Below are 114,830 nucleotides of genomic sequence, written 5' to 3' on the forward strand. Positions count from 1 at the left end.
ACCGACCAGATGTCTGAGGGGGAAACGACGGAAGTACGCGACGCCCTCGCCGCCGCCTATGACGTTCCGGTCACCGAAGTGGCCACCTCCTTCATCGGAGCGACCTGGGGGCAGGACATCACCGGCCAGGCGCTGCGCGCCCTGATCGTGTTCCTCGTGCTCGCCGGTATCATCATGGCGATCTACTTCCGCACCTGGAAGATGTCGGTCGCGGCCATGGTCGCGCTGCTCCATGACCTCGTGATCACGGCCGGGTTCTACGGCATCACCGGATTCGAGATCACGCCGGCCGCGGTGATCGGGTTCCTGACCATTCTGGGCTACTCGCTCTACGACACCGTCGTGGTCTTCGACAAGATTCGGGAGAACACCAACTTCGATGGATCCGGCTCAAGCCGCACCTTCGCGGAGTCGGTCAACCTCGCCGTGAACCAGACGCTGGTGCGCTCGATCAACACCTCCGTCGTCGCCGCCCTGCCCGTGGCATCCATTCTGTTCATCGGTGCCTTTGTGCTCGGTGCTGGCACCCTGCGCGACATTTCGTTGGCTTTGCTCATCGGCATCCTGGTCGGTACCTACTCGACGATCTTCATCGCTTCGCCGCTGTATGTTCAGCTGCGCGCCGGCGAGGCCGTCATTCGCAAGCACGACAAGCAGGCTTTGGCGGCACGCGCCAAGGCTTCGACGCCGGCTGCGGAGTCCGTTACCGCCTAGCATTCACTCCCTGATCAAAACGGCCAGCCCCGATGGGCTGGCCGTTTCGCTGCGGGTGGGCAGGGCGGATCGCTTGCAGCGTACGGGAGAGGCGTCGCGAACCGGCATAATTGAGGGAACGCAAGCACAGCCCGCGCGGTTTCAACCGCTGTGAGTTAAGAGGTGAGACTATGACGGACACGACGACGCCATCTCCGGCCTCGCTGCGCCGTTTGGTTCCGCGCATCTTCTCTCGGGCCCAGCCCGCTGGTGCCGTCGACCGCCTGATCAAGACGGTGCGGCTGAACCACCCCAAGGTCGACCTGTCGATCATTGAGCGTGCCTACACGGCCGCCGAGCGTGCCCACGACGGGCAGATGCGGCGCAGCGGAGAGCCGTACATCACCCATCCCGTTGCCGTCGCCCAAATTCTGGCCGACCTCGGCATCGGCACCAAGACCATAGCCGCTGCGCTGCTGCATGACACCGTCGAAGACACCGACTACACGCTCGACGCACTGCGGGCCGACTTTGGCGACGAAATTGCGATGCTGGTCGACGGCGTCACCAAGCTCGACAAGGTGAAGTACGGCGACTCGACGCAGGCCGAGACCGTGCGCAAGATGATCGTCGCCATGTCCAAGGACATCCGCGTACTCATCATCAAACTCGCCGACCGGCTGCACAACGCGCGCACCTGGGGCTTCGTACCCAACGAATCCGCCGTGCGCAAGGCTACTGAAACCCTTGAGATCTATGCACCGCTGGCCCACCGCCTGGGTATTCAGACCATCAAGTGGGAACTCGAAGACCTCTCTTTCGCCGTGCTGTACCCCAAGCTCTACGCCGAGATCGAAAGCCTGGTCAAACAGCGCACCCCGCAGCGCGAAGAGTTCGTGCAGCAGATCATCGACACCATCAGTGACGACCTCAAGTCCGCTCGAATTCGCGGAAAGGTTGCCGGGCGCCCCAAGCAGTACTACTCGATCTACCAGAAGATGGTCGTGCGCGGCCGCGAATTCGACGAAATCTACGACCTCGTCGGCATCCGCGTTCTCGTGAATTCGGTAAGGGACTGCTACGCCGTGCTGGGATCCATTCATGCCCGCTGGACCCCACTGCCCGGGCGGTTCAAGGACTACATCGCCACCCCCAAGTTCAACCTTTACCAGTCGCTGCACACTACGGTGCTCGGCCCGAGCGGTCGCGCGGTCGAGATCCAGATTCGTACCACCGAAATGCACCAGCGCGCCGAATTCGGTGTCGCCGCGCACTGGAAGTACAAGGAGCAGGTCAACGGCAAGAGCGCCGGCGGCCCGGGCCCGCAGAGCGACACCGATATGGCCTGGCTGGCGCATATCTCCGACTGGCAGGCCGAAACCGCCGATCCCGGCGAGTTCCTCGACTCCCTGCGCTACGAGATCGGTGCCAAAGAGGTTTATGTCTTCACGCCGAAGGGCCGCGTCATCGGGCTGCCCTCGGGCGCGACCCCGGTTGACTTCGCCTATGCGGTGCACACCGAGGTCGGCCACCGCACCATGGGCGCCAAGGTCAATGGCCGCCTGGTTCCGCTGGAGAACGAACTTATCACTGGAGACGTTGTCGAGGTATTCACCTCGAAGAACCCCGACTCCGGGCCCAGCAAGGACTGGCTCAATTTCGTCAAGAGCCCCCGAGCGCGCAACAAGATTCGGCAGTGGTTCACCAAGGAGCGCCGCGACGAAGCCATCGAGCAGGGCCGCGACGCCATCGCCAGGGCCATGCGCAAGCAGAACCTTCCGCTGCAGAAGCTGATGAACCAGGACTCCTTCGCGGAGGTCGCGGCTCAACTCAAATATGACGACGTGTCGGCCTTGTATGCGGCGGTCGGTGAAGGCCACGTCTCGACCCAGTCCGTGCTCGAAAAGGTTGTGTCCTCGGTGCAGAGCATCGACGACAACGACAGCAACGACTTTCCGGTTGCTGCCCGCGGCCGGCCGCAGACCACCCGGAACACTGATTCTGGTGTGCTCGTGCGCGGTGCCCCGGACATTCTGGTCAAGCTTGCCCGCTGTTGCACGCCGGTTCCCGGCGACAAGATCGTCGGGTTCGTCACCCGTGGTGCTGGTGTCTCGGTGCACCAGGCGGCGTGCCACAACGTGCAGTCCCTGCTCAAGGAACCCGAGCGCATGATCGAGGTCGACTGGGCGCCAACGTCGAAGAGTCTGTTCCTGGTGCACATCCAGATCGAGGCACTCGACCGATCCGGATTGCTCTCCGATGTCACCCGGGTGCTGTCTGAGCATCACGTGAACATTCTCTCGGCCACGGTCAACACGTCGAGTGACCGCCTCGCGCTCAGCCGGTTTGTGTTCGAGATGGGTGACACCACCCACCTGGATCGCGTCCTCAATGCCGTGCGCCGCATCGATGCTGTCTACGACGTCTACCGGGTCAACGACGGCTAGACGCCCACTGCTTTCTCGGGTGCTGCGCTCGACTGGTACAGGGAGCGCAACGAGTCGTTGACCGCCGTGAACCTGGCCACGGCGACGACGCTGTAGGCTGGTCTGCCGCGCTGGCAGAGGCGCACGGCCGCGGAGATGTCAGGATACCCGCCGTAGTGCAGCAGGCGAGCCAAAAGCGCGATGATCTCAGGCCCCGAGGTCGCTGGCGGATAGCGCGCCAGGTCGACGGCGGTACGCAGGGGAGTGGTCACCCGTACATTCGCGATGGTGCGCACGTCATCGGGAGAGCGCACGATTTCGCGCAGCTGAACACGTGGTGACCAGACGGCCGTCGTGCGCGCACCAATGAGTACACAGAATTGGTGGCGACGGGGCTCAGGTGCGACGCCGTAGATCCACGCGGCGGTGAGGCGCTCGGCGATGGCGCGGGGTGGGACCAGCCGGCTGGCGGAGACGGCCCGTGTGGAGCATCCGTCTATTTCATCGATCACACACCAGGAGTCGGCGAGTTGAAAAACCTGCCCGTCGAGCCGGGCGCTGCACAGCTCGGCCAGGGGCAGGTCGTTGACCGTGCGCGTTCGTTCCCCGGGATTCATCATGCCGCCATGCTGTCCCTTAACCAGATCCAGGCCCCCGAAGGAGCCTGGATCTGTGGAGAAAATGACCACCGGTGCGGGGTGGGGATAGTTTCTGCCGGGTGTTGCAGTCGTGCCTACTGGCCCATCGCCTTGAGCCAGGCCTTGCGGGTCTCGAGCGCTTCGTTGGCGTCCTTGATGGCGCGGGCGTTCTGGCTCTTCTGAGCGGTGGCCAGTTCATCTTCAAGTTTGGCGATCGCGTCATTCAACTGGCCGGCGAAACCCTCGGTGCGGGCCTTGGTCTCTGGATTATTGCGCTTCCAGTGGTCGTCATCGAGCTTGCGCACGACGGCTTCGACCTTGCGCAGGCGATCCTCGATCGGCTTGACCTGGTCGCGCGGAACCTTGCCGATGACGTCCCACTTGCGCTGGATGACCGTGAGCGTGTCGCGAGCGGCGTTGCGGTCAGTGGTCGTCAGCAGGGTCTCGGCCTCGGTCAGGAGTTCCAGCTTGACTACCAGGTTCGCGGAGAACTCCTCGTTGTCCTGAGCTTCCACCTCGCTCTTGACAGAGTAGAGCACGTCGCCGGCGGCCTTGAACTTCGCCCACATGGCGTCGTCCTGCTTTTTGCCGCTGCGGCCGGCCTGCTTCCACTCGTCGAGCAGCTTGCGGTAGGCGGACACCCCGTCGGCACCCTGCGGCGCGAGCGCCTCAGCCTGCTCGATTAGGTGCTGCTTCTTGGTGCGAACGTCCTTGTGCGCGCTGTCGAGCTCGGCGAAGAACGCCTTGCGGTTCTGCTCAATCGTCGTGCGGGCCGCCCGAAAGCGCTTCCACAGGTCGTTAGCCTCGCCCTTGGGAATGCGCGGGGCATCGTGCTGGTGCGCCTGCCACTTCGCAAAGAGGGCGTCGAGGGCGGCGCTGGTCTGCTTCCACTGCGTCTTGGCCGGATCTTCGGCGGCGAGGCGCTCGGCCTCGGTCACGATCTCGGCCCGTTCGGCGACAGCGGCAGCGGATGCTGCTTTGGTCTCGATGCTCTGCTGCTCGGTGAGTTCGGTGACGGCTCCGCCGAGCGCGCCGAGGCGTTCGGCCAGCGCGGCCAGGTTACCGACGGCGTTGGCGTTGGCAACGGCGACGGTGAGATTGGCCACCGATTTGGCCACGTCTGCGGCCGGAGCGCCACCCTTCGCACGTTGCTCGAGCAGGGTGACCTGCCCGTTGAGTTCAACGTACTTGCGTTCGAAGTAGGCCAGGGCCTCTTCCGGAGTGGCATCCGGGTATTGGCCGACGGCGCGTTCGCCATCCGCCTCGCGCACGTAAACCGTGCCGGTTTCGTCTACGCGACCCCATGGTTGCTGATCTGTCGTAGTCAAGAGCCTCACCTTTGCTGAGTTGTTGTGTGAGCGCCGCGGGAAGAAAAAATGCGGAGCCAGGAAATACCCTGATAAGCCTATTGCAATAGCGCAGGGGGATCGATCGATCCTACTGAACTGTTATGCCGGTAATCGTGGTCGGTACGACGGGCGAGGCGCCGCCTGCCGTGATTCCGGCATCCGTGATCTCGGTTTTGATCTGGTCGAGGCCACTCGTGACGCGCCCGAGCACCGTGTAGCCGCCCGCGCTGTCGGCGGGGATGGTGCTGTCTTCGTAGACGATGAAGAACTGGCTGCCGTTGGAGAAGCCGTCGTTGCCGGAACGTGCCATGGCGAGGGTTCCAGCTGGGTACACGTCGTCGGTCGGTGCATTCTCCACCGGTCCGTAGCTGTAATCGGGGCCGCCGGTGCCATCGCCCACCGGGTCGCCGCACTGCAGCACGAAAATGCCCTCCACCGTCAGACGGTGGCAGGTAAGGCCGTCGTAAAACCCGGTCTGAACGAGGTTGATGGTCGACGAAACCGCCTGCGGGGCCAGAGCGCCGTCGAGCTCGATTCCGACCGGAATGTCGTTGAGGGTCATGGTGCCGGTCCAGGTGCGACCTTCGGCCAGCGTGCTGGCGGGCACCACACCCGAATTGGCACCGGCGGCAGCCGTCGGCGTCGTGGTCGGGGTGTCGGTTGCCGCAGTGGTCGCTTCCGGAGTACCTGGTCCGCCGTTGAAGTAGAAGACCTGCGCCACCACGATCAATGTGAGTACGACGAGCAGCCCCCCGCCGGCGATCAGGTTGTCCCGCACGCGCCGCTTCGACTGGTGCTCGTGCACCGCCCGTCGGGCCTGGTAGGAACGAACACGTCCGCGCTCTTCACGTGCCGCACGCTCGAGCTTGTAATTCGAAGCCACTTGGAACCCCTCCAGGGCCGTCGGGGTTGGCGACGACCGGACAAACGCAGTCGGGCGCCAACGCTCCCGACCTCGTAGAACTCTACGCACAAACTACGCTGGAGGAATGTCGGATGTTCAACCGGGTTTGCGGAGTGGCCAGGCCCCCCTCGCCGTACGAATGCGCCCGAAAACCCTGGACGAGGTGGCCGGCCAGCGTCATCTGCTCACCCCGGGGTCGCCCCTGGTCAGTCTGGCCAGCGAAAAGACGGGGGAGCGCGGCAGCGTGTCGGTCATCCTCTGGGGACCGCCCGGCACCGGCAAGACCACGCTCGCGCAGGCGATCGCGCACAGTTCCGGACGTCGTTTCGTTGAACTCTCTGCTGTGACGGCCGGCGTGCGCGACGTGCGCCAGGTGATGGAAGACGCCCGAACCAACCGCGACCTCTACGGTCTCGCGACGGTGCTGTTTCTCGATGAGATCCACCGCTTCTCCAAGGCCCAGCAAGACACCCTCCTGCCAGGGGTCGAGAACGGCGTCGTCATCCTGGTCGCCGCGACGACCGAAAATCCGTCGTTCTCGATCATTTCCCCTTTGCTGTCTCGTTCACTATTACTCACCCTCGAAGTTCTTAGCGACGACGACCTCGGGATCGTCGTTGATCGTGCGGTCACCGATTCGCGCGGCCTCGCTAACCGGTTCGAACTCGAGGCCGAGGCTCGCGGCGCGATCATTCGCCTGGCCTCGGGGGATGCGCGGCGTGCGCTGACGGCGCTGGAGGCGGCATCCGTTTCGGCGGAATCGACGCTCGAACCCGGCGCGACCGGCAAGCCTGTCATCACGACCGACATCGTCTCGCTCGCCGTTGATCGTGCGCTGCTGCGCTACGACCGCAACGGTGACGAGCACTACGACGTAATCAGCGCGTTCATCAAATCGGTGCGCGGCAGTGACGTCGACGCCGCGCTGCACTACCTGGCGCGCATGATCGAGGCCGGCGAAGACCCGCGCTACATCTGCCGCCGCATCATCGTCCTCGCCTCCGAAGACATCGGCATGGCCGACCCGCAATCGCTCCTGATCGCCGTCGCCGCCGCCGATGCCGTCGCGCTGATCGGCATGCCCGAGGGGCGAATCCCGCTCGCCCAGGCCGTTGTGCACCTCGCGACGGCCCCCAAATCGAACGCCGCCTACATGGCGCTCGATGCTGCCATAGCGGATGTCCGCGCCGGCAAGATGGGCCGCGTGCCCAAGGGCATGCGCGACGCGCACTACCCTGGCGCCAAACGCCTCGGCCACGGCAAGGGCTACGTCTACCCGCACGATGACCCGCTCGGAGTGGTCACCCAGCAATACCCCCCAACGGAGCTGAAATCCACCCGCTATTACGAGCCGACCGAGCACGGCCACGAGCGCGATATCTCCGCCCGCCTCCTAAAAATCCGCCGTATAGTCCGCAACGAATAGGATGCGCATCGAGTTTTCACGAGACCGCTCGCGACCGCCGACGGCGGTCTCGGCAGGCTCGACCAGCGGAAGTATCAGGGAGCGAAGTCCTGGGCGCGCTTGACCTTTTCGGCCCTGAACTTTCGGCGGCGGCGAATTTTCCGCGGGGTCCTTCGGTCCTGAACTTGCGGCGGCGGCGGATTTTCCGCGGGGTTGCGAGTTTCGCGGGTAAGTAGGGCGCTCCGCACGCTTTTCGCGGAGTGTCCTGCGCACCCGCGATGTTTGAGCGAGGAGCGGGTGACCCGCCGACGCTGCCCGCATCGGGAACTCGCGCTGGTCTGCAGAGCCTGAGCAGGGCATCCGCTGTGCTAATCTTGATCCTGCCTACAACTGGTTTCGGCATGCGGCTGCGTCCGTTTCCAGTTTGGAGGGGTTTCGTTCTGTAGCCGAACGTCCCATGGCACCCAATCCTCTGATCTCCCATGACGACTGTGTTGATTAGACGCTGTGCTGAAAAGACGCACTCGCCCTGGTATCCCTGTTATTGAGTCCGATTGAAAGGAAACCGTGTCTACCAAGTCACGTACCCGCAGTAAAACTCGCCTCTCGCGCGCGCTGGGCATTGCCCTCACGCCGAAGGCAGCCCGCTTCCTCGAGAAGCGCCCTTATGCACCCGGTGAGCACGGCCGCACCAAGCGCAAGACCGACTCGGACTACGCCGTTCGTCTGCGCGAAAAGCAGCGCTTACGCGCCCAGTACGGCATTCGCGAAGCCCAGCTCAAGATCGCCTTCGAGCAGGCTCGTCGTCGTCAGGGACTGACCGGTGAGAACCTCGTCGAGATCCTCGAGACCCGTCTCGACGCCCTCCTCGTGCGTTCGGCCATCGCCCGCACCACCGCCCAGGCTCGCCAGATGATCGTGCACCGTCACATCCTCGTTGACGGAGAGCTCGTTGACCGGCCCTCCTTCCGTGTGAAGCCGGGCCAGCTCATGCACGTCAAGGCTCGCAGCGAGGGCATGGAGCCCTTCCAGGTTGCAGCAGCTGGCGGACACGTCGACCTGCTGCCCAAGCTCCCGCCGTACCTCGAGGTTGAGCTCGACAAGCTTCAGGCCCGCCTCGTGCGCGCACCGAAGCGCATCGAGATCCCCGTGACCTGTGAAGTTCAGCTCGTCGTGGAGTACTACGCAGCTCGCTAACAAGTGCAGTTGGATAGTTAGTTAATCGGTCTTTGACCGGTACGCTGAAGGGCGGATCATCTCTGGGTGATCCGCCCTTTTTTGTATTCCCGGGCCTCCCAGGGGCCCATTGATCTGAGTGGAGTCACCGTGTCGGGTGGAGATATTGCAGGGCTGATCGCCGCCGGCGTATTCGCGATTCTGGTGGCGGTCATCGCCGTTCCACTGGTCAAGCTGGGCCGGGTGTTCGATGAAACCACCGCGGCAATCCACGAGCTCAGCGAGGGAATCACCCCGATACTTGCAGAGACGACCGAAACCATCCGATCCACGAATCAGCAGCTGGCGAGGGTCGACACGATCACCAGCAACGCAGCGGATGTCACCGGTAACGTCTCAGCGCTCGTCGCGCTGTTCGCCGCCACCGTCGGCGGTCCGCTGATCAAGCTCGCCGGATTCTCGGCCGGCGTGCGAGCTGCCTTTCGTGGCGGGCGGGCGGGGTCCGGGCGAAATCGGGGTTGACCGGCTACTCTGGAGACGGCGTTGATATTCTCGCGCCCGACTTATCGATAGCTGCGGCTAGCGGTGCCAGGCTCCATTCAATTCGGTTCTATTGACTGAAAGCACAGGCCGCGCAGATTCAGGGAGAAGTGCCATGAAGAACGTCATCTGGTTGGTCATCGGTGTGGCCGCTGGCTTCGTCGTTGCCCACGAGGTCAACAAGACTCAGCAGGGTAAGCAGTTCTTCACCGAACTCGACACCAAGGCGCGCGAGTTCGGCGAGGCCATCTCCGAGGGGTACCGGCAGCGTGAGGCCGAGTTGCACGCAGCGCTCGGTGAGGTTGCGGATGCCGTTGGCGACGCGCCGGCACCAAGCGCGTCCTGAGCATCCGCTTAAAAAGGGCACCACGCTCCACATCACTCATGCACGACAAAAGCTACGGACACCATGCAGACTGCTGACATTCGCGGGCGCTGGCTCGATTTCTTCGCCGATCGTGGACACACCGTTGTGCCGTCCGCTTCCCTGGTGAGCGACGACCCCACCCTTCTCTTCACCGTGGCCGGCATGGTGCCGTTCGTGCCTTACCTGACCGGGCTGGTTCCGGCTCCGTATCCGCGCGCCACCAGCGTGCAGAAATGCATTCGCACCAACGACATCGAAGAAGTGGGCAAGACCCCGCGCCACGGCACGTTCTTTCAGATGAACGGAAACTTCAGCTTCGGCGACTACTTCAAGGAAGAGGCCATCGGCTTCGCCTGGGAACTGCTGACTACCCCGGAAGACCAGGGTGGATACGGCTTTCGCGAAAGCGACCTCTGGGTCACCATCTACCTCGACGACGATGAGGCGCACCGCTACTGGCGCGCGCTCGGCGTGCCGGACAACCGCATCCAGCGCCTCGGCATGGATTCCAACTACTGGTCCACGGGTCAGCCCGGCCCGGCCGGCCCCTGCTCGGAGATCTTCTTCGACCGCGGCCCCGCCTACGGCGCCGATGGTGGCCCGGCCACCGACGACGACCGTTATGTCGAAATCTGGAACCTCGTCTTCATGCAGTATCTGCGCGGCGAGGGCAACGGTAAGGGCGACTTTCAGATTCTGGGCGACCTGCCGAAGAAGAATATCGACACCGGCATGGGCCTCGAGCGCGTCGCCTTTTTGAAGCAGGGCGTCGAGAACATGTACGAGATCGACCAGGTGCGCCCGGTATTGGACCGGGCCGCCGCGCTCTCCGGACGACGTTACGGCGCCGACCACGCCGACGACGTGCGCATGCGCATCGTCGCCGACCACGTGCGTTCCTCGCTCATGCTGATGAGCGACGGCGTCATGCCGTCGAACGAGGGTCGCGGCTATATCCTCCGCCGCCTGCTGCGGCGCAGCGTACGCGCCATGCGCCTGCTCGGCGTCGACACCGTGAGTATGCCCGAACTGCTGCCGGCCTCCCGCGACGCCATGAGCGCCGCCTACCCGGAGGTGAAGAGCGACTTCGGGCGCATCAGCCAGGCCGCGTTCGCCGAGGAAGAGACGTTTCTGCGCACCCTCGCGAGCGGTAGCGCGGTGCTCGACCTCGCCGTGGCCAAGACCAAGAAGGCCGATAAGACCGAACTGGCCGGACCGACCGCTTTTCTGCTGCACGACACCTACGGTTTTCCGATCGAGATCACCCTCGAAATCGCCGAAGAAGCCGGCCTCAGCGTCAACCGTGACGCCTTCGACGTGCTCATGACCAAGCAGCGCACCATGGCCAAGGCTGACGCGAAGTCCAAGAAGACCACCCTGGCCGACCTCGGGGTCTACAGCGCGTTCCGCGCCCTTGGTGAGACCGTGTTCACCGGTTACGAGGACCTGCAGAACGAGTCCAGCGTGCTCGGTCTCATCGTCGATGGTGAGTCGGTGACGAGCGCCGTTGCCGGAGAAACAGCCGAGGTCATCCTCGCCGAGACGGCGCTCTGGGCCGAAGCGGGCGGGCAGGTAGCGGATGCCGGCCTTATTGTTGGCCCCGGCTACGAGCTCAAGGTGCTTGACGTACAAAAACCGGTTAAGGGTCTGATCAGCCACAAAGTGCTCGTGCAGTCCGGCGAGGTCGGCGTGGGCGACAGCGCCACGAGCGTGGTCGACGAAAACTGGCGCCGCGGCGCCCGCCAGGCGCACTCCGGCACGCACGTGCTGCACGCTGCCCTGCGCCAGGTGCTCGGCCCGAACGCGCACCAGTCCGGTTCGTACAACAAGGCCGGCTTCTTTCGCCTCGACTTCTCCTGGAACCAGGCGCTCTCGCCGGCGACTCGCACCGAGATCGAAGAAATCTCCAACAACGCCATTCGCGACAACCTGCCGGTGACCACCCGGGAACTGCCCATTGCCGAGGCGAAAGCGCTCGGTGCCATGGCGCTGTTCGGCGAGAAGTACGGTGACGTCGTGCGCGTCGTCGACATCGGTGGACCCTGGTCGCGCGAACTGTGCGCCGGTACCCACGTGGGCAGCAGCGCTGAAATCGGCATGATCAACCTGATCAGCGAGGCGTCGGTCGGTTCGACCAACCGTCGCGTCGAATCCCTCGTCGGCCTCGAAGCGTTCCGTGACCTCGCCGCCGAGCGCATGCTGGTGTCGCAGCTGACCTCGAGCCTGAAAACTCCTCGCGAGCAGCTTCCCGAACGCATCAGCGACCTGGTAGCGAGCCTCAAGAGCGCCGAGAAGAAGATCGCGGCCTTCGAAGCCCGTGCCCTGACCGACCGGGTACCCGCCCTGCTGGCCACGGCCCGCCGGGTCGGTGCAGTGACGATCGTGGCCGAAGACCTCGGCGTGCTCGGATCCCCGGACGACGCACGGATGCTGGCCCTCGCGACCCGCGAACGCCTCGGCACCGACGCAGTCGTCGTGGCGCTCTCGGCCATTGCCGCGGACAAGCCCGTCGTGATCGTCGCCACCAACCAGGCAGCTCGAGATGCCGGCCATAAGGCCGGTGCCCTTGCCAAGACCGTCGCCGGAATCCTCGGTGGTGGTGGCGGCGGCAAGGACGATCTGGCTCAGGGCGGCGGCCCCAACGGCGACGCCATCCCGGCCGCTCTCCAGGCGGTTGTCGCGGCGGTCAGTCGCTAACGATGAGGTCCGACCGCGCTCGCTCACGCTCTGGCTCCGCCGACCCTGGTCGTTCGGCGGCGCTGTCCGGCGGGGTCGCGCCGGGTGCGGTCGCCGGCACGATGCGTTCAGGCGTGCGCCTCGGCGTGGATGTGGGCAAGGTGCGCATCGGCCTGGCCCGCAGCGACAACCACGGCATGCTAGCGACCCCGGTGGAAACCGTCGCCCGCGACCAGGTCGGAGTGACCGATCTGGCCCGCATTCTCGCGGTGGCCCTCGAGCTTGACGCCGTCGAGGTCATCGTCGGCCTGCCGTTGGCGTTGTCAGGTAATGAGACCGCCTCCACGGACGACGCGGTCGGTTTCGCCGCGCGCCTGGCCGCAACTCTCGCCGTGCCGGTGCGGCTCGTCGACGAACGTCTCTCGACGGTGTCGGCGCAATCCGCTCTGCGGGCATCCGGTCGTGCCGCGAAAACGCAGCGGCCAGTAATCGACCAGGTGGCCGCGACTATTATTTTGCAACACGCGCTCGATAGTGAGCGTTCCTCCGGGCGACCGCCAGGGTCGCCCGTCGAACCGACCGAGAGGCCGTAATCGTGCCCAGTACCCCGGAAGAGCCCCTGCCGAGCCGACGCCAGTTACGCGCGCAACAGGCCGCTGCGGAGCAGGCCGCCGCGGAACCGGGCGCGACGGAGCGAACTGGCGCCGAGCAATCCGGAGCCGAGCCGGCGGCAGCGTCCGGGGGAACGGCATCCGTTCAATCGCCGTTGCTGCCGCGACAAGTGGCCGAGTCGGCAGAACCGGGCGATGATGCCGCCGCGTTCCTGAAGGCGAGCGACGTCGGTGGCTCCGGTCGGGGACGCACGAACCGTCGCTCACTGCTCGCGGACGAACCGCCGCGGGAGAAGAGGAGCTACAAGGGAGCCTGGGGCTGTCTGATCGTCTTTGTCGTTCTCGCCGCTCTCGTGGCCGGAGTCGCGCTGTTTCTGCAGGGACCCATCTCCCAGATCATTGCTGCCACGCAGGGGCCGGCCGACTTCACCGCGGAGGAAGCGGCGACCGGCGAAGACGTGATCGTCATGATTCACGATGGCAACGGTGGCTCGGAGATCGCCGCGACACTCGTCGAAGAGGGCGTGGTCAAGAGCTTTGATGCGTTCTACTCCATCCTGTTGCAGACGGCCCCGGAGCCGGTGTTTCAGCCCGGTGCGTACCAGCTCAAGACGAAGATGGTCGCGAGCACTGCGCTGGACGCCCTGCTCGATGCGGACACTCGACTGAACCAGACCATTATCGTGCCTGAGGGGACCGCGGCCGTCGACGTGCTGGCGGCGATCTCCGAGGGAACCGACATTCCCTTGGCGGACCTGCAGGCGGCGGCCGCCAATGTGGTCCAGTTCGGCCTGCCCGCCGAAGCGATCACCCTTGAGGGTTTTCTCTTTCCCGCGACGTACACCTTCGCTCCGGGGGCCACCGCCGAGGTCGCGCTGCAGACCATGGTCAACCGGCAGTATGAGGCCCTCGATGCGGCCGGTGTGGCCGTCGCAGACCGCTGGTCGACGATCGTGTTTGCCTCGCTGATCCAGCGTGAAGCCGGCCTGCGTGATGACTATTACAAGGTGTCGCGGGTATTTCAGAACCGGCTCGACCCGGCCCAATGGGACAGCGGCCTGCTGCAGTCGGACGCGACCGTCGCCTATGGCACGGGCAAAACTCACCTGGTCACCACGACCGACGCCGAACGTGCCGATGCCGGCAACCCCTACAACACCTATGCGCACCCCGGCATGGTCGTCGGCCCGATCTCGAATCCCGGTGACCTCGCGATCGATGCGGCCCTGCACCCGGTCGACGGATCATGGCTGTTCTTTGTGACGATCAACCTCGACTCCGGTGAGACGGCTTTCTCCACCACGGTCAAGGAACACGATGCTGCCGTTATCGTTTGGCAGAACTGGATGAGGGAGCACCCCGAATATGGTTGATCTGACGCTAAATCGGGCCCCATCGAACAGGCTCGCGGTGCTCGGCTCGCCGATCAAGCATTCCCGTTCGCCGCTGCTGCACCGCGCCGCCTACCGGCATTTGGGACTCGACTGGTCCTACGATGCGGTTGAGGTGAAGGCCGGTTCGCTCGCCATGTTTCTGAGCTCCATCGGGCCGGACTGGCGTGGTCTTTCGCTCACCATGCCGCTCAAACACGAGGTGCTTCCGTTCATCGACGACTGCGACCGGGTGGCACAGCTGACCGGATCGGTCAATACCGTGCTGCTGCGCCAGGTGGCCGGGCGCGGCACCCTCACCGGCTATAACACGGATGTCGCTGGTCTGGTGCGCGCGTTGGCCGAGGGCGGCGTTACCCGGGCGAAGCACGTGACCCTGCTCGGAGCCGGCGCGACGGCGGCATCCGCTCTGATGGCCGCCGCGGAGCTCGGTGCTGAGTTCGTCAGCGTGCTCGTGCGCGACCTGCCGAAGGCGCAGCCGCTCGTTGAACTCGGTCGGTCGCTCGGAGTCGTCGTCGACCTCAGTGATTTCAGCGGGTCCGGCGGCAACGGAAGCGACCTCGTGATCAGCACTCTGCCCGGCGGGACGGTGCTGCCGACCGCGCTGCCGCTCGAACTGCGCGAGCGTGCGACGCTGTTCGACGTTGCCTACTCACCGTGGCCAAGCGGGGTGGCACGCGAGTGGGAATCGGCCGGCGGAACTGTGTTGAACGGCCTCGGCATGTTGCTGCACCAGGCGCTCATCCAGGTGCGGGTGTTCGTGACCGCTGACCCCTTCGAACCACTCCCCGGCGAGCCGGCCGTGCTCGCCGCCATGCGTAGTGCCCTGACCCGCGACGCAGCCCCCGGTGACGCTGGCTCGCACGATGCTGTGGAAAGATAGGAACCATGCTTCGTTGGCTCACCGCCGGAGAATCCCACGGCCCCGAACTCATCGCTATTGTCGAGGGTTTGCCCGCAGGAATCCCGGTCTCCCTTGATTCGATCCGCCTCGATCTCGCGCGCCGCAAACTCGGCTACGGCCGGGGCGCGCGCATGAAATTCGAAGAGGACGAGCTCACCCTCTCCGGCGGCGTTCGGCATGGCCTCACCCTCGGCGGCCCGGTCGCACTGCGCATTGGCAACTCCGAATGGCCCAAATGGGTCGATGTGATGAGCGCCGCCCCGGTCGACCCGGCCACCCTGACGCGTGGCCGCGGGGCGCCATTGACCAGGCCCCGCCCGGGTCACGCCGACCTCGCCGGCATGCAGAAGTACGGTTTTGACGAGGCGCGCCCCGTGCTGGAGCGCGCGAGTGCCCGCGAGACCGCCGCCCGCGTCGCGCTCGGCGCCGTCGCCCGCTCATTCCTGAACGAACTCGGAATCCACCTGGTCAGCCACACCATCGCCATCGGGCCGGTCCGCGTGCCCGACGGCGCGCCGCTTCCTGAGCCTGAGGACGTCGACACGCTCGATGCTGATCTGCTGCGCTGTTTCGACGCCGCGACATCCGCTCTGATGGTGGCTGAAGTGGATGCTGCCCATCACGACGGCGACACCCTCGGCGGCGTCGTCGAGGTGCTCGCCTACAATCTTCCCCCCGGGCTTGGCTCTTTCGTGCACTGGGATCGTCGGTTGGATTCCCAGCTGGCCGCCGCGCTCATGGGGATCCAGGCGATCAAGGGGGTCGAGGTCGGCGACGGCTTCGAGACCACGCGCCGCCGCGGCTCCGAGGCACACGACGAACTCGTACAAGCGGATGGAGCCATTCAGCGAGTCAGTGACAAGGCCGGCGGAACCGAGGGCGGCATGAGTACCGGAACCGTGCTGCGCGTGCGGGCCGGCATGAAGCCGATCGCGACCATTCCGCGGGCGCTGCGCACCGTCGATGTCGCCACGAGCGAGCCGGCCCCGGCGCACCACCAACGCTCCGACGTCTGTGCGGTTCCGGCGGCCGGCGTTGTGGCCGAGGCCATGGTGGCGCTCGTGCTCGCGAACTCGGTGCTGGAGAAGTTCGGCGGCGACTCGATCGGGGAGACCCGGCGCAACTTGGAGTCGTACCTCGCCAACATTCCGGCGAACCTGCGCACGGGCGCGTCGAGCGACGCGTCGCTCTAGACCTGCGATGCTGACTCTGCGGAACGCCTTGTTGCCGATCGTGTTCATCGGTCCGATGGCCGCCGGCAAGACCAGGATCGGTCGTCGAGTGGCGCGCGACCTGAATTTGCCGTTCATCGACACCGACAAGCGCATCGTCGAAAGTTACGGTCCGATTGCGGAGATCTTCGCGCGTGAGGGCGAAGAGTACTTTCGCATCGTCGAACGCGAAGCGGTGGACTGGGCCCTCGGCGAGCCGGCCGTCATCTCCCTCGGTGGGGGAGCAGTGCTGCACGCCGAGACGCAGGCCGACCTCGAATTCGCGACCGTGGTTTACCTCAGCGTGACCACCGCGGCCGTCGAGGCCCGCCTCGGCGGCAGCAAACGGCCTCTCCTGGCCGGCGGTATCGGCGACTGGGAACGCATCTACAACCAGCGCCGCCCCATCTATGAGGCCCTCGCGACGATTCGCCTGGACACCTCCAACCGACCGATCACCGGCATCGCCGATGAGATCGTAAATTGGGTACAAGAAAGAAATGATGATTGAGAAGTTAGGGACAACACAGATGACCGAACAGACCAGTACCACCGTGATCACCGTGACCGGGGTCGACAGCTATCCGGTCAGCGTGGGGCGTGGGCTGGTCAACACCGTCGCCGAGCAGCTCGGCACCGGTGTCAACAAAGTGCTCATCGTGCACACCTCGACCGTCGGCGCCCGCGCGGTCGCCCTGCGAGACAGCCTGCTCGAAACCTACGCCGAGGTTTTGCTGGCCGAAATTCCCGACGCCGAAGCGGCCAAGCGGGTTGAGGTTGCCGCGTTCTGCTGGGGTGTCATGGGCCAGTCCGACTTCAGCCGCACCGACGCCGTGATCGGCCTCGGCGGTGGCGCAGTGACCGACCTCGCCGGATTCGTGGCCGCCACCTGGCTGCGTGGCGTGAAGCTCGTGCAGATTCCCACGAGCGTGCTCGGCATGGTCGACGCGGCCGTCGGCGGCAAGAACGGCATCAATACCGCGGAGGGCAAGAACCTCGTCGGCACCTTCTACGCGCCTGCCGCCGTCTTGTGCGACCTCGACCTGCTCGACGCCCTGCCGAAAAACGAGATCCTCGCGGGCTTCGCCGAAATCGTCAAGGCCGGCTTCATCCAGGTTCCCGAAATTCTCGACATCATCGAAGCGGATGTCGAGCGCGCCACCGACCCGACCACCCCCGAATTTCGCCGGCTGATCGAACTGTCGATTGCCATGAAGGCGCGCATCGTGGGGGAGGACTTCAAGGAAGCCGGCCTCCGCGAGATCCTCAACTACGGTCACACCCTCGGCCACGCCGTCGAGCACGCCGAACGCTATGGCTGGCGCCACGGCGCGGCCGTCGCCGTCGGCATGATGTTCGCTGCGGAACTGGCCGCGCTCAGCGGACGGCTGTCGGTGGGGGTCGTCGACCGGCACCGCAGCATCCTGGAATCGCTGACCCTGCCGACCGGTTACCCGGTCGGACGCTGGCCCACCCTGCTGGCCACCATGCAGCGCGACAAGAAAACCCGCAGCGGGATGTTGCGCTTCGTGGTCCTCGACGATGTGGGCAAGCCCACCATCCTCGAAGGCCCGGACGCCTCGTTGCTGTTCAGCGCCTACCAGGCGATCGGGCAGTAGGCGCTACGCCGGGATCGTCGCCTGCGCGGGCGGGGCTACGGCATCCGCTTCGATCTGGTCAGTGCCGGCAAACGGGGTCATCGTGGTCATGAGCTCGGAACGGATCAGAAAGCGCACGCCGCGCGGGGCCTCTGCACTGAAGCCGCTGCCACGGCCGGGCACCACGTCGACCGTGAGAAAGGTGTGGCTCCAGTAGTTGAACTGTTCGGCTGACATCCAGAAGTCGAGCGGCTGGGCGGGGTCGCCGGCCGGAGCGAGATCGAATTGGCCGAGCCGCACGTCCTGGTCGGAGGTGATGAACTCGTCGGCCATGAACAGCATCGGCGAACTGCCGTCGCAGCAGCCACCGGACTGGTGGAACATGAGCGGGCCGTGTTCCTCCCACAGGCTGCGGAGCAGGTCAACGGCGACGGGTGTGAGCTTGACGCGGGGAACGGTTTCGCCGGCGATCGTGACCGACGCGGTTATTGTTGAAGTCGACATTGACGGACCTTTCTGCTCATGGCGGACCCTTCTACTGCTGAAGGGGGGCTGCCTACGACGTTACGTCGTCGACAGCCCCCGGGCCAGACCTTCAGCGAACTCCCACCGAACGGGTTGGCATCCTCTGGTCTAACGGTTCGGTTTAGAAGAAGCCGAGCTTGTTCTCGGAGTACGACACGAGCAGGTTTTTGGTCTGCTGGTAGTGACCGAGGGCGAGTTTGTTGTTTTCGCGGCCGATTCCTGAGCTCTTGTAGCCTCCGAAAGCGGCACCGGCCGGATAGGCGTGATAGTTGTTGACCCAGACGCGACCGGCCTGGATATCACGGCCAGCCCGGTAGGCGACGTTGCCGTTGCGCGACCAGACCCCGGCACCGAGACCATAGATGGTGTCGTTGGCGATCGAGATGGCATCGTCGTAGTCCGTGAAGCTCGTCACGGCCAGCACCGGTCCGAAGATCTCCTCCTGGAACAGGCGCATCTTGTTGTGGCCCTCGAAGATGGTTGGCTGCACGTAGTAGCCGTCGGTGAGGTCGCCGCCGAGGTCGGCGCGTTCGCCACCGAGGGCCAACTTGGCACCCTCCTTGGTTCCGATGTCGATGTAGGAGAGGATCTTCTCGAGCTGGTCGTTGCTGGCCTGCGCGCCCATCTGGGTGTCGGTGTCGAGCGGGTTGCCCTGAATGATCTTCTTAGCGCGGGTGACAGCGTCGCCGAGGAAGCTGTCGTAGATCGGCTTCTGCAGCAGGGCGCGGCTTGGGGCCGTGCAGACCTCGCCCTGGTTGAAGGCGAACAGCACGAAGCCTTCCTGGGCCTTGTCGTAGAAGGCATCCTTCTCCTGCGCGACGTCGCTGAAGAAGATGTTCGGGCTCTTGCCGCCGAGCTCAACGGTCGATGGAATGATGTTGGCCGAGGCGTATTGCAAAATGAGGCGACCGGTCGTGGTCTCACCGGTGAAGGCGATCTTACGGATGCGGTTGCTCGAGGCGAGCGGCTTGCCGGCCTCCAGGCCGAAACCGTTGACGACGTTGACAACGCCCGGGGGGAGGATATCGCCGATGAGTTCCAGCAGCACGAGGATCGAGACCGGGGTCTGTTCGGCGGGCTTGAGGACGACGGCGTTGCCGGCGGCGAGGGCCGGGGCGAGCTTCCAGACGGCCATCAGGATGGGGAAGTTCCAGGGGATGATCTGGCCGACGACGCCGAGCGGTTCGTGGAACTGGTATGAGACGGTGTCGCCGTCGAGCTGGGCGTGGTCGCCGTCCTGGGCGCGGATCGCCGAGGCGAAGTAACGGAAGTGGTCGGCGGCGAGGGGGATGTCGGCGTTGATGGTCTCGCGCACGGCCTTGCCGTTGTCCCAGGTCTCGGCGACGGCGAGCATTTCGGTGTTGGCGTCGATGATGTCGGCGATCTTGTTCAGCACGGCTGCGCGCTCGGTGGGGCTGGTCTTGCCCCAGGCCGGGGCGGCCTTGTGCGCGGCGTCGAGGGCCAGCTCGATGTCTTCGGCCGTTCCGCGAGCGACCTCGGCGAACGGCTTGCCGGTGACGGGGGTGATGTCTTCGAAGTACTGGCCCTTGACCGGGGCGACCCATTCGCCGCCGATCCAGTTCTCGTACCGCGACTTAAAGGTAACTTTGGAGCCGGGTGTTCCGGGGACTGCATAGACGGTCATGTCACTCCTATATATCGACGACGGTGTCGGGCTCGCAATGCTGCGGCCTGCTTCGACTCTAGGAGCGGGAACGTTGCAGAATGTTGCGATGCCCGCCGATTTCGTCTTCAATGCGCGCCAGATGCGCCACGACCATTGCGCGTTTGGGTGAACGGGCCGGGAGCAGCTCCAGGCAGGCACGCCACACCTCGGTGTCCCAGGTGGCCTCTTCGGTGCGCGCGTAGCTGAGCAGCAGTTCGACCGACGCATCGGCGAGCATGGCTTCGCGCAGCCGGCTGCTCACTTCCTGGCGAATTTCGACGATACCCGGCGCTGACGATGCCGGCAGCACAGCTCCGCGGTAGGCGCCCAGGGCGACGCGGTGGGCGCCGCGCTCGAGGAAGGCCAGCACGCGTTGGGCATCGAGCTCGAGTTTGGATTCCAACCGATACGGGCGGGACGTGATCGTGATGGGGGAGTCGAGGAGCGCGAGTACCTTCCGTACCCGCACCATTTCGGCGCGCAGCGTCTCCACCGCAGTGTCCTGGTCCGAGAGAAAGCTGGCCAGGCGATCGGCGGAAAGTCCTTCGCGGTGCCAGGTCAGGAGCGTGAGAATCTCGGTGTGGCGGGGCGAGACATCCACTGTGCTGCTGCCGCAGTGCAGCTGGCCGTGATCGGTACCGAGAACGCTCAGGCCGGCCGGTGCCAGTCGCGGCACGCTCACCGACACCGATGCCCGCGACCGCTGGGCGGGCGGTGAATCGGCCGGTCGGTCGAGGCGTTGGATGCGCAGCTCCGCTTCCATCGCGGCGACGGCAGCCTCGACCAGCGGCAGAGTTTGTGGTGAGACAGCTTGGTCGCCGCCGGTGATGTCGATGACCCCCAGGATCTTGCCGGTGTCCGGGTCGTGAATGGGCACCGCCGTGCAGCTCCACGGGTGCGCCAGAGCGTTGAAGTGTTCAGCGCGCCGAATCTGGATTCCGCGGTCGAGGGCGAGCGCAGTTCCCGGTGCGCTCGTGCCGACCCGGCTCTCCGACCAGTCGGCGCCCTCGACGAAGAGCATCTCCTCAACCCGGCGGCGCAGCACTCGATCGCCGTCGATCCAGAGCAGCCGACCGGATTCGTCACCGATGGCAACGATCAGCTCGGCGTCGATGGCGTGGCGGATGAGCAGGTTGTGCACGACGGGTAGCACTGCGGCGAGCGGATGCTGATTGCGCAGGTCGCGCAATTCGCTGTCGGTCAGCGTCCGCTCAGGAACCACACTCGACGGGTCGAGGCGGAGCGACAGTGAACGCTGCCAGGAGTCCTGCACGAGCTGGCGCACCCCGGTTTGAAAGACCCGATCGGTGATGGCGGATTCGTGGGCCCGCTCCAGGGCGACAATGCTCTCCCGCTCGTCGCCGGTCGGGACCGACGAAGAACTCTTCAAGCCGTATCCCATGAGCGTCTGCCTCCGTTAGCAGTGGTCGGGTTCGTGCTGCCGAGACCGGCGTCGATGTCAGTCTAGGTTAGCTGCCAGAGATTTCCCGGAGCGCTGGGCAGTCTCTTCCCTTTTGGACTCTGAACCACGGTTGTTCGATCAGCCCACAGGCGCGAGGTCTACGAACCTGCCATGGGAGCGACGGCCCCGATCTCGTCGCCGGAAGATATCCACAGGGAAGTAGTGGCACATATTTTCTGTGCATTACCTCGGTGCAGGCGGATGTCCCGCCCATTCTGGGCGCATGACGATGACAACGAAACTCGAAGATGCCCCGCCCGTGACCACACTGCAGGAGGCCCGCACGCGCGTGTTCGACTTGGTCGGTCACGCCATCCGTCCACAGCTCTGGCTCATGTTGCTCGATCCGTATGGTCAGCAGTTGTCCGTGCTAATCCCGATTGACGGCATTCCGGTGCGGCCCGAGCCCGGGTCAACCCAGCCCTTCGCCGTGCGCATCAACGACATGCTCGCCCAGGAGGCTCCTGGCGGCAGCATCATTCTGACTCTGGAGCGGCCGGGCTCCGCAGCCCTGACCGCACCGGACCAGGCCTGGGCCGCCGAATTGACCCAGTCTTTCGGGAAGCTCATGCGCATCACGGGCCTGTTCGTCGCGCACGACGACGGAGTCGCGGTTCTCACGCCCTAGGCTGAGGCGATGAATACAGTGCTGGTTCTGAACGGTCCGAACCTCGGGCGCCTGGGCAGTCGTGAACCCGATGTCTATGGGTCGGCCAACCTGGACGATCTGCGTGCGCTGCTCGTCGCATCCGCTCGTGATGGAGTCGTGATTGACCTGCGGCAGACCGACGACGAGGCCGAACTCATCCACTGGCTGTATGAGGCCGTCGATGAGCGGATGCCGGTGATCCTGAATCCCGCCGCGTTTACCCACTACAGCTACGCCCTGCGGGATGCCGCGGCCCTCGTGACCAAGGCCGGCCTGCCGCTGATCGAGGTGCACATCTCGAACCCGCACGCGCGCGAGACGTTTCGCCACACCAGCGTCGTGAGCGCCATCGCGACCGGCGTGATCGCGGGCCTCGGCTTCGACTCGTATCGCCTGGCGCTCGACTTCGTCACCCAGCCGTAATCGACAATTGCTCGGCATTGCCTTTGGAACCTGTGCCTTTGAAAGCTGTGCCTTTGAAACCTGTGGCTTGGACACGTAGACTCGATGAGGTGCCATTTGCACCCGCGCACCTTATCAATTGAACGGAACACCCCTCCCATGGCTTCTACCGCTGATATCAGAAACGGCGTCGTACTCAACATGGATGGCCAGCTTTGGGCCGTCGTCGAGTTTCAGCACGTCAAGCCGGGCAAGGGTGGCGCCTTCGTTCGCACCAAGATGAAGAACGTCGTCTCGGGCAAGACCGTTGACCGCACGTTCAACGCCGGCGCGAAGATCGAGACCGAAAACGTCGATCGCCGCGACTTTCAGTACCTCTACAACGACGGCGACGCCTACGTTTTCATGGATGTGGCCGACTACGACCAGATCACCGTCTCCGCCGCCGTCGTCGGCGATGCGAGCAACTTCATGCTCGAAAACCAGGCCGTGACCGTGGCGCTGCACAACGGCAACCCGCTCTATGTCGAGCTGCCGGCATCCGTCACCCTCGAAATCACCTACACCGAGCCGGGCCTGCAGGGCGACCGTTCCACCGGCGGCACCAAGCCGGCCACAGTGGAGACCGGCTACCAGATTCAGGTTCCGCTGTTCCTCGAGCAGGGCACCAAGGTCAAGGTCGACACCCGCACCGGCGACTACCTCGGTCGCGTCAACGAATGAGCGCTCGTACCAAGGCCCGCAAGCGCGCCATCGACATTCTGTATGCCGCCGATGTGCGTCAGATCAGCATTCCCCAGTCGCTCGCGACCGAGGCCGAGCGCGCCGCGAGCGAGCCGGCACGTCTGGCTTCCTGGCTCTACGCCCGTGAGCTCGTCGATGGGGTCGTCGACCACCGCGAGGAGATCGATGAACTGATCGAAACGTACTCGCAGGGCTGGTCCCTCGCGCGCATGCCCAACATTGATCGCGCCATTCTGCGCATCGGAATCTGGGAGATTCTGTACAACGACGCCGTTCCGCACGCCGTCGCGATCGATGAGGCCGTTGAAGCGGCCAAAATTCTCTCAACGGATGACTCGGCCGGGTTTGTCAACGGATTGCTCGGCAAGATCGCTCAGACCGCTCCGTCGCCCTAACTCGACCGCTCGGCGAATCGCCGCTTCCAGCGCGCACCGTCAACGAAGGGCACGAAGATGACCAGCACCGGACAAGGCGCCCAGCCGAACCGGCCGAACCCGTACGCGCCGCCGGCCGAGCTGATAACCCCCTTTGCGCTGGCGCCGAAGACCAACACCATGGCGATCGTGGCGTTCGTCTCGTCATTGGTGATCGGGCTCGTCGGCATCATCACGGGTCACATCGCCCTCGGGCAGATTCGAGCTCGCGGTGAGGTCGGCCGCGGTTTCGCCCTGGTCGGCCTCATCATCGGGTACGTCAGCACCGCGGTGTTCGTGATCCTGGTGGCACTCGCGGTCATCTTCGCATCCGCTCTCGCAGCATTTCTGGTGACCGTTGGATCCAACGTGGGCTCGTCCAGCTCGTCGTCAGCTCCGCTGCCGACCGGTGAGCTGGGCGCCGCCAACTTCGATGGCGGCTATCTCGAATTCGGTGCCGGTCCGGTTATTATCGACGAGTACATCGATCCGATGTGCCCGTTCTGCGCTCAGTTCGAGCAGACCAATGGGGAATTGCTTCTCGCCGGTGTCGAGAGCGGCGTCATCACCCTGCGCGTGCACTCATTGACCTTTCTGGACAGCAAATCGCAGGGCACGAACTACTCGAGTCGGGCTTCGGCGGCACTGACCTGCCAGGCCACGCTCAACCCCGGCGAGACCCTCGATTTTCTGTCAGAGCTGTTCGCGAACCAGCCGCTCGAGAACACCACGGGCCTGAGCGACGCCGAGATCGCCGACCTGGCTGGGGGTGATGCGAGCATCGCCGACTGTATTCAAAACGGGGACTATCAGGCCTGGTCGCAGCGGAACACCGAGTCCGCGCTGACCGGTCCGATCGAGGGAGCCGAGATCGAGGCCGTATCCGGCACCCCGACCGTGCTTGTTGACGGCGCGCAATATCGGGGCAGCCTCACCAATCAGGCCGAATTCTCCGCCTTCGTCGCCGGCGCCTTCTAGCGGCCTCGCACTCCAGGCAGACTCCCGGCTCGGGAACGGCTAAGCTAAACCCATTCAGACATCCTTTAATGATCCGTCCTGTGAGACGGGGAAGGAGGTCGGCATTTGGCGCACATTGTGCTCACTCAGGCTGACATCACCCGCGCGTTGACTCGAATCTCCCACGAGATCCTGGAGTCCAATCGCGGCCCGGACAACCTCGTCATCCTCGGCATTCCGACCCGCGGCGTCATTCTGGCCCACCGGATTGCCGAGATCATCCAGCGGATCGAACCGGCCGCGACCCCGGTGCGGGTCGGTTCCCTGGACGTGACGCTGTACCGCGATGACCTCGCGCACGGCCGCACGCGCACCCCCTCGCGCACCCAGATCCCCGGCAGCATCAACGGCGCCACGGTGGTCCTCGTCGATGACGTGCTCTACTCGGGGCGCACCATCCGCAGTGCTCTGGATGCGCTCGGCGACCACGGCCGCCCGAACATCGTGCGGCTGGCCGTGCTCGTCGACCGCGGGCACCGCGAACTGCCGATCCGCGCTGATTTCGTCGGTCGCAACCTGCCAACGGCTGCCGACGAGCGCATCAACGTGCACATCGACGAGGTCGACGGCGACGAATTCGTCTCGATCGACGGGCGGAGTGAGCAATGAGGCATCTGCTCTCGACCAAGGACCTCGCCCGCGATGAGGTCATCAACCTGCTCGACATTGCCGAGGACATGGCGGATGTCGCCCAGCGTGAGGTCAAAAAACTCCCGACCCTGCGCGGCAAGACCGTCGTCAACCTGTTCTTCGAAGACTCCACCCGCACCCGCATCTCGTTTGAGGCCGCCGCGAAGCGGCTGAGCGCCGATGTGATCAACTTCAGCGCCAAGGGATCCAGCGTCTCCAAGGGCGAAAGCCTCAAGGACACCGCGCAGACCCTCGCCGCGATCGGCGCCGACGGCGTCGTCATTCGCCACCCGGCCTCCGGCGCCCCCGCGGTGCTCGCCGCCAGCGGATGGATCGATGCCGGCATCATCAACGCCGGCGACGGTACCCACGAACATCCCACCCAGGCGCTGCTCGACGCCTTCACCATCCGACGCCGCATCCACGGAGCGGCATCCCGCGGCAAGGGACTCGATGACGTCACCGTCACGATCGTCGGCGACGTGCTGCACTCCCGCGTCGCCCGCTCCAACCTATGGCTGCTCACCACCCTCGGCGCCGAGGTCACGTTCGTCGCCCCGCCGACGCTGCTGCCGAGTGATACCTCGCTCTGGCCCGCCCGGTTCAGCTTCGACCTGGACGACGCCATCGATGCCGGCCCGGATGTGGTCATGATGCTGCGCATTCAGACTGAACGGATGAGCGCGGCCTTCTTCCCCAGCACCCGCGAGTACTCCCGGGTCTGGGGGCTGGATGACGCGCGATTCGGTCGGCTCGGTCCGGCTAGCATTGTTATGCACCCCGGCCCGATGAATCGCGGTCTGGAGATCTCATCCGCGGCGGCCGACTCCGCCAACTCGACCGTGCTCGAACAGGTCACCAACGGCGTCTCCGTGCGAATGGCCGCGCTCTACTTGCTCTTATCCGGTGACCGGAAGGAATCGAAGAATGCCGATTGACGGAATTGCCCAACGCTGGCTCATACGCGGGGCGACCCTGCCGGACGGCACGAGCACGGACATCCGTTTGGATGGTGCGCGCATCGCTGAGCTGGGAACCGGACTGTCCCAGAGCGGCGCGAGCGTGATCGACGCCGACGGCCTCGTAGCGTTGCCCGGCCTCGTCGACCTGCACGCTCACCTGCGTGAACCCGGGTACGAGCACAGCGAAACCGTGCTGAGCGGCAGCCGTGCCGCTGCCCGGGGCGGGTTCACGAGTGTGTTCGCCATGGCCAACACTCTGCCGGCCCAGGACACCGCCGGGGTGGTCGAACAGGTGCTCGCGCTCGGCGAAAGCGCCGGCTACGTCGACGTTCAGCCGATCGGCGCGGTCACCGTAGGGTTGGCCGGCAAACAACTCGCCGAACTGGGTGCCATGGCGTCGAGTCGGGCCAGGGTGCGGGTATTTTCCGATGACGGATTCTGCGTCTCGGACCCGCTCCTCATGCGTCGCGCCCTCGAATACGTCAAGTCCTTCGACGGCGTTATCGCGCAGCACTCCCAGGAACCACGCCTGACCGAAAAAGCCCAGATGAACGAGGGCGCCCTCTCCGGCGAACTCGGCCTCGTAGGCTGGCCGGCCGTCGCCGAGGAATCGATCATCGCCCGCGACGTACTCTTGGCCGAACACGTCGGCTCCCGCCTGCACGTCTGCCACGTTTCCACCGCCGGCTCCGTCGACGTCATCCGCTGGGCCAAGGCCCGCGGCATCCAGGTGACCGCCGAGGTCACCCCACACCACCTGCTGCTCACCGAAGATCTCGTGCGCGGCTACGACGCCCGATTCAAGGTCAATCCTCCGTTGCGCAGCCGTGAAGACGTCGAAGCGCTGCGGGCCGGACTTGCCGACGGCACGATCGACATCGTCGCGACCGACCACGCTCCGCACCCGGCCGAAAGCAAGGACTGCGAGTGGGATGCCGCTGCCAACGGCATGGTCGGGCTGGAATCAGCCCTGTCGGTCGTGCACGCCGCGGTCGTCGCGAACGGAATGCTCAACTGGTGCGACATCGAACGCGTGCTGTCGCGCGCGCCCGCTCAAATCGGCCGGATCACCGGTCAGGGCAAACCGATCGCGGTCGGGTCGCCGGCCGAACTGACCCTGTACGACCCCGCTGCCACCCGCGTCTTCGGTCGCGCCGACCTGTCGGGCACGAGCGTGAACTCGCCGTACCTGTCGATGACGCTGCCCGGCGAGGTACGGGCGACCTTCCACCGCGGCTACGCCACGGTGCTCGACGGAACTGTGCAGGGCGAAATCGCGCGCAGCAGCCTCGAAATAGCCGGCCACGCGCGCGGAGTCCCCACCCATGGATAGGTCCATTCCCACCATCATTACGGCGCTCTTTCTGCTGGGCGTACTCGTACTGATGTGGCGCAGCTGGCACAAGCGCAGCCAACGTGACCGTACGCTCACGGCCGGTTACCCCCGGCCGGAGGGCGGCGCTGCCGCCGACGTGTTGGCGACCGCCGAGGCCTATTACGTGGCCACGACCCCGCGGGACGCCCCGCTGGAGCGACTGGCCATTCCCGGCCTGGGTTTTCGGGCCCGCGCCGCCCTGACCGTGACCGCGCAGGGGATCACCCTCGACCTAGACGGCAACGCGCCCCTGTACATGCCCGGCGACGCCATCGACCAGGTCGGTGCAGCGCAGCTCGCCATCGATCGCGTCGTCGAAACCGACGGGCTGGTTCGCCTGAGCTGGCGCCTGAACACGCCCGGCACCGACCGCCGCGACGTTGACAGCTTCTTTCGCATCATCGACCCGAACGATAGAGCCCGCCTCATCGATTCGATCCGAACCATTACGGCCCCGGCCCATCAAGACGAAAGTGAGGCCTGACGTGCCCGACTCGACCGCACCAGACCAGGCAGAAGCATCCGTTGCACTGACCTCCACCTTCTTGGTGACCGACAAGCCCGGCCCGGCCGTGCTCGTGCTCGAAGACGGCCGCCGCTTCGTCGGCCGCAGCTACGGCAGCGAGGGACAGACGCTCGGCGAGATCGTCTTCGCCACCGGTATGACCGGCTATCAGGAAACCCTGACCGACCCGTCCTACGCCGGTCAGATCGTGCTGATGACCGCCCCGCACGTGGGCAATACCGGTATGAACGACGAAGATATGGAATCCAGGCAGATCTGGGTGGCCGGCTTCATCGTGCGCGAACCCGCTCGGATCGCCTCAAATTTTCGCGCCACCCGCACCCTCGACGATGACCTCGAAGCAAACGGCGTCGTCGGCATCAGCGGCATCGACACCCGTGCGATCACCCGCCACATCCGCTCGGCGGGCGCCATGAAGAGTGGAATCTTCTCGGGCGACCTGTTCGGCCTGTCCGACAGCGAGCAGCTCGAACGCGTGCTCGGTGGCGCTGCTATGCGCGGCCGCAACCTGTCGCTCGAGGTCTCGACCGTTGAACCCTTCTCCATTCCCGCACAGGGCGAACGCATCGGCTCTGTCGCGGTGCTCGACCTCGGTGTGAAGACCAGCACCCTCACCTATCTCGCCGAACGGGGCTTCGAGGTGCTCGTCCTTCCGCAGTCGGTCACCGCCGAACACGTTTTGTCGCTGAAACCCTCCGCCCTGTTCTTCTCGAACGGACCCGGCGATCCGGCCGCTTCCGACGCCCACGTGGATCTGCTGCAGGAAGTACTCCGTGCGGGCATTCCCTACTTCGGTATCTGCTTCGGCAACCAGCTGCTCGGCCGTGCCCTCGGTTTTCGCACCTATAAGCTGCCGTTCGGGCATCGTGGTATTAACCAGCCGGTTCTCGACAAGACCACCGAGCGGGTCGAGATCACCTCGCAAAACCACGGCTTCGCCGTTGATATGCCGATTGAGGGCGTGCATGACTCTCGCACCGGATTCGGTCGGGTCGAGGTGAGCCACTACAGCCTCAACGACCAAGTGGTCGAGGGCATCCGCTGCCTCGATATCAACGCTTTCTCGGTGCAGTACCACCCGGAGGCCGCCTCCGGCCCACACGACGCCAACCACCTTTTCGATCGATTCAGAGACGTTGTTCTGGCTGCGCAGTCAGCCGTTGCAGGAGAAACCAAATAATGCCCAAGCGCGACGATATCAACAGTGTTCTTGTCATCGGCAGCGGCCCGATCGTTATCGGCCAGGCCTGCGAGTTTGACTACTCCGGCACCCAGGCCTGCCGCGTGCTGCGCGAAGAGGGCGTGCGCGTCATCCTCGTCAATTCCAACCCGGCCACCATCATGACCGACCCCGACTTTGCCGACGCGACCTACATCGAACCGATCACGGCCGAAATTCTTGAGACGATCATCGCCAAGGAACGACCGGATGCGATTCTGCCCACCCTGGGCGGGCAGACTGCGCTCAATGCGGCGATCCAGCTGCACGAACGCGGAATCCTCGAAAAGTACGACGTTGAGCTGATCGGGGCGAGCTTCGACGCCATCAACAAGGGCGAAGATCGCATGATCTTCAAGCAGCTCGTGCTCGACGCCGGCGCCGACGTAGCCCGCTCCTTCATCGCCAAGACGGTCGAGGAGGCCGTCGGCTACGCCGAAGACCTCGGCTACCCGCTCGTCGTACGCCCCTCCTTTACCATGGGGGGCCTCGGCTCGGGCTTCGCCTACACCGAGGTGGAACTGCGCCGCATCGTCACCGACGGCCTGCACCACAGCCCGACCACCGAGGTTCTGCTCGAAGAATCCATCCTCGGCTGGAAGGAATACGAGCTCGAAATGATGCGCGACACGGCCGACAACACGGTCGTCGTCTGCTCCATCGAAAACGTCGACCCGGTCGGTGTGCACACCGGCGACTCGATCACCGTCGCCCCCGCGCTGACCCTGACCGACCGCGAGTTCCAGCACCTGCGCGACATCTCAATCGACATCATCCGCGCCGTCGGCGTCGACACCGGCGGCTGCAACATTCAGTTCGCCATCAACCCGGCCGACGGCCGGGTCATCGTCATCGAGATGAACCCGCGCGTCTCGCGCTCGTCCGCCCTGGCCAGCAAGGCGACCGGCTTTCCGATCGCCAAGATCGCCGCGAAGCTGAGCCTCGGCTACCGTCTCGACGAGATTCCCAACGACATCACCGGCGTCACCCCGGCGAGCTTTGAACCGACCCTCGACTACGTCGTGGTCAAGGTGCCGCGCTTCGCGTTTGAGAAGTTCCCGGCTGCCGACCAGCGACTGACCACGACCATGAAGTCGGTCGGTGAGGCGATGGCCATCGGGCGCAGCTTCGCTTCCGCTTTGCAGAAGGCCCTTCGCTCGTTGGAGAAGCGCGGATCGAGCTTTCACTGGGGCGAAGAAACCCGTTCTGTTGACGAACTGCTCGCCGCCGCCGAGATTCCCACCGACGGCCGCATCGTCACCGTGCAGCAGGCCCTGCGCCGCGGCGCGACGATCGACCAGGTCTTCACCGCGACCAAGATCGACCCGTGGTTCATCGACCAGATCGTGCTGATCAACGAGATCTCCGAGCAGGTCCGGGCTGCCGACCGCCTCGACCGTGACGTGATGATCCTCGCCAAGGACCACGGCTTCTCCGACGCTCAGATCGGGCAGTTGCGCGGTTTCGGCGAAGCGGATGTCCGCACCGTACGTCACATTCTCGGCGTGCGTCCGGTCTTCAAGACCGTTGACACCTGTGCGGGGGAGTTCCCGGCCCTCACGCCGTACCACTACTCCAGCTACGACGACGAGACCGAGGTTGTGGCCAGCGACCGCCGCAAGGTCGTCATTCTCGGCTCCGGACCGAACCGCATCGGCCAGGGCGTCGAATTCGACTACTCCTGCGTACACGCCTCCTTCGCACTGTCCGAGGCCGGCTACGAGACCATCATGATCAACTGCAACCCGGAGACGGTCTCCACCGACTACGACACGAGCGACCGGCTCTACTTTGAACCGCTCACGCTCGAAGACGTGCTCGAGGTCATCTACGCCGAGAGTCAGAGCGGCGAAATCGTCGGTGTGGTCGTGCAGCTTGGCGGCCAGACCGCCCTGAGCCTGGCCCGCGGCCTCGAAGCGGCCGGTGTCCCCATTCTTGGTACCACCCCCGACGCCATCGACCTCGCCGAGGAACGCGGACTGTTCTCGAAGATTCTCGACGACGCCGGCCTGCTCGCGCCGCGCAACGGCACCGCGATCGACTTCGGCGGCGCCGTCGTGGTGGCCGAAGAAATCGGCTACCCGGTGCTGGTGCGTCCGAGCTACGTGCTCGGGGGCCGCGGCATGGAGATCGTCTATGATTCCCCCTCACTCGCGGACTACTTCACCCGCATGGCCGGGCAGGGAATCATCGGCGCTGGGCATCCGCTTCTGGTCGACCGCTTTCTTGACGACGCAATCGAAATCGACGTTGACGCCATCTATGACGGCCACGAGCTGTACATCGGCGGCGTCATGGAGCACATCGAAGAGGCCGGCATCCACTCCGGGGACTCGAGCTGCACCCTGCCGCCGGTCACCCTCGGTCGCGCCGAAATCGACCGGGTACGCGAAGCCACCCTCGGCATCGCCCGCGGTATCGGCGTGAAGGGCCTGCTCAACGTGCAGTTCGCCATCGGCGCCGGCGTGCTCTACGTACTCGAAGCCAACCCGCGCGCCTCCCGCACAGTGCCGTTTGTGGCCAAGGCCCTCGGCATCACGCTGGCCAAGGCCGCAGCGCTCATCATGGTCGGTTCGACTATCGCCGAACTCAAGGCCGCGGGCAAGCTACCGCTCATCGACGGCTCCCGGGTGCCGATCGAATCGCCGGTTGCTGTGAAGGAAGCGGTGCTGCCGTTCAATCGGTTCCGCACCCCGGAGGGCCTCGTCGTCGACTCGATCCTCGGCCCGGAGATGCGTTCCACCGGCGAGGTCATGGGCATCGACCGTGACTTTCCGCGGGCCTTCGCCAAGAGCCAGCTCGCTGCGTACGGGGGAATCCCGCTCTCCGGCACCGTCTTCGTGTCGGTCTCCGACCGGGACAAGCGCTCGATCATTCTGCCGATGCTGCGCCTGCAGCAGCTCGGCTACGACATCGCCGCAACCATCGGCACCGCCGAGGTGCTGCAGCGAAACGGGATCCGCGCGCGCGTGGTGACCAAGTTCAGCGAGAAGGCGGGGGAGGACGACGTCTCAATCGTCGAACTCATTCGCCGCGAAGAGATCCAGATCGTCATCAACACCCCCGGTGGCAGCACCGCCCGGGCCGACGGGTACGAGATTCGCGCCGCCGCCGTGGCCGGAGACCTTCCCCTGTTCACCACGATCGCCGAGCTCAGCGCTGCGGTCGCCTCGATCGATTCGATTCGCGACGGGTTCGAGGTGACCTCGCTTCAGGAATACGCCACGGCCCGCACGGCCTTACTGTGAACGGCGGCACTGCTGTGAACGGCGGCCCTGCGACCGTGCTGTCCTTCGGTGAACGCCTCGAGCGGGTGTTCGCCGAGAGCGGCCAGCTGTGCGTCGGCATCGACCCGCACTCCTGGCTGCTCGACGATTGGAACCTGCCCGACACGGCTGCTGGAGCCGAGTCCTTCGGTCGCATGGTCGTCGCCGCTGCCGCCGGCCGAGTCGGCATTGTCAAACCGCAGGTCGCTTTCTACGAACGATTCGGCTCGGCCGGCTTCGTCGCCCTCGAACGCGTGCTGGCCGATGCCCGGCAGGCCGGCCTGCTCGTGATCGGCGACGCCAAGCGTGGCGACCTCGGCACGAGCGCCCTGGCCTACGCGCAAGCCTGGCTCTCGTCCGGATCTCCGCTCGAAGTGGATGCCCTCACCCTCGCCGCGTACATGGGCGTCGGTTCGCTCGACTCGCCACTCACCCTCGCGGCTGCGAACGGCAAGGGAGTCTTCCTGCTCGCTGCGACCTCCAACCCGGAAGCTGCCGACATTCAGCGGGCCATCGTCGCCGACGGGCTCTATGCCGGTTCGAGCGTCGCCCGCGCCATTCTGGACGACGTTGCGGATCGCAACGCGCGGGCAGCATCCGCTCGTCTGACGACCGGTCTGGGGTCGGTCGGCGTAGTGCTGGGCGCTACCCTCGACCTGTCATCATTCGGCATTGATCTGCAGGCAGCACCGACCGAATTTCGCACACCGGTGCTCGCGCCCGGCTTCGGACACCAGGGTGGGCATATTATGGATCTGACCTCGATATATGGTGGATACGCCGGAGGGGTTATCGTGAGTGAATCGCGCAGTGTGCTCTCGGCCGGACCCCACCGGATCGAAGAAGCCATTGAGCGCCGAGTAGCCGAAGTAGGTGCCGTCCGTGGCTGAAAACCGTCCCACCCCGCCCGAGGTTGATCGGGTGGCAGCGTCGCGCGCCGCCGTCGCGGCCCGTCGCGCCCGCGCCAAGGTCAAGGCGGATGTCGCCTCCGGTCAACGCACGGCGCTCGAAATTCTCGCCACGGCCATCGCCGACCCGATCGGGGTCGAGGGCCGCTTGAGAGTGACCGAGCTGCTCGTGAGTATCCCGGCGATCGGCGTCACAAAGATGCAGCGCATCATCCACCGCCTCGAAATCTCACCGTCCAAGCGCCTCGGCGGCCTCGGCCGGCACCAGCGCGATCGGCTCCGGGATTTTCTCTCCGAACGACCGACCCTGCGCAAGAACATCGCCGACTCCAAACTCATCGTTCTCGCCGGACCCACCGCGGTCGGCAAGGGAACCGTCGCCGGGTACATTCGGGAGAACTATCCCGACGTGCTGCTCTCCGTCTCGGCGACGACCCGGGCGGCACGCCCGGGGGAGACCGAGGGCCTCAGCTACTACTTTGTCTCCGACGAGGAATTCGACCGCATGGTGGAGGCGGGCGAACTGCTCGAGTGGGCCAAGGTACACAATGCCTACCGCTACGGCACCCCCCGCGGCCCGGTCGACGCGGCTATCGCCGCTGGCAACAGCGTGCTGCTCGAAATCGACCTGCAGGGTGCTCGCGCGGTGCGCCGAGCCATGCCCGAAGCCCGCCTGGTGTTTTTGTTGCCGCCGAGCTGGGATGAACTGGTGCGTCGGCTGATCGGCCGTGGCACCGAAGATTCGGCCGAGCAGGCCCGTCGGCTGGAGACCGCAAAGCTCGAATTGGCCGCCCAGGGAGAGTTCGATTATCGCGTGATGAACCACGATGTCGCCGAGGCCGCTCGCGAGGTCGTAGACTTGATGGAGATCCGCGCTGCAACGAGCCTGTCGTAGCGCCCGTTTCTGTTGAATTCATACGTGTATTACGACACGTATCCGCAAGCTCGCACAGGCCCCAGGCCGTGCTCTATTAGGAGTTGACACCAATGGCGAACAAGCCCACTGGCATCATTGACCCGCCCATCGACGACCTGCTCTCCAAGGTCGACTCGAAGTATGCCCTCGTGATTTTTGCGTCCAAGCGTGCGCGTCAGATCAACGACTACTACGCTGACCTGCACGAAGGCAGCCTGTTCGACAATGTCGGACCGCTCGTCGACTCGACCGTCGAAGACAAGCCGCTTTCCGTGGCCCTGCGCGAGATCAACGACGACAAGCTTGTTTCCCGCCCGATCGTTGAGGCCTAGCACACAGTTTTTTAAAGCGCGCAGGATGAAGACACCTCGCACGATCGTCGTCGGTATCACCGGCGGCATCGCAGCGTACAAGGCCGTTAACATTGTGCGCGCTTTTGTGTTGCACGGCGACTCCGTGCACGTCGTCGCCACCACGGCCGCCCTGCGGTTTGTCGGTAAGCCGACGCTCGAGGCGATCTCCCGCAATCCGGTGCACACCGACCTCTATGAGGGGGTCGCCGAGGTACGCCACGTGGCCATCGGCCAGGGCGCCGACCTCATCGTGGTCGCCCCAGCCACGGCCAACAGCATCGCCAAGCTCGCCGCCGGCCTCGCCGACGACCTGCTCGGCAACACCATCCTGGCCAGCACCGCGCCGCTCGTGATCGCACCAGCCATGCACACCGAAATGTGGAACAATCCGGCGACCATGGCGAACGTGGCCGTGCTGCGCTCGCGCGGCGTCACCATCGTGGGCCCCGGTGTCGGCCGTCTGACCGGCACCGACTCCGGCGCTGGCCGGATGGAGGAACCGGAGACCATCGTTGCGGTGGCCCTGGCCATTCTTGATCGGGAGCCGTGTGCGGGGGAGGCCGCGGCATCCGCGCGGCAGGATCTCGCTGGACGACACGTGCTGATCAGCGCCGGCGGTACCCGGGAACCGCTCGACCCGGTGCGGTACCTCGGCAACCGGTCCAGTGGCAAGCAGGGTGTTGCGCTCGCCCAGGCCGCGCTCGCCCGTGGGGCTCGGGTTACTCTGGTCGCGGCCAACCTTGAGGTGCCGGTTCCGACCAGCGTGTCGTGCGTGCTGGTGGGCAGCGCCCAGGAGATGCTGGAGGCCATGACGACGGCCGCTGCATCGGCCGACGTGATCATCATGGCCGCCGCCGTCGCCGACTACCGGCCGAAGAGCGTGCAGCTCGGCAAGATCAAGAAAAACGAGGTCGGCGACACCCTCACGCTCGAACTGGTCAAAAACCCGGACATTCTGGCCGGACTGTCCGCTTCCCGCAGACCGGGTCAGCAGATCATCGGCTTCGCTGCCGAAACCGAAGCGGATGCCGACCGGCTGATCGCGCTCGGCCGCGAGAAAATGGCCCGCAAGGGCTGCGACTTTCTAGTGGTGAACCGGGTCGGCGCGGACGCCGGTTTCGGCGCGGAACGTAACACCGTCACGGTGCTCGATCACGGCGGAGTTATAGTGAACGAGGCCTCCGGAAGCAAAATGTCGGTGGCCAATTGCATACTTGACCTGATCGGTTAGCCGCGGCTTCGACAGACCGGCACCACATTCAACTTCTACGTTTTTTATACGTAGATAATCAACATCTACAGAGACGGGCCAGATGAGCGATCTTCGCCTCTTCACCTCGGAATCAGTCACCGAGGGTCACCCCGACAAGATCTGCGACCAGATCTCCGACAGCATTCTCGATGCCCTGCTCACCGACGACCCGCACAGCCGGGTCGCCGTCGAGACCCTCGTCACCACGGGCCTCGTGCACGTGGCCGGCGAGGTCTCCACCGAGGCGTACGTCGAGATCCCGTTGATCGTGCGCAAGTGCATCACCGACATTGGCTACGACTCGTCGGACGTCTGGTTCGACGGCCGCTCCTGCGGTGTCGAAATCTCCATCGGCGGCCAGTCGCCCGATATCGCCCAGGGCGTCGACAATGCCTTCGAGACGCGCGAGCAGTCCAGCCTCGACGACTTCGATCGGCAAGGCGCGGGCGACCAAGGCATCATGTTCGGTTACGCCACGCGCGAGACGCCCGAACTCATGCCGATCCCGATCTGGATCGCCCACCGGCTGGCCGAACGCCTGGCCCTCGTGCGCAAAAACGGCGAGCTCGACTATCTGCGCCCCGACGGAAAGACCCAGGTCACCATCGGCTACGACGGCATCATTCCGCGTACGGTCGAGACCGTCGTGGTCTCGACCCAGCACGCGCCGTCCGTGACCACGGAGCGGTTGCGCGCCGAGGTTGAAGAGCTCGTGATTCGCCCGGTGCTCGCGGGCATCGACCTTGACTCGTCATCGCTGTCGACCCTGATCAACCCCACCGGCCGCTTCGAAATCGGTGGCCCGCAGGGCGACGCCGGCCTCACCGGTCGCAAGATCATTATCGACACCTACGGCGGATCGAGCCGACACGGTGGCGGAGCGTTCAGCGGCAAGGATCCGTCCAAGGTCGACCGCTCGGCTGCCTATGCCATGCGCTGGGTCGCCAAGAACGCAGTTGCGGCCGGCCTGGCCGAGCGCCTCGAGGTGCAGGTCGCCTACGCGATCGGCAAGGCCTCCCCGGTCGGACTCTACGTCGAAACCTTCGGCACCGGCGTACTGCCTGACAAGGAGATCACCGCGGCGATTCGTGCGGTGTTCGACCTGCGCCCGGCCGCCATCATCCACTCCCTTGACCTGCTGCGCCCCATTTACGCGCAGACGGCCACTTACGGCCACTTCGGCAGGGAGCTTCCCGACTTCACCTGGGAGCGCCTCGACAAGGTCGACGACCTGCGCAGCGCCGCCGGCCTCTGAACTCTGGCCTCATCATGACGCACACCGGCCTCGTCGCACGGGTGCTGATCGATTCCCCGCTGCCGCAGCTTGACCACCTGTTCGACTACGGCGTACCCGCCGAACTGGTCGGGCAGGTGGCTGTCGGGGTGCGGGTTAAGGTGCCGTTTCGCTCCGGTGGGCGGGTAGTCGACGCCTATGTGATCGAGCTGTTTGATCCTTGCATCGAGTCCGCTTCGACAACGGATGCCGCCTACCGGGGCGCGCTCAGCCCGCTTGACTCGGTCGTTTCCACGGCGGTCGTACTCACGCCGGCCGTCTGGAAGCTGGCGCGCCGACTAGCGGATCGGGCGGCGGGGAACGCGAGTGACATCATCCGTCTCGCCGTGCCGCCGCGCCAGGTGCGCGTTGAAAAGGCCTGGCTGGCGGCGCGGGCTGCTGCTGCCGTTGTTGTACCCGTTGCACGGGAGCCCGGTTTCCCGGCCGCTCCGGAGCCTGCCGTCCCGGACGCACCGGTTATGCCAGCCGCGCCTTCCGAGACCGCCGTTCCGATACCGCCACCCGCTTCGGCACCGAATCATCCGCTGGTCGAGCCTGTCCAGACCGCCATTCCGACACCATCGCCCGTCTCGATTGCCCTGGCGACTCCCGCGTTCGTCGGCTACCCGACCGGCCGCCTCGACAGCGTCATTATGGAGCACCACCGGGTTGCCGTCGCCGCGATCCCCGAACTCACGCAGCTCGACGACGGCACGACCATCGGCCGCTGGGCGCAGACCCTCGCCGAACTCGCCGTCGCCACCCTCGGTGCCGGGCAGAGCGCCATCCTCTGCGTTCCCGACTTTCGCGACCAGGACCAGGTGCAGGCCGCCGTGGCCCAGCTCGCGCCGACCCTGCCGCTGAGCCGCGTCGACGCCCGCCAGCCGAACCCCGACCGCTACCGCGCCTTCCTCGCCTGCCTGCAACCGGAACCGCGCATCATCCTCGGCAACCGCTCGGCCGTCTACGCCCCGGCGCAGGACCTGGGCCTCATCGCCGTCTGGGACGACGGCGACCCGCTCTACACCGAGCCGCTCAGCCCCTACGTGAACACCCGCGACGCGGCCCTGGTGCGTCAGCAGGACACCGAATGCGCCCTGGTCTTTCTCGGCCATTCGCGCAGCGTCGAAACCCAGCGACTGGTCGAGCTGGGCTACCTCGCCGACGTGAATCCGGCCGCCGGCCGGCACCCGCGCATTATCCCCACCGACTTTCAATCCGAGCCCGACCAGCAGACCCGCGCAGCCCGCATCCCATCGGCGGCGTGGCAAGCCGCCCGCGACGCGCTGGGCCACGGCCCCGTGCTCGTGCAGGTCGCGAGCCCCGGATATGCGCCCATGCTCGCCTGCCAAAGCTGCAAGAAGGCCGCCCGGTGCACGCATTGCCAGGGCCCGCTCGGGCTTAAATCGGCCTCGGCCGTGCCGTCCTGCCGCTGGTGCGGCGCACTCGCCGCCGGTTGGACCTGCGCTCACTGCGAGGGCACCAAGCTGCGTGTGGTGACACTCGGCACCGGTCGCACCGCCGAAGAACTCGGTCGCGCCTTCCCGGGGGCCCGGGTGATCGTCGCCGACGGCGACCACACCATTCAGACACTCGGGGCCGAGCCGGCCCTGGTCATCGCGACCCGCGGCGCCGAACCGGTTCCGACCGGAGGCTATCGCGCCATTCTCATTCTCGATGGCGAACGCATGCTCGCCCGGGAATCCCTGCGCGTTGGCGAGGACTGCCTGCGCTGGTGGGCCAACGCCGCCGCCCTCGCTGCCCCTGGCGCTCCCGTAATCCTCGCCGGAGTCGGCGGGGCGCTCGCCCGCGCGCTTAACGCCTGGCACCCGGATATCTTCGCGGCGAGTGAGCTCGCCGACCGCCGCCAGCTGCGGTTTCCGCCGGCAGTGCGCGTCGCCTCCGTCACCGGAACCGCCGCCGATGTCGACGCCGCCCTCGCCGATCTCGGTGCGGTGGCCGGCCTCGATGTGCTCGGCCCAGTCGACACCGAGGTGCCACTGGTTCGCGCGGTAGTTCGATTCGGCTATGCCCGCGGCGATGAGGTGGCCCATGCGCTCAAGGCCGCGGTCGTGCGGAACGCAGCCAAGCGCCGCAAGCCGAAGTCCGGTTCGTTCCAACCGGCACCTACACTTAAAGTTCGATTCGATGACCCGGAGCTGCTCTAAATGAAAATCGTCTTTGCCGGCACGCCCGAGGTCGCCGTACCCAGCCTCACGGCCCTGGCCGGTACCGATCACGAGATTGTGACCGTGATCACCCGAGCGGATGCCCCGCTCGGCCGCAAGCGCACCCTCACCCCGTCACCGGTCGCGCTGGCTGCCGCGGAGCGGGGGTACCCGGTGCTCAAGACCAACCGGCTCGACGCCGAGGCGACCGAGACTATCCGTGCCCTGCAGCCCGACCTCGGCGTCATCGTCGCCTACGGCGGAATCGTGCGCGAACCACTGCTCTCGGTGCCGCGCCTCGGCTGGATCAACCTGCACTTCTCCCTCCTGCCGCGGTGGCGGGGGGCATCGCCGGTTCAGCGCGCCGTGATCGCCGGGGACAAGCTGACCGGTGCTGCCGTGTTCCAGTTGGTCGCTGAGCTCGATGCCGGTGCCGTGTTCGGCAGCTTTTCCCAGCCGCTCGGAGCACATTCCACATCGGGAATACTTCTCTATGAGCTCAGTTTCAGCGGTGCCGAGCTGTTACGGTGGGTCGTGGCCGAGCTCGCGGCCGGTACCGCCCGGGCGGTACCGCAGACCGGCGCGGTCACCCTTGCCCCCAAATTGACGCGCGACGATGCACGCATCGATTTCGGCCAGCCGGTGGCATCCGTTTATAGCCGTATTCGCGGCGTGACCCCCGAACCCGGCGCGTTCACCACGGTGAACGGTGCCGTTCTTAAACTTCTCGAGGTCGCTCCGAGCGTCGACGAGCCGAACCTGCCTGCCGGAACTATTCTGCAGCGTGAAAAAACAGTGCTCGTGGGCACGCAGACCGAACCGCTGGTTTTGCTGCGCGTGCAACCGGCCGGAAAGACAGCAATGACAGCGAACGACTGGTGGCGCGGAGTGGCAGCAGAATCGGTGATCGCATTATGAGCGACGATCGCACGGGGGGAAGAGGCAATGCCGGCGCGGCGCGTTCTGGCACGGCCCGTTCTGGGGCAGCGCGTTCTGGCACGGCCCGTTCTGGCGGGTCGGCTGGCGACGGCGCCGCCGACTCTGCGTACTCCGGCGGTGTCCCGCGCGCGCGCCAGGCCCCGGCCGATTTCGTGCAGCCGGCCCGCCGCATCGCCTACGAGGTGATCGCCGCCGTCCGCGAATCCGACGCCTACGCGAACCTGTTGCTGCCGACCCGTATTCAGCGTGCCGCTCTCAATACAGCGGATGCCGCCCTCGCGACCGAGCTCACCTACGGCACCCTGCGCATGCAGGGCTTCTACGACCGCGTGATCGCCCTCGCCGCGAACCGTCCCGTCAGCGCGATCGATCCCGCAATTCTCGACGTGCTGCGCCTCGGCGCCCACCAGCTTCTCGCCACGCGGGTCGCCACCCACGCCGCGGTCAACGAGTCGGTCTCGCTCGCCAAGCAGGTCGGCTCGCGCTCCGCGACGGGATTCACCAATGGGGTGCTGCGCACCATCTCCCGCTCGAGCGCTGCGGAATGGCGCGATCTGGTGCTTGAGGGCTCGGTCAACGCCGATGACCGGCTCGCCGCTGAATTCTCCCACCCGGCCTGGATCGTGCGCGCTTTTCGCAAGGCTCTGCAGGCTGAGGGCCATGAAAGCGAGCTCTCGGACCTGCTCGCCGCCGACAATATGGCGGCCAAGGTCAACATGGTGGCGCTGCCCGGTCTCGCGACTGACGCTGATCGGGAACGCCTCGGCCTCGCCGACGAGTTCTCGCCGGTCGGTTTCGTGCTGGATTCCGGCGACCCGTACCATCTGGTGACCGCGACGGAAGGCCGCGTTCGGGTGCAGGACGAGGGCTCGCAGATCGCCGCCCTGGCGCTCAGCCGGGCGCGGCCCATCATGCCGGGGGAGCGCTGGCTCGACCTCTGCGCCGGCCCCGGCGGCAAGGCCGCCCTGCTCGCCTCCGAAGCACGCGCCGGGGGAGCCGTGCTCGTAGCGAACGAGCTCGTACCGGCCCGGGCAACCCTCGTGCGCACCGCCCTCGCGGCTCTGCCCGAAACGGTTCCGGTGTGGGAAGTGGATGGCACCACGATCGGCCAGACGCACCCGGACACCTTCGACCGCATTCTGCTCGACGCGCCGTGCACGGGCCTCGGCGCTCTGCGCCGCCGGCCAGAGGCGCGCTGGCGCAAGCAGCCCAAGGACGTTGCCGACCTCGCCGGTTTGCAGTCCGGACTCATCGACGCGGCCCTGCTCGCGCTCAAGCCCGGCGGCATCCTGGCCTATGTGACGTGCTCGCCGCACACCGCCGAGACCCGCGCGATCGTCGCCCTGGCGGTGCGCAAAGCCGGCGGAACCGTGACGGCGCTCGACACGGCTGCCGTCGTGCAGTCGTTCAGCGCCGCCAACCTCGATCTGCCCGCCGATACCGGCAGCGTTCAGCTGTGGCCGCACCGCCACGGCACCGACGCCATGTTCATCACGCTGCTGCAGCGCGCCCTCTAGCCTCGCGTCGGTGCTGTCGGCGCGCACCGATACAATTTACCTATGGCTGGATTGATTCGACAAAGCGACATCGAAGAGGTCAAGGCCCGTACCAATATCGCGGACATCATCGGCGACTATGTCACCTTGAAGTCCGCCGGTGTCGGCTCGATGAAGGGCCTCTGCCCCTTCCATGACGAACGCAGCCCCAGCTTTCACGTGCGTCCGCAGGTTGGCTTCTACCACTGCTTCGGCTGCGGCGAGAGCGGCGACGTCTATTCCTTTCTGCAGAAGATGGACCACGTCAGCTTCAGTGAGGCCGTTGAGCGGCTTGCCGGTCGGGTCGGCCTCGACCTACACTACGAAGACGGCTCCGGAGCGGCCCCTGACCACGGCAATCGTGCCCGCCTGCTCGCGGCCAACCAGGCGGCATCCGATTTCTTCATCGACCAGCTCGGCAGCGCGGGCGCTGAGGTCGGCCGGGCGTTTCTGGGGCAGCGCGGTTTTGACGCCAACGCGGCGACCCGGTTCGGCGTCGGGTTTGCGCCCAAGAGCTGGGACGAACTGACCAACCACCTCCGCGCCAAAGGCTTCACCACCGAGGAACTCACCTTGTCCGGTCTGGTCTCGAGCGGCGATCGCGGCATCTACGACCGTTTTCGTGGGCGCCTGGTCTGGCCGATTCGCGACATCACCGGGCAGACCATTGGCTTCGGAGCGCGCAAGCTGCTCGACGACGATAAGGGCCCGAAATACCTCAACACCCCCGAGTCCCCGGTCTACCACAAGGCTCAGGTGCTCTACGGCCTCGACCTCGCCAAGCGCGACATCTCGCGCAGTCACCAGGTCGTCGTGGTCGAAGGCTACACCGACGTGATGGCCTGCCATCTGGCCGGCATCACCACTGCCGTCGCTACCTGCGGCACCTCGTTCGGCGTCGACCACATTAAGGTGTTACGCCGCGTGCTCGGCGATGACTCCGGTGTCGGCGAAGTCGTCTTCACCTTCGACCCCGACGCTGCCGGTCAGAAGGCCGCCATGCGTGCCTTTAGCGAGGAGCAGCGGTTCTCCGCTCAGACCTACGTCGCGGTCGGCCCGGAGGGCCTCGACCCCTGCGACCTGCGCCTGCAGCGCGGCGATGATGCCGTCAGGAGAATGGTCGACGCGAAGAAGCCGATGTTCGAGTTCATGATTCGGCAGATCCTTTCCCAGTACAACCTCGACACGGTCGAGGGTCGCACGGCCGCCCTGCGTGCCGCAGCCCCCGTCGTCGGCGATATTCGCGACCCCGTGCTGCGCCCCGGCTACACCCGGGAACTCTCGCGCATGCTCGGTGTTGACATGGGCGAGGTCGCCAGGGCCGTCACCAACGCCCAGTCCGGAGCGCGCTCTTCGGCGCGCGGCGGGTCGAACGCTCCCCGGCATGCCGGCGCGGTCGAAGTGCTGCCGGAGCGCCCATTCTCGCTGGTCGAATTGCCCGGCGACCCGGTCACCCGACTCGAGCGCGACGGCCTCATGGCCATGCTGCAGCGCCCAACGCTGATCGGCCGGGACATCCTCGACAGCGCAGTGCAGACATCCTTTGCCAATACCTCGCTCGCGGTGGTGCGCGACGCGATCGCCTCGAGCTTGCCGCACTTCGAGGCGCCCGACTGGCTCGATCGCGTCGTCGCGGAGGTTCCGGACACCCTGAAGAACCTTGTTCAGGAGCTCGCCATGGCCAACCTGCCCGAGCGCACCGAGAAAGACGTCACCCGCTACGTGCGTGAGATCACCATCGTGCTCATTGACAAAGACCTGTTGCGCCTCAAGGCCGAATTGCTCGGCCGACTGCAACGAGCGGATGCCAGCGAGACCGAGATGTACCGCACGCTCCAGCGCGAACTCGTGCGCGTCGAGGCCGAGCGACGCGCCCTCCGCGACGAGTGAACCACGCGCAACTTCTGAGTCAGCGCATGAGCAACGACTTTGTTGCAGATACGTAAAGAAGCTGCGGCTGATCGTGGCTATCCGCGCATTCTGTGCTAATTCTTGGCTAACAGCAATGAACAGCTGCGCCCATTCTCGGGTTCTCCTGGTCATGAGACTTCTACAGGAAGAGGACGACGGATATGACATCCGCATTCACTAACGGCAAGCGCGCTCTCGCTGCCACAGCCGGACTGGCCGCTGCGGCGCTCGTTCTGGCCGGCTGCTCGGCGGGCGGCGACACCGCCGCTTCCACGGGCGGACCGATCACGATCGGCACCACCGACAAGGTCACGATGCTTGACCCCGCAGGCTCCTACGATTCCGGTTCCTTCTCGGTACAAACCCAGGTCTTTCCGTTGCTCATGAACAGCGACTACGGCACCGCGGATGTCGAACCCGACATCGCGGTCAGCGCCGAGTTCACCACACCGACCGAATACACGGTCGTGCTCAAGCCCGATCTAGAGTGGGCGAACGGAAACGCGCTCACCGCGTCGGACGTCAAGTTCAGCTTCGACCGTCAGCTCGCCATTGTTGCCGACAATGAACCCTCGGCATTGCTCGCTAATTTAGACAGCACCGCGGCCATTGACGACACCACAGTCGTTTTCACGCTGAAGGCAGGGAACGACCAGATCTTCCCGCAGATCCTGTCGAGTCCCGCCGGAGTCATCGTCGACGAGGACTCCTTCTCGGCCACCGAGCTGACGACCGACGACGACATCGTCGCTGCCAACGCATTCGCTGGCCAGTACGTGTTGACGAGCTACGACTTCAACAACCTGCTCTCCTACAAGGCCTATGAGGGTTACCAGGGCCTGCTCGGGGCGGCCAAGACCGACGTCATTAACGTCAAGTACTACACCGACGCATCCAACCTCAAGCTGGATGTTCAGGAAGGCAACATCGACGTCGCGTGGCGCAGTCTGTCGGCGACCGACATCGATGACCTGCGCGGAAACGATGCGGTCAAGGTCGTTGACGGACCCGGCGGCGAGATTCGGTACATCACATTCAACTTCAACACGCAGCCCTTCGGCGCGACGACCGCAGAAGCCGACCCGGTAAAGGCCCTCGCTGTTCGAGTGGCCGTCGCCGATCTTGTTGACCGGGAAGAGATCGCCAGCCAGGTCTACAAGGGGTCATTTACTCCCCTGTACTCCTACGTGGCAGCCGGACTTACCGGAGCTAACGAGTCCCTCAAGGGGCTCTACGGCGACGGTGAAGGGGGACCCGACGCGGCGAAGGCGGCGGCTGGTCTCGAAGCAGCCGGCATTACTGAGCCGGTAGAACTCAACCTGCAGTACAGTAACGACCACTACGGCCCCAGCTCTGGCGATGAGTACGCCATGGTGAAGGACCAGCTCGAAGCGTCTGGATTGTTCACAGTAAACCTTCAGACGACGGAATGGGTTCAGTACTCCAAGGACAGAACGGCCGACGTGTACCCGGCCTATCAGCTCGGCTGGTTCCCGGACTATTCCGACGCTGACAACTACCTGTTGCCGTTCTTCGCTGAGGGTAACTTTCTGCAGAATCACTACGACGACACCGAGGTTACCGCTCTGATCAAGAAGCAGGGTGTTACCAACGACCCCGACGAGCGTACCGCGCTCATCGAGGAAATCCAGGACAAGGTCGCGGCCCAGCTGTCGACAGTACCGCTGCTGCAGGGCGCGCAGGTCGCCATCACGGGGACCGACATTACCGGGGCAGAAAACACCCTGGACTTGTCGTTCAAGTTCCGCTACGGCGCGCTGGCCAAGGGCTAGCCCGGACTGCGACTAGAGTTTTCTCTAGTCTGATCACCGGGGGTATCCAGCGATGCAATCGCTGGATACCCCCGATTTTGTTGCAATCGTAAAATCGTGCAATCGTGAGGTATTTATGTCCACTGTGGCCCTAAAGCCATCTGCTCCGCCCGCCGGCGGACGTGTTTCGAAAAAGAAGACCGGTCAAGGTGGCGGAATCGGTCGGTATCTCCTCATTCGGTTCCTGCTCATCTTTCCGACGATCCTCATTTTGGTATCGATGGTGTTTTGGTTGATGCGCACGACGGGTGACCCGATCACGGCCGCGTTGGGCGGAAAGCTCGGCCCGGATCAGCTCGCCGAACGCATCAGCGCGGCTGGCTACGACCGGCCTATCGTCGTCCAATACTTTGAGTACCTCGGCCAGGTATTCACCGGCAACTTCGGCACGACGATTAGCACCAACCGGCCGGTGTCTGAGGTTCTGCTCACCTACGGATCCGCGACCGCCGAGCTGGTGTTCTACGCCCTTATCGTGGCCTTCATCGTGGGAATCCCTCTCGGTATGGTTGCCGCATACTGGCGGGACAAGGCGCCGGATGCCTTCCTTCGTGTCTTCGCCATTCTCTGCTATGCCACACCGGTGTTCTTCGCCGGACTGCTGCTCAAGCTCGTCTTCGCAGTTTGGCTCAAGGTCCTGCCGGTCGCCGGTCGCGCCACCATTGGTTCAGAACTACAATTGCAGTTTCTCTCAGACAAGACCGGCGTATATTTCATCGACGCGTTGAAGACCGGAAACCCGGCCGTCTTGGCTGATGTTCTGCTCCACGCTGTGCTGCCCGCTCTCGCGCTGGGCCTGCTCACGGCTGGCGTCTTCCTGCGCCTCGTGCGTACCAACATCATCGGCACCCTCGGTACCGACTATGTGGATGCTGCCCGCTCGCGCGGGGTGAGTGAATTCCGCCTCGTGAGCAAGCACGCCTACCGCCCCGCGCTCATTCCGATCATCACCGTCATTGGCCTTCAGATAGCCCTCCTGCTCGGTGGTGCTGTCCTGACCGAAACGACCTTTGAGTGGAAGGGGCTGGGCTTTATCCTCATCGAGTTCGTCAAAGCCCGTGACTTCGTGGCCGTGCAGGGCATCGTTGCCCTGCTCGCCGTGATTGTGGCCCTGTCCAACTTCATCGTGGACATCATTGCCGCGCTCATCGACCCGAGAGTGCGGTACTGACCATGACAACGTTCACTGACAGCACGAACGCCCACAAGGCTCCACTCTGGACTCGGCTGCCCGTCGTGCATCAACTCCGTCAAAGCGTCGGCCTGCAACGAGGAATGCTCGTGGTCGGCCTCGTGCTCACCGGCATCTTCATTCTCACCGCGATCTTCGCGCCGCTGCTCGCGCCGTACGGCTACAGCCAGCTGCGCGATGACAGCGGCCCCTTCGGCGCCCAGCAAGAACCCGGTGGTAACCACCTGCTCGGCACCACCGTCGGCGGCTACGACGTGCTTTCGCGGGTCATTTGGGGCTCGCAGACCGCGATCACCGTCATGGTCGTCGCCGTCGTGCTGTCGATCTTCGCCGGTGTGGCGCTCGGGCTGGTCTCCGGCTACTTCGGCGGCTGGCTCGACCGTGTGCTCGTCGTCATCTGCGACGCCGTCTACGCCTTCCCGCCGCTGCTGCTCGCCATCGTCATGGGCATCGTCATCTCCGGCGGTCGCTCCAACCTGTGGGGCGGAATCCTTGCGGCCGCGATCTCCATCACCGTGGTCTTCATCCCGCAGTACTTCCGGGTGATTCGTGCGGAGACTGTGCGCATCAAGGCCGAGGCCTACGTGGAATCGGCCCGCGTGCTCGGCGCGAGCAACGGCCGCATCATGTTCCGTCACGTTCTGCGCAACGCCACCCGCACCCTGCCGCTGATCTTCACCCTCAACGCTTCGGAAGCCCTGCTGACCCTGGCCGGCCTCGGGTTCATCGGCTTCGGCATCGAACCCTCCTCCGCCGCCGAGTGGGGCTACGACCTGAACAAGTCACTCTCCGACGTCACCAGTGGCATCTGGTGGACCAGCCTGTTCCCCGGTCTGGCCATCGTTCTCGTCGTGCTCGGCATCACCCTGGTCGGCGAGAGCCTCAATGACCTCGCCGACCCGCGGCTGCGCAGTCGCCGTGCCCCCGGAAAGACGGCCGGCATCGTCGCAGCGACCAGCGTCGTTCCCGGTGGAACCCTGGCTGCCGGTCCTGGCGGTATCGACGGGCTCGAAGCCGGCCTGCCGGCGCACGACCAACACGTGAACGACGACCCATTCGAGGCCAAATAATGAGCGCGCAGTCCCTTCCCGACGTCGTACGCATCGACAACCTCAATGTGACCTTCGCCACCGACGGTGGCGCGGTCAAGGCCGTCGACGGCGTGAGCCTGCGCGTCGCTCCCGGAGAAGTGCTCGCCATCGTGGGGGAGAGCGGCAGCGGCAAGACCGTCACCGCGAAGACCATCCTCGGCCTGCTGCCCGAGACGGCTACCGCCCACGGTGCAGTCATCCTGAGCAGCAAGGACGGTTCCAACTCCAACGACGTGCTCTCCGTCAGCAAGCAGAAACTGCGTCAACTGCGGGGAACGGATGTTTCCATGGTCTTCCAGGAGCCGTCAACGGCCCTGAACCCCGTATTCACCGTCGGCTGGCAGATTGCCGAGGGCATCCGCGCCCACGGTGAATTCAGCCGCAAGGAAGCCCGCGCCAAGGCGATTGAGATTCTCGGCCGGGTCGGTATCCCCGACCCGGAGAGCCGCGTCGACTACTACCCGCACCAGTTCTCCGGCGGCCAGAAGCAGCGGGTCGTCATCGCCATGGCCCTCGTGCTCGACCCCGGGCTCATCGTCGCCGACGAGCCGACCACGGCGTTGGATGTGACCGTGCAGGCCGAGATCCTCGACCTTCTCCGCCGCTGCCGCGACGAATTCGGCACCGCCATCGTGTTGATCACCCACAATATGGGTGTCGTCGCCGATCTCGCCGACCGCGTCGTCGTGATGTACGAGGGCAAAGTCGTCGAAGAAGCTCCAGCCCAGGATCTGTTCTCCAACCCCAAACACGAGTACACCAAGCGACTGCTCGGCTCTGTGCCCCGCGTTGGCCACGGCACGGTACGGGCAACCGCACGGTTGCAGGCTCGGGAGTCCGATTGGGTGAATCAGACCCCGGTCGTCGTCGCGAACAATCTGAAGATCCAGTACCCGGGCCGGCTCGGCAAACCCGGTTTTACCGCCGTCGATGGGGTGAGCTTCAGCATCCGCCCAGGCGAGGTACTCGGTCTGGTCGGCGAGAGCGGATCCGGCAAGACCACCATCGGTCGGGCCATGGGCGGTCTCACCAAGGTGACCGGCGGCTCGCTGACGGTGCTCGGCCATGAGATGAATGGTTTCAGGGAACGCGCCTTCAAGAAGGTGCGCAGCGACATCGGATTTATCTTTCAGGACCCGGCTTCGAGCTTCAACCCGTTACTCACCATTGCCGAATGCGTCGCCGAGCCGCTCGTCGTGCACGGGCGGGCAGCGAACACCCGGGCCGCCCGCAAGCGGGTAGACGAACTGCTCGAAGCCGTGCAGCTGCCCAAAGCTTTCGGCGACCGGTACCCGCACGAGCTCAGCGGTGGCCAGCGGCAACGGGCCAGCCTGGCTCGTGGGCTCGCGCTCGAGCCGAGCCTGCTTATCGCCGATGAACCGACCAGCGCTCTCGACGTGTCCGTGCAGGCGAAGGTGCTCGAACTCTTCGCCGAGATCCAGGCGGAATTCGGGTTCGCGGCCTTGTTCATCAGTCACGACCTTGCCGTCGTCGACATTCTCGCTGACCGCATTGCCGTGCTGTATAAGGGAAAATTGGTCGAGGAAGGCACCGGCGCCGAGGTGCTCGGAGCTCCGAAAGATCCGTACACGCAGCGGCTGCTCGCCTCGCTTCCGGTGCCCGACCCGGCCACGCAGGCCTTGCGCCGGGACGAGCTTCGCCTTCTGCGTGCGGCAGGACAGACCGTATGAAGCAAGATGCGGCATCCGTTCCCCCGATCAATTCCAGTGATCTGACCATCGAATACCCGCCGCACGGGGCGAGCCCGGCGTTTGTCGCGGTGCACGGCTTCACCCTGCGCATCGCTCCGGGCGAGGTCGTGGGGTTGCTCGGCGAGAGTGGTTCCGGCAAGAGCACTCTGGCCCGGGTGCTCTCCGGTGACGCGTTTGTCAGCGAGAGCACCGGCATCCGTCCCCAGATCACCGGGGGCGAGGCGACCGTGCTCGGCTTCGGCCTCCGCCGCATCAGCAAACGCAAGCTGGCGCGGCTCACCTTCGGTGTCGGCTTGCTCGCCCAGGACGCGGCCGATACCCTGCCGTCGACCATGACGGTCGCCGAGATTGTCGCCGAACCGGTGCTCGAACGCGATCGACGCTACAACCGTAGTGCCCTCGGGGTACGGGTCGCCACCATGATCGATGCGGTGCGGTTGCCACTGGTCGTTCTCGGCCAGTACCCGTATGAGCTCTCCAGCGGCCAGCGTCAGCGCGTGGCGCTGGCTCGCGCCCTTGTGTTCGGACCGTCGCTCTTGATCGCTGACGAGCCCACAGCGGGCGTTGACGTTACGGTGCGCGGCGCCATCATCGACCTGATCAGCGAGCTGCAGCTGGAGCGATCTTTCTCGGCGCTCGTGATCAGCCACGACCTGGCCGTGCTGCGGCAGGTCGCCAACCGTATCGGTGTCATGCATCAGGGTGTGTTGGTCGGCCTCGGCACCATCGAGGAGGTCTTTCGGGACCCGTGGCACCCGTATGTCAAGGGGCTTGCCGCCGCCCTGCAGCCAGCCGAAGTCGAACCGAACGTTCACACCGACGTCGACGAGGCCAGCGCGCGCGATGCCGCCGATAGCGGCGATGAAACGGATGCCGCAGTTCGCTTTTGAGATCAATCACGGCCCCTCCCTCCCGATTTCGGGCCGGAGCAGTCGTGACCGCGCCGACACGCCCGACCGTACTTTGGTGCGTGAGACTGCGCAACTGTTGCGTCGGCCCGACTTTCCGGGGCTGAACGCGTTCTGAGCCCTGCGAATGGCGCCAGCGGAGGCGAACAGAACCCGTTGTGGTTTGGGCCCCGCAAGAAAACTTGGTAAAGTAGCAACGCTGCTCAAGCATTCCTCGATAGCTCAATTGGCAGAGCAGCGCACTGTTAATGCGCAGGTTCTTGGTTCGAGTCCAAGTCGGGGAGCGAAAGGCCACTCAGGGCTCCACCCCGGGTGGCCTTTTTTGTCGGTATATTCCGGCCGACAAAAAAGGTCTTCCTCAATTTTCAACGGGCGCCAGGGCTTCGGCACAAGAGACGGCGGTCAGCAGTGGAGTTCGCGCAACTTCTGGTACCGGCGCTCGGCGCACTGTGTGGTGCGTTGTTGGTGCTCTGGGTGATCGGCCTGCTGCGCTCTCGCCGGATCATCTTTGACCGCAACGCCGCCGAGCGCGTGCGCATCGAGCTGGAACTGTCTCTCGCCGAGCAACAGGGGCGCCTGGCTATCATCCGCGAGCTGCAGGACGGCGCCGTGCTCACCATTGCCCGCCTGATCACCCGGGCCGAAGGCGCACGGTACACCGCCGAAAGTGATCCCTCCACGGCCGTACGCGCTGCCACCGCGCTCGTCGACGACGGCCGAGTGGCCCTCGCGGACATGCGCCGGGTGCTGACGATCGTGCGCGAAGGCGAAACCGTCGGCGCCCTGCAGCCCGGCCCGCAGTCCACCCGCGACCTGTTTCGGGTCATGCGCGACGCCGGACTGGTGGTCAGTTTCAGCGAATCCGGCGAGCGCTTCGCCCTCAAGGCGGGCGCCGAACTGGCCATTTTCCGCATTCTGCAGAGCGCCCTGTCGAACGCGCTCAAGCATGGTGGGGTCGGCACCGAGGCCCGTGTGTCGTTCACCTGGACGCGGGACGGCCTGCAGCTGCTCGTCGATGATGACGGCATTCGGGCCGCCGCCCGTCGTGACGGCAAGGAGGCCGGCGAACAGGCGGCGCGCACCCCGTATTCGATCGAAGACGACCTCAAGGCCCTCAGCGAGAGCATTGCCGGCCCCGGCATCACCCAGATGCGCGAGCGCGCCCAGCTGTTCGGCGGCGTGTTCAATGCCGGAACCGTTCCCGGCCTGGGGTTCTCCGTGTCGGCCGTGTTCCCATCGCTGCGCTTTCACAACGGCGTGCACGGCGTCGACCTGTCCCGGTAGACCAGCGGCATGAGCGAAATTCTGGCCGAAAAGGTTGACGAACAGCGTCAGCAACGACTGGTGACCCGCGAAGGCATCGCCGTGGGACTCGCGACCGCCGCCTACGGAGTGTCTTTCGGCGCTCTGTCGGTCGCCGCCGGACTCGACATCTGGCAGACCTGCTTCATCAGCATCGTGATGTTCTCCGGCGGTTCCCAGTTCGCCCTGGTCGGTGTTCTCGCCGCCGGCGGTGTCGCGGCCGGCCCGGCGGCGATCGCGAGCGCGGCCCTCCTCGGCGTGCGAAACGGCATCTACGGCATGCGCACCGCACCGATCGTCGGCACCGGGCTCTGGAAACGGTTCGCCGCCGCCTGGATCACCATCGACGAATCGACGGCGGTCGCCCTGGCCCAGCCCACCCCGCGTAGTCGGCGGGTCGGCTTCTGGGTCACCGGTCTCGCCGTCTTCATCGGCTGGAACATCACAACCATGCTCGGCGCCCTGCTCGGTGATGCCCTCGGAGACACTCGGGCTTACGGCCTCGATGCGGCTGCCGCAGCGGCCTTCGTCGGCCTGCTCTGGCCACGATTGAAGCGGATGCAGGCGGTCGCGGTGGCCGTCGCCGCTGCGGTCGTCGCCGCGACGCTCACCCCCGTGCTCATGCCGGGCCTGCCCGTGCTGGTCGCAGCGCTCGTCGCGGTCGTGGTCGGCTTGTTCAACTGGCTGGGCACACCCGGCGTGCCGGGCGGGGCATCCACTCGCCGACCGATCGATGGAGCGGGGCTGAACTCATGACACTCTGGCAGATCATCATTGCCGCCTCGATCGCCGTGCTGGCGCTCAAACTCGCCGGATACCTGGTGCCTCCGGCTCTGCTGCACAAGCCAACGCCGGCCCGCATCGCCGATCTGCTGACCGTGGCCTTGCTGGCCGCGTTGATCGCGGTGCAGACGCTCGGCAACGGTCAGGCGCTGGTGCTGGATGCTCGCATTCCAGCGGTCATCGTGGCGGCTGGCCTGTTTGCGATCAAGACGCCGTTCATCGTGGTGGTGCTCGTGGCAGCCTTGGTCGCGGCCGGGCTGCGCGCGCTGACCTAGCCTTCGAGGTTGTCGACGCCGGGGATCCAGCTCAGGCCCGGAACGCCCCAGCTCTTCTTGCGCACGACCTTGGCGGCCATCTTGGCGTAGACGTGCTCCAGACGGTCAACGTAGAGCGTGCCGTCGAGGTGATCGAACTCGTGCTGGAAGATGCGGGCGAGCCAGCCATCCGCTCGAATTTCAAAGGGCTGTTGCTCAGCGTCGACAGCTCGCAGAATGGCCGATTCGGCTCGTTTAAGCGGAAAACGTTCACCGGGAAAGGACAGGCAGCCCTCATCCTCGTCGGCATCCTCATCGTCGACCGGTTCGGCGGAGACCGGGGTGATCCAGAGCTCCGGGTTGATCGCGACGCCTCGCCAGGTCACTTCGTCGTCGTCCTGATAGCTGTAGGTGAAGATTCGCAGCCCGACACCCACCTGCGTGGCGGCCAATCCCACCCCCGGCGCAGCATCCATCGTCTCGAACATGTCTCGCACCAGGTCGCGCAGATTGTCGTCGAAATCGACGACGGGAGCTGCGGGGGAGTGGAGAACGGGGTCACCAGAAATTACTATCGCGCGTACGGGCATTTCTCCAGAATATCGGGAAGCTTGTAGGTAGGGTCATGAAGTGACCTCTGACCTAACCGATCTGGCGAGTGAAATCGCCATTGATCCCAGGCAGGCCATCGGAATTCCGCTGGCCCTGGTCGGCGCGGTCTTCCTCTCCCTCGGCGCTCAGTTCCAGCATCGTGGGGTCACCAAGGTCGAAGCGCGCACTGAAGCGGTCACCGGTGGACTCAACGTTCGGCAGTTGACCTTGCTGCTCGCGCGACCGTCCTGGGTGTTCGGATCGCTCATGCTTGGCCTGGCGATCGTGTTCCAGCTCACGAGCCTCGCCTTTGCGCCCATCATCGTCGTGCAGCCGCTCGGTGCGGTTGCCCTTGTGATCACGGCGATTCTTAATGCCCGGGTCAGCCGGGTCAGTCTCAACCGGGCAAGCATCATCGCGATCTCGATGTGCGTGGGGGGTGTCGGGCTGTTTGTGACCGTTGCTGCGTTCACCGCCATCGACAAACCGGTCACCGATCGCAATTTGACCACGATTCTCATCGTGCTCGCGGTCGTCCTGCTGCTCTTCGCGCTGGCGTTCGGTTTTCTCCGTCACCGGTCGCAGGCAGTCTTCTATATTCTCGGTGCCGGAGTGCTGTACGGATTTGTCGCGACTCTCGCCAAAGTCATCATCAACCGCACCCAGAACGGAAATTTCGAGTGGCTGACCCTGACCTGTGTGCTTGGGTTGCTGCTCGCCGCTGCGCTCGGGGCCTATTTTGTGCAGAACGCGTATGCCTCTGGGCCACCGGATCTCGTCATTGCAGGGCTGACCGTCGTCGATCCTCTGGTTGCGGTGGGAATCGGCATTATTGTGCTCGGCGAGGCCAGCCAGGCACCGCCGGCAGCGGCCGTCGCCTTCGTCGTGGCGGGCGCCATCGCCATTTGGGGTGTCTTTTTGCTCGCACGGTATCATCCCCAGTTGGATCGCTGAAACGCGAAGAATTTTGGTGTTCTACGGTGCGGGCGCGTCTCGCGATGCTCGGTTTAGAATAGGGTCGTGTACGCCGCGTCAACGACCGAGCGCGCCCGAGACTTTCTGCCGGACGATGTTCCCGGCCCACCAACGTAGGGACCACTCCACTTGTCAGATGTGACCGACTTGCAGAGCAGCCCGACTCCGGGCGTTGCGCCACAGCGTGGCCCGAATGCCTCGGCGAAAAAACCGCCGATTCGGGTGCTCATCGCTGCGGACACGTTTGCTCCCGACGTGAACGGGGCTGCGCGTTTCGCCGAGCGGCTCGCCGCCGGCCTGGTGGAACGGGGCCACGAGGTGCAGATCATGGCGCCCGCTGCATCACGCAAGCACGGCAGCTGGACCGAGATGCACGAGGGCCAGCCCCTGGTGGTGCACCGCCTGCACAGCTGGCGCTGGTATCCGCACGACTGGCTGCGGTTTGCGCTGCCGTGGCTGGTTCGCGGCCAGAGCCGTCGCATTCTCGATTCCTACCGCCCAGACGTCGTGCATTTTCAGTCGCACATCAACGTCGGGCGTGGCGTGTCGATCGAGGCGGCGAAGCGAGACATTCGTTTGGTTGGTACGAACCATTTCATGCCCGAGAACATGGTGAAATTTTCCCTGGTTCCGTTGGGTTTTCAGGATCGCGTGATCAAGGCGGCCTGGCGAGCGGCCCGGCGCACGTTCGGACGTGCCGCAGCGGTGACTACGCCCACCCGGCGGGCCGCCCAGTTCCTGGAAAAATACACCGGGCTGACCGGTGTCCACGCCATTTCCTGCGGCATTGACGCCGATAACTACTCGCCGAATTTTGAACCACGAACGGAGAACCGCATTCTGTTCGTGGGGCGGGTCACCGGCGAGAAGCAGATCGACGTGCTGCTCGAAGCGGTGGCGAAGTTGAAGCCCGACCTCGATGTGCAGGTCGAAATCGTGGGCGGGGGAGACCAGAAACGCAACCTGGAGCACCTGGCTGACACCCTCGGCATCCGCTCACGGGTCACGTTTACCGGCTACGTGACGGATGCGGAGCTGCGCGCGGCGTACTCGCGGGCGACGGTTTTCGCGATGCCGTCGATCGCTGAGCTGCAGAGCATCGCCACCATGGAGGCCATGGCCTCCGGATTGCCGATCGTCGCGGCTGACGCCATGGCGCTCCCGCACCTCGTGCATGACCAGGCGAACGGGTACCTGTTCAAGCCGAGCGATGCGCAAGATCTCGCCGACAAACTCACTCTCGTGCTCACGGCGACGCCGGAGCTCCTGGAGGCGCTCAAGCGCGAGTCGCTCAAGCTCATTGCCGCGCACGACATCAAGCGCACGTTGAGCACATTCGAATGCCTGTATCGTGGGGAGCCGGTGGGCGATTTGGTCACCAACGGGGCCTCGGCGCATCTGCCGGAGTAGTCACGTAGTTCTGGCGGGACGTTTTGGTCGCGCTTTTTGGGGCGGTAGCTCAGCTGGTTAGAGCAGCGGACTCATAATCCGTCGGTCCCGGGTTCAAGTCCCGGCCGCCCTACAATGAAAAATGCTGGTTAGACTGTATTTCAATCGAAGTTCGTCTTTTTTGATCTCACCATAGAGACACCTAAACAGACACCTAAGGGTTCTTCAAGGGCAGCAAATTTTTCGCCGTAGGGCTGGTCAGCTGGGTGCGACGCAATCGCTGCGCAAAGCCTTCGACCTAGGAGTCAAGGCCATCCAGACGGCCGACATTCGCACCGCTCGCGCCGCGGCACTGGTCGCTATTGCCGCTCTTTTGTGGTGGGCGATACTAGATTCGACCTGATGACCACTATCCGGGACCCTGGACACAGCGCACCAGCCCGACGAACGGCTGGTTCTTCGCACTGGCTCTTTGCACTGCCCGGTGGCCACGTGCGGATCCGTCGCGTTTACGTGCCGGATAACTGTGTGGAGGGAGGGAAGGCGAGCGGCCATTTCGCCCCTGCCGGCACCGGCCTGTGACCGCTACGAATTCTAGGGTGACCCTTGCATCGGCCGCTGGTGGCGCGGGGTTGGCGACCGCGGGCGTGGACTGGGGCTTTAGATACGCTGATGCCTGCCACGTGATGCGACAGCACGCGGCCTGCAGCGATCGCTTGATTGAGGGGAATCGCATGCCGACCTTCCGTCTCCGGTCTCAGGCATGTTTCTGAACCTGTTCCTCCAGTACAAACGCCCGACACATTTCCGTGTTGGCCACCGGTCGCCGCTCTGGCCGAAGGGCGAGGAGTTCCTTCGTTTCGATGCCATGCAGCGCAAGCGCATCGCTGGCGCCGCCACAGTCAACTTCGACCAAGTCGAGGCAATGGCGGATCTTGAATCGCAGTTCGGCGTCCAGGCTCAAGTGCGCTATGTGTGCGCTGGATTCGCGACGCGGGACGCGCTGTATTCGCACTTTGCGGCAAGTGCTCTAGTCGCCCATTCCACGTTCGTCGAGCCGCGACGACTTCGCTTAGGTTCAGGGTTTCACTCCTACTGGACCTATCAATCAATGAACCTCAGCTCGGGCCAGCCGAATCCGGGCGGGCCGCGCGATGAAGCCAAGAACGGTCTGGACTTTTTTACCGACATGCGCGCCGCCAACTTCTCCGCGAGCTCGCTTGACGAGTTCGTCTACAACTCCTCGTTGGCGGCCGCGCGAGCAAAGGAGGGCGACTCGTGGAAGCGCCGTCGCGGCAGGGAAGGGTCGTTCGCAGAGTTGGAAGAGGAACGGCGCACCGAGGTGGTCGACGAGGTCAGGCGCGTATTCAGCACGTCTCACGCAGATCAGATTGTGCAGACGATCGAGACGGCAGCGGTGGCCCGCACCCTGGACCTCGAGTGGATGATCGTCGAGGCTTAGAGCGTAGTCAGTAGAGCGTGCAGCTAGGGCGAAGGACTACGGGATGAACGACGGCGACGTGGTGGAGTTCCGTCTCTCACGATCGTGATGGCATCCTCCGGATCCACGCATACAGTAAAATCTCTCCTTTTTGCGTATGCCCTGACAGGTTCATCTTTTTGGACGGACTGGCAGCCGCTCATCGCCCCTTGGTCGCGATCCTCGGCGTCGTGCTTGGCGCGAGCCTCACGGGGCGGCGCGCTCGTCTGAACGCCGAGCCTGCAAGGCGGTACGAAAAGAGGTCAGACGCCTACTTGGCGGCGATCGAACCGGCGTTCCAGCTGAGCGACAAGATGCGCATCTTTGTCAATATTTTGCTGGTCACCCGCTGCTCAGCGATCGTTTACGGATAATTCCGCGGTGTTTGGGCGCTGATTCAACGTGTGCTGGAGCTGCGCAATTTGTTCTCCCAGAGCTCGGATCTCACCGCGTGTCGCCGCTTGCTCATCCTCTTCCTGTTGTGAAACGCGCTCGACGATCCACGAGGCGAGGGTCGCTGTCACGACGCCGAGAAGTGCCACACCACCGAGCATAAGCGCGCCGGCTATCAGGCGTCCTTGTGTTGTCACAGGAGCAAAATCGCCGTATCCGACCGTTGTCACGGTGACGAATGCCCACCAGAGAGCGTCACCAAAATTTGTGATGGTCGGATCCGGGGCGGCCCGTTCGCTATCGAGAACAGCGAGTGCGGCGACGAATACCAGCAGGGCCGCTGCGCCGGCGACATAGATGACGACGCGGCCTCGGAAGGCGGCACCGGCGGTGCGTTGGAGCACAGCCAGCAGGGTGACCAGGCGAAGTAGTCGAAGTGGCCGGAAGAGGGGGAGAGCAACGATCAGAAGGTCGAAGACGTGCGTGTAGAACCACTTCCACCGTCTGGGTGCAAGAGTGAGGTTAGCCAGGTAGTCCAGGGCAAACATCACCCAAGTGGCGGTGATTACGGTTTCGGCAACGAGGTCAGCAGGGCCGCGGAGGTCGCCGATGACTGCCCATGTGTAGGCGACGAGAAATATCACTGCGGCGGCCGTCAGCGGCCATTCAGAAAGGTGCTGCCAGCGAGATTGGGTCATCCCTTGATGATGTCAGCGCGCGTACCCGTCGACGACCAGTCTCGTGGAGAGCCAGCGCTTGTCAGGCTCTGGGCCGGTCGGAAACGCATCAACCTGGCCGCCCACGTTGTTGGGCCTTCGAACGAGAGTGACGTTGGTCAGTCACGTTCTCGGTCACGGGTGTGTATGCCCAAACGGTCGGCGACCTCACCACGAAGCGTGCTGAGTTCGAGAATAGATGCGATGCAGCGAGGGCTGTAGTTGTGCCGATCAGCACTTCTCAGCGGCATTCTGGCGGAACCGACTGGACCTAGGCACTACACCGAAGACAATCGTGCCCGACGCCGGCGGCGCACCCGTTGAGAGCTCACGAAGTTCAGGCGGCGGAAGACTTCTTGACATCGCGGAGCGCGAGTCCAAGACGGTCGGCGACCTCGACCTCGACCTTGGGCGTTCCGAGTTCGAGCATGGAGGTGATCACTGCCGCAGCGGCTGTGCGGGCAGCCGTGCTCTGCTTCGCTGCACGGTCCTGAATAGTAAAACCAAGTGCAGGGATCGGTAGGGCAGGCATCGAGGCTCCGGGCGAGTTGCGGCGTAAGGGGCGTCTCGACGGGCGCGGCGGAGGTACTCGGATTAGCGGAGTGACGGGGACTGACCGTGCGATTTTTCCTTCAGATGGCGCAAGTTCAGAGTCAGGCTAGCCCGCAGACAGGGCTCCAGTCGAGCCCGTCCCGCGACGCGGCACAGCGTCTTTCGAGCTGGGCGGAGGCATTCCCGGTTCGGGATAGTCAGCCATTGCTCGAGCTCAAGGTCCAGGAAGACAGTGTGCCTGACGTCGGTGTCGGTGGCCCGCGATACCGTGGTGAGATGACACGTAATGTGCGCCCGTCCACCCGTTTTGTCCTCGTCGGCTCGTGGGAAGAATGTGCGGCCTGGGCCAGCCGTGCCCTACTGGATCTCAAGGAATGGGCCCACCTCGAGCCAGTCGGTGTTGGCCCTGCCTTGCGGGTGTTCGAACTGCGTGACGAGATCGACCAGTTGGCTGAGCGTTTAGCAGCGGAGCGGAGGGGACGGGTCATGGCCGTCCTCGAGGTCCACGAAGACGTCACGGACCTCGCTCACCGGGTCCGAGTTCCGGGTGGCCTTGGTTTTGATGCTCAGGTCGACTGGTTTCTCGCCGATATGCTCGGTCGTGACGCCGCCGATAGTCGGGTGACTCGATCCGAGGGCGAGACGACGGACGGGCTCCGCTTCTGGAGTGGCATGATCGGCCGGCATATGTATACGATCACGACGACTCACACCGCTGACAAATAGATGGTGAAGGCCACGCGCGGGCATGGACAATTGCTGTCCTCGGTCGGTCGGTCGGTCGGTCTGAGATGAGATGAGATGAGATTCTCCTCTGCCAAGTTGCCACAGATTTTCGGAAGGATTCAGTCATGTCGCGTGTCGTCCGCCGCCCGGTACCCCTGTTCATGGACGTCGACGGGTCGCTCCTCGCCTGTCCGACAGACACGGGCGAAGCCGATCCTCGGCTTCGAACCGGCCGGCCTGACCTGGATTTCCCCGATGACCTGTCGTACCCGACCAGAATCTGGTTCGACCCTGAGGTCGTGGCGGGCCTCAACAAGCTCGTCAATGAGGGGCCTGTCCAACTAATTTGGGCGAGCACATGGGATCACGCGGCAAATCGGCTGCTTGTGCCGGCCGTCGGTCTGCTCGAGGCGCCGTACGACGTTGCCGAGATCGGGACTCGGTACGGGGGCCAGATGGCTGCAGGTATCTGGGTGAAGGCCCTGGCCGTAGGCCGGTGGCTTCTAGAGAACGGACTCCAAAATGCTCCCATCGTCATGGTCGACGACTTGCTGACCAGCCACGCGAGCGGGTTCCTGAGCCCACATCGGCGGAGCATAGAAGTCGTGGGCGGGGGCCAGAACTTATTTATCGAGACGCAACCGGAGCAAGGGCTGCATGTTGCACAGGTGGCGGAGATCCGTTCTTTCAGTGAGCGAATCGCGCAGGGAACCTTCTCCTAGCATGCGCTGGATTCCCGGTGGCGGCCCGTCAGCCCACCAGGCCCTCCACTTGAGCCCGGGGTGTGCTCGCCTCGGCAGCGCGGCACCAACGAAAACACCAACGGCTTACTTCGCCAACACCTACCCCAGAGCACCGACCTCAACCTGACGAACACTGCACGACCCGAGGAGATCGTGACCGAGCTCAACAACCGCCCACGCAGAGCATTGACGTGGCAGTCTCCCATTGAGGTCTTGAACGCCTCCGTTATTGCATTGACCGCTTGAAACTGTCGCCAATTGAAAACAGGACCACTATCTGTGTTTCTATTATCCCGTATCAGCGACAGGCTGGTGGCTTTTGAGCCGATAGCTGGTGCCATTGAGGCTGAGAACGTCAGCGTCGTGCACGATGCGGTCGATCATGGCGGAGGTGACGGTCTGGTCGCCGAAAACCGCAGCCGGGCGACCCGCCGGTGGTGGTGTCGAAGAGGACGCGGTTGCCGTGCATGGAAGCCTGACCTGCAATCTCGATACCCGTGACAAGCATTGGCGTAGGGGCTGAAAATCGAGGCCAGTGAGATGTGGCCTGTCAAGCGCCATGAAGAACGGCCCACTGGCGGCCCCGATGGGGCCCATGCCGGCAAGATAGCTGTTGGTCGTTTTTCCTCGCGAGCCGCTGTCAGACGTGTCCCCAAGTGATGGTGTCTTGCTGGTATCGAGTCACATCGTTATCGATCCGACCTCAGCACGGAGGCTCATTGGCTCGATCGCCGGGCTTGGCGTGATTCGTTAAGGATTCATTTGAGCAGGTGTGTAAAGCGTTGGGCGCCGCGAATGTATCTGGACGTCGTCATCCTTATGCCGCCGAACACTTCTGGTCACCAGATTCAATTTTCCCAAAACCCACCGTTTGTTGAACGTCTTGATGGTCGGGGGATTGGCATGCGCAGAGGCCTTCCCTGACTGGAGCGTCTCGTGGGTCGACAGCCGGCAGGACCTCTTCAGGTGATTCCACTGCACGTCGGACCTTCGAGGGTGTCTGCGGTCAGTTGTTTCCGTCCTGATGAGAATGCCAGTGGGCTTGATCTACGGATGCCCTGGCAAGGACTGGCAAGCGACCCCATTGTTGTCACCGTCGAGCCGCCCGACGTCGCCATAGTACGGGTAGTACGTGTCGAACCAGGCCTGCGCAGCGGACCAGGTGCTGAAGCTGTTGCAGTTCACTATGTCCCCGGGATTCGCTGGAATAGATGGCGGCGCTGGTGGAGCGGGCGGTGCCGGTGCCGCCGGAGCGGGCGGCGGCGCGCACGGTGTCATTGCGTCAATTGCCGGGCTCTGGGCGTTCACGCCGCCAAGTAGGATGCGACGGGTAGTGCCGAGCGCTTGCAGGTCACTGATGACGTAGTCGGGAACACAGTTCCCGGGTATGACATACAGTGCGGCGTCGTCTCGTCCCGCGAGGGCGGCGCCGGCGAGGGCATCCGCGAAGCCGGTTCCGGTGGCCAGGTAGACCACCGGCGACGACGTGAACGAGCCGCGGTTGATCGCGCTGGAGGTCAGGTACCGATCGGCGCCCGATAGTCTCTTCACATTTGCGGCCCCGAATACTCGGTCGAAGTCGCTTTCGATAGCTGCTGAGACGGCCGCTGGCCCGCCTACCACGGTGATGTGCACGATGCCCAGTGACGCCATCAAGGCGAGGGTGGCGTGGTCAGCGGTGGCTATTGCCCCGTCGACGAGCAGTACCGGGCTGGTGCTTCCGCCCGCGACGGCCGATGCGCTCAATGCGTCGGGGAAGTTTTTGCCGGTTGCGACGAAGGCGCTCGTCGCTCCGCTGCCGAAGGCGGCCGCGTTCACGGCGCGTGAGGTGGCATAGCGGTCGCTGCCGGCGTCCCGGCGAATCGATGGCGCCAGAGTCGACAGCTCGGTGTAGACATTCTCGGTGATTGACGCGGGCCCGCCGACGACCACGATCAGTGCCGGGGCCAGGCGCCGGATCTCCACTGCTACATTGCCCGGAAGGGCGGTAGGTGCGGTGAGTAGTAGCGGGCCACCCTGCATTGCTGCGGCCGGTGCGGCGCTGAGTGCATCGGGAAAGTTGGCGCCCGAGGCGACGTAGACCACGGGCACACCGGTCGCGTATTGTCCTGCGACAGCGACTGCTGTGGCATAGCGGTCTGCACCGGAGATTCGCTGTACGTTCCCGCCTGCAGGCAGGGTTCCGCCCTTTGCCGGAACGTCGACGCTCGCGGTACCGCAACCTCCGGCGAGTATTCCGTTCAGCACGGTGCTCTCGGCGCTGTCGATGCTCAGGTTCCAGCGATACTTCACGAGCACCCAGTCGGTCGCGTAGCGACAGGTGACCGAGGACGCCGGTGGCATCCACGAGGCAGGGTCGGAGTCGCCCTTGGACTGGTTTACGTTGTCGGTCACGGCCACAAGCGAGGCGCCCAGACCGAGATCGTTCGCGTAGGCCCGGCGTTGCTCGGCGGTCCACGCGTACGCCCCTGACTTCCATGCCTCGCTCAGCGGAACCATGTGGTCGATGTCCACGTCGGAGGGGTTCGTCCACACAACACCGTCGTACCAGGAAAATTACTGGCCACTCACGATGGTGCAATCGGAGTTCTTGACCACGGGGACCCGTGATTCCTGGATCAACACCTCTTCGCGGGTGTTGCACCCATTGCTGTCCGCGTCTACCCAGTGCACGAACAGGTCGCGGTTGTAACCGGACGCTGTCTCTGGAACGACGGTGAGTTGAGTGAGTATAGAGGACACCGATGCCGTGCCGGAAAGTTCGGTCGCGATCGCCGGTGCCGGTTGCAGGACAAGGAGCGAAGCCGCCGTAAGTACGGCAACTGTTAGGACGGTGAGACGAGAGCGCATGGGGCCGATCGGTCCGGTGGTGGGTGAACTGACTGAGTCGTGGGTCAACATCACCGGCATCGCCTGGTCCGTTTGCCCGAAACCTTCTCGGGGAACATCCTGTCCACCGTGCCGAGTGCTTCGACCTGCCGCGCTTCGTTCGGGTCCGTGGCGCTGGAGCGCACGTGGCCGACCACCTGCCTTGTGTGTCCACTCATCTCAAGACCCCCCGTAGATTTTGCCCAAGCGTATCGGACGCCGACCCTGATTGACGAAATTTTTGGGGGAGTCTTGACCTGCTCAAGTGGGTACACCCTGGCGGACGCGTGTTTTGTAGCCGTTGACGCGATGGGCATTCTCGGCCTGATCGCAACACCACGGGCAGGGACAAAGGTGAGCCATCGACTCGCGCGGTCGGCGCCTCTTGGAACCCTGGAAGCCCTACGGTTCGGTTCCTGGAGCCCGGTGTCAGTCGCTATGCCGCCAAGGGGAGAGCTTGCTTGCGCGTTCCAGCGCATCCTTCAACGCCTCGTCGTCCATTGGTCCTCTCCAACGCACCGTCTCTACCGCAAGCGTCAGGCGCACTGAATCAGGAATCTCGACCTCTTCCGACGTGACAAGGAGTACCGGGTCAGTGAGACCTTTGCCTCGTATGGATTCGACGGAACGGCTGATCATTCTGTCTGCGAACTTGAGTGGTCGAGACGTGTGTTTGATCTCCACGATGACGTCGCGATCCTCAACGGTCATGACGGCATCTGGTCGAAACCTCGAGGCGCCTTTCAACTTTTGCCGGGCAATGTGGGATGAGAAAGCAACTGTTGGTCCTACGAGCTCATGCAGCGAGATCAGAAGACGAAGTTCGTAGAGACGGAATTCGGCCATGCTGGACGCAGCGGCAGTGCCTGCGCTTGACTCCACATAAGACAAAAGGGCTTGCACCGTACGTTCCTCTTGAGCGCGCATAGCCTCTGAGTTCGGGGTGCTGGACTCCGACTCGGAAGTCGGCGCACCTGCGTCCTCGCGCGTCAAGGGGCCTGAAGACAGGACGTCGAGGATGCCAGCGCATGCTGATCCTTGGACGTTTGTTGAGGTAGTCAGCTGCAGAGCATTCAGAATATTGATTGAGACATCTGCCGGTAGCGGCCGGTGCTCTTCATCAAGCGGGATGCACCTGGATGCGGCCCATTCGAAGCTCTGCCACCAAGACCGATCCTGTTCGCGGTCTTGCTCGAGAGCTAGATTCCCTTGGGAGACAGCCACCTGGCGCGATATCCCGCGGAATGCAATCGTTGCAGCGACCAGAGCTGCAAGTGCGGCGGCCCCGGGGCTTTTCGCAAAGTCTCTAAGCCAAAGGCCCACACCACTTTGATGCAGTCCAGCGACTGTCAGTGCCACATAGGCGCCGAGCAGGCCAGCGCAAACAGTAACTGCAATGACGATCGGCCACGATAAACGCTTTCTCATACGATCGCCCCAAGTTCTATAGTGCCTTTGCTCTAACCTATGGGACTCGAAGGCCCTCGAATGCTCCAACCTAGAGGCTACATTCCTCCAATATGGGGGACCCCACCGTCGCAGCACTAGCGTTGTGGGTTCAAATAACGGAACCGGTTGTTAGCGCGGACTCGAGCTAGTCCATGTCCTGGTAATTACCGCTACTGCGCAGGACGCGGAGGGGACGTTATCCCTCGCAGCTCGGAGTGCTCATCAATTCCTTCGATTCCCCATGGGCTGATCGTCAGGTCGGTGCCGTCCGAGCGGTCCACGCGGTTTGGAAGCAGGACGCGAAGTCCTTTTCCGCCTCGTTGGTCTACATACCACCGTGTCGGGTCGGCACTCCGGGGACGTCGAAGCTGGCCGTACTGGGTTCGATGATGAGGTGTTCGAGCACCTGTACGCCTGGCCTGTCTCGGTGATGTTGGCCCGGATGATTGTGCTGTTCGCGGTATCTGTCGCCTGTGTCTGGTTAGTTGGTTGGGTCGGTGATGAAACCTTCGTCGATCATCCAGGCGTAGGCCACATCGGCGGGTTCGGCGCCGTCGACGTCAACTTGACGGTTCATGCCGCGTAGAACTTCGTCGGTGAGTTTGGGCGATATTTTGGCGAAGATCTTTTCCAGGCCGGGGTGGGCCTTGAGCGTTTCAGTGTAGAAGATCGGTGCCACGTTGTATGCGGGGAAGAATGCGAGGTCGTCGGTTAGGACGGTGAGGTCGAGTGCGTCGAGGCGGCCGTCAGTTGTGAAGACTTCGCCGAAGTTGCAGGCGCCGTTGTCGGTTGCGCTGTAGATGGCGCCGGTGTCGTAGATGCCGATGTTGCTGTCGGGCACGCCGTTGGCGGTGCCGCGTTCTAGTCCGTAGTGGGCGAGCATGGGGTTCATGCCGTCTGGCCGGGAGTTGAATTCGGATTCGACGCAGAAGGTGCGTTCTTCGACGGGTAGTGCGGCAAGTGCGGACATTGCTGTGATGCCGCCGAGGTCGGCGACTGCCTCACTGCGCACGGCGAGGGCGTAGGTGTTGTTCATCGGTGCTGGTGCGCCCCAGGTGACACCGTTTTTGATGTCGAGGTCGTATACGGCTTGCCACATTTCGTCCTGGTCGGTGATTGCCTCAGTCTGGCCGAGGTAGGTCAGCCATGTGGTTCCGGTGTAATCCCAGAGCACGTCGGCCTGGCCAGAGAGAAGTAGATCGCGGGCCGGCTGGCTGCCCGGCACGTTACTGAGGTCGGTGACGTCGAATCCGGCGGCGGTTCCGGCGAGCACCGCGATTTTGCCGAGTAGTAGTTGCTCGGTGAAGTTTTTGGATGTGACGGTGAGGTTGACGCCGTGGGCGCCGTCGAGCGGGGTGATCGACCCGGGTCCGACCGCGGGAACGTATGAGGTCGCCGGCTGCAGTCCGCAGCCGGTCAGGGTGACGGCGGTCAGGGCGAGGATACCCGTGGCGAGGCCCCAGCGGCCGAGGGGCCCGCGGTGGGCGCGAGGACGGGTGTGGGAAGAGGGGTGGTACATCTAGAGTCCCTTCGGGCGGGCGATGTGTTCTACGACGCGGCCGACCCAGTCGATGAGGAGGGCGAGCAGTGCTACGAGTAGGGCTCCGGTGACGAGTACGGGGGTGAGGCTGAGATTGACGCCGGTGGTGATGAGGATGCCCAGTCCGCCACCGTTGACGAATGTGGCTAGGGCTGCGGTGCCCACGAGTAGGACGAGGGCGGTACGCACGCCCGACAGCATGACGGGCACGGCGAGGGGGAGCTCTACGCGAAAGAGTACGGCGGTGGAACTCATACCCATGCCGCGTCCGGCTTCGATGAGGCGGGCGTCGACCTGCTGCAGGCCGACCATGGTGTTGCGCAGTACCGGGAGTACTGCGTAGAGCACGAGGCTCAGCGTTGCTGCCCAAAATCCGAAGCCGACCCAGAAGGCGAGGAGTACGACGACGCCGATTGCGGGGGCGGCTTGTCCGACGTTGGCGATGGCGAGTACCGGAGCGGTCAGAAACCGCAGGGGCCGCCGGGTCAGGGCGATTCCCATGGGAATCGCGATGACCAAGACGATCGCCGCGGCGAGGAGGGTGAGTTGGATGTGCTCCACGGTGTAGACCCAGAGCGCGTCTGGGGCGAGGGTGATCAGTTCGACCGGCGAGAGGTTGGCCGTTAGTAGCCAGATCACGAGTGCGAGAAACGCGAGCAGGATGCCGGCGAGTTGGTAGATCAGTCCCCGCCAGGAGTGCCATACCGCGCGGGCGTGACTGATCGGTGCGGCCAGCGTGGTGGGGTCGCCGGGTGTTTCGACGGCGGAGTCGCCGCCGGCGATGCCGGTTTCTGCATTTCGAGTGCGGGTGCTCATTGAGTGGTCCGCGCGTTAGCGTCGTTGCTATCGGTGTCGTTCGGGTCGGTGTCGGCGGCGGGTGCTTGTGCTTGGAACACGCCGGTGTTGAGTCCGACGGGTGCGTGGTCTGATTCGAGCACGGCAGCGGTTTGTGACCGGGTGATGGCGTCCATGACGGTTTGTACGTCGATGACGCCTTTGAACATGTCGCGGCGGCCGGTGACGAGTGCGGCTCCGGCGCTGGAGACGAGCATTGTGTCGAGGGCGTCATTGAGCGTGGCACGGTAGCCGACGACGGGGAGTTTCGGGTCGGGAACGTTGCTGATGATCTCGAGGCGGCCGAGTTGGCGGCGGGAGAGCCATTGGATGGGACGGTGACGTTTATCGACGATGACCGCGTGGCCGTGGCCGTGGCCGGCGTCGACGAGGCGGGCCAGGACATCCGCTGCCTGTTCGCCAGGGTGTCCCACGACGGCGTCGCCGAACCCGACCTCCGCCACTCGGGTGAGGGTGAGCTGTTTGAGGCCGGCGCCGGACCCGATGAAGTTTTCGACGAACTCGTTGGCCGGGTCGCCGAGGATGCGTTCCGGGGTGTCGTATTGTTCGAGCTGGGCGCCCTCGTTGAAGATGGCGATCCAGTCGCCGAGCTTGACGGCTTCGTCGAAGTCGTGGGTGACGCAGACGATGGTCTTTTGCAGTTCTTCCTGAATGTTGAGCAGTTCGTCCTGCAGGCGTAGGCGGGTGATCGGGTCGACGGCGCCGAAGGGCTCGTCCATGAGTAGCACGGGCGGGTCGGCCGCGAGGGCGCGTGCCACGCCGACGCGTTGCTGCTGACCGCCGGAAAGTTCCTTGGGGTACCGGTTTCGGTAGAGCGCCGGGTCGAGGGAGACGAGCTCGAGGAGTTCGTCGACGCGGGCCGCGATGCGGGCTTTGTCCCAGCCGAGCATTTTCGGCACGAGGCCGATGTTGGTGGCGACCGTCATGTGGGGGAAGAGCCCTCCGGCCTGGATGACATAGCCGATGCCTCGGCGCAGGGTATCGCCGTTCATGTTGGTCACGTCGTCACCGTCGACGACGATACGGCCTTCGGTTGGTTCGATGAGTCGGTTGATCATTTTCAGGGTGGTGGTCTTGCCACAGCCCGAGGGCCCGACAAGCATGACGATCTTGCCGGCCGGGATCTCCATGGTCAGACCGTCGACGGCGGGGCGCGCCTGGCCAGGGAAACGCTTGGTGACGTGGTCCAGCAGGATGTTCGCACCGGTAATGCCGATTGGGGTCGTGGAATCGTCGGTGCTGGTGGATTCTGCGCTGGTGGATGCAATACGTTCAGACACGAATACCTCGGGGTGTGGTCAGGCGGCCGAGGCCGACGAGAAGAAGATCAAGAATGAGGGCGAGCACGACAACGCCGATGACGCCCGTCAGCACGGACTCGAGGGAGTTGGCGCCGCCGAGGCGGGAGAGGCCGGAGAAGATGAATCCGCCCAGGCCCGGGCCGAGGGAATATGCGGCGATCGCGGCGATTCCCATGACCATTTGGGCGGATACCCGAATGCCTGTGAGGATGATCGGCCACGCCATGGGCAGTTCCACCTGCAGGAGCGTACGGAACCGGCTCATACCGATGCCGCGGGCGGATTCCACGATTGAGGGTGCGATACCCGACAGACCCACGACCGCGTTGCGCAGAATGGGCAGCGTAGCGAAGAACGCCACGACAACGACGGCCGGAGTGACACCGAAGCCGAGCGGCGCGATAAGCAGCCCGATGAACGCAAACGAGGGGATAGTCAAGCCAATGGCCGACACCGAGTTGGCGACCCCGGTGAGAGCGGAATTACGGTAAACGACGGCGGCCAGCACGACGGCGATAACTGTCGCCAGGATCAGGCACTGCACGACGAGGCTGAAGTGCTGCCAGCTGCTGAACAGGATCTGCTCAAACTGATCCCCTAAAAAATCCCACACATCAAAACCCCTTCGCTTCGATCACACGTTGATCTACGGCCACCGGCACGGGCACAACTGGAGGTGCCGATGCGAAACTAGATACAGACATAGGTGAGAACCGGAGACGAAGATGAATTCCCAGTCTTGCACGGCTGCACTCCCCTATGGGCGCAGCGAGACGTTACGGTTCAATCACGTGCTCCGATCCCCGCGAATGAGGACGAGGATACGTGCATGACGCTGATCAGTATCGGGCTGCACGTCTTCGAGGCCACGACGTTGACCTGTGCCGGCCGGCGACTGTCCCGGCCAGTCCACGCGGTCTGCCACGGAAAAGGACGCACAGACCGCGGGCGTGACGTACACGGTCGTCGACGTGACCGAGAATGCAGCGGCCCTCGAGTATGTGTCTGAGGACCTCGGCTATAGCGCGGCACCGATCGTGGTCGTCGACGAACACAACCACTGGGCTGGCTTCCGGCCTGACCGCATCATTGCGCTGGCACAGGGTAGAGCCCTCGAGGAGTAGACCCGTCGCGAGTCCCGTGCAGGATCTTGCGCCCCATGATCAACGCTTCTGGCCGTTCTCTTTCCCGGCCAGTGGCATTTTTGCATCCCGGCACCAGAAAGGACCCGTGCACAATCGTCGTCGTCGGGCCAGACTGAGCGATATGGATCTAGACAGCGGGGGAGTGATGAGCCGAAGTGAATTCGAGGAGGCTCTGTCTCGTACTGTTGCAGGGCAGCTCCACACCGGTACTGGATCCGCACCCCTTGACGTCGTACTCCAGGACGTGGCGAACTCAATGCCCGGCTCGGGTGCTCGTGTTGACGCGATCGAGGTCGCCCGCTTCGTCTTCGCTCAGCTTGACCCGACTGCCGATGACGGGATGCCCTGGAGCGGGCCGCCCTGTCCCTCGTGCGGCACCGAGATGAACGCCGAGATTATGAGTACCAGGAATGGCCTCCGGGGATGTGAGCGCTGCCCTCAGTGTGATCTTGTCTTTCTGCTACCGGACCTGTTCGCGGTGTAGACCCGCGGCGACGCACCGTCGCCGAGTCGCATCACTCACGATCCGCCCTGCCCGGTCCGATTGTCATTTCCGAAGTCGTCTGCACAACGGCCCGCGTGTTTTCGGGGTTGTGCCGGCGAGTGTGAACAGTGGCTGTTCCGTACTCCTCTGCACAGTGAACAGTTACGCGGCAGTGTCACCGGTGCGCTGGATCGCCCCGGAAGAGCGTGGGCCTCGCCACGATGAAGAGTTGAGCGATCTGCGCGGTGGTCTGTTCGCCCCCAGTCAGACCTCGACTAGGTGTTTCTCTGAGCCCTGGATAGTTTGGGGTGCTTACCGGGCAGCCGCTTTCATTCTTTTGCAGCCGTGCTGAGAATGCTCATCTCGATGTCAGTAATGCGCTCATCTCGACGTCAGTGGGCCGCAGGCTTGTCCCAGTAGGCTCGTCGATCACCCTGGTGATCTGGTGGTCGAGGCAGAAGGGGCGGCAATCGGCGAGCAGGACCCGGTGGCGCACGATCGGCTTCCTCGTGAGGCGACGGTGCAGCTGATGACTCTGGATAGTTAGGGCCGACTTACGACTGAGGACGTGCGGTTGACGACCAGCTGGTCGCCGTCCCGCCTCCGCGACCGGCACAGACGTCCCGCGGGGCGTAGCTGGATGCTCATCCGCCGCCAGCTCGCCTGCTACCCCCGCGCCCCAAGACGGAAACCTCACCGTCCTGACACCCACCGCGACGTCCTGTACGCCCTGGGACTCACCGATCGCCCAGCTCATAACGTCTCCGAACGACCGCTCATGAGACATGAAGATCATTAGACCCTTGCCGCAGCAGTCCCCACCTTGGCCTCACGCAGCGACCATGTCACTGACAGCCAAATGAGCAATTCGCTGACATCGAGGTGAGCATTCTCAATTAGGGACCAGTTCGACCAGGCCCGCAGTGCCCACGACACCACCCGGGATGAAGCTAGCTCGCTGTGCGGGCACGTGGCGACCGCGATCGTCGAACGCGACGCGGCACAGACGGACGCGGACCGCGAGCGAGCCCACGGCGAGCAGCGCGTGAGCGACCTCCGGACCACTCACGACCAACAACTTGCCCAGCTTCGGGACGAGCTCGCCGAGCTGCGCCAGGACGCGCGCGAACAGCGCAGCCGCGCAGATCGAGCAGAAGCCCGCCCCGCTATCGAGAAACCGGCAGAGTAGGTGGCTGGCCGCACGTGGTCCTGACGCGGTCTTCTTGAGTTTCGATGGTCCAGCGTGGGCGCAGGGGTAGCCGGCTGATCACTTTCTTAGAAATAGCGTTCTAATAGCGATATGGGCACAAACAGACAAGACGGATGAAACTCTGGCCTCATGCAGCAGTTCGACCGGACTTCTGCAGACAAGTGCCAGCCCGTCGATGAGAAGAGTCTTGAGGCTGCGTGACCTAACCCTGGCTGACGTCCTTCTAAGGATTGTCTTTTACGTGGTCTGTCCGCGGTCTTAAGGCTGCTCACGGTGCGCTGATCAGGCGGACATGACTTTATAGGAGCCTGAAGCGAATTCCCTTTACCGTCTTGTCTGCCCACCTGGTCGACGTGCCCATTTTTTACCCAGATGGGCGCAATGGAAGGGCAACTTCATCATGGCAACAGACTTACCGAATGCCGTCGCCGTCGACACGCACTCCGATTCTCATTTTGTTGCCGTCATTGATGAGCGGTCCTCTTCGCACTTTCAGATCGTCGTCACCGCCGCTATCCCGCCTTTGAGACCACAGGTTGGTCTCAACCGATGAGTGTCGGACCCCGCCCCTAGGCTGAGTCTTAACTGTTCTGGGGGGGGGAAATCATGATGTGGTGGGCTCACGACTTAGATTCAGTGTTCTGGCTTCGAAACGGATGTGGGGGGCCGTGGGCCCGTAGTTGGTATGCACCACCGAGTGCAGCTCGGCCGGGAGATGGTGCACGACCATGACGATCAGTGCCGATGATATCGGCAATGATCGGGGCGTGATGCAGGAGGCTGTCGGCGTCGACGGCCGGCTCTGGGGAAAACTGGGGGCAGATGGTGGCGGCCGGTATCCGCTCATCTGCCATCTGCTCGACACCTCGGCGGCCGCCCTGGTGCTCTGGGATACTTGGTTGCGTCCGGGCCTGCGGGAGCTGATCACTGCGGCAGTCGCCCCCGACGAAGTAACTGCGCGGGCAGTCTTCTCTGCCATCGCTGGCCTGCATGACGTGGGCAAGGCCAACAAGATCTTCCAGGGTCAGCTGTACAGCAAGCACGCAGACGCGGCAGTACACGGGATCGTCGCGGAACTCTGCAGCGCTGGATTTGATGTCACGACCCCACTCAGCGCAGTCCCCGGTCGAAGCGTTCCGCCGGTCTACAAAACGGTCATGCGACGACATGAAGCCGTGAGCTTGTTTACTCAAACGGGCGTTTGGCCACGAGGGTCGGATCCCGTCGCTGATACTTGGGCGTCCGTCATTGTTGGTGGTCATCACGGCCGTTTCCACCCCCGATTCGATCCGGCTACTAAGGCAGCGGACTGTCTTACGGCCAACGGATTTCTTACCGGCCTTACCGCGGGCAAGTGGGGAACGCAGCAGCAGGCTCATGAAGCCGCAGTACTGAAGGCGTGCGGCGTTACCCGCGCTCAACTCGACGCGCCCGTGCACGGCGAGAAGACTACAGCGGCCATTTTGCTCCTGACCGGTATGGTCATGCTCGCGGACTGGCTCGCCTCCGGCACCGAGTCGTTGGCGCACGGCCAAGGTCTCGCGACTGATCCCGTCGCCGACCCCACCGCATGGTTGAACGGCCGGCGCACCGAGTTCTTCGAGCAATCCGTCCCGCAGACCCTAGGCCTCTACGAAGATCTCGCAGACCCGCTCACCGCGATCATGGGCGCCTTCGCCGACTCCCCTTCTCCGTTGCAAGCCGTCGCGCCCACCATCGGCCGAGGTCTATGGATCGCGACTGAGACTACGGGCTCGGGCAAGACGGAAGCGGCAATGCTGCGGCACGCTGCGGTGCCGGGCGAAGGTATTCTTTTTGCGCTGCCGACCCGGGCGACGACAGATGCCATGTTTGAGCGCATCGCCGGCTACTACTCGTCCTCGACGAACGCGGCCGCGCTGCTTCACACTCACCGCAGCCTGAACAGCTTTTATACGAATGTCTCCCATCCGGGGGAAGGGCTGCACTCCACACCGTGGTTGGCGGACGCCCGCAACGCCCTCTTCGCGCCCGTCAGCGTGGGCACCTGTGACCAGGTGCTACTCGGTGCCCTGCGGCAGAAGAACACGCCCGTGCGGCTGCTCGCACTCGCGAACCGACACATCGTCATCGACGAGGTCCACAGTTTTGACCACTACCAGGCCGCCCTGCTAGAAGAGCTCTTGGCATGGTGGGGCGAAACCGATACGCGCGTCACGCTGCTCTCGGCATCACTGCCCAGCGCGGTGGCGCTCAGGTACGCACAGTCCTATGGCGGCCCGAGCGTTAACGTTACGCCAGATTATCCTGGCCACATCAGAGTCACCGCGTCGGGAGCGACGAGTGCGCCGGTGACATCACAACGCAGCTACTCCCTACGGGTAAACCTGCACGAAGCCCCGGCCACTGCACTGGTCGACGCCCATTTTGAGCGAGCCTTACAGTATCGGCAGCGGTCTGCCGATACGCGCATCGCCATCGTGGTCAACCAGGTGCAGCGTGCCCTTGACATCGCTCGGCGACTCACTGAAGCGGGCGAGCGTGTCATCGTGTTGCACTCACGAATGGCGGCGGGACATCGTGCTGCCGTCACCCGCGAGCTGCACGAGGTCGCTGGCAAGGCCAGCGGGCAGCGCGGTGTGATCGTGGTGGGTACTCAGATCATCGAATCGTCTCTTGATCTGGACTTCGACCACATGCTCACCGATCTGGCTCCGGCTCCCGCCCTCATCCAGCGAGCCGGCCGGCTCTGGCGATCCACGGCCGTCATCGACGGGGTGTGGGCTGCGCATCAGTTCCCGCGCCCGACCGTCTTGCCGACCCTCGACGTGGTCATCCCCACCGATATTTCTGGGGCGCTCGACGCGCGTGCGTCCCTTCCCTATCTACCGGGCGAGCTTCGCCGTACGGCGGATGCCCTGCGCCGCGACGTTCGTGACGGTTGTGTCATCGCCATCCCGGCCGACGTGCAGCCGCTTGTCGACGCGGCTGCGTTCGATCCACGATCGCCGGACCTGGAGGGCGTCGACGGGGAACTGGAGCTCATCGCCGCCGCGCGCAAGCTTCAGGCGGCCGACACCGTCGTGGTTTCCTTCCACCATGACCACCCCGACGGCACGATCCTCGGGCACGATACGACGCTTCGGGAATTGTCGGCGGTCACCGAGCCCGATGAGCTGGCCGAGTACAGCACGCGGCACATCGAGCGCCCCACCGTGGACTGTTTCATCGTTGAGCCCGAGGGCTCGTCGAAATGGGTCTGGCGGGCATCCGTCGAAGCAGCCCTGTACTCCCGGAATCCGCACGTTGTACGGGCGGTACTGGCTCTGACCTTTCCCGTATCTAAGAGCAACATCTCGGCGAAAACAGGAATCGAAGCGATCCCGGGGTTTGATCTCGAAGACGAAATCGGCATGCGCAAACGCGGCCCCATGCAACGGCAGCTGATGCCGGTGAGGCTCGTTGATGGTGCCGTCTACGACGACCTCCTCGGTGTGCGGTTCCGATGACTAACAGGACGGCTTTGGCAGAGACGAATCGACGAGTACTCAACGATGGGAGTAGTGCTATTACACAACAGGGAAACATTCGAGAACTGGCTTGGCTGCCCGTGATCGACGCGTCGGGGCGGCGATTGGTCGGCCTCGACGAACTTTTCACCAAGGCTCACCTGATCGAGCGAGTCGATGTGCGAGCCCCCATCGAGAAAGCGGGCGTACTCCGATTCCTCACGACCGTCACCGCCCTCATTGCTCGAGCGCAAGGCATCACGAAGGCAAGCGCCGAAGCTGTGACGACCGGCGGTTTCTCACCGGCGGCCATCGCGCAGGCCCTCGGCTCCCTCGATGACCGCTTATGGCTGATTCACGAAACCACGCCGTTCATGCAGGAGGGGCGCTACGTCGCTGCAACGTCGAGCGTGAAAACGGCCGCGAGTATCCGCTCAACCTCTCCAGGAGATTCAACCAAGGCATGGTGGGGGCGACCAGGCGACGGTTTTGCCACCGGTAATCTGTCCTTCGCAGACGCGCCGGCCGCACTGATGGGCTTCTGGTTCTACTCAGTCAATGGCAACGGCGCTGTCGTTCTTGACGGATCTTCCCTGTCTATGCAGGGTTCCGCGGCGGGCAAGGTTAAAGCGGCCGGCGTACGCCTGTGGAAGGTCGGGGAAAACCTCGCCGCAACGCTACTGATGAACACCCCACAACAATGGGTTAAGGAGAGCGGACTCCCAGCCTGGGCGCAGACCTTGCAGACGTCCGGCCAGCTCGATGCCTTAGTGGCCGCAACAATTACAGGCAACGCAGCCTTGTTGCTACCGGGAGAAGTCGACGGCGAGGTCATGTTCACCGGTGCGCATATGGGGAGTGTGCTGCGACGAGGAATACCACCGACCGCGGATGACCATGCCGCCGTGCAGGCGGCGAAGAACCGCAACAAAGCTGCGATCGCGGCCAACCGCACTCTTGCTGTTGGGGAGGTCCCGACCCCGCTGGAAACCCTCCCGCTGCTGGGAGTCGATGCGTTGAAAGCCTCGCTCGTGGATGCCTGGCGGGCTGACCCTCAGATCGTTTTGCGCAAGCCTGACCCGAAGAAAAGGGGCCCGCAGAAGGACGAGGATATTCGGGCGCTTAATGATGTCAATGCCGGCACGAGTGTGTTGCACAACTTGCGCGCCTGGTACCTGCGCGCTTTCAACCCGGAGGTGCCGGGTCGCGCAAGCATCCTGGTGCGCGAGGTGTTCACAACCGAGTTGTTCTCGATCCAGCTGAAGCAGAAGGGTTCCTACGGCGAATTGGTCGGGGCCTCGTGGCTGTCGATGCCTCCCGGCACGGTAGGTGGCTCGCCCGAGGTACAGGCTGCCCTGACGATGTTCGCGGAATATGCCTATGAAGGAGTACGCAGTGCGCTGTACAACGCCATCCGAACTGTGCTGCACGACGACGATTTCGTCGCCGCAACTCATGACTGTGCCCTCGCCCGGTTCAGTGCACTGGCCGATGACGTCGTAAGTGACGTGATCGAAGTCTCACTGCGGGGAGAGAAATTCACCAGTGAGCATGTGCGGTTGTGGACCGCCGCCGCGATCGAGGCTTTCGATGAAGCCGTCGAGCCTTATGTCAACGCACGCAGGTTACCCGACATCGCCGCCGCCCGCCGAAATCTGATCCGAGTCCTCAATCAAACCGAAAGTGAGAAGTGACCGTGAGCCTTCCCAACGAACTGCAAGCCTTCACCGGCCGACTGCTGGCCATCAGAAACTCAAACCCCTCAATGACCTCCGATGTGGCCCGAGGTATTTCCGAGATCACGGAGCGGTACGCATACGCGTACACGGTGCCCGCAACTGCGGGTTTGCACTACCCCGCAATGATCACAGGGGCCACGAGAGCGTTGGGGATGGTAGCGAAATATAAGCGCACACCGAACAGCTCTCTCACACTGGGTAGAAATTTTGCCAGCATCCCCGGCACGACCGATGGTGTGGGCGAACGCTTGGCGCTCGTCGTGGACCTCGACATCGAACAGGCGGCTCAGGTCATCGAAGGCCTGGTTAGCCGCGCGAACGCAGTCAACTTCTACGAGCTCGTGGAACTGCTCACGTTTTGGGACACCGGGGATCTCGAGCGCGACATGAAAACCCGCTCGCGCCTCGTCTACGACTTCTACTCCCGACCCGCCCACACAACGAAGAAAGCAAGCTGACCATGACTGAGAAAAACTACCTGACGATTCACTCGTTGACGGCACTGCCTTGGCACAACCTGAATCGAGACGATCGAGGACTGCCGAAGCAGGTACGCGAAGGTGGCAAGACCCGGGGCCGACTCAGCGCCCAATCGCTTAAACGAGCCATTCGCGTCGCCTACGAGTTGGATTCTTTTACCGACGCCACGAAGTCCTTGCGGTCGCGCGCCTTACCTGAAGAAATCGTGCGTCGGGCCGGGGTCATTGCCGTGACGAACGGGGTCGAGTTCGATGAGAAATCGGCGCTCAAGATCGCGACCAAGATCGTGAAGTCTTTGACGGCCAACGACAAGGATGCCGCCGAATCCGAGGGGCCCGCCAAAGAGGCAGCGAGCGACACCATGACGTGGCTCTCCGCCGATGAGATGGATGCACTCGCGGGAGTGCTGGGCAGCGCAAACGGCACAGGCGGCACTATCAAGGCTGCTGACTATATTAAGCGTCAGACTGGGAGCTTGAGCATCGCCGCGTTCGGTCGTATGTTTGCCGCGCAAAGCGACCTTCAGACTGAAGCCGGCATCGCCGTCGGGCCCGCGACCACGACGCATCCGATCATGATCGAAGTGGACTACTTCACCACTGTTGACGATCTCGGCGGTGGCGGAGCCGGTCACCTCGGTCAGGCCTTTTACACGTCAGGCGTCTACTACCGTTCGGTAACGATCGACAAAAAGCAACTACGCGATTCCTGGACCGGCTGGACCAGCCCGGATGCCGCCGATCGCCTCGAGCTGCTGGTGCGGTCCATCGTCACCGCACTCCCGAGCGGCAAGGACAACTCCACAGCCCCGAACACGCGGCCGGCGCTGATTCTCGCGGAGACTCAGTCGCACCGCACTGCCTATGAATTTCACGAGCCGGTGAAGGCCGACTTCGAGGGTGGATATCTCAAGGGGTCCATCGACCGGCTAATCGAGCAGGCCACTCAGGCACGCGCCTTCGATCCCAGCGAGTTTGGTGAATCGTTTGTCTCCGGCACATCGGTCAGCGCTGATCTTACGATCGGCTTTGAGTACTCCGCGGCCAGCCTGCCCCAGCTCACCAAGCGAATCGTGGAATGGCTGCAGCGGTGACACATACCCTTCTGCTGCGCTTCGCAGCCCCGCAACAGTCCTGGGGTTCAACCGAACTGGCCGACCGAAACTCCGAACCATTGCCTACCCGATCCGGTGTCATCGGGATGCTCGCAGCCGCGCTCGGCGCAGAGCGCGGCGCCTGGCCGGAATGGCTGTGGGCTGCCGATATCTGGGCCAGAGTCGACCGCAAAGGCGCGCTCAGCTCAGACTTTCATACGGTGGGTCTTCCTGCGGCTGGCGTGCAGAACATCCGTTCACGGCACCGAAAGGTTACGGGTGGACGAGGCAAAGCCAACTTCATCGTGCCAGTGGGTAATGGTGGCGGGTGGGCAGTGGGCGGCGGCACTATGGTCACCGTGCGGCAGTACCTAGCGGATGCCGAATTTCTGGTGGCCATCAGCCACGACGAAGAAGCTCGTGTGGCAGAGCTCGCTCACGCCGCCCGCAATCCCGTCTTTATGACGTATTTGGGTCGCAAGTCTTTCGCGCCGACCTTCCCCTTTCACCTGGGCGTGCGAGAAGGCGATCCCCGAGCGATCCTGTCTGCCCTGCCGACCCGGGCGAAAGGGGCGTCGCGACTGTCGCTTCACCATCTGTTGGGAGACCAGAACTTTGCGGTTGAGACCGTGCAGCCGCCGACGATGACGACGCTCGAGGGATGGGCCGCATGAATCACCTCACCCTGGTTACTGCTACATCCGTACGGGTCAAGAGCTGGAGCGATCATGGCGAACTGCACCGATTGGTGATGGGGATGTTCCAGTCGGCGAGTCTTCCCGGAGAACCCAACGAGAAGCGGGCAGCGAGCAACATTCTGTTTCGAGTCGACGAAGCGCCGACCGGAAAGGTGCTTCTCATCCGCTCCGATATCGCGCCGACGAACTTGCCGCGGGGCGCGCAGACGAAGGCGGTGTCTTGGCAGATGCCGCACGCGGGAGCGGCCGTCCGTTTTCGATTGACGGCCAATGCTATTCGCCGCGCTAGGCCGGTGACGCCGGCGGTTAAACGTGGGGTTGGCATCTCGCCGGTCGATGACGTGGCTGACTGGGTGACCAACAAACTCACCGGCGCCCTCGACGACGTCACACTCTTCAGCCATGACCGCAGTGTGGTTACGAGCGGTAAGTCTGCGCTGCAGCTTGACGTGGTCGATGGTTATGGTCTGGTTCGCGACCCGGCAGCTCTGCAAAGCCTGCTGAGAGTTGGAGTTGGGCGGTCGAAAGCCTTCGGCTGTGGACTGCTGACTGTTGCGCGAGCCTAACGGTGGCCTATTCACCGAAAGCGCTGCAGTACGCCAGTATCGGGGCCGCGGAACAGGTACGCCTCACTGATCGGGTGAGTTACCTCTACCTTGAATACGCCCAGATTGTGCAGGGACGAACCGGGGTGCTTGCTCTGCAAGCCGACGAGAGCGGTAACACTCGCGGCGAGGTGCAAATACCTGTCGGTTCCATAGCGGTGGTCATGCTTGGCCCTGGGACCTCGATCACGGCAGCGGCCGCCGCGTCTCTGGCGGCCGCCGGGGCGGTGGTCATGTTTAACGTATTGAAACGCGTGGCCGAGTCTCTGTGGGTCAAGGCCGTCGATGCAGCAGCGGATGGGGTAGTGGTGATGGTAACGAGTGCTCCCCAGACAGAACAAGGCTTTCGCGTGCAGCTGCACCAAGCGCGGGGGAAAGATGTCATTGATTTTGATGGAATCTCGCTCATGAGAAGTATTCCAATAAACGCACATGATGAGAAAGACAGTTCTCCGCCGTAAATATGCTGGTCCCGCAGTCTCTTCCCCGCGCACGCGGGGGTGTTCCCAGGACTGCTCGCACGTCGATTTCGAGCAAGCCCTCTTCCCCGCGCACGCGGGGGTGTTCCCCCCGCCAAGCTTGCCGCCGAACTCACCGCCGCCTCTTCCCCGCGCACGCGGGGATGTTCCCACTATGAGTCTTATTTTCGAGCGCGCGGCAGCCTCTTCCCCGCGCACGCGGGGGTGTTCCCGCGGGCACAGTTCCAAGAGATCGCCGCGACGGCTCTTCCCCGCGCACGCGGGGGTGTTCCCCTCACAGAGGTATCTGATGCAGGTAAATCGGACTCTTCCCCGCGCACGCGGGGGTGTTCCCAAGGTGATGATCGTCGGCGGTCGCGGAATGAACTCTTCCCCGCGCACGCGGGGGTGTTCCCGAATGAGCCATCCGATCGTGCGGAGTACTTAGCTCTTCCCCGCGCACGCGGGGGTGTTCCCTTTAGGCGGTACAGATCGTGGCAGAAGACCTTCTCTTCCCCGCGCACGCGGGGGTGTTCCCCGAGTTGAGCACTCGGAACCGTGATGCCACGACTCTTCCCCGCGCACGCGGGGGTGTTCCCCTTCCATCCATGCGGGCACGAAGTTGTTCGGTCTCTTCCCCGCGCACGCGGGGGTGTTCCCGCGCCGGCCGACTGGGAGAACCGACACGTAACCTCTTCCCCGCGCACGCGGGGGTGTTCCCCCCTACCGGCTGGAAACTGTCATGCCGGTGCCCTCTTCCCCGCGCACGCGGGGGTGTTCCCGTTGACGAACAGCAGATCGGCGACGGCATGACTCTTCCCCACGCACGCGGGGGTGTTCCCGTGCCACGGACCCTTTACGCTCTCAGCCTTGACTCTTCCCCGCGCACGCGGGGGTGTTCCCCGTGCAGCAGACACCAGCACGTCCCGCAACTCCTCTTCCCCGCGCACGCGGGGGTGTTCCCTCGCGCATTGGCCGGGTGCCTGCTCGGCAGCGCTCTTCCCCGCGCACGCGGGGGTGTTCCCGAGTGCGCTGTCGGTCTGCGGTTTCTCGCGAACTCTTCCCCGCGCACGCGGGGGTGTTCCCACGGATTCGCGGTCTGTCCTCATTGATGGGGACTCTTCCCCGCGCACGCGGGGGTGTTCCCAAGCTCACGCCCGCCCATGTCCGCAAACTGGCCTCTTCCCCGCGCACGCGGGGGTGTTCCCTGGGTGAAGTACTCGCCGAGCGACTTCACGCGCTCTTCTCCGCGCACGCGGGGGTGTTCCCGTGATCGCCGCGAACTCCTTGACCTGCTCCTGCTCTTCCCCGCGCACGCGGGGGTGTTCCCGTGATGGGCGTGAATGATTTGAGACGGCGAACCTCTTCCCCGCGCACGCGGGGGTGTTCCCCCCGTCATGGACAAAGCTGCCAACAAAACCAACTCTTCCCCGCGCACGCGGGGGTGTTCCCTGGAACGGGGTGGGGCAGAAGAATTACACCGTCTCTTCCCCGCGCACGTGGGGGTGTTCCCCCAGATGTGCACGCCGTCACCGGAAGGTTCACTCTTCCCCGCGCACGCGGGGGTGTTCCCTTTGGGCGCATGCTGAGCGTGTGGCTCAGTAGCTCTTCCCCGCGCACGCGGGGGTGTTCCCGGCGGCTACATCGTGCCGGCGCAGACCGAGTCCTCTTCCCCGCGCACGCGGGGGTGTTCCCCAGCCCGCCTACCGGATCACCGCCAACACGATCTCTTCCCCGCGCACGCGGGGGTGTTCCCACCCTGAGCAGCCTCCGCACCGGCCTGAGCCACTCTTCCCCGCGTGCGCGGGGGTGTTCCCGGCGTATTCACGCTGACCTCGGATATCACCCTCTCTTCCCCGCGCACGCGGGGGTGTTCCCCGGTACGCCTGCGATGTCGGCGTACACGTTCACTCTTCCCCGCGCACGCGGGGGTGTTCCCACGAATCAGCGCCTCTAGAAGCTCAGAATCGGCTCTTCCCCGCGCACGCGGGGGTGTTTCTTGGGTTTTAGGGTTGGGCGCAGTTTGTTCTGTCTCTTCCCTGCGCACGCGTTTCAGCTTGACGCCCACGTCCGTTTGGGGTGTACCCCAACTAGGCGTCAGACGTCTTTATCTAAAATTGTCAGAATAGGATCGAATTCTGATTGGTGGACATCCCTCATGACCGGGTCTTAGACTTTAATCTGACGCAACGGGTAGGAGAGCCTCATGACGGGTCAACGAGTTGGATATGTGCGAGTCAGTACCCTCGATCAGAACACCATTCGTCAGCTTGCTGGCGTCGACGTCGACCGGGTGTTCGAGGACAATGCGTCGGGGAAGGACCAGAAAAGGCCCGAGCTAGAAGAGATGATCAAGTTCGTCCGAGATGGCGATACCGTTCTCGTGCATTCCATGGATCGTCTGGCCCGCAACTTGGATGACCTTCGCTTGATCGTGCACCGACTCACGGCGAAGAAGGTTCGGGTTGAGTTCGTGAAAGAGCAGCTCACCTTCACGGGCGATGACAACGCGATGGCGAACCTGCTTTTGAACGTTATGGGGGCGTTTGCTGAGTTTGAGCGGTCTTTGATCCGTGAGCGTCAACGTGAGGGCATTGCTCTGGCCAAGAAGCGTGGCGTCTATCGTGGTCGTACCCCGTCGCTCGACATTGCTCGCGCGGTCGAGCTGCGCGAGAAGGCTGCCGCTGGCGTGCCGAAGTCGGTGCTTGCTCGAGAGTTCGGGATCAGCCGCGAAACTGTCTATGTCTACCTTCGCGCCGGGGATTGAGCGGGCTGTAGACGATTCGGTGTGGTTAAAGGTGGATTCCTGCGGTGTCGATCAGTTCGACCCAGCGCGTTCGAGGGTCGGTGTCTTCTCGGATCGCCAGGGCCGAGGCGGAGACGTCTGCTTCGGACAGGGCGGCCAGGTTGAGCCCGGTGAGGTCGATGATGTCGACGATGGGTACTTGATAGGTGCGGTACGGTCCAAGCGGCGGGGGATTACCGTCGAGGAGGGATCGAGTGCGGACCGTGTCGAGGTCGAGGTCTTCTAATTGTGGGCTTTGGTCGAGGATGAATCCGGCAGCGTGCAGAACGGTGGAGCCGTCCGCAGTCGTGGTCCATGCTGCGATCTTCCAGAATGCTTGCGGGATCCTCACGCCACGGTATGTCGGATCCTGGGCGGAGAGTACGGGGGCGGTGAAGACGCTGATGCGGTTACTATTGGTGCGTGCGTAGGTGAGGACGTGGTCCTCGAGGCCGAGCCAGAGTTGTTTCGATTGGTTAAAGTCTGCTGCTTGGGGGGCGGCGTTGGTGTAGGCGAAGGTATCGTAATTTGCTCGCCGGACTGTTGTTGTATCGCCCCAGACCGGGTCCCGGCGCCGGACGAGGTGCCCGCGGTCGAGGTCGTTTCGGGCGTAGACGGCCTCCCCCGCCTGCTCGTAGAGCGGTATCCGCGAGTCGACGTGCCAGTCGTCGCCTCGGTCAACGGTAACGAGCTGATCCCCATCGATGTTGACGCCGGTCGCGATTGCAAGGCGCCGCGCAGGGTCGAGAAGCACGGTGAAATGTGTATACGGCAGTTCACGAATCAGGGTTCCGGCGAGAGGAGCCGGGAACGGCAGAGGGATCTGGAGGAAATCGGCGTTGTATCCAGCAGGAGAAAATAATGCGGCGTCCATGGTGATAGTCAAGCAGTCAGAGCCGACAGATGGGGTTTTCGAATTTATATGGCGGCGTTAAGGGGGAGGTTCCTTTTCGCTGGTGTCTTTTGCTGGCCATAGACGCGAGTGCCCGAACATGCTGACACCAATCTGGAAGTCGCCTTCAGCGCATGGCTCGACGACAAAACTCAATAAACCAAGGCGGCACAAAAAGCCGCTTGACATCAATAGGAGCGTCCCCTCGGGGGGACGGGACCGTGCTTGGGTTCTCTTGGTCGTTTCGCATGGCGGCTAACACATGATGACAGCGTCTCACCTCCACGCCATTTTGGATAAAACACAGTGATCAGAGACCGAGCAGGGGGTACGTTCGATTCAACAGATCGAAAACCGCTATGGGCGTACGGCCCGTCGGCGCTGAATGAAATGGAGCAGCACCATGGCAACAATTCTCTGGATCATTGCGGTAATCCTCGTTATTGCAGGCATTGTCGCTCTATTTCGACGACAGGTTCTCTGGGGTATTGTGCTCATCGTCGTGGGGCTGCTGGTTGGTCCAGGTGGCGTGAGCCTCTTCAGTTGAGACTGCGGATCGAGTAGCCGTTTCGGGGCGTGGCGGAGCTCCGGAACGGTTTCGGCGTGAAGGATCCGCTGACGCTCTTCGTTGTCTGAGCGCTGCATGACGATATGGGCAATGTCTACCGTTAGCGCGTGGTGGCGTTGCGCGACCCGTTTCGCGGATGCTCGAGCTATCAGTTCCGGAGTGGTCCCCGGCGCCGGACGTGTGCGCGCGAGAGTGACCGCCAGTTTGTCGCCGTCAAAGCGACGATAATTTTGTCGGGTTGCCTCGGGCGCGCTGACCAACAGTGCGTGGATCTGATTGATGCTCGCGGTGCGTGCCTTGTTGGCTGAAGCGCGTTCCGCGAGCAAGATCCGCATTGATTCGATATCGCCGTCGCGTTGTCGGACACGGCGTGAACGGAGGTGGACATCCTTTTCGAAAATTCTGAGCGCCGTACCGGCTACTGCGGGAGTGCTTTTCTTGTCGGATGTTTCCCAGCGCCTCGCCAGCATTTGCGCTTAACCTGAGGGGCGAGAGGATCACAACTCTCCGTTGCCGCGGAAGAGACTTAGACGATGCCGAGAATGATTTTTCCGTGGAACGCATCACGGCTGGCGTCGGTTCGTCGTCGTCTTCAACCTCCGCGATTTATCCAGGTCGCCAAGATCGCTGTTGCTGTGGCGATCGCCTGGACGCTGTCCCCTTTCCTCCCTGGGGATGCTCAGGAATTGCGGTACTACGCGCCGCTGGGCGCACTTTTGAGCATGCACCCCACGCTTATGCGTTCGCTCCGCAGCGCTTTACAAACCCTCGCTGGGCTCGCCGTGGGAATCGCCCTCGCCGGGGCCGTGCTCCTCCTGAGCGAGCCTAGCGTGTGGACGATCTCGCTGGTCATGGGCTTTGGCTCCCTTATTGGGGGAATGCGATGGCTTGGTGTGGGCGGGGAACAAGTACCCCTGACTGCTCTTTTCGTTCTCATCATCGGCGGCCCGGAAGCCGATGGTTACACGGCCGGTTATCTCGCCCAAGTCTGTCTGGGAATAATGGTGGGACTTTTGGTCAACCTGCTAATTTTGCCGCCGCTTGCCGTCGGCACGGCTGTCGAGCGGTTGACCAGTTTTCGAGGCACCCTCGCCACACACCTCAGCGATATCGGCGTGGCATTGGTCGAGAGTTGGCCTCCGGAGCGTGAACTTTGGGCGACCAGGGACAACGCACTCTCCGACGCGGCCCGAGATGTCAGGTCGGCTGTGCAATACGCCGACGAGAGTCGTAAGGGTAACCCTCGCGCTCGGTTCAACCGCAGAAATCTTGTTGTTGACTATGAGGACCTCGCGGCTCTGGAGAACGTCACTTTTCACGTGCGCAACCTGACTGAAGTTTTTGCAGGCATGATCTGGGGTAAACCGATTCCCCTTGAGCTGCCGCCCGCACTGCGGCCGGTTCTGAGCGATGCCCTGCACGCGGTCGCGGAAACTTTGCGTGCCACAGACGACGGCCCGCGTGATAGCGCACCCTTTGATAACGCCGTAGCGGCAGTCGAAGCGATTCTGCACGGCATGCAAGAGTTGGGTGCCGGGGCGACATCGCTCAGCCCCACGGCCGCGATCGTCATCGATCTGAAACGCATTTTAGTCGCGCTACGCCCTGGGACCGAGAGGGATTCTGAAGGGTCTCCCTCACCCGTCGTTTAGCCCATCCCATCGCATGTTCACGCTGCTGAGGTTCCGCGCACAGGTACCTTCCTGTTCCTGCGAGTTTTTCCTTACCCGGGTTGACCTTGGATTAGCCTTCGGTACGGTGAAGAGGGTTGCAGAAACTATTTCATCCGATTCGCATTAGGAGGTCACCACGCCCAACGCCATCACTACTCGTGACTTTTGATGAAGGAGAATTTTTATGTTGTTTGATACATCCACCACAGCGCTCGTGCTGACGGACCCACAAAACGATTTTCTCAGCCCTACCGGTGCGACTTGGGAACTGGTCGGTAAGAGCGTCGAAGAGAATAACACCGTCGAGCACATTGAGCAGCTGCTCGTGAGTGCCAAGGCCTCTGGGTATGAAGTTTTCGTATCTCCGCATTATTATTTTCCCTACGATCACCAGTGGGAATTCGGCGGAACCTTGGAAAAGATGATGCACAAGATCGGCATGTTCGATCGGCCGGGGCCCTTGGATCTTGACGGATTTTCTGGCTCAGGAGCTGACTGGCTGGAACGCTACAAACCGTTCCTGCAAGACGGCAAGACGGTAGTGTGTAGCCCGCACAAGATCTACGGACCCGAGCAGAACGACCTCGTGCTCCAGCTGCGTAAACGCGGAATTAGCAAGGTTGTGCTCGCAGGAATGTCAGCAAACCTGTGCATCGAAAGCCACCTACGTGAACTGTTGGAACAGGGATTTGACGTGGCCGTCGTTGCCGACGCGACCGCCGCTGCGCAGCACCCTGAACTCGGCGACGGGTATGCGGCCGCCCTGACCAACTTCAACTACATCGCCGGGGTAGTGCTTACCACCGAGCGAGCAATAGAAATGTTGGAATCCGCCGTATCCGTGGGAGACCTGTGAGCTGCGGTTCGGCAAAGCCGCCGCTGGTCCCCACCGAGTCCTCCATTTACGGCGATCTGCGAGCGGTTTTCATCAACGCTTGCTGAAGAAAAGTCCCAAACTCAGCTATACCCAAGAGCTGATGGCTATTCCGAGTGTCGTCGAACAGAACGTGCAGCAGCCATCGGGAACGATGGACCGACTGATGCGCCACGTGTACTGTCGATCGCGTTAATTGACGACTGACCTGCCGCGGATACCTCGGTGGAAAGGTATTTGGGACCGAAAAGGTGGCCTCGATCGCAGTCAATGGTGTCTCCTCGCGTCCCATTCCACGCTCGACGAATTCATCCCTTCGTTGCGACGACCGCTTGAATTCGCCGAGGTATGCACAACTAGCGGGCAGCTCGAGGCTGCCCGGGTATTAAAAGTCGTACACCTCCGAAAGTGAAAACGGACCGTTCATGTTTACGGTCATGAAAACCAGGGAGAGAAAAAATGAAGGCAGTCGTTTATAAGGGCCCCAACGAGGTCAACGTTGAAGACGTTCCAGATGCCACGATTGAACGTCCCACTGACGTTCTCGTACGCATCACGGCCACGAATATTTGCGGTTCAGATTTACACATGTACGAGGGACGCACCAATTTCGAAACTGGACGCACGTTTGGCCACGAAAATATGGGCGAGGTCATCGAGATCGGTAACGGCGTCGACAAGGTAAAAGTCGGCGAACGCGTCGTGCTGCCGTTCAATATTTCTTGCGGGTTTTGCAAGAATTGCGAACGAGGTTTCACCAACTACTGCATGACCACTCAACCAGACCCGGTCGGTGCGGGCGCCGCCTACGGCTTCGCGGGAATGGGACCGTATCCTGGCGGGCAGGCCCAAATGCTGCGTGTGCCCTACGGCGACAATAACTGCTTGCGCCTGGGTGAAGACGCCATAGAAAAGCAAAACGATTACGTGATGCTTTCGGATATCTTCCCTACCGGCTACCACGCTACCGAGATGGCCGGCGTTATCCCCGGTGACACAGTAGTGATTTACGGTGCGGGTCCGGTCGGGCTGATGGCTGCCCTGTCTGCCACGATCAAGGGCGCGAGTAAAGTCTGGGTGGTGGATCGACGCCCAGACCGGCTTGCCCTGGCCGAGCAGATCGGCGCGATTCCCGTTGATGACTCGAAGACGGACCCGGTTCAGTTCGTTTTGGACCAGACCAAGGGTATTGGCGCGGATCGGGGTTGTGAATGCGTGGGCTATCAGGCCCACGACCCCCAGGGCACCGAAGATCCTGCCATGACTCTGAACCGGCTAATTCGATCTGTGCGCATCACCGGCGGAATTGGTGTGGTCGGTGTTTTCCTGCCGGCAGATCCTGGCGGCATCGACGAGAACGCTAAGCAGGGCAAGATTGCTATTGACTATGGCCTGCAGTGGCTCAAGGGAATAAACATTGGCAGTGGCCAATGCCCGGTGAAGAAATATAATCGGCAGTTGCGCGAGCTGATAGCTGTGGGTAAAGCCAAGCCATCATGGATCGTTTCTCACGAGATTCCCCTTAGCGATGCCTCGGATGCTTATAAGAACTTTCGCGACCGCACCGACGGGTGGACCAAAGTTATCCTCAAGCCCGAATAGGCCAACCCCTAGCGGCCCATTTGACCTCGCTTCTGTGGTCCAAATTACGGCGCGCGCGGCAGGGAGAACCAGACCGCGCAGTTCCTCTGCCGCTACGTTTTTAGTGGGTCATTTCCCAGTTCATTAACGAGTATCGCCATCGTGAGTGCTCGGCGTCGAAATCTGTGCCCCGTGCCCTGTGCCGCTTCACGTAGCTGACCACCCTATATATGTGTTCGATATCGGACGCGGTCAGTTCGGCCTTTTTCATTCTAAGAATTGCAGACATATGATCACCCGTGGCCTATACAAACCCAGCCGCGGTAAATGTCTAGGAAGAGAGTAAACACATGAGTCAAGAAATGAATATCGCAGCCCAGCAGAAGTTTGGTGACGCCGTGAACAGCGGAAAACTCGACCTTCTCGACAACCTCGTGGCAAAAGATGCAGTCGATAACGACCCTGCCCCTGGGCAAGGCCCTGGTCCTGAGGGTTACAAAGCGTTTTTTGGCGAGATGATTGCCGCTTTTCCAGACCTGCACATCGCAGTTGAGCGTCTCGTCGCCAACGATACCGACGTCGCATTCGCTTATATCCTCACCGGCACCCATCAAGGACCTTTGATGGGCCACGCTGCCACTGGTAAAAGGATGTCGGTTCGTGGCATGCAAATTAGCCGGTTTGAGAACGGGAGACTTGTCGAGCGGTGGGGTAGCAGCGACCAACAGGGCATGCTCGAACAGCTCGGCTTGGCACCGTAATTTGCGACTACTGGCGTTTCAATCAGGGCAAAGTCAAGTCGTCGGAGCAACGCAGTGTTTTAGGCTGCGAGGAGCAGCTGGTTGAGTCGTTGACCCGGGGTGTCGAGGTCGAGGGTCGGGCGAGGGCGTCGGTTGAGCTTGGCGGCCGTGCGGCGTAGGTCCTCGGCACTGTGTGTGGAGAGGTCGGAGCCCTTCTCGATCCAGAACCGCAGGAGGCGATTCGTGTTCTCGTTGCTGCCGCGCTGCCAAGGTGAGTGCGGGTCACAGAAGTAGAGCGTCGTGTCGAGGGCGGTTTGGACGTCGGCATACCCTGCGAGCTCGGTTCCGCGGCGCGGGCTTGGGCCCAGCCGTCGCGGGTGACGAGCTGGACGAGTTTCAGGCGTCCCTCGGGCGTCAGGGGTGCGTTGGCGTGAGTAACGTAAGAGATGAGGGCCTCCGTGGCATCGGCTTGAGCGTGGTAACCCAATCGATACCGGAGGTCCTCACCTTTTTACTCCAGCCACGCTGCATACAACCACCGTGGGAACAACACCTAGACCCTATTGTTGCGACGCTGCAGCATTCGGTGCAGGCCACCCCCGAGCGCGCCGATAAACATGAAGATTGAACCGATGACGAACAGCCAGACCGCAAGCGTATAGAAGTGGTTAAAGGCTTTGAAGAAAAGCACAGAGCCGACGACGAACAACAGGTTGCCGCTGATGCCTATGGTGGTGTGGATATGTTCGTAATCTTGGACGAGGGTGCGAATCATGATGAGATTCCTTCAGTTTTTTCATGGGCGATGACAACCCGATTGTGCTGACCGATTCCTGCGGCGGAACGCTCTCGAGAGCGTTGTGGAGACGCCGGTTGTTGTGCCAGTCGAGCCGGCCGAAGGGAAGCTCCCCGACATCAGGCAAGGACTTCAAATCAACCCTCTTGAATGGCGATCCTTTGGCCGCGACCGCGTTTCATAGTGCCCAATCACGGTCTCGTCTCCCAACGTGACAGTGTTCGATAAATGCCTGCATTCGCTCAGGCTACTCGCGTCGGGGGTGGCAATTTAATCGTTTTAGTTGCTATGCCTGAGCGCACCTGTTAGTCCTGATATGGTCGGCACGATTGATTCTGGTCGCTGCTGTTACAAGCGGGAAGAGAGTGGTCATGATGCGCGAGAACCCTCCGGTGAACGAACCTCAAGACAGCGACATTGAAGTTGGGAAGCCTAAGGACTGGGCCGCTGGGATGCCCGGTGTGCTGCACTCAATGATTCCGGCGATCAAGGATATGGGCGTGGATCGAACGCGAAAGACGATGCTGTCTCTGAACCAGAAGGACGGCTTCGATTGCATGAGCTGTGCGTGGCCGGATCCTGATCATCGCAAGGCATTCGAGTTCTGCGAAAACGGCGCCAAGGCCGTCACCTGGGAAGCGACGCCCATTGTCGTGTCCTCCAGTTTTTGGGCCGAGCATTCGGTCAGCGACCTGCTCACGCGTTCGGAGTATTGGCTGGGCACGCAGGGACGCCTGACTGAACCTGTCTATAAGCCAGCCGGTGAGGACCACTACCGGCCTATCAGCTGGGACAAGGCATTCGCCATCGTCGGCAACAAGCTCAACAGCCTCGAGTCCCCCAATGAGGCTGTCTTTTACACCAGCGGTCGCGCGTCCAACGAGGCCGCCTTCGCGTATCAGCTTTTCGCCCGCAGCTACGGGACGAATAACCTGCCCGACTGCTCCAATATGTGCCACGAATCAACCGGTCGGGCCTTGGACCCGACCATTGGAATTGGCAAGTCCACGATCGCCTACGATGATTTCGGCAAGGCCGATCTGATCATTATCATGGGCCAGAATCCGGGAACCAACAGTCCCCGCATGCTCACTGCTCTCGAGGAAGCCAAGGACAACGGCGCGGAAATTGTCGCCGTAAATCCCCTGCCGGAAGCGGGACTGAGAAGATACAAGAACCCGCAGCAGGTCAAGGGCATCATCGGCCACGGGACTGAGATTGCCGATCAGTTCATTCAGATCAGGCTGGGCGGGGACATGGCCCTGTTACAGGCCGTCTCCAAAAGGGTGCTCGATGCTGAGGCCGAAAACCCGGGAACAGTTCTGGACCGCCAATTCCTTGACGAGCACTGTGAAGGGCTGGAGGAGTTAACACTGCACCTCGCGGAGCTGGACGAGGGTGCAGTCCTGGAGGCGACTGGCCTGCGCATAGACGAGATCGATGAGTTGGCGGCCCGATACCTGAAAGCTGAGAGGGTCATCATCACCTGGGCGATGGGGATAACCCAGCACAAGAAAGCGGTCGCCACGATCAAGGAGATCATCAACCTGCTTCTGCTGCGCGGAAACATCGGCAAGCCGGGCGCTGGCGCTTGCCCGATCCGAGGCCACAGCAATGTCCAGGGCGACAGGACCATGGGTATCTGGGAGCAAATGCCACAGTCATTCATGGACGCACTCGGCAAGGAATTCGGCTTCGAGCCGCCAATTGATCATGGAGTGGACGCGGTCAAGACAATCCAGTCCATGCGTGACGGCGGCATCAAATTTTTCATGGCATTGGGAGGCAACCTGGTCGGGGCGATCGCGGATACCAATGCCGCCGAAGCCGCGATGCACGGCACGGACATGACCGTCCAGATCTCCACCAAACTGAACCGCTCCCACGCGGTCGTGGGCAAGGAAGCGCTTATTCTTCCGACCATGGGCCGCACCGAGGTCGACCGACAGACATCGGGAGAGCAATTCGTGTCGGTCGAAGACACGGTCTGTGCGGTGCATCCCTCCTTCGGCGTGATTGAACCGGTTGCACCTGGCCTGCTTTCCGAGGTTGCCATTATCTCCCGCTTGGCACGGGCGACGATCGGGGAGAAGACTAACGCTGATTGGCCTGGATTCGAGAAAGACTACGATCTGATCCGCGAACACATCTCGCACGTGGTGGAAGGATGCCAGGACTACAACATAAAAATCCGGAAGGATGGCGGCTTTGTGTTGCCGAACGGGCCGCGAGACTCGCGCACTTTCCACACGCCCACGGGCAAGGCCATGATCACTGTCAACGGGCTTGAGTTTATTGGCCGGCCGGCCGCGACCTTGATCCTGCAGACTATGCGATCCCATGACCAGTTCAACACCACCATTTACGGTTTCGACGACCGTTACCGGGGCATCAAGAAAGGCCGGCATGTGGTCTTCGTGAATCCGGAAGACCTCGCTGAACTGAGCTTGGAGGACGGCCAGCAGGTGGACATTCACGGCGTGCACGATGATGGCGCGCAGCGAGTACTGCGCAATTACCGTGTGGTTGCCTATCCCAGCGCCCGTGGGTGCGCTGCCACGTACTTTCCCGAGGCGAACGTTCTTGTTCCCCTGGACAAAGTAGCCGACGACAGCAACACACCGGTATCCAAGGCCGTCATCGTCAGGCTGGAACCTGCTCAGAAGCAGGAGTCCCTGGTCAAGTCCTTTTGAGTGGTGTTTCGGTTTCCCTGTGATCCCTCGGCTGATTAGGCGCTGGGGGCAGAGATCTCGATAGCCACCTCCTCGGGCATAACGGTCCCGACGGCCTGAGATTTGGCCAGGGCATCGAGGCCGAGATAGCGGCGGGACTCGACCCATTCATCGTGTTGCTCGGCAAGGACAGCTCCCACGAGACGGATGATCGAGTCCCTGTTAGGGAAGATCCCGACGACATCGGTCTGGCGCCTGGTCTCCCTATTTAAGCGCTCGTTCGGGTTGTTCGACCAGATCTGTTTCCAGGGCTCTTTCGGGAACACTGTGAACGCGAGAATGTCGGCCCTGGCCGTGTCGAGATGCGCACGCTTTCGGGAGCTTGTGTTCCGATGCGTCCAGGACCCGGTCGAACTGGGCATTCACTGCGTCTGCATCGGGCTGGTCATAAACGGTATGCAGCAGCGTCTTCACTCACGGCCGCGAGCTCTTCGGTGTCGCTGACATCAGACCGCTTGCGTCTGGAACGGTTATGGTCTGTCGGCTTCATGTATGAGATCCGGCACCACGACAACGGGACATCGGGCGTGTGGCACCACATGCTGGCCCACCGATCCAAGAAGAACACCGGCTAATCCGCCATGCCCTCGCGACCCTACCACCAACATTGCCGCATCTTCCGCGGCAAGAAGGAGGGCCTCTGCCGGATGCCCCTCAACTGCCTCACTGGTCATCATCACATCATGCCCACGCGACGCGTTTTCGGCCAGTTGAGCGACCTCGCGGGATGTTGCCGATGACAACTCACGAGCCGTATCCTCCAACGGATTCATTCCCAATGTCCCGATCCCGTCGGCACCATAGATTTGCGATTCCTGCCAAGTCATGACGACATGAATGGGCACACCGCGCAGTTGTGCCTCACTGACTGCCCAATCCAAAGCAGTTCCCGACCCGGCTACCCCATCAACTCCCACCACGATCCGTCCAAGATTGCGGTGAACTGTGGTAACCCTGATCTGCGCCTCGTCCAGATCATTCGAGCCCGCCGTCCCGGAATAGTTATTGTCCCTATCGTCCATGAGCTCCTCCTTGCGATTCGTTTGCGTCATGACCTAGATACGACGGGTATCTGATCATCGGTCCAGGCTATCGGCGAGAACAGCGGCTCAGCCAATGTTCGGTTTTTTGTGCGGGTCAGGAAGAACTGGCGATGGTCGGTGGACAGATTTCGTCTATGGCTTGTTCGGGTTTGTCCTGGCACATAATTTTTCGCCAGGGTCGCAGCCGCCCGGGTACGCCTTCACTCCGGTATCTGGCGAGAGTATGCCATTCGGTTGACGCGTTGATCCGACTCGAAAGGTCCGCGGACTTAGCCGTGGCGCGGCGAGCGATGTTGGAACGGACGCAGACAAACAGGGCCACAATCGTGCCGCCGTGAGTTCTGTATTTCTTCGTGCCAGCATTGGATACGACCTCGCCCCGATCTTTTGGATTCGGTTGAATGAGATGAAGGACGACGATGATGACGTCCTGTTCCACTTCAATATCGTGTGCGAGGCACGACTCGACGGCGATCGGGGCTTGTAAATGGGTGTGGCGTTGCAACGTGGACGACCGGCGGTGGGGTTGGGAAATGGTCTTACATCGACCATGAGCGCTGTCGATGGTTGGCGGTGATTCTCACGGAAGTGGCTGTCAAGTTTCGCGTAAATGTGTTTTCAGGAAGAGGGACGTTCGCGCGAAGGCATCTGCGGTCTCGTCTGCGGCGTGGCGTGGAAGGTCTGGGTCTAGCGCGAAGCCGTGGCGGACTTTGGGGTAAACAACCACCGAGGATTGCGTGGTGGTGTGGGTCAGGATTTCGCGCATCTGTTGGAGGTCACGGGCGGGGGTGCTGGTGTCTTTGCCAGCATATATTCCTAGCCAGGGTGCCTTGAGCACGCGTGTGGCATCGATGCCGCTGAGGATGCCAGGCCAACGTGGCGAAGCTAAGCTGGCGCCGTAGAAGGTGACTGCGGCGTCGATGTGCAGTGTTGCTGCCGCCCACAATGCGAGGGTGCCTCCCATGGAGAAACCTATTACCGCTACTTTCTGTGCTCCTTGGGCGCGGATCCAGGCCAGGGCGCTCTCGATGTCGAATGTGAGCCCTTCCGCCGTTAATGTGTCGTGGTAACGGCGGGCTTGTCTGAATTTCCCATCGGTGACGACGGGGTCTGCGATGCGGTGGTAGAGGTGCGGCGCGGCGGTGAGATAACCGCAGTCGGCCAGGCGCGCGACGAGAGCGGTGACTGGAGCGGAGAGGCCCCAGACCTCGTGGAGCACAATTACTCCAGCCCGGGCTATGCCCGCCGGTACTGAAACTGTCAGGGGGACACCGCCGGGCCCTGCAGTGTTTATCGCGTGCGAATTATCAAAGTGGGCCGGGACCGGTTCCATGCTTTCTCCGTTCGTTCAGGGCGTCCGGTGGCAGCGACGTTACCGGGATGTCAGTGCTTGACCTGCGTGAACCGGTGGGCTGGAGCGAGGAAGTTTCGTCACTGACTAGGTTACCGACGGCTGCAGGATGAATGCACTGTGGTGGCTGGCAAACGAGGTCTCGTCCGCACAGTGTTGCGGAGCGTAGTGTCGGGCGCACAAAACAGGCATTTCTGATGCGGGCAGCATGTGCGGTTCAATAGAGCATGGCTGGTATCCGTGTGTGCACGATCGGGCATTCGACTCATCCCATTGAGGAGTTCGTGGGAATGTTGAATGCAAATGGTGTCAAACGCCTCATCGACGTACGGACTGTTCCGGGGTCTCGTCACAACCCGCAATTTGGGGAACGCGAACTTGTCGCGAGCATGCCGGAGGTAGGTATCGACTATCAGCGACTCCCAGGGCTCGGCGGGTTACGGCACACTCCGGCGGCAGAGGCATCTATCAACGGGGCGTGGCGTAATAAGAGCTTTCGCAACTATGCCGATTACATGCAAACGCCCGAGTTCGTGGCCGGTGTTGACGAGTTGATCGCGTTGGCGAAGAAGCAGACGGTAGCGATCATGTGTGCCGAGGCCGTTCCGTGGCGTTGTCACCGATCACTAATTGGCGATGCGTTGCTGGCTCGCGGCCTGCAGGTTGTTGACATTATGAGCCTGACCAAGACCACGCCACACACCATGACCAGTTTCGCGAAGGTCGATGGTGACCGTGTCTGGTACCCGCCAGAAAATTGATCGACAAGGGTACGAATCCGGGTTGGGCACGGTGGTGCACCGATTACTCTGAAGACATTCGGCAACATTGTGGTGGTGGAAGGCATACTCATGGCAGTGAAATTCTCTGTTGGCGCTCACGTGCGCTGGAACTCTGAGGCCGGTTATGTGCAGGGTTTTATCACGAAGATTCATACGAGAGACGTGGAGTACAAGGGTCATATTCGCCGCTGTAGCCCGGAAGATCCGCAGTATGAGATTACGAGCGACACGACCGACCATGTGGCGATGCATAAGGGCGAGGTACTGACAAACATTTAGCCATTGCGGCGATCAATAAATGTTTTCGGCAAAGGCGCGCGCCCTGCGCGACTGCAGGCAGATTGCTGACGGCCACGGATCGGATGGTGACGTTCTCGGATTGGCGGGTTCGCCGCAATTTGCCTCGAGATTATGGTTATGGGCGACCTGGTTTGTATGTTGAAACGGATGACGCATCCGCTAACCAGTAGCGCCAAGGAAAGTTTGTCGCATCGCCGCCGGGACCGCTGACGCCAACGCGGGGGCCGGTTCGGTGGGGCAGGACTATTTCGTCGTCAGGAACAAAAAATTTCCACTGTCCGCCGAAAAGATTGTCACCGTCGTTTGACAGGGTTGCCCCAAAGCTTTGGGCAACGCAGCCAGGGCCGCGCGCCAAACTGCTTTCTCGGAGAGGAACTTTTCGAGGTTTGCTTTCTCGCCTGCTTCGGGCGATGTCGGTTCCTGCCAGCACGTTTCCTGCCCTGACGAGACAACCGTATGGTTGGCCTGATTGCCCCGTAACGAGGTTCAGCGCGTGATGCATGCCATAGGTGAAGTAGCAGTAAAGGTGTCCGGCAGGGCCGAACATTGTCTTATTCCGATTCGTCTTACCCCGATAGGTGTGCGCGCCGGGGTCGCGTTCACCCGCATACGCCTCGACCTCGGTGACTTGAATGGCTACAGTGCCATCGTCATCGGTGCGTTGAAGGATACAGCCGAGAATTTCCGGTGCGACATCGAGTACGTCGCGCGCGAAAAACCCGCGGTCCGCCAGATGAAATCCAGTCAACAAGGTCATCTAGTCAGCGTATCCACTCCCAGCGGCGACACTTGAACGAGACGCTGAGAGCGTCTCGGAAGCCGGTCCTTGAGCAAGGCCAATAGGGTGAGCTGCCTAATGGCTGTGCCGAGGTCGCTGGGGAAAATGGAAGCTTGGGCAGTGAATGGTGCCAGGTAGTGCCGGTAGTAAAACAGGCTGGCCACGTTGATGATCACAGCGACGATCCCGGTGCCTTACACAAGGTTGACAGAGAGGGGAATCCTTTCACCAGAAAGAAAGCGACAGGAAATCAGGGACGGTTCAGAGTCCGATCTCGGGCTCTGATTTTTTCCCAGGCATGCCGGGAAAGGTCGCGACTCACAACGAGAACCAGCGTGTTGTGACAGGCAGGCAAACACAATTTCTTCGTAGCCGATGCGACGTCGATTAATGCGGTTGCGCAGCAAGTCGGCCGCAAGATGGGGAGTCGATCATGTATACGACAGGCTGCTGCGTGGCATATGAGCCGGGATATCGAGGACACATGTTGATGAATAGACATCGGGAATGTATTTTCATTAACCGTTTCAAGACCATGCCTAAGCGGAAGTTTCAAATGAAGCAACAAAAGAGCCACGCAGAAATTTTCTATCGTTTACGGCGGCTCCTTGATCGAGTGGACCCGCAGGCATATCCTTTAATCATGGCTCCACCCCTCAGCAGCGCACTTTGTAAGGACTGCGCTGAGGGGTTATCGAGTGCAAAATTTTCCGGCGACTCTAAAATCGGCGACTGTGTGGTCACCCTTCATCAAGGCAGCCAGTTGTCGAATGAAGAGACTGAGGTCCTCGACTGCTCGTCTAGGCAGCATCGACAAAAGACCCCCGATGCGTAACCCTCTATTTTGGACGCTTCCTTGCAATTCTCACTCTCACAGCCTATTGAAAGGACTTGAATCATGACATCTGCAGAGCGCAGCAAGCTCGTCCGGCTACAGGACACCAATATGACCATCGCCGCGACGGATTCCGACATCCGTGGGTACCGAGTTCTCGACAAGGACGGCAACAACCTCGGGAAAGTGGACGCTCTCCTGCTCGACGAGCAGGAAGAGAAAGTGCGATTCTTTGAAGTCGCCACGGGCGGTTTTCTGGGAATTGGCAAAGATAAGTCCTTCATTCCTGTCGACGCGATCACCCATATCGGCGATAAAGACGTCCACCTAAACCTATTGACCGACACTGTGGCTGGATCTCCGTCCTATGATCCCGATCTCGTTGACGACAACGTCTTCTTCCATGACACTTATGGTTATTACGGGTTCTTGCCCTATTGGGGAACGGGATATGTCTACCCGCCCTACCCGTACTACCCCGGTCTGTACTAAGCCTGAATCCACCGGTCGGTGTGGGGAGGCTATACGGGCACGTTCGGACGCCTCAGATGACACTCCGGCGAGGTCCAATGACCGCGTTCGGCGATAGAACGTTGCTCGAGACATTCCAAGGTCGCGGGAACCGTTGTCGCTGTCTCTTCGCCGTCGATGAGTCGATGGGCGTTGCGGATTTGGCTGTCGGTGATGAGCCGTGGGCGGCTGCCTAAATCCTGGTCGGCTTCGCGGCGTCTGTTGATGGAGTTAACAACACGCTCTCGATTGATTTCGTGTTCCATCTGTCCGAGCGCTGCCATGATCGTGAGTAGCATGGACCCCATCGGTGTCGCCGTATCGACGTCGCCACCGCCGAGGTTCAGTACGCGAAGGCCGGCACTGCGGCCGCAGAGCTCTTTGGCAAATGCGAGCGTATTCTGCGTCGGTCGGGCGAGCCGGTGCAGGGTCGTAATGACGAGGGTGTCGCCGTCCTCGAGAGCGTCGAGCGCGCGATCGAAGTATGACCGTGATGCTTGAGCGCCTGAGATTCCATGGTCGACGTAAAGGTCGTCACGCCGCACGCCGCACGCCGACGGCGAGGACGTCGACTTGCTGCCGGTCGGTGGATCGTTGGTGCGTGGATACGCGCGCGTAGCCGATCAGCTTTGTCACTGTGCTCCGAGGGTGTCTCATAACTAACGGTGCGTATCGCAATTACAGCAGAAGGTTATGCGACGTAGTTATAAGACTCGCCGTGCCGCCGGATTCCGACGATTTTGAGGAAACGCTGACCACGGCGGTGAGACGTCTTGTATCCCTAGGGTTTCGAGACAGCCGTTTCGTGGAATGGCGGAGTTTTCCAGGGCAGGGCAGTTGTCGCGACCGCAGTTGATGCCACGGTCGCGTTTACGCCGGCACGACAGTGTGCTTATGGGCCGAGAAATATTTCCGTCGTGAGGGGGGTGTTCGATTAACTGGCTGCGGCCGGTGGCCACTATGCGATCGCGGACATCGCAGGATCGAATAGGCCGCTTTTTGGCCTCCGGGCGAGGCACATCAAGGGCGACTTCTTGGCAGGTTCCTCTGACGAGTCAGACTACGGTGCTGACCAACGGGTGATAGCGGCAGCTAGCATAATTCTGCCGCATCACCGTGGGTCAGCATCCGCAGCCTGACAGGTGTTGTTCGTATCGGGCTAGATGAAGCTGTGTCGCGCGAGGCAGTCGAGGTAGTAGACGAAGGCTTCGTCGTTTACGTCGCCAGTTTTCATCGAGTAGTAATTTTGGTCAGTTTCTGTTCCAGTCTCTCTGTATCCGGTCAGCGCGGTCATGTACGTCGTTAGGTGGTCAGACATCCCATAAACCTTGGCACCAGTGACGAGGCCGTCTTCTTGCTCGAGCACGATGGAGGTGCGTTGGCCCACCAAATGTTGAGTGTTTAGAAGGTTGTATGCCAGCCAAGACGCGTCTCCAAGAGGCGCCGTTCCAAGATCGTCAGTGTCACTGCCCGAAGTTTCTTGAAGGAAGAGTCCCCGCCAGCTTTCATCGTACGTATCAGGACCAACATCTTTCATTTCCTTCTCTTCTGCGCTGTACAGGCGGGATAGGACGTCCGGATGAGTGATCGTGTAGAGCGAGTAGATCAAGTCCTCGCGGACTTCTCCATCGTTCGAATAGTCAGTGCGTGTAATGGCCTCGAGCGGGATTTCATATGCACAAAAACCCTGTTTCAAGTGTTCTTCAACGGCGTCCGTTGTCCATCGCTGAGGATTGGTCTTCTTCCACCGTGCCAGGAGGTCTGAACGGTCGTCAGCTTCGTGATTGTCCATCAATTGGGTAGTCCGAAAAAGGCGTGCATTGCGGGGGTGCGGTTGCTCGGGTGGAAGTGTGCGAATTTTCCGCGACCGCCCGAATCGCGCTCAGGTCCGACTACGGCCAGGCCGTTTTTGATTCCTTTCGCAACTGCGAGCGCGCCGGCCTCGCTGCGAGACCACGTGTCTTTCCCCCCGCGGCCCCATGTGATGGCCGCGGAAAGCGACATACCATTTGCAAGCACGAGTTTGCCGTTTAGAATCATTGCGCGGAAATGTTGGTAGCTTGATCCCTTTTTATTGAGGGCATCGATTGCGTTAGTGGCTGCGATCCACGTAACACCAGCGACGATGACAACTGCAGATGCCACCAGGAGTGTTTTCAAGATCTCTAGAGCGATAGGTATTCCCAGAACCAGTACTGGCACGAAGGCGGCATAGCCCACGTCATCGGCATATGATTCTGTCTCACCAGTGGCCAGGTCTGTCATGGTGAACGAGGTGGCTTCGTCGTTCAACTCTTGTATCTGGATGGAGTAGTTGGCGTTGTAGTCGGTGTCGATGCTCCCTAGAGAAAAAAGAGCGCTACTGTCCTCAAACGACAACGTTGTCAGCGCCGTGACAGGTTCGCCAGATCCCAAATCCGATGTCGTCTCGACTGAGATTTTAGTGAGCGAGGCGTCCACGTCTTCCAGTGTCAATCCTGCGTCGTTGAAAGCGGATTCAAGCTTTTCCTCGTCAACCATCCCGCTGCCTGAAGCTTCTACCGGGGCAGAGCTGGTCTCTGCGAACGCGGGCGAGTAAGCGAATCCAGAGAGCAGCAGCGCCGCTACGACTCCGATGGCGATCTTTTTCATTGATTGTCTTCCTTTGATTGGTGAGCGATCAGTGCGGACAGGGTGGAATCGGGTTTAGCTACGCCGAGCAAGCTTTTCAAGATTTGATTCGAGGTCATTGCTGCAGCCGCTGACGTCCCGGTGACAAGCTGCCGGGCCCCCGTGCGGTCGACCGCGGGAATGTCTTCACCGGGTGCGAAGTAATTCACATGGTCAATAGCCGAGAAGCTTGATGGATGGCCCGCGGCATCTAATGAGCCGACGGAAATAACTCCCGGGTATCGGGCGGGGTAGCCCGCCCCCATCCCTTGGTTGTTTCCAGCAGCCGCGACCACCACGATTCCCGATTCAACGGCGCGTTTCACCGAGTCACGTAAGGCCCGGGTGTCCGTCCCGATCGCGATGCTGACGTTAATGACGTCCACCTGGTCCCGGATAGCTTGCTCTATAGCGTCCGCAACGTCCTCCGCCGACGCGGTTCCTGCAGTGAAGACGGAGTAACTAATCCAAGTGACTCGATGGGCCCACGCAGGACAGCTATCCTCATCGATTCCTGCTGCGATCGATGCGACTAAAGTGCCGTGCCCTTGGTCGTCGGCGTCAGTATCGAAAACATGAAAACAGCTAAAGTCGACGTTTTCATCGTTGAGGCCGCTATCGACGAGAGCGATCGCGACTGTGTCTCGAACCGCCGGCGTGATCGATGCCGATGAGCAACCTATCAACAGAAGGGCTGTGACGACAATGATTGACGTCGAAAGGAACGCGGGGCGTCTGCGGGGACCCCCTCGGAGAGAGGTCAAAACATGCGTTGCGTTGACTTCACGCGCGGAACAATTACCCCGGGCAGCGGTTCATTAAATGGCTGGTCTCGCAGGCGATACGATCCACCCGCCCATTTTCGAAACATCATTTTCCCCCCGATGCTCACGAACCAGATGTCGTGTGAAACTCAGATTGGCGGAGATAACTCGCGGCGTCAACTCCATCCGGAAATAGTCAACGGAATTTTCATGTGGGCGACGATTAAGCGGCTATTTGAGTTCCGTCCTCGCCCAGCATGGGCATCTCTCTTTTTTCGATGTCGGTGAGTACTGAGTATTTGAGGACTTGAGCACCCACTCAATCGTGCGGTTCAGCACCTACCGGTATCAGTCCCTCGACCGTGCGCGACAGTCTGTCATTTACAGCCATGCCGACTTCTACAGATCCGACCATCTCGTCATTCAGTGGGCGAAACCCTGACGCCCGACGAGCGGGTCCAACTACTCCAAATCGTCAAAGGGACGGGGACGAGCAGCTCCGACTGAGAAGGTTCCACTGCGCGCTTGTGGGCACGCCGAGGGGCGCCGTCCCTTGGTTCGTCAGCTCGCGGAGGATCTCGATGTCGCTCCTGGCACCGTCGCTAAGGCGTACAAAGTGCTTGAATCCGAGGGCTACCTCACTGCCCGCACTGGCGGAGTAACCCGGGTCAGCCGGAGCACAACGACGTCGCTCCCAGTGCTGGAAGCCCCTCGCCAACTTGCCAAGACCAGCACCCGTGCAGGCACTGGCCTGGACGGCACCATCCGCATCCTCCGTGCGATCTCGCACGAAGAATACTCCGAACCGGGACCGACCTGATGCGCTCTCAAGGCTGCCCGCACCCATGGAGATCCCCTCTACTCTCGAGTCTTCCACACATAGAAATGCCTGTTCCAGGTCGACCAGGCTGCCCCAGTTCTCACGACTGTGGTGTCTCATAACTGACCTGTTTCGTATCGCATGGGTTATGAGACGGTCTGAACGGTCGAAACCTTGTCGCGTTAAAGGCACCTGAGCGCGAATCCTCAACGGGCGGGTCTTACGGGCACCTCCCGCCCAAGCGCGATGCGGAGCCCAGTTGTCGCGAGGGAGCGTCCGTAGGGGGTCCGGCTACTGGGACGTTGCGGCCGAACGCCGCTTTCTTCGGCTGGACTCCCATCTTGTGACGGCATCCGCGCGACTCCTATCGCCGCGTACCAAAGCGTGCGAAGGTGAGGAGATGTCTCGTCTACGCCGGCCGTCGCCTTCGTACTGGGTATGGCTTAGAGTTGTGGGGTGTCCAGCTGGATGAAAGTGGTCTGCGCTCTTGCAGCCGGCGGCGGCTTGGGGCTTCTGTCATCGGTGACGAATGAATGGGCGTCTGTGCTCTCTTTCGTGTTCAATTCCGGTTGGGCATGGGCCGGAATAATGGTGCTCGGTGGCTGGATTGGTGGGACGTGGCGCACAGCAATCCTGACCGGCATCCTCGCTGAACTCGCCGCCTGCACTGCTTACTTCGCCACCGACTCATGGCTCCGAGGAGAGCCATTCACCAGTTACGCACTTGAATTGTCCTACTGGTCACTCATCGCCCTGGCACTCGGGCCCGGGTTGGGACTTGTCGGTGCGGGCGCGCGCGGCCGCGGACTGGGAGCGTTACTCGCTGGTCTCGTCGTTCCCTTCGGAGCGGCCCTGGAGATGGTCTGGCTGCCACGGTGGCCGCTGGACCCAGATAACACCCAATTATTTGTTGTGCAAATCATGGTTTGGGTTGCGGCAGCAATCAGCGGTGGACTTCTCCTAATCCGCTATTTGCGTCAGCGGCGTTCTACCGGTCTCGTACCCGTGAACAAAAGCCCCCATGGTGGCAAACGTCTTGCCATAATCGTGGTGGTCACCTGCACCGGCATCGCCGGCTCCCTATACATCGCTGAAGGGGGCGGACTCTTTCGCACCTCGAACTATGCGTGGAATCTCACCGAGGCTCAAGATACGGCAGAAATCATCATGCGCACAACAGTAAACCACACCACCCCAGAGGTACATGAAGGCGAGAAAGTTGAACTCGTAATCGTGAACGTCGACGGCTACATCGGCACAGGGACCTATCTCAACGATGAGACCGTCACCGTAATAGTGCCACGCTCGACCGCTGAAGTAATCGGCTTCTCCAAAGGAGACGATTATGTACTCTTCCTGAACGTGATCGATGGAGAGACAATGCTCGTCGACTCACAGCAGGGAGTCTTCAAAGTGCTCGACGATGGCACCATATCAAACACGGCCAACCTGACCCTGCCCGACGAGCTGCTGAAATCCTTTCACCTTGCCCCCTAACTCGGACACAGAGCGGTCGGGGTGGTTCTTGGTTTCCCTCGTTTAAGAGAAGAGCTTCTATGCCTCGTCGTCCTGTCCGGACCGCAACGGTGCGGGAGCAGCTACTCGTGTTTCCAGGCGACCGGCAACAGCGCCTCCAGCATTACACCTTGAGCGATTCCGATCTCGCCGTTATTGGGGAGCGGGATATGTCAACGTGCTATTTATTCCGTTTCGTGAGCTAACCCCTAATACACGAGGATGCAGCAAGCCGATCCCTCCATCCCGCATGGACCCCAGAATCAGCGATGACACCGCGCCGCGCAGGAGTACGCCGCTAACAGCTCCATAAGGCCAATCTTAGAAGAATCCTTTATGCAGCTCATATCCCCGAGGAACTAATCCCGCTGACCCTTAACTGTCTTCCGTTCCGCTCGTTTGAACAGCAGGATGCCTACGACCGCGAGAATGATCGCTATGGGCACCCAACCAAAGAGAAGATACTGCGGGAGAATCTCAAAGAATGACTCGTTTGATGCGGACGACTTTATCCAGGTGCCCAGTATGCCGCCCACAAGCGATGCGGGCTGCATAAAGGCAAACAACTTCAGAATTTCATTGGGATCGTTAAGTCGTTCAAGAGGCGTCATGTGTTTTCTAGCCATGGTGATATCCAAATCCCTCCATTAACCACAAGATTTATTGTAATCCAGCCCCGCGCCTACAGCGCCTCCAGCGCCAAGAACAACGGTGGGCGTCCGTGCTGCGTTCCGAACTCACACGAGCTCGTGCGAATGACCTTGGTTGGCGGGTCGTGACCCTAGGCGAAGCTCTTCCGCCTCTTCGACGCAAAAAGTGACCCCACAGGACCGCATCAGTAGGCTTGTCGACATGGATGTGTTCGGGTGGATTGCGACCGCCGTGGGGACTGTGCTCTTCATCGCGTCCTTGATCCGCACCATTCGCGCCAACTCCGGCACGAGAATCCCCTTCTACCGGAATCCTCCGATCATCCCGGCTGGCTCCATCGCGATGCAGAGCATCGGCGGCGGACTCCTCGTCTTCGGCGCGGCCGCGCTCACCGGAGTGCTCGGCACATGGAGCATTGTCGTTGTCGTTGGTGTTCTTCTCGCCACACTGACCGTGATCACGATTCACAACCGTCGCCTGACTTTCCCAGCGAAGCACTGACGGCAACGGATCGCGTGTCTGGGTGACGCTCGGCGACCCGGTTTCGAAATGGTGAGTCGTCCCAGTGAGGGTTCGGCTTACGGGCGCCTCCCGAGCGCGGGACCGGTGTGATCTTCAAACTTTGCCTCTGGTGAGATCGCTACCTACCGGCAGTCGAGACTGCGGCGACCTTTAGTGCCTCTGCGGCTTCTTTCACGCGGCCAGGCAGTTGTCAGCAGTTCTGTAGTATTACCTCCGCCCGTGCTTTGACACGTCGCGGTAGAAAACCTACGCAAAAGTCGCGATGGTCGACGCCCGATGCTATCGGGGCACCAAAGATGCCTGATTGTTCGCGACAGGTTCCATCCGCTGCTGGAGCCCGCGATGCTGCAGCTCAAGTTGTCGGACTTGTGGACTGTCCGGGAGCGAGACCCCGCATGGTTAAGTTGTCCATGGCCTGGTCTTGAGCGAGGAAAATACCAGCGATGTTCTCCGCCAAATTGCTTTGTTGGGCGCTGGTGAGCGCGTCCCAACGTGGGCGCCGCCCGCCAGTAGCAGCCGCCTGCTGATCCGCCAGGCACCGAGCCGTCTCGTCGACAAGGTTCACACGAAACACGGGCCAGCCATCGCGCCAGTTTGCTACACTCATTTTTTCTGCACTCCTCAAATTTCTATCTGCGCTTTTCATATAAATCTCATGGACACCTGTCAACTGCCGGCGTGAAAGGCTCACCGCCAATCGGAGGCCTCGGTAAGGTGCACACGTCATTGGCATCGTCTCCGTTACGGTGAAAGTCAATCGGTCTAGCTGCCGTCATCGTGTTAGCGAAGTCGCGGACACCTTGCCAGCGAAGCTCAAGGAGGTTTTCGGCGTGGTGTTATCCCGAGGCTAAGGGTCCGCGCAGCCCGAGCGAGTCCGCGGTGAGCCGTATTCGAACCCGCTGGGCACACCTCAGGGAAAAGAGCGGCCATGCCTTTCATGTTCGTCGCTATGGAACTAGCGTGCCATTGCGAAGTAAGAACTCTATCTCCAGTGTTTTCGGGTCGAGGATCGCCTGGCTGACTCTGTCATTTCCATTCATGTCAAGGACGACTGAACGCACGCGCAGAGGAGTTGGCGTTGGGAACTCCTCGATTTGGTCTCTGTGCAAGTGGTAGTGACCTCCGAAGGTGATTTGGGGCCGAGTCTGAACAACCGCTCGGCGGAACATCTCGTTGCTTTGCCTCGCGTATTCCATGATTTCTGGGGGCACTCGTGGGTCAGGATCCCGGACGTACTGGATTGGCGATTCGTGGCCGACCAGAACATCGACGGGCTTCGTGCCGAGTGCGGTGAGGTCGTCTCCGCTGATTTGCTCGGTCGGCCACCAGTCCACATTTTCGCTTCGGAGGTCGCGGTCTGTGCTGTTCGCGCCGCCGAGCGCAGCAAGAGCGTGGCTCTTCCCTACTTGAGTTCGAAATCCGCGAGGCAAGTGAGCGACATTCCAACTCACCCATCGGTAGCCCTTCTCGTCTATCGGATAGCCAAGGATCCGAGGATGGTAGTCGTGGTTGCCATCGACGAAATAAAGTGTCTGCTTATTCCGCGTGAGGGCCCGCGACAAGTCTCGCAAAGACACTTGCCAATTCTCGCCGGGCCAAATTACTCCGAAGTCTCCAAGCTGAATCACGGTTCTGATTCCACGATCGGCAAAAATTCGTAAGACCTGAAGCGCGTGTATCAAGTCACCGTGGATGTCGCCCATGACGCCGATGAGATCAGCGTCCTCAAGCGAGACACGATCCTGAACACCGGTAGGGGAGGACGATGAACGGAGGTTCTTCGGGAAAGGCATGGGATGGAAACCGCCCGGAGGCACCTCCAGGGTGAAACCTCTTTTGCTCATGATGCCGAGTTCATAGATCGGTGATGTCCATTCGAATTAACGCTTGAAGACAAGCTCCAAAATCTAGCTGCTATTTGGCTCGTTGAGCTGCTCCATGAGTTGCCCGAACGGAACATCGATTGCGCGCGCAATTGCGAACCACGTCGCAAGGGTTCCGATACGGTTGCCCACTTCAAGGTTGATGACCCCCGTGCGGCTGAGCCCTGAACGTTCAGCGAGGGCTTCATAGGTGAGTCCTAGTTCCGCCCGCCGTCTTCCAAGAGCATTCCGCAGGGCATCGAAGTTAGGTTCCAGTTCCGCATTAGCATTACGTTTTGGTACGGGCGTTAGGCCTTGCTTGGGGAATGACACTACTCAATTGGAGAGTCAACAAGTGTTAACCACAGTACACAACTGTTGACTATCGCGGAAATGTCAGCCCGGGCAGGTGCAATTGCTGGCAACGGCTTTGGCAGTGTTTGGCGGGACCGCGGCGATGGCGGCGGAGCCGGCCACGCCTGTGCCGAGCGCGACACAATCCATTTAAGTAGTGCCCGGCGACGCTGTGACCATAACAGTTGAGTTGGTCGAGGACCAGTCCGCGACCAACGATAACCTCGATGCCGCGGTCACCGAGGTGGCAACTGACGTCACTACGGCCGCTCTCAGGTGCAGTGAAAACGTCACTTACGGCGACGACAACTACTTCACGCTGACCTCGAAACCAAGTTTGTCGAGGCAGCAAGCGAGCCCGTCGCGATGACCGGCGTTGTCCTAGAAGAAGATGCGTGGACAGAAGTGGATATCCTTCAGGAGCCTGAAGGAAGTGACATCGATGCTGTCGCCCCGATACAGGCGGATTTTGAGCAAGGATCTCTTTCTCTTGATCGGAATCCAACGGGTGCTCCCCTGTAAACGTCTCTTGTTAGAGGGCAAAATCGAGGGGTCTTGCAGCCGTACATGAGTGCTCTAATCGCGGCGAGCATGCGCGCGCGAGGCGCAAAACCGATTTATCGTCGGTTTCCGATCTGCGGCGACCTCGGATTGCCGAGCGTCTGCAGAGCTTTTGGGGTGCAACGAAACCCTTAACTTTTCTGAGCTTTTATCAGTGATCGTGGATCGGGCGGTGCGAGTTGACGAAAAAGCATCGTTTTAGGCCGCAAACAGGCCTAGATTACCCGATTACCAGCACATTACCCAGGCTGGGTAACGCCTAAATCCCTGATCAGTGCGGCGTTTCACGGGTACATTACCAGATTACCCAGATGCGGGGTGTATATATATAGATAAGAGAGACATAGACATTGATAACGATGTCTCCCTAGCCTCCTGTGTATGTATCTATGTCTGGTAATCTGGTAATCTTATATATATATGGGCTTGGATGCCAGTGTTTTACTGGCATCCAAACATTACCCAGCCTGGGTAATGTTGGGTAATCCGGGTAATGTTCCCGAAAACGCGTCGCAACACCCGTTTGTCTCCGTGAAACCTAGAACCGGTCGTCCGTGAAGCGGCGGTTGCTTGTAGTCCGAATGATGCAAGTAAGCGTTGGCGGCTTGGTGTACCGATAATGAGCCAGTCGGCGGAGGCAGATAAAGGTAGCCCAAAGCGCTGTGCGCCTCTCTAACGAGTTGCAGAGGCCATGCCACCGTGAGTGAGCAAGATGCCTTTAAGGCCGTTAGATGCCATTCTGTAGCCGCTGAGAGGGGTCAGACGCTCCATCACGGCCACCTGCCTGGACTTAAGTGGGCAGTCCTGCCGTGCTAAGCGCACCTGCGCACTTGCACCACCGGTTTTTAGAGACGGCGGATCTGTCTATTCAGGGCGCGTGCCTCGAACTTTGTCCCGTAGTTCCACAGTTTTTCGTTGCGGCATAGTCGACTGTCTGTGCCAATGTACTTGGACGACCGCGGCCTGGGTGCGATGTGCAACCTGGGAAGGCTAAGTCATGTGCTTGTCGATGAATCAGCCCGAGCGTGCCGGTAGGCGGGTAATGGACTCACGAGGTTTCCGTCCGGAGCCGGAGGCACTCGTTACGGGGCCGGAAAGTCACGTCTGGGCGGGAAACTCGGGTCTGTTTCCGGCCGTGATTGCACTTCGGCTTGGCTGCCTCCCTGCGTCGCGGAAGAGGCACCTTTGCGAGCATTCAGTTTCGGGCTGGCCTTCGCCTGGGAGGAACGCACAGACCCTGAACGGTGAATCCGAGATCTGTCAGCAGGTCAGAGGCCGAGCCTAAGTACAGCATTGTTGTCGAGGGGATTGACCTCCCGTGAGTAGATCTCAACGGTGTCTGGGCTGTGGTGACCGGTTTGACGCATGATCTCGTGGTGAGTAGCGCCAGCCCGGAAAGCTTCGGTGACGAAGCCGGCTCGAAGCGAGTGGGCCCCGTAATCCGCAGGGTTCAAGTCGATATTTGCCACCCGTCTCTTGACGACGTCATTGACGACGTTGCCGGTGATATGACGCGCTTTGATCGCCCCATTCTTCATCACAGGGCGGAGGAATGGCTGTCGTCCATCGAGTAAGGGCACGTTCTCTCGGCAAGCATGCTCCGTCATCGAGTCACTTCGAACTGCGTTTTCAAGGTCGGAGCTGCTCTTTGCTCCCGCGGACAGGGCAATCAGCCATCGAATGTATGCGCACGGTGCACAAGTGAGCGGGCTGCCTCCGAAAGGAATAGCCTTCAGAAAACCATTCCCTTTTTGATCGGTCTTGGAGCGTCGAACGCGGATGTGTAGCCCATTCTCTGGGTGAATGCTGATGTCCTGAAGTTCGAGGGCTGCAAGCTCTGACCGGCGGAATGCTCCGCCGAATCCGATAATCAGGATCGCCGCATCTCGATGGCCGATCACCCCGTGGGGCCATGACGTGCGATCAATTTCAACCAGAGTCTTACGCAGCCCGTCCAAGAGCAGAGGCGCCTTGCGCGCGATCGGTCGGGCCCTCTCACGACAGATGCCCTCGATCGTGTTCGCGACGTCCCTGTGTTCTCCCGGTTTCGATAGTCCCGCCAAGGAATGCATCTTATTGATCGAGGAGAGCCAATGTCTGATTGTGGAAGGCGCGTAGAACCACGCTCCATTGCTGTCCAGAAGGTCAGCTGCGTATGTCAGATATGCCGCGACGATGAGAGGACTCGCTGGAAGCGGATCAAAACCCTGCACCGCGCACCACCCGGTGAAGGTGTCCCATTGCCCGCGAACCGCCCGCCGAGTGTTGGGTGCCAGCGACTCTCGCTGAAAGTGGTTGATGCGCTCCAAGCTCGCTGTGGGAATCAGCGGCACCGCACCTTCCAAGACCAAGGAATTGCGGTCCCGATGGCGAGTGACGACTCCCGGGGCGCTCGGGCTCGGGCTCGGCGCCAGTGGTTGCCGGCGGGCTTCTTTCAGAATGGGGTGCCTCCAGATAGTAGTGATTCCCTGCAGAATCATCGGTAATAATTCTGGGGTCGGTGTGAGATTGGGTTGACAAAACCAGGGTTCGAGCCCTCGGTAGTCGTACAGAACGCCGCTGACCGGGGCCCGGTGTCGGTCCCCACCCCGTAGACATGCGGCACATTTTCGTTTCCGCGGGCGATAGGTCCATCCCGCGGGCGACACGGTGCTGTCTCACTCGGGGTCTCGAAACGGAACCCGTTGGCCGTCAAATCTCCCTAGCTGGCGGGGCTCTGTGTGAAGGTACCTGCCATGGGGAGCAGTAGGGCAGCCAAACTTGAGGCCTGAGTAGTCGTCAGCTGCGGCGCCTCAGAGACCAGGAAGTCCATGTAGGCGTCGAGATTGAGGTGCAGTGGGGTAGAGAAATGTGTGGTGTCCATGGGGTCTCTATGCGCAACATCCGAAACCGGCTGAAGGTGAGACAATCTCATTGGGTTGCAGTGGCGGATTGGTTACCGGCGACGGTGCCGACGCTCGCTAGTAGTTGCCCAGGTAACCGACCGCAACGAGCGATCAACCGTGAGGGGGCGGCTCGAGATGTGGACACCGCCCAGCCCGAACGCCAGGAATCGTCCTTCACCAAGCTGCATCATGACAAAAAAGGCCTATTTTTGCACGTCACGGCGCATACGATCACCTGGCACGCTCAGTGATCTCAAAAACGTCATGGCCTGGGATTCCCTAATAAAACTCGGGTCCCGCGGGCGACAGCGGTCCTCTATAAGTCGTCAGCAAGTCCAAGGGAGGTTACTACGGGGCAACGTCCACCGCAGCGCGGGTTTCATGTCCGTCTGGCTCAGCGTCGCCCCGATCGGCGTTTTGAGACAGTTCGCCCCGACCGTCTGACCAAACTATTCGCACTGTCCGGGGATCGAATCCTTTTCGGCCGCGTGGGACGTGGAGCAATGCCACCGTCATCAGACTGCTGACAATCGCCCGTCGTCGCGCTAGACCGGCGTTGTCGAAAAACTCAAGCGGATTCGAGGCACCCATCATCATTGCAACGGCGGCGCCGCTGGTCGCTTTGGCGTACTCAGCTTCGATCGCCCGAAGCTTGGCCTCCGCTTTCAGAGTCAGCTTCTGGTGGAATGCAGCCGCCAAGGCGCCCGCTTCGTAGTCTCGGTCATACCTAGCGAGATCATTTCTGATCGCCTTGGAATCAGCCACGAGTTTCGCAGTCGCGGCGTCATCGTTCTTCTGCGACACAGCCCGACCCAGGTCGTTGAGCGCAAGTCGGCGGCGAAGGGAGCCGAGTACTAGATCGTCGATGGGACCCTGCGTTCGCAGGACATGGCCGCCGTCCTTGCACCAATAGCGGGTACCGTTTGTTCGAACGGGCTGGCCGCACTCACCGCAAAGGAAGAGACCGCTCCCGAGATGCTTGCGATGAGTGCCGGCGCGGTTCGTGATTCTCAACGGATCTTCGAGTCGAGCCTGAACAGCATGGAACGTTGGGTCATCAATGATTGGGACCCAGTCGCCGGCGTACTCAGTGACGATTTTTGCCTTTGTTTTCTTATGCAGTGAGGTGTGCTGTACTCGGGAGATATACCGGGGGTTCGTCAGTATCGTCCGTACTGTAGACGTCGGCCAGTTCGCGTTCCCGCGACGGGTTTTGATCCCTGCCTTAGTCAATTCCCCTGCGATCCCGTAGAGCGTCCCTCCTGCGAGAAATGTCTGGAAGATCCGTCGAATCACAGCAGCTTCCTCCTCGATGATCTGGCCGTCCATCGAGTATCCGGTTAGGCGGACACCCGCGTAAGGCTCGCCCCGTTCGAGTTTTTGGACGATAGCGCGCTTCTGGCGCTCACCCTTTCGCTCGATTTCAGCCTTGGCGACAACCACCTTGAGCCGGATGAATAGCCGACCAGAATCTGTTGATGTGTCAGCTTCTCCCGTTTCTGTGATGATTAAGAGTTGTCCTTGCTCGGCAGCCTCGAGCCACCACTCGATCTGGACCGGCTGCCGGCTGAGGCGGTCGATGTCGTAGCAGATCAGATTTGTAAACGCTCCCGCCTTATAGTCATTCACCATCCGCTCATATGCTGGCCGAACAACGTTCCTCTTCGATGCCGAGATGGAATTGTCGATGTAGACGCCGGAGACGAGAAGTCCCTTTTCGGCGGCTTTTGCTTCGCAGTCCTCTCGCTGGCGGTCGATAGCGCGGTGTTCACCGGTTGCATCTGGGCTGATCCGAAGGTAGATCGCCGCAAGGTTTGAGAGTATTTCTTCATTGTTGCATCAAAGGTTGATTGGGAACGTTTCTCGGTGACCTTCCGCTCGATCACTGAAGGCATCGACTCGTCGACGCCAGCAGGCCGCATGCTCCAAACCCTGCTTATCTCCTTTGCGACGATGGAGCGGGAGATCCTGATCGAGCGCACGAACGCTGGACTTCGGGCAGCTCGTGAACGCGGTCGGATCGGAGGCCGACCCCGCGCGTTGACCGATGCCAAGAAAGAGCTAGCCAAAGTCATGTATAAGCGTGGGTCTACTGCACGCGAAATCGGCGCCGAGCTCGGCTGCTCTCGCAGCGTCGTGTATCGAGCTCTTGAGCTGAATTAATCGGATTCCACGCGCCAGATGGTCTCCACTGATTCTGGTCGAAAACCTTCGATTCCTGCTTTGCCGGGTGGAGCGTGACTGTAAGCAGAGGGCGCGCTTCTGGTCGATGTCTGCGCGCTCGAACTCGGCGAGCAATCTTGTCGAGTCGCCCGGCTCCACCTTCTTGCTAGCAACGTCACAGGGTTTCAGCACTGTTCGGAAAAGAGCACATGAACGACTCGTTACGGCAGGTGGGCCCTTCTTAGCCTGCATGTCCGATGATTACTTTTTTACCTGATGAGATGTCAAAATACTCGATTTCATCGACCTGAGACGTGCGCCCGTACAGCCGATTCTCGGTGTTGCGCATAGAGAAGGTATGAACACACCTTTGCTGGCCCCGGAATCGGCCAAATCAACTACCTCGCTGCTGGTCACGATTCCAGAGGCCGCTAGCCTCCTCGGCGTTTCACGGGACCACATCTACCGATTGATAAAGAGCCGCAAGCTTCCGTTTGTCGACATGGGCCTCGGGCGTTCGATGATGCGGATTGAGGTGTCAGACATTCGGGCCCTAATCGCGAGTCGGAAATCTCTCGTCAAGTAGATATTTTCAGGTGACAATGCTTGCCGTGGAGGGCGGTGTGGTCCAGCTGAGTCGGCAGATTAGGCCAAACTTTCCCTATGGGAGACAAAACGCCACGGGCACCCCGGCCGCAGAAACCTGAGCGCCGCGCCAGGGGGACGGGTGGGCTCAGTAAGCCGCGCGCCAAGGACGGGCACGTCCGCGGCTACAAAGGCACGGGAGCGGCCCGCAAGTACACGGCCTGGTATCCGACGAAGACCTTAGCTGATCACGCTATTGCGTTCATCGTTATGGATGACGAGGTGCGCGAAGAAATCGCCGTGCCGCCAGTTCATACCGTGAGAAATGCCATTGACGGATGGCTCACCCATGAGGCCGACATTACTTCCGCAACCCGCGGTGGATACGAGCAGAGCGCCCGGCATTACTTAATCGGTCTTCTTGACACGGACGTCGCTTTGCTTCAGAGGGAGACGGTCAACGAGTACTACCAGGATATGAGCCGAAAGAAGAACCTCAGTCAGAGCACAATCAATCAAGCCCACTCGGTGCTTAAGGGCGGTCTTTCCTACGCCCACGATAACGGCTGGGCCAAGTCAAACGTCGCGTACGGAATCAAGATCCCCGCTGCACCAAAGGAGAAGGTCGAGGCGTTGAAACCGAACGAACGAGGGCTAATGCTTGCCGCCTTCGTCGATCACCGATACGAAGCACGATTCCGATTGGCACTCATCTGGGGCCTTCGGCCAGGTGAGGCAACGGGCTTGACGTGGGAACGTATTGACTTCGTCCGCGGGACCATCGAGATTGCAGCCCAGTTGCAAAGATCAAGGATTACAGTCAACGGGGAGCCCCTAGGGACAATTTACCGAGCAAGTACAAAATCCACCGCGGGTGCACGTACTATATGGCCCGACGCGCAGACTATGCATCTGCTGGAACTCTGGAAGGATGCACAAGCAGCGGAAATGATCGACCGCGAGCTGGCGCCATTCCAAATTCAGCAGCGCGCGCAACAGGCCGCACGCTTAGCAGCCGCCAAAGACCTAGGATTGCTCGTGAGCCCCGGGCTTTATAGTGTGCCACCGGCCGATGGGCTTGTTTTCACGCTCGCAAATGGCGATCCCATCTTGCCTCGATGGGACGCGGACATGTGGACGGCGCTGTGCAACCGGGCGGGTATCAAGCATGTCCGACTCTACGTCGCTCGGCACACTGCTATCAATC

At 62.3% G+C, this 114,830-nt stretch carries 105 protein-coding genes, 2 tRNA genes, 4 pseudogenes and 1 CRISPR repeat array (2 of these 112 only partly in view); of the genes and pseudogenes, 74 read left to right on the top strand and 37 right to left on the bottom strand.

Translation table 11 applies throughout. The features are described 5' to 3' along the window. Together secF and E3T31_RS10395 are read left to right on the top strand one after the other, a co-directional pair. Positions 1-714, top strand: partial view of a protein translocase subunit SecF gene (gene secF / locus E3T31_RS10390; protein WP_134468657.1) — the 3' portion only. It extends 300 nt beyond the left edge of the window; 714 of the gene's 1,014 nt are visible here — the last part of the coding sequence; the start codon falls outside the window, past its left edge; it ends in the stop codon at positions 712-714. Between the two features lie 170 nt (positions 715-884). Further along, the gene (locus tag E3T31_RS10395; RefSeq protein WP_134468658.1) at positions 885-3,140 is read left to right on the top strand and encodes a bifunctional (p)ppGpp synthetase/guanosine-3',5'-bis(diphosphate) 3'-pyrophosphohydrolase; all 2,256 of its coding nucleotides are present in this window, start codon (positions 885-887) and stop codon (positions 3,138-3,140) included. On the opposite strand, the gene E3T31_RS10400 is transcribed toward E3T31_RS10395, so the two are convergent. The 3 genes from E3T31_RS10400 to E3T31_RS10410 form a co-directional block, all read right to left on the bottom strand. After that, positions 3,137-3,739, bottom strand: coding sequence for a type IV toxin-antitoxin system AbiEi family antitoxin (locus E3T31_RS10400; protein ID WP_134468659.1), 603 nt, complete (start codon positions 3,737-3,739; stop codon positions 3,137-3,139). The two genes, E3T31_RS10395 and E3T31_RS10400, sit on opposite strands and share 4 nt — an antisense overlap. Positions 3,740-3,852: 113 nt before the next feature. Further along, positions 3,853-5,085 (bottom strand): DUF349 domain-containing protein, encoded by a 1,233-nt coding sequence (locus E3T31_RS10405; protein WP_134468660.1) that lies wholly within the window; start codon positions 5,083-5,085, stop codon positions 3,853-3,855. Between the two features lie 109 nt (positions 5,086-5,194). Continuing rightward, positions 5,195-5,989, bottom strand: a complete 795-nt coding sequence (locus E3T31_RS10410; protein ID WP_134468661.1) for a peptidylprolyl isomerase — start codon at positions 5,987-5,989, stop codon at positions 5,195-5,197. A 106-nt stretch (positions 5,990-6,095) separates the two neighbouring features. Between E3T31_RS10410 and E3T31_RS10415 the strand changes: the two genes are divergently transcribed. The 11 genes from E3T31_RS10415 to aroB all read left to right on the top strand — a co-directional run bounded on the left by E3T31_RS10415 (position 6,096) and on the right by aroB (position 17,910). Further along, positions 6,096-7,436: a replication-associated recombination protein A gene (locus tag E3T31_RS10415; protein ID WP_134468662.1), complete on the top strand. Its 1,341-nt coding sequence runs from the start codon at positions 6,096-6,098 to the stop codon at positions 7,434-7,436. A gap of 546 nt (positions 7,437-7,982) precedes the next feature. Beyond that, positions 7,983-8,612, top strand: coding sequence for a 30S ribosomal protein S4 (rpsD, locus tag E3T31_RS10420; protein ID WP_092107727.1), 630 nt, complete (start codon positions 7,983-7,985; stop codon positions 8,610-8,612). Positions 8,613-8,741: 129 nt separating this feature from the next. Then, entirely contained in the window at positions 8,742-9,113 is a 372-nt protein-coding gene (locus tag E3T31_RS10425; protein ID WP_134468663.1) for a DUF948 domain-containing protein, read from the top strand. Positions 9,114-9,246: 133 nt separating this feature from the next. Continuing rightward, positions 9,247-9,477, top strand: a complete 231-nt coding sequence (locus tag E3T31_RS10430) for a hypothetical protein (protein WP_134468664.1) — start codon at positions 9,247-9,249, stop codon at positions 9,475-9,477. Between the two features lie 63 nt (positions 9,478-9,540). Continuing rightward, complete coding sequence (alaS, locus tag E3T31_RS10435) at positions 9,541-12,195, top strand: alanine--tRNA ligase (RefSeq protein ID WP_134468665.1); 2,655 nt, start codon at positions 9,541-9,543, stop codon at positions 12,193-12,195. A gap of 101 nt (positions 12,196-12,296) precedes the next feature. Further along, a complete protein-coding gene (gene ruvX, locus E3T31_RS10440) occupies positions 12,297-12,767 on the top strand; it encodes a Holliday junction resolvase RuvX (RefSeq protein ID WP_134469241.1) in 471 nt (156 codons plus the stop codon). Positions 12,768-12,769: 2 nt separating this feature from the next. Then, positions 12,770-14,158: an endolytic transglycosylase MltG gene (gene mltG / locus E3T31_RS10445; protein WP_134468666.1), complete on the top strand. Its 1,389-nt coding sequence runs from the start codon at positions 12,770-12,772 to the stop codon at positions 14,156-14,158. Further along, the gene (locus E3T31_RS10450; protein ID WP_134468667.1) at positions 14,151-15,059 is read left to right on the top strand and encodes a shikimate dehydrogenase; all 909 of its coding nucleotides are present in this window, start codon (positions 14,151-14,153) and stop codon (positions 15,057-15,059) included. Before mltG ends, E3T31_RS10450 begins: the two co-directional genes overlap by 8 nt. 5 nt (positions 15,060-15,064) lie before the next feature. Continuing rightward, positions 15,065-16,273 carry a chorismate synthase gene (gene aroC / locus E3T31_RS10455; RefSeq protein WP_134441012.1) on the top strand — a complete coding sequence of 403 codons (1,209 nt, stop codon included), beginning with the start codon at positions 15,065-15,067 and terminating at the stop codon, positions 16,271-16,273. Between the two features lie 7 nt (positions 16,274-16,280). Then, positions 16,281-16,802: a shikimate kinase gene (locus E3T31_RS10460; protein ID WP_174844871.1), complete on the top strand. Its 522-nt coding sequence runs from the start codon at positions 16,281-16,283 to the stop codon at positions 16,800-16,802. A gap of 19 nt (positions 16,803-16,821) precedes the next feature. Next, positions 16,822-17,910, top strand: a complete 1,089-nt coding sequence (gene aroB / locus E3T31_RS10465; RefSeq protein WP_134468668.1) for a 3-dehydroquinate synthase — start codon at positions 16,822-16,824, stop codon at positions 17,908-17,910. 3 nt (positions 17,911-17,913) lie between these two features. Here the strand turns inward: aroB and E3T31_RS10470 are convergent, their stop codons facing one another. From E3T31_RS10470 to E3T31_RS10480, 3 genes are all read right to left on the bottom strand, one after another. After that, positions 17,914-18,393: a DUF779 domain-containing protein gene (locus tag E3T31_RS10470; protein ID WP_134468669.1), complete on the bottom strand. Its 480-nt coding sequence runs from the start codon at positions 18,391-18,393 to the stop codon at positions 17,914-17,916. Positions 18,394-18,535: 142 nt separating this feature from the next. After that, positions 18,536-20,059: an aldehyde dehydrogenase family protein gene (locus tag E3T31_RS10475; protein ID WP_134468670.1), complete on the bottom strand. Its 1,524-nt coding sequence runs from the start codon at positions 20,057-20,059 to the stop codon at positions 18,536-18,538. 58 nt (positions 20,060-20,117) lie between these two features. After that, entirely contained in the window at positions 20,118-21,470 is a 1,353-nt protein-coding gene (locus tag E3T31_RS10480) for a GAF domain-containing protein (protein WP_241977827.1), read from the bottom strand. A 295-nt stretch (positions 21,471-21,765) separates the two neighbouring features. On the opposite strand from E3T31_RS10480, the gene E3T31_RS10485 reads away from it, so the two are divergent. From E3T31_RS10485 to E3T31_RS10625, 29 genes are all read left to right on the top strand, one after another. Continuing rightward, positions 21,766-22,170 carry a hypothetical protein gene (locus E3T31_RS10485; RefSeq protein ID WP_134441007.1) on the top strand — a complete coding sequence of 135 codons (405 nt, stop codon included), beginning with the start codon at positions 21,766-21,768 and terminating at the stop codon, positions 22,168-22,170. A gap of 9 nt (positions 22,171-22,179) precedes the next feature. Continuing rightward, positions 22,180-22,614 (top strand): type II 3-dehydroquinate dehydratase, encoded by a 435-nt coding sequence (locus tag E3T31_RS10490; RefSeq protein WP_092449097.1) that lies wholly within the window; start codon positions 22,180-22,182, stop codon positions 22,612-22,614. Between the two features lie 138 nt (positions 22,615-22,752). Next, on the top strand, positions 22,753-23,316 hold the full coding sequence (gene efp, locus E3T31_RS10495; RefSeq protein ID WP_092107753.1) for an elongation factor P: 564 nt from the start codon (positions 22,753-22,755) through the stop codon (positions 23,314-23,316). Beyond that, positions 23,313-23,732: a transcription antitermination factor NusB gene (gene nusB / locus E3T31_RS10500; RefSeq protein WP_134468672.1), complete on the top strand. Its 420-nt coding sequence runs from the start codon at positions 23,313-23,315 to the stop codon at positions 23,730-23,732. The genes efp and nusB overlap by 4 nt, the downstream gene beginning before the upstream one ends. A gap of 57 nt (positions 23,733-23,789) precedes the next feature. After that, positions 23,790-24,728 (top strand): thioredoxin domain-containing protein, encoded by a 939-nt coding sequence (locus E3T31_RS10505; RefSeq protein ID WP_134468673.1) that lies wholly within the window; start codon positions 23,790-23,792, stop codon positions 24,726-24,728. Between the two features lie 105 nt (positions 24,729-24,833). Continuing rightward, positions 24,834-25,376 carry a bifunctional pyr operon transcriptional regulator/uracil phosphoribosyltransferase PyrR gene (gene pyrR, locus E3T31_RS10510; protein WP_134468674.1) on the top strand — a complete coding sequence of 181 codons (543 nt, stop codon included), beginning with the start codon at positions 24,834-24,836 and terminating at the stop codon, positions 25,374-25,376. Beyond that, positions 25,373-26,335 carry an aspartate carbamoyltransferase catalytic subunit gene (locus E3T31_RS10515; RefSeq protein WP_134468675.1) on the top strand — a complete coding sequence of 321 codons (963 nt, stop codon included), beginning with the start codon at positions 25,373-25,375 and terminating at the stop codon, positions 26,333-26,335. The genes pyrR and E3T31_RS10515 overlap by 4 nt, the downstream gene beginning before the upstream one ends. Then, a complete protein-coding gene (locus tag E3T31_RS10520; protein ID WP_174844872.1) occupies positions 26,325-27,692 on the top strand; it encodes a dihydroorotase in 1,368 nt (455 codons plus the stop codon). The genes E3T31_RS10515 and E3T31_RS10520 overlap by 11 nt, the downstream gene beginning before the upstream one ends. Continuing rightward, on the top strand, positions 27,685-28,218 hold the full coding sequence (locus E3T31_RS10525) for a hypothetical protein (protein WP_134468676.1): 534 nt from the start codon (positions 27,685-27,687) through the stop codon (positions 28,216-28,218). Before E3T31_RS10520 ends, E3T31_RS10525 begins: the two co-directional genes overlap by 8 nt. 88 nt (positions 28,219-28,306) lie before the next feature. After that, positions 28,307-29,440 carry a glutamine-hydrolyzing carbamoyl-phosphate synthase small subunit gene (gene carA, locus E3T31_RS10530; RefSeq protein ID WP_134469247.1) on the top strand — a complete coding sequence of 378 codons (1,134 nt, stop codon included), beginning with the start codon at positions 28,307-28,309 and terminating at the stop codon, positions 29,438-29,440. After that, positions 29,440-32,727, top strand: coding sequence for a carbamoyl-phosphate synthase large subunit (gene carB / locus E3T31_RS10535; RefSeq protein WP_134468677.1), 3,288 nt, complete (start codon positions 29,440-29,442; stop codon positions 32,725-32,727). Before carA ends, carB begins: the two co-directional genes overlap by 1 nt. Positions 32,728-32,741: 14 nt before the next feature. Beyond that, the gene (pyrF, locus tag E3T31_RS10540; RefSeq protein ID WP_241977829.1) at positions 32,742-33,635 is read left to right on the top strand and encodes an orotidine-5'-phosphate decarboxylase; all 894 of its coding nucleotides are present in this window, start codon (positions 32,742-32,744) and stop codon (positions 33,633-33,635) included. Next, positions 33,628-34,548 carry a guanylate kinase gene (gene gmk, locus E3T31_RS10545; protein ID WP_134468678.1) on the top strand — a complete coding sequence of 307 codons (921 nt, stop codon included), beginning with the start codon at positions 33,628-33,630 and terminating at the stop codon, positions 34,546-34,548. Before pyrF ends, gmk begins: the two co-directional genes overlap by 8 nt. Positions 34,549-34,640: 92 nt before the next feature. Further along, complete coding sequence (gene rpoZ, locus E3T31_RS10550; protein WP_092107764.1) at positions 34,641-34,901, top strand: DNA-directed RNA polymerase subunit omega; 261 nt, start codon at positions 34,641-34,643, stop codon at positions 34,899-34,901. A gap of 25 nt (positions 34,902-34,926) precedes the next feature. After that, positions 34,927-36,153: a bifunctional phosphopantothenoylcysteine decarboxylase/phosphopantothenate--cysteine ligase CoaBC gene (gene coaBC / locus E3T31_RS10555; RefSeq protein ID WP_134468679.1), complete on the top strand. Its 1,227-nt coding sequence runs from the start codon at positions 34,927-34,929 to the stop codon at positions 36,151-36,153. Between the two features lie 82 nt (positions 36,154-36,235). After that, positions 36,236-37,429 carry a methionine adenosyltransferase gene (gene metK / locus E3T31_RS10560; RefSeq protein ID WP_134468680.1) on the top strand — a complete coding sequence of 398 codons (1,194 nt, stop codon included), beginning with the start codon at positions 36,236-36,238 and terminating at the stop codon, positions 37,427-37,429. Between the two features lie 14 nt (positions 37,430-37,443). After that, positions 37,444-39,615 carry a primosomal protein N' gene (locus E3T31_RS10565; protein WP_166788468.1) on the top strand — a complete coding sequence of 724 codons (2,172 nt, stop codon included), beginning with the start codon at positions 37,444-37,446 and terminating at the stop codon, positions 39,613-39,615. After that, positions 39,616-40,533: a methionyl-tRNA formyltransferase gene (gene fmt / locus E3T31_RS10570; protein WP_134468681.1), complete on the top strand. Its 918-nt coding sequence runs from the start codon at positions 39,616-39,618 to the stop codon at positions 40,531-40,533. After that, on the top strand, positions 40,530-42,071 hold the full coding sequence (locus tag E3T31_RS10575; protein ID WP_134468682.1) for an RsmB/NOP family class I SAM-dependent RNA methyltransferase: 1,542 nt from the start codon (positions 40,530-40,532) through the stop codon (positions 42,069-42,071). Before fmt ends, E3T31_RS10575 begins: the two co-directional genes overlap by 4 nt. Positions 42,072-42,113: 42 nt before the next feature. Then, complete coding sequence (gene dnaG / locus E3T31_RS10580) at positions 42,114-43,979, top strand: DNA primase (protein ID WP_134468683.1); 1,866 nt, start codon at positions 42,114-42,116, stop codon at positions 43,977-43,979. 182 nt (positions 43,980-44,161) lie between these two features. Beyond that, a complete protein-coding gene (locus E3T31_RS10585) occupies positions 44,162-45,793 on the top strand; it encodes an ABC transporter substrate-binding protein (protein ID WP_134468684.1) in 1,632 nt (543 codons plus the stop codon). 115 nt (positions 45,794-45,908) lie between these two features. After that, positions 45,909-47,003 carry an ABC transporter permease gene (locus tag E3T31_RS10590; RefSeq protein WP_134468685.1) on the top strand — a complete coding sequence of 365 codons (1,095 nt, stop codon included), beginning with the start codon at positions 45,909-45,911 and terminating at the stop codon, positions 47,001-47,003. A gap of 2 nt (positions 47,004-47,005) precedes the next feature. Further along, on the top strand, positions 47,006-48,094 hold the full coding sequence (locus E3T31_RS10595; protein ID WP_134468686.1) for an ABC transporter permease: 1,089 nt from the start codon (positions 47,006-47,008) through the stop codon (positions 48,092-48,094). Then, the gene (locus E3T31_RS10600; RefSeq protein ID WP_134468687.1) at positions 48,094-49,806 is read left to right on the top strand and encodes an ABC transporter ATP-binding protein; all 1,713 of its coding nucleotides are present in this window, start codon (positions 48,094-48,096) and stop codon (positions 49,804-49,806) included. Before E3T31_RS10595 ends, E3T31_RS10600 begins: the two co-directional genes overlap by 1 nt. Next, positions 49,803-50,717 carry an ATP-binding cassette domain-containing protein gene (locus tag E3T31_RS10605; protein ID WP_134468688.1) on the top strand — a complete coding sequence of 305 codons (915 nt, stop codon included), beginning with the start codon at positions 49,803-49,805 and terminating at the stop codon, positions 50,715-50,717. Before E3T31_RS10600 ends, E3T31_RS10605 begins: the two co-directional genes overlap by 4 nt. A 229-nt stretch (positions 50,718-50,946) precedes the next feature. Next, positions 50,947-51,019: transfer RNA gene (locus E3T31_RS10610), tRNA-Asn, on the top strand. Positions 51,020-51,143: 124 nt separating this feature from the next. Further along, positions 51,144-52,019, top strand: coding sequence for a sensor histidine kinase (locus tag E3T31_RS10615; protein ID WP_134468689.1), 876 nt, complete (start codon positions 51,144-51,146; stop codon positions 52,017-52,019). A 9-nt stretch (positions 52,020-52,028) separates the two neighbouring features. Beyond that, on the top strand, positions 52,029-52,793 hold the full coding sequence (locus E3T31_RS10620) for an AzlC family ABC transporter permease (RefSeq protein WP_134468690.1): 765 nt from the start codon (positions 52,029-52,031) through the stop codon (positions 52,791-52,793). Then, entirely contained in the window at positions 52,790-53,095 is a 306-nt protein-coding gene (locus E3T31_RS10625; RefSeq protein ID WP_104134558.1) for an AzlD domain-containing protein, read from the top strand. Before E3T31_RS10620 ends, E3T31_RS10625 begins: the two co-directional genes overlap by 4 nt. Here E3T31_RS10625 and def read toward each other — a convergent pair. Beyond that, positions 53,092-53,664, bottom strand: coding sequence for a peptide deformylase (gene def / locus E3T31_RS10630; RefSeq protein ID WP_134443335.1), 573 nt, complete (start codon positions 53,662-53,664; stop codon positions 53,092-53,094). The genes E3T31_RS10625 and def overlap by 4 nt on opposite strands. A gap of 40 nt (positions 53,665-53,704) precedes the next feature. On the opposite strand from def, the gene E3T31_RS10635 reads away from it, so the two are divergent. The 5 genes from E3T31_RS10635 to E3T31_RS17810 all read left to right on the top strand — a co-directional run bounded on the left by E3T31_RS10635 (position 53,705) and on the right by E3T31_RS17810 (position 57,883). Further along, the gene (locus E3T31_RS10635) at positions 53,705-54,619 is read left to right on the top strand and encodes a DMT family transporter (protein ID WP_134468691.1); all 915 of its coding nucleotides are present in this window, start codon (positions 53,705-53,707) and stop codon (positions 54,617-54,619) included. A 159-nt stretch (positions 54,620-54,778) separates the two neighbouring features. Then, on the top strand, positions 54,779-56,050 hold the full coding sequence (locus E3T31_RS10640) for a glycosyltransferase (RefSeq protein ID WP_370304469.1): 1,272 nt from the start codon (positions 54,779-54,781) through the stop codon (positions 56,048-56,050). Positions 56,051-56,088: 38 nt separating this feature from the next. Then, positions 56,089-56,162 (top strand) — tRNA-Ile (locus tag E3T31_RS10645). A gap of 630 nt (positions 56,163-56,792) precedes the next feature. Next, positions 56,793-57,491, top strand: coding sequence for a hypothetical protein (locus tag E3T31_RS10650; RefSeq protein ID WP_134468692.1), 699 nt, complete (start codon positions 56,793-56,795; stop codon positions 57,489-57,491). Positions 57,492-57,649: 158 nt separating this feature from the next. Continuing rightward, on the top strand, positions 57,650-57,883 hold the full coding sequence (locus tag E3T31_RS17810) for a hypothetical protein (RefSeq protein WP_166788469.1): 234 nt from the start codon (positions 57,650-57,652) through the stop codon (positions 57,881-57,883). Here the strand turns inward: E3T31_RS17810 and E3T31_RS10655 are convergent. Both E3T31_RS10655 and E3T31_RS10660 read right to left on the bottom strand, forming a co-directional pair. Then, a complete protein-coding gene (locus E3T31_RS10655; RefSeq protein WP_134468693.1) occupies positions 57,863-58,600 on the bottom strand; it encodes a potassium channel family protein in 738 nt (245 codons plus the stop codon). The genes E3T31_RS17810 and E3T31_RS10655 overlap by 21 nt on opposite strands. 355 nt (positions 58,601-58,955) lie before the next feature. Then, a complete protein-coding gene (locus E3T31_RS10660) occupies positions 58,956-59,150 on the bottom strand; it encodes a hypothetical protein (RefSeq protein ID WP_134468694.1) in 195 nt (64 codons plus the stop codon). Positions 59,151-59,446: 296 nt separating this feature from the next. Here E3T31_RS10660 and E3T31_RS10665 point away from each other — a divergent pair, with 296 nt between their 5' ends. Both E3T31_RS10665 and E3T31_RS10670 read left to right on the top strand, forming a co-directional pair. Continuing rightward, a complete protein-coding gene (locus E3T31_RS10665) occupies positions 59,447-59,896 on the top strand; it encodes a hypothetical protein (protein WP_134468695.1) in 450 nt (149 codons plus the stop codon). Positions 59,897-60,021: 125 nt separating this feature from the next. Further along, the gene (locus E3T31_RS10670) at positions 60,022-60,618 is read left to right on the top strand and encodes an HAD domain-containing protein (RefSeq protein ID WP_134468696.1); all 597 of its coding nucleotides are present in this window, start codon (positions 60,022-60,024) and stop codon (positions 60,616-60,618) included. Between the two features lie 309 nt (positions 60,619-60,927). Here E3T31_RS10670 and E3T31_RS18560 read toward each other — a convergent pair whose 3' ends face one another. From E3T31_RS18560 to E3T31_RS10710, 8 genes are all read right to left on the bottom strand, one after another. Beyond that, positions 60,928-61,236, bottom strand: a complete 309-nt coding sequence (locus tag E3T31_RS18560) for an ATP-binding protein (RefSeq protein ID WP_370304470.1) — start codon at positions 61,234-61,236, stop codon at positions 60,928-60,930. Positions 61,237-61,686: 450 nt separating this feature from the next. Further along, the gene (locus E3T31_RS18345; RefSeq protein WP_241977831.1) at positions 61,687-63,174 is read right to left on the bottom strand and encodes a cell wall-binding repeat-containing protein; all 1,488 of its coding nucleotides are present in this window, start codon (positions 63,172-63,174) and stop codon (positions 61,687-61,689) included. A 21-nt stretch (positions 63,175-63,195) separates the two neighbouring features. After that, complete coding sequence (locus tag E3T31_RS18350) at positions 63,196-63,489, bottom strand: hypothetical protein (protein WP_241977833.1); 294 nt, start codon at positions 63,487-63,489, stop codon at positions 63,196-63,198. Between the two features lie 447 nt (positions 63,490-63,936). After that, a complete protein-coding gene (locus E3T31_RS17815; RefSeq protein ID WP_206750315.1) occupies positions 63,937-64,353 on the bottom strand; it encodes a hypothetical protein in 417 nt (138 codons plus the stop codon). A 1,084-nt stretch (positions 64,354-65,437) separates the two neighbouring features. After that, positions 65,438-66,475 carry a glycine betaine ABC transporter substrate-binding protein gene (locus E3T31_RS10695; RefSeq protein ID WP_134468698.1) on the bottom strand — a complete coding sequence of 346 codons (1,038 nt, stop codon included), beginning with the start codon at positions 66,473-66,475 and terminating at the stop codon, positions 65,438-65,440. Continuing rightward, positions 66,476-67,312, bottom strand: a complete 837-nt coding sequence (locus E3T31_RS10700; RefSeq protein ID WP_134468699.1) for an ABC transporter permease — start codon at positions 67,310-67,312, stop codon at positions 66,476-66,478. Beyond that, the gene (locus tag E3T31_RS10705; RefSeq protein WP_198417023.1) at positions 67,309-68,562 is read right to left on the bottom strand and encodes an ATP-binding cassette domain-containing protein; all 1,254 of its coding nucleotides are present in this window, start codon (positions 68,560-68,562) and stop codon (positions 67,309-67,311) included. The genes E3T31_RS10700 and E3T31_RS10705 overlap by 4 nt, the downstream gene beginning before the upstream one ends. Before the next feature lie 61 nt (positions 68,563-68,623). Further along, complete coding sequence (locus tag E3T31_RS10710) at positions 68,624-69,265, bottom strand: ABC transporter permease (RefSeq protein WP_134468700.1); 642 nt, start codon at positions 69,263-69,265, stop codon at positions 68,624-68,626. Between the two features lie 337 nt (positions 69,266-69,602). Between E3T31_RS10710 and E3T31_RS10715 the strand changes: the two genes are divergently transcribed. The 10 genes from E3T31_RS10715 (at position 69,603) to E3T31_RS10755 (ending at position 82,819) form a co-directional block, all read left to right on the top strand. Further along, the gene (locus tag E3T31_RS10715; RefSeq protein WP_241977835.1) at positions 69,603-69,776 is read left to right on the top strand and encodes a hypothetical protein; all 174 of its coding nucleotides are present in this window, start codon (positions 69,603-69,605) and stop codon (positions 69,774-69,776) included. A gap of 1,550 nt (positions 69,777-71,326) precedes the next feature. Beyond that, on the top strand, positions 71,327-71,470 hold the full coding sequence (locus tag E3T31_RS17820) for a hypothetical protein (protein WP_166788471.1): 144 nt from the start codon (positions 71,327-71,329) through the stop codon (positions 71,468-71,470). A 749-nt stretch (positions 71,471-72,219) separates the two neighbouring features. Then, positions 72,220-74,979 carry a CRISPR-associated helicase Cas3' gene (gene cas3 / locus E3T31_RS10720; RefSeq protein WP_134468702.1) on the top strand — a complete coding sequence of 920 codons (2,760 nt, stop codon included), beginning with the start codon at positions 72,220-72,222 and terminating at the stop codon, positions 74,977-74,979. Next, entirely contained in the window at positions 74,976-76,673 is a 1,698-nt protein-coding gene (locus E3T31_RS10725) for a type I-E CRISPR-associated protein Cse1/CasA (protein ID WP_134468703.1), read from the top strand. Before cas3 ends, E3T31_RS10725 begins: the two co-directional genes overlap by 4 nt. Before the next feature lie 2 nt (positions 76,674-76,675). Continuing rightward, positions 76,676-77,176 (top strand): hypothetical protein, encoded by a 501-nt coding sequence (locus E3T31_RS10730; protein ID WP_134468704.1) that lies wholly within the window; start codon positions 76,676-76,678, stop codon positions 77,174-77,176. A 2-nt stretch (positions 77,177-77,178) separates the two neighbouring features. After that, positions 77,179-78,291 (top strand): type I-E CRISPR-associated protein Cas7/Cse4/CasC, encoded by a 1,113-nt coding sequence (gene cas7e, locus E3T31_RS10735; RefSeq protein ID WP_134468705.1) that lies wholly within the window; start codon positions 77,179-77,181, stop codon positions 78,289-78,291. Beyond that, positions 78,288-78,965, top strand: a complete 678-nt coding sequence (gene cas5e / locus E3T31_RS10740) for a type I-E CRISPR-associated protein Cas5/CasD (protein WP_166788473.1) — start codon at positions 78,288-78,290, stop codon at positions 78,963-78,965. The genes cas7e and cas5e overlap by 4 nt, the downstream gene beginning before the upstream one ends. Further along, positions 78,962-79,555 (top strand): type I-E CRISPR-associated protein Cas6/Cse3/CasE, encoded by a 594-nt coding sequence (gene cas6e, locus E3T31_RS10745; protein WP_166788474.1) that lies wholly within the window; start codon positions 78,962-78,964, stop codon positions 79,553-79,555. Before cas5e ends, cas6e begins: the two co-directional genes overlap by 4 nt. A 2-nt stretch (positions 79,556-79,557) precedes the next feature. After that, on the top strand, positions 79,558-80,055 hold the full coding sequence (locus E3T31_RS10750) for a type I-E CRISPR-associated endoribonuclease Cas2 (protein ID WP_134468708.1): 498 nt from the start codon (positions 79,558-79,560) through the stop codon (positions 80,053-80,055). 18 nt (positions 80,056-80,073) lie between these two features. Continuing rightward, a CRISPR array of direct repeats spans positions 80,074-82,052; the repeat unit is 29 nt; unit sequence CTCTTCCCCGCGCACGCGGGGGTGTTCCC. A gap of 206 nt (positions 82,053-82,258) precedes the next feature. Continuing rightward, positions 82,259-82,819: a recombinase family protein gene (locus E3T31_RS10755; protein ID WP_134468709.1), complete on the top strand. Its 561-nt coding sequence runs from the start codon at positions 82,259-82,261 to the stop codon at positions 82,817-82,819. A gap of 25 nt (positions 82,820-82,844) precedes the next feature. Here the strand turns inward: E3T31_RS10755 and E3T31_RS10760 are convergent, their stop codons facing one another. Further along, positions 82,845-83,711 carry a DNA/RNA non-specific endonuclease gene (locus tag E3T31_RS10760; RefSeq protein ID WP_134468710.1) on the bottom strand — a complete coding sequence of 289 codons (867 nt, stop codon included), beginning with the start codon at positions 83,709-83,711 and terminating at the stop codon, positions 82,845-82,847. Between the two features lie 421 nt (positions 83,712-84,132). Here E3T31_RS10760 and E3T31_RS17825 point away from each other — a divergent pair, with 421 nt between their 5' ends. The 4 genes from E3T31_RS17825 (at position 84,133) to E3T31_RS10775 (ending at position 88,446) form a co-directional block, all read left to right on the top strand. Then, positions 84,133-84,276: a GPGG-motif small membrane protein gene (locus tag E3T31_RS17825; protein ID WP_166788475.1), complete on the top strand. Its 144-nt coding sequence runs from the start codon at positions 84,133-84,135 to the stop codon at positions 84,274-84,276. 554 nt (positions 84,277-84,830) lie between these two features. Continuing rightward, complete coding sequence (locus tag E3T31_RS10765; RefSeq protein WP_134468711.1) at positions 84,831-85,949, top strand: aromatic acid exporter family protein; 1,119 nt, start codon at positions 84,831-84,833, stop codon at positions 85,947-85,949. A gap of 205 nt (positions 85,950-86,154) precedes the next feature. Further along, on the top strand, positions 86,155-86,826 hold the full coding sequence (locus tag E3T31_RS10770) for an isochorismatase family protein (RefSeq protein WP_134468712.1): 672 nt from the start codon (positions 86,155-86,157) through the stop codon (positions 86,824-86,826). A 477-nt stretch (positions 86,827-87,303) separates the two neighbouring features. Further along, positions 87,304-88,446 carry a glutathione-independent formaldehyde dehydrogenase gene (locus tag E3T31_RS10775; RefSeq protein WP_134468713.1) on the top strand — a complete coding sequence of 381 codons (1,143 nt, stop codon included), beginning with the start codon at positions 87,304-87,306 and terminating at the stop codon, positions 88,444-88,446. Positions 88,447-88,546: 100 nt separating this feature from the next. Here E3T31_RS10775 and E3T31_RS18715 read toward each other — a convergent pair whose 3' ends face one another. Beyond that, positions 88,547-88,714, bottom strand: coding sequence for a DUF3140 domain-containing protein (locus E3T31_RS18715; RefSeq protein ID WP_134468714.1), 168 nt, complete (start codon positions 88,712-88,714; stop codon positions 88,547-88,549). 61 nt (positions 88,715-88,775) lie between these two features. Between E3T31_RS18715 and E3T31_RS10785 the strand changes: the two genes are divergently transcribed. Continuing rightward, a complete protein-coding gene (locus E3T31_RS10785) occupies positions 88,776-89,186 on the top strand; it encodes an ester cyclase (RefSeq protein ID WP_134468715.1) in 411 nt (136 codons plus the stop codon). Between the two features lie 59 nt (positions 89,187-89,245). On the opposite strand, the pseudogene E3T31_RS18355 reads toward E3T31_RS10785, so the two are convergent. The 3 genes and pseudogenes from E3T31_RS18355 to E3T31_RS10795 form a co-directional block, all read right to left on the bottom strand. After that, a pseudogene (locus tag E3T31_RS18355) lies at positions 89,246-89,515 on the bottom strand (IS30 family transposase); the annotation flags it as partial. Beyond that, a pseudogene (locus tag E3T31_RS18360) lies at positions 89,509-89,613 on the bottom strand (IS481 family transposase); the annotation flags it as partial. The pseudogenes E3T31_RS18360 and E3T31_RS18355, both read right to left, overlap by 7 nt. Positions 89,614-89,718: 105 nt before the next feature. Then, the gene (locus E3T31_RS10795) at positions 89,719-89,940 is read right to left on the bottom strand and encodes a YrhK family protein (protein ID WP_104081202.1); all 222 of its coding nucleotides are present in this window, start codon (positions 89,938-89,940) and stop codon (positions 89,719-89,721) included. A 392-nt stretch (positions 89,941-90,332) separates the two neighbouring features. On the opposite strand from E3T31_RS10795, the gene E3T31_RS10800 reads away from it, so the two are divergent. Continuing rightward, positions 90,333-92,654, top strand: coding sequence for an FdhF/YdeP family oxidoreductase (locus tag E3T31_RS10800; RefSeq protein WP_134468716.1), 2,322 nt, complete (start codon positions 90,333-90,335; stop codon positions 92,652-92,654). Positions 92,655-92,689: 35 nt separating this feature from the next. Here E3T31_RS10800 and E3T31_RS10805 read toward each other — a convergent pair. The 4 genes and pseudogenes from E3T31_RS10805 to E3T31_RS10820 all read right to left on the bottom strand — a co-directional run. Then, positions 92,690-93,152, bottom strand: a pseudogene (locus tag E3T31_RS10805) (transposase); the annotation flags it as partial. A gap of 11 nt (positions 93,153-93,163) precedes the next feature. After that, entirely contained in the window at positions 93,164-93,715 is a 552-nt protein-coding gene (locus E3T31_RS10810; RefSeq protein ID WP_134468717.1) for a universal stress protein, read from the bottom strand. A 115-nt stretch (positions 93,716-93,830) separates the two neighbouring features. Then, positions 93,831-94,175 (bottom strand): hypothetical protein, encoded by a 345-nt coding sequence (locus E3T31_RS10815; RefSeq protein WP_134468718.1) that lies wholly within the window; start codon positions 94,173-94,175, stop codon positions 93,831-93,833. A 156-nt stretch (positions 94,176-94,331) separates the two neighbouring features. Next, the gene (locus E3T31_RS10820) at positions 94,332-95,069 is read right to left on the bottom strand and encodes a dienelactone hydrolase family protein (protein WP_134468719.1); all 738 of its coding nucleotides are present in this window, start codon (positions 95,067-95,069) and stop codon (positions 94,332-94,334) included. 245 nt (positions 95,070-95,314) lie between these two features. Here E3T31_RS10820 and E3T31_RS10825 point away from each other — a divergent pair, with 245 nt between their 5' ends. Together E3T31_RS10825 and E3T31_RS10830 are read left to right on the top strand one after the other, a co-directional pair. Beyond that, positions 95,315-95,848 carry a DUF488 family protein gene (locus tag E3T31_RS10825; RefSeq protein WP_134468720.1) on the top strand — a complete coding sequence of 178 codons (534 nt, stop codon included), beginning with the start codon at positions 95,315-95,317 and terminating at the stop codon, positions 95,846-95,848. Positions 95,849-95,938: 90 nt separating this feature from the next. Then, positions 95,939-96,148, top strand: coding sequence for a DUF2945 domain-containing protein (locus tag E3T31_RS10830; RefSeq protein WP_134468721.1), 210 nt, complete (start codon positions 95,939-95,941; stop codon positions 96,146-96,148). A gap of 136 nt (positions 96,149-96,284) precedes the next feature. Here E3T31_RS10830 and E3T31_RS10835 read toward each other — a convergent pair whose 3' ends face one another. Beyond that, a complete protein-coding gene (locus tag E3T31_RS10835; RefSeq protein ID WP_134468722.1) occupies positions 96,285-96,926 on the bottom strand; it encodes a DNA-3-methyladenine glycosylase in 642 nt (213 codons plus the stop codon). Positions 96,927-97,845: 919 nt separating this feature from the next. On the opposite strand from E3T31_RS10835, the gene E3T31_RS10840 reads away from it, so the two are divergent. Next, on the top strand, positions 97,846-98,274 hold the full coding sequence (locus tag E3T31_RS10840) for a PRC-barrel domain-containing protein (protein ID WP_134468723.1): 429 nt from the start codon (positions 97,846-97,848) through the stop codon (positions 98,272-98,274). Positions 98,275-98,346: 72 nt separating this feature from the next. Here E3T31_RS10840 and E3T31_RS10845 read toward each other — a convergent pair. The 4 genes and pseudogenes from E3T31_RS10845 to E3T31_RS10860 all read right to left on the bottom strand — a co-directional run. Then, positions 98,347-98,928 (bottom strand): annotated as a pseudogene (locus E3T31_RS10845) (recombinase family protein); the annotation flags it as partial. Between the two features lie 523 nt (positions 98,929-99,451). Further along, positions 99,452-100,084, bottom strand: coding sequence for a hypothetical protein (locus E3T31_RS10850; RefSeq protein WP_092452073.1), 633 nt, complete (start codon positions 100,082-100,084; stop codon positions 99,452-99,454). Next, positions 100,084-100,923, bottom strand: coding sequence for a hypothetical protein (locus E3T31_RS10855; protein ID WP_104082778.1), 840 nt, complete (start codon positions 100,921-100,923; stop codon positions 100,084-100,086). The genes E3T31_RS10850 and E3T31_RS10855 overlap by 1 nt, the downstream gene beginning before the upstream one ends. Further along, positions 100,920-101,705 (bottom strand): S8 family serine peptidase, encoded by a 786-nt coding sequence (locus tag E3T31_RS10860; RefSeq protein WP_104082777.1) that lies wholly within the window; start codon positions 101,703-101,705, stop codon positions 100,920-100,922. The genes E3T31_RS10855 and E3T31_RS10860 overlap by 4 nt, the downstream gene beginning before the upstream one ends. 616 nt (positions 101,706-102,321) lie before the next feature. Between E3T31_RS10860 and E3T31_RS10865 the strand changes: the two genes are divergently transcribed. Further along, entirely contained in the window at positions 102,322-102,525 is a 204-nt protein-coding gene (locus E3T31_RS10865; protein WP_241977958.1) for a hypothetical protein, read from the top strand. A 456-nt stretch (positions 102,526-102,981) separates the two neighbouring features. Next, complete coding sequence (locus E3T31_RS10870; protein ID WP_134468725.1) at positions 102,982-104,022, top strand: hypothetical protein; 1,041 nt, start codon at positions 102,982-102,984, stop codon at positions 104,020-104,022. 377 nt (positions 104,023-104,399) lie between these two features. Here the strand turns inward: E3T31_RS10870 and E3T31_RS10875 are convergent, their stop codons facing one another. After that, the gene (locus E3T31_RS10875; RefSeq protein WP_166788477.1) at positions 104,400-104,666 is read right to left on the bottom strand and encodes a hypothetical protein; all 267 of its coding nucleotides are present in this window, start codon (positions 104,664-104,666) and stop codon (positions 104,400-104,402) included. Positions 104,667-104,892: 226 nt separating this feature from the next. On the opposite strand from E3T31_RS10875, the gene E3T31_RS10880 reads away from it, so the two are divergent. Continuing rightward, positions 104,893-105,192, top strand: coding sequence for a hypothetical protein (locus tag E3T31_RS10880; RefSeq protein WP_134468727.1), 300 nt, complete (start codon positions 104,893-104,895; stop codon positions 105,190-105,192). Positions 105,193-106,160: 968 nt separating this feature from the next. Here the strand turns inward: E3T31_RS10880 and E3T31_RS10885 are convergent. The 5 genes from E3T31_RS10885 to E3T31_RS10900 form a co-directional block, all read right to left on the bottom strand. Beyond that, positions 106,161-107,057, bottom strand: a complete 897-nt coding sequence (locus E3T31_RS10885; RefSeq protein WP_134468728.1) for a metallophosphoesterase — start codon at positions 107,055-107,057, stop codon at positions 106,161-106,163. Positions 107,058-107,120: 63 nt separating this feature from the next. Continuing rightward, positions 107,121-107,408, bottom strand: coding sequence for a helix-turn-helix transcriptional regulator (locus tag E3T31_RS10890; protein ID WP_198417001.1), 288 nt, complete (start codon positions 107,406-107,408; stop codon positions 107,121-107,123). A 1,850-nt stretch (positions 107,409-109,258) separates the two neighbouring features. After that, positions 109,259-110,323 (bottom strand): site-specific integrase, encoded by a 1,065-nt coding sequence (locus E3T31_RS10895; RefSeq protein ID WP_166788479.1) that lies wholly within the window; start codon positions 110,321-110,323, stop codon positions 109,259-109,261. A 368-nt stretch (positions 110,324-110,691) separates the two neighbouring features. After that, entirely contained in the window at positions 110,692-110,853 is a 162-nt protein-coding gene (locus tag E3T31_RS17835) for a hypothetical protein (protein WP_166788480.1), read from the bottom strand. A gap of 370 nt (positions 110,854-111,223) precedes the next feature. Further along, a complete protein-coding gene (locus E3T31_RS10900) occupies positions 111,224-112,699 on the bottom strand; it encodes a recombinase family protein (protein ID WP_370304598.1) in 1,476 nt (491 codons plus the stop codon). Between the two features lie 42 nt (positions 112,700-112,741). Here E3T31_RS10900 and E3T31_RS10905 point away from each other — a divergent pair, with 42 nt between their 5' ends. The 3 genes from E3T31_RS10905 to E3T31_RS10915 all read left to right on the top strand — a co-directional run. Then, positions 112,742-113,038, top strand: coding sequence for a recombinase family protein (locus E3T31_RS10905; protein WP_134468731.1), 297 nt, complete (start codon positions 112,742-112,744; stop codon positions 113,036-113,038). A gap of 358 nt (positions 113,039-113,396) precedes the next feature. Then, entirely contained in the window at positions 113,397-113,624 is a 228-nt protein-coding gene (locus E3T31_RS18720) for a helix-turn-helix domain-containing protein (RefSeq protein WP_134468732.1), read from the top strand. Between the two features lie 77 nt (positions 113,625-113,701). Further along, positions 113,702-114,830: the 5' portion of a site-specific integrase gene (locus E3T31_RS10915; RefSeq protein WP_134468733.1), read on the top strand. 143 nt of this gene lie beyond the right edge of the window; 1,129 of the gene's 1,272 nt are visible here — the first part of the coding sequence; its start codon is at positions 113,702-113,704; its stop codon lies off the right edge, out of view.

Origin of the sequence: Cryobacterium sp. TMS1-13-1 (genome assembly GCF_004403125.1) — a bacterium.
Taxonomy (GTDB): domain Bacteria; phylum Actinomycetota; class Actinomycetes; order Actinomycetales; family Microbacteriaceae; genus Cryobacterium; species Cryobacterium levicorallinum.

What these genes read in the sequence shown, in the direction of transcription:
- E3T31_RS10395 (WP_134468658.1), top strand. Translation starts at nt 885, where the DNA reads ATGACGGACACGACGACGCCATCTCCGGCCTCGCTGCGCCGTTTGGTT.
- E3T31_RS10400 (WP_134468659.1), bottom strand. Translation starts at nt 3,739, where the DNA reads ATGATGAATCCCGGGGAACGAACGCGCACGGTCAACGACCTGCCCCTG.
- E3T31_RS10415 (WP_134468662.1), top strand. Translation starts at nt 6,096, where the DNA reads ATGTCGGATGTTCAACCGGGTTTGCGGAGTGGCCAGGCCCCCCTCGCC.
- E3T31_RS10430 (WP_134468664.1), top strand. Translation starts at nt 9,247, where the DNA reads ATGAAGAACGTCATCTGGTTGGTCATCGGTGTGGCCGCTGGCTTCGTC.
- alaS (WP_134468665.1), top strand. Translation starts at nt 9,541, where the DNA reads ATGCAGACTGCTGACATTCGCGGGCGCTGGCTCGATTTCTTCGCCGAT.
- ruvX (WP_134469241.1), top strand. Translation starts at nt 12,297, where the DNA reads ATGCGTTCAGGCGTGCGCCTCGGCGTGGATGTGGGCAAGGTGCGCATC.
- E3T31_RS10450 (WP_134468667.1), top strand. Translation starts at nt 14,151, where the DNA reads ATGGTTGATCTGACGCTAAATCGGGCCCCATCGAACAGGCTCGCGGTG.
- aroC (WP_134441012.1), top strand. Translation starts at nt 15,065, where the DNA reads ATGCTTCGTTGGCTCACCGCCGGAGAATCCCACGGCCCCGAACTCATC.
- E3T31_RS10460 (WP_174844871.1), top strand. Translation starts at nt 16,281, where the DNA reads ATGCTGACTCTGCGGAACGCCTTGTTGCCGATCGTGTTCATCGGTCCG.
- aroB (WP_134468668.1), top strand. Translation starts at nt 16,822, where the DNA reads ATGACCGAACAGACCAGTACCACCGTGATCACCGTGACCGGGGTCGAC.
- E3T31_RS10470 (WP_134468669.1), bottom strand. Translation starts at nt 18,393, where the DNA reads ATGTCGACTTCAACAATAACCGCGTCGGTCACGATCGCCGGCGAAACC.
- E3T31_RS10475 (WP_134468670.1), bottom strand. Translation starts at nt 20,059, where the DNA reads ATGACCGTCTATGCAGTCCCCGGAACACCCGGCTCCAAAGTTACCTTT.
- E3T31_RS10485 (WP_134441007.1), top strand. Translation starts at nt 21,766, where the DNA reads ATGACGATGACAACGAAACTCGAAGATGCCCCGCCCGTGACCACACTG.
- E3T31_RS10490 (WP_092449097.1), top strand. Translation starts at nt 22,180, where the DNA reads ATGAATACAGTGCTGGTTCTGAACGGTCCGAACCTCGGGCGCCTGGGC.
- efp (WP_092107753.1), top strand. Translation starts at nt 22,753, where the DNA reads ATGGCTTCTACCGCTGATATCAGAAACGGCGTCGTACTCAACATGGAT.
- nusB (WP_134468672.1), top strand. Translation starts at nt 23,313, where the DNA reads ATGAGCGCTCGTACCAAGGCCCGCAAGCGCGCCATCGACATTCTGTAT.
- E3T31_RS10505 (WP_134468673.1), top strand. Translation starts at nt 23,790, where the DNA reads ATGACCAGCACCGGACAAGGCGCCCAGCCGAACCGGCCGAACCCGTAC.
- E3T31_RS10515 (WP_134468675.1), top strand. Translation starts at nt 25,373, where the DNA reads ATGAGGCATCTGCTCTCGACCAAGGACCTCGCCCGCGATGAGGTCATC.
- E3T31_RS10520 (WP_174844872.1), top strand. Translation starts at nt 26,325, where the DNA reads ATGCCGATTGACGGAATTGCCCAACGCTGGCTCATACGCGGGGCGACC.
- E3T31_RS10525 (WP_134468676.1), top strand. Translation starts at nt 27,685, where the DNA reads ATGGATAGGTCCATTCCCACCATCATTACGGCGCTCTTTCTGCTGGGC.
- carB (WP_134468677.1), top strand. Translation starts at nt 29,440, where the DNA reads ATGCCCAAGCGCGACGATATCAACAGTGTTCTTGTCATCGGCAGCGGC.
- rpoZ (WP_092107764.1), top strand. Translation starts at nt 34,641, where the DNA reads ATGGCGAACAAGCCCACTGGCATCATTGACCCGCCCATCGACGACCTG.
- coaBC (WP_134468679.1), top strand. Translation starts at nt 34,927, where the DNA reads ATGAAGACACCTCGCACGATCGTCGTCGGTATCACCGGCGGCATCGCA.
- metK (WP_134468680.1), top strand. Translation starts at nt 36,236, where the DNA reads ATGAGCGATCTTCGCCTCTTCACCTCGGAATCAGTCACCGAGGGTCAC.
- E3T31_RS10565 (WP_166788468.1), top strand. Translation starts at nt 37,444, where the DNA reads ATGACGCACACCGGCCTCGTCGCACGGGTGCTGATCGATTCCCCGCTG.
- fmt (WP_134468681.1), top strand. Translation starts at nt 39,616, where the DNA reads ATGAAAATCGTCTTTGCCGGCACGCCCGAGGTCGCCGTACCCAGCCTC.
- E3T31_RS10575 (WP_134468682.1), top strand. Translation starts at nt 40,530, where the DNA reads ATGAGCGACGATCGCACGGGGGGAAGAGGCAATGCCGGCGCGGCGCGT.
- dnaG (WP_134468683.1), top strand. Translation starts at nt 42,114, where the DNA reads ATGGCTGGATTGATTCGACAAAGCGACATCGAAGAGGTCAAGGCCCGT.
- E3T31_RS10585 (WP_134468684.1), top strand. Translation starts at nt 44,162, where the DNA reads ATGACATCCGCATTCACTAACGGCAAGCGCGCTCTCGCTGCCACAGCC.
- E3T31_RS10590 (WP_134468685.1), top strand. Translation starts at nt 45,909, where the DNA reads ATGTCCACTGTGGCCCTAAAGCCATCTGCTCCGCCCGCCGGCGGACGT.
- E3T31_RS10595 (WP_134468686.1), top strand. Translation starts at nt 47,006, where the DNA reads ATGACAACGTTCACTGACAGCACGAACGCCCACAAGGCTCCACTCTGG.
- E3T31_RS10600 (WP_134468687.1), top strand. Translation starts at nt 48,094, where the DNA reads ATGAGCGCGCAGTCCCTTCCCGACGTCGTACGCATCGACAACCTCAAT.
- E3T31_RS10605 (WP_134468688.1), top strand. Translation starts at nt 49,803, where the DNA reads ATGAAGCAAGATGCGGCATCCGTTCCCCCGATCAATTCCAGTGATCTG.
- E3T31_RS10620 (WP_134468690.1), top strand. Translation starts at nt 52,029, where the DNA reads ATGAGCGAAATTCTGGCCGAAAAGGTTGACGAACAGCGTCAGCAACGA.
- E3T31_RS10625 (WP_104134558.1), top strand. Translation starts at nt 52,790, where the DNA reads ATGACACTCTGGCAGATCATCATTGCCGCCTCGATCGCCGTGCTGGCG.
- def (WP_134443335.1), bottom strand. Translation starts at nt 53,664, where the DNA reads ATGCCCGTACGCGCGATAGTAATTTCTGGTGACCCCGTTCTCCACTCC.
- E3T31_RS10650 (WP_134468692.1), top strand. Translation starts at nt 56,793, where the DNA reads ATGTTTCTGAACCTGTTCCTCCAGTACAAACGCCCGACACATTTCCGT.
- E3T31_RS10655 (WP_134468693.1), bottom strand. Translation starts at nt 58,600, where the DNA reads ATGACCCAATCTCGCTGGCAGCACCTTTCTGAATGGCCGCTGACGGCC.
- E3T31_RS10660 (WP_134468694.1), bottom strand. Translation starts at nt 59,150, where the DNA reads ATGCCTGCCCTACCGATCCCTGCACTTGGTTTTACTATTCAGGACCGT.
- E3T31_RS10665 (WP_134468695.1), top strand. Translation starts at nt 59,447, where the DNA reads ATGACACGTAATGTGCGCCCGTCCACCCGTTTTGTCCTCGTCGGCTCG.
- E3T31_RS10670 (WP_134468696.1), top strand. Translation starts at nt 60,022, where the DNA reads ATGTCGCGTGTCGTCCGCCGCCCGGTACCCCTGTTCATGGACGTCGAC.
- E3T31_RS18560 (WP_370304470.1), bottom strand. Translation starts at nt 61,236, where the DNA reads ATGGGCCCCATCGGGGCCGCCAGTGGGCCGTTCTTCATGGCGCTTGAC.
- E3T31_RS18350 (WP_241977833.1), bottom strand. Translation starts at nt 63,489, where the DNA reads ATGCGCTCTCGTCTCACCGTCCTAACAGTTGCCGTACTTACGGCGGCT.
- E3T31_RS17815 (WP_206750315.1), bottom strand. Translation starts at nt 64,353, where the DNA reads ATGGCCGAATTCCGTCTCTACGAACTTCGTCTTCTGATCTCGCTGCAT.
- E3T31_RS10695 (WP_134468698.1), bottom strand. Translation starts at nt 66,475, where the DNA reads ATGTACCACCCCTCTTCCCACACCCGTCCTCGCGCCCACCGCGGGCCC.
- E3T31_RS10700 (WP_134468699.1), bottom strand. Translation starts at nt 67,312, where the DNA reads ATGAGCACCCGCACTCGAAATGCAGAAACCGGCATCGCCGGCGGCGAC.
- cas3 (WP_134468702.1), top strand. Translation starts at nt 72,220, where the DNA reads ATGACGATCAGTGCCGATGATATCGGCAATGATCGGGGCGTGATGCAG.
- E3T31_RS10725 (WP_134468703.1), top strand. Translation starts at nt 74,976, where the DNA reads ATGACTAACAGGACGGCTTTGGCAGAGACGAATCGACGAGTACTCAAC.
- cas7e (WP_134468705.1), top strand. Translation starts at nt 77,179, where the DNA reads ATGACTGAGAAAAACTACCTGACGATTCACTCGTTGACGGCACTGCCT.
- cas6e (WP_166788474.1), top strand. Translation starts at nt 78,962, where the DNA reads ATGAATCACCTCACCCTGGTTACTGCTACATCCGTACGGGTCAAGAGC.
- E3T31_RS10755 (WP_134468709.1), top strand. Translation starts at nt 82,259, where the DNA reads ATGACGGGTCAACGAGTTGGATATGTGCGAGTCAGTACCCTCGATCAG.
- E3T31_RS10760 (WP_134468710.1), bottom strand. Translation starts at nt 83,711, where the DNA reads ATGGACGCCGCATTATTTTCTCCTGCTGGATACAACGCCGATTTCCTC.
- E3T31_RS17825 (WP_166788475.1), top strand. Translation starts at nt 84,133, where the DNA reads ATGGCAACAATTCTCTGGATCATTGCGGTAATCCTCGTTATTGCAGGC.
- E3T31_RS10765 (WP_134468711.1), top strand. Translation starts at nt 84,831, where the DNA reads ATGCCGAGAATGATTTTTCCGTGGAACGCATCACGGCTGGCGTCGGTT.
- E3T31_RS10770 (WP_134468712.1), top strand. Translation starts at nt 86,155, where the DNA reads ATGTTGTTTGATACATCCACCACAGCGCTCGTGCTGACGGACCCACAA.
- E3T31_RS10775 (WP_134468713.1), top strand. Translation starts at nt 87,304, where the DNA reads ATGAAGGCAGTCGTTTATAAGGGCCCCAACGAGGTCAACGTTGAAGAC.
- E3T31_RS18715 (WP_134468714.1), bottom strand. Translation starts at nt 88,714, where the DNA reads ATGTCTGCAATTCTTAGAATGAAAAAGGCCGAACTGACCGCGTCCGAT.
- E3T31_RS10785 (WP_134468715.1), top strand. Translation starts at nt 88,776, where the DNA reads ATGAGTCAAGAAATGAATATCGCAGCCCAGCAGAAGTTTGGTGACGCC.
- E3T31_RS10795 (WP_104081202.1), bottom strand. Translation starts at nt 89,940, where the DNA reads ATGATTCGCACCCTCGTCCAAGATTACGAACATATCCACACCACCATA.
- E3T31_RS10800 (WP_134468716.1), top strand. Translation starts at nt 90,333, where the DNA reads ATGATGCGCGAGAACCCTCCGGTGAACGAACCTCAAGACAGCGACATT.
- E3T31_RS10810 (WP_134468717.1), bottom strand. Translation starts at nt 93,715, where the DNA reads ATGGACGATAGGGACAATAACTATTCCGGGACGGCGGGCTCGAATGAT.
- E3T31_RS10820 (WP_134468719.1), bottom strand. Translation starts at nt 95,069, where the DNA reads ATGGAACCGGTCCCGGCCCACTTTGATAATTCGCACGCGATAAACACT.
- E3T31_RS10825 (WP_134468720.1), top strand. Translation starts at nt 95,315, where the DNA reads ATGGCTGGTATCCGTGTGTGCACGATCGGGCATTCGACTCATCCCATT.
- E3T31_RS10830 (WP_134468721.1), top strand. Translation starts at nt 95,939, where the DNA reads ATGGCAGTGAAATTCTCTGTTGGCGCTCACGTGCGCTGGAACTCTGAG.
- E3T31_RS10835 (WP_134468722.1), bottom strand. Translation starts at nt 96,926, where the DNA reads ATGACCTTGTTGACTGGATTTCATCTGGCGGACCGCGGGTTTTTCGCG.
- E3T31_RS10840 (WP_134468723.1), top strand. Translation starts at nt 97,846, where the DNA reads ATGACATCTGCAGAGCGCAGCAAGCTCGTCCGGCTACAGGACACCAAT.
- E3T31_RS10850 (WP_092452073.1), bottom strand. Translation starts at nt 100,084, where the DNA reads ATGGACAATCACGAAGCTGACGACCGTTCAGACCTCCTGGCACGGTGG.
- E3T31_RS10855 (WP_104082778.1), bottom strand. Translation starts at nt 100,923, where the DNA reads ATGAAAAAGATCGCCATCGGAGTCGTAGCGGCGCTGCTGCTCTCTGGA.
- E3T31_RS10875 (WP_166788477.1), bottom strand. Translation starts at nt 104,666, where the DNA reads ATGGCTAGAAAACACATGACGCCTCTTGAACGACTTAACGATCCCAAT.
- E3T31_RS10880 (WP_134468727.1), top strand. Translation starts at nt 104,893, where the DNA reads ATGGATGTGTTCGGGTGGATTGCGACCGCCGTGGGGACTGTGCTCTTC.
- E3T31_RS10885 (WP_134468728.1), bottom strand. Translation starts at nt 107,057, where the DNA reads ATGAGCAAAAGAGGTTTCACCCTGGAGGTGCCTCCGGGCGGTTTCCAT.
- E3T31_RS17835 (WP_166788480.1), bottom strand. Translation starts at nt 110,853, where the DNA reads ATGGACACCACACATTTCTCTACCCCACTGCACCTCAATCTCGACGCC.
- E3T31_RS18720 (WP_134468732.1), top strand. Translation starts at nt 113,397, where the DNA reads ATGAACACACCTTTGCTGGCCCCGGAATCGGCCAAATCAACTACCTCG.